This window comes from Peribacillus sp. Bi134, from assembly GCF_918698065.1.
GTDB lineage: Bacteria > Bacillota > Bacilli > Bacillales > DSM-1321 > Peribacillus.
Genome location: NZ_CAKKLN010000003.1, coordinates 403,700 through 519,042, shown reverse-complemented (window position 1 = coordinate 519,042; position 115,343 = coordinate 403,700). Strand labels below are relative to the sequence as shown.

The 115,343-nt window shown below is 38.8% G+C and carries 107 protein-coding genes and 4 pseudogenes (1 of these 111 cut by a window edge); 91 read left to right on the top strand and 20 right to left on the bottom strand.

Features of this window, described 5'->3' with window-relative positions:
* Window positions 1–247: 247 nt before the first annotated feature.
* On the top strand, window positions 248–862 hold the full coding sequence (locus LQ188_RS08360) for a glucosaminidase domain-containing protein (protein ID WP_157830958.1): 615 nt from the start codon (window positions 248–250) through the stop codon (window positions 860–862).
* A gap of 205 nt (window positions 863–1,067) precedes the next feature.
* On the opposite strand, the gene lexA is transcribed toward LQ188_RS08360, so the two are convergent.
* Window positions 1,068–1,691: a transcriptional repressor LexA gene (gene lexA / locus LQ188_RS08355; protein WP_101221643.1), complete on the bottom strand. Its 624-nt coding sequence runs from the start codon at window positions 1,689–1,691 to the stop codon at window positions 1,068–1,070.
* Window positions 1,692–1,846: 155 nt separating this feature from the next.
* Between lexA and LQ188_RS08350 the strand changes: the two genes are divergently transcribed.
* The 6 genes from LQ188_RS08350 to LQ188_RS08325 all read left to right on the top strand — a co-directional run bounded on the left by LQ188_RS08350 (window position 1,847) and on the right by LQ188_RS08325 (window position 6,405).
* Window positions 1,847–2,158 carry a LysM peptidoglycan-binding domain-containing protein gene (locus tag LQ188_RS08350; protein WP_101221644.1) on the top strand — a complete coding sequence of 104 codons (312 nt, stop codon included), beginning with the start codon at window positions 1,847–1,849 and terminating at the stop codon, window positions 2,156–2,158.
* Between the two features lie 19 nt (window positions 2,159–2,177).
* Window positions 2,178–2,834, top strand: coding sequence for a recombinase family protein (locus LQ188_RS08345; RefSeq protein ID WP_230176531.1), 657 nt, complete (start codon window positions 2,178–2,180; stop codon window positions 2,832–2,834).
* Between the two features lie 65 nt (window positions 2,835–2,899).
* Window positions 2,900–3,133, top strand: a complete 234-nt coding sequence (locus LQ188_RS08340) for a DUF896 domain-containing protein (RefSeq protein WP_063592970.1) — start codon at window positions 2,900–2,902, stop codon at window positions 3,131–3,133.
* Between the two features lie 231 nt (window positions 3,134–3,364).
* Window positions 3,365–5,368 (top strand): transketolase, encoded by a 2,004-nt coding sequence (tkt, locus tag LQ188_RS08335; RefSeq protein WP_101221646.1) that lies wholly within the window; start codon window positions 3,365–3,367, stop codon window positions 5,366–5,368.
* Window positions 5,369–5,664: 296 nt separating this feature from the next.
* Window positions 5,665–6,105 (top strand): sporulation inhibitor of replication protein SirA, encoded by a 441-nt coding sequence (sirA, locus tag LQ188_RS08330; protein WP_101221647.1) that lies wholly within the window; start codon window positions 5,665–5,667, stop codon window positions 6,103–6,105.
* A gap of 84 nt (window positions 6,106–6,189) precedes the next feature.
* The gene (locus LQ188_RS08325; RefSeq protein ID WP_034312934.1) at window positions 6,190–6,405 is read left to right on the top strand and encodes a YneF family protein; all 216 of its coding nucleotides are present in this window, start codon (window positions 6,190–6,192) and stop codon (window positions 6,403–6,405) included.
* 323 nt (window positions 6,406–6,728) lie between these two features.
* Here LQ188_RS08325 and LQ188_RS08320 read toward each other — a convergent pair.
* Window positions 6,729–7,538 (bottom strand): annotated as a pseudogene (locus tag LQ188_RS08320) (zinc-binding dehydrogenase); the annotation flags it as partial.
* A 120-nt stretch (window positions 7,539–7,658) separates the two neighbouring features.
* Here LQ188_RS08320 and LQ188_RS08315 point away from each other — a divergent pair.
* The 6 genes and pseudogenes from LQ188_RS08315 to LQ188_RS08290 all read left to right on the top strand — a co-directional run bounded on the left by LQ188_RS08315 (window position 7,659) and on the right by LQ188_RS08290 (window position 10,800).
* Window positions 7,659–7,865, top strand: a complete 207-nt coding sequence (locus tag LQ188_RS08315; RefSeq protein WP_230176530.1) for a hypothetical protein — start codon at window positions 7,659–7,661, stop codon at window positions 7,863–7,865.
* Window positions 7,862–8,161: pseudogene (locus LQ188_RS08310) on the top strand (spore coat protein). Before LQ188_RS08315 ends, LQ188_RS08310 begins: the two are co-directional and overlap by 4 nt.
* Window positions 8,162–8,340: 179 nt before the next feature.
* Window positions 8,341–8,760, top strand: a complete 420-nt coding sequence (locus tag LQ188_RS08305) for an Rrf2 family transcriptional regulator (protein ID WP_101221650.1) — start codon at window positions 8,341–8,343, stop codon at window positions 8,758–8,760.
* A 100-nt stretch (window positions 8,761–8,860) separates the two neighbouring features.
* A complete protein-coding gene (locus LQ188_RS08300) occupies window positions 8,861–9,244 on the top strand; it encodes an IDEAL domain-containing protein (RefSeq protein WP_230176529.1) in 384 nt (127 codons plus the stop codon).
* A 51-nt stretch (window positions 9,245–9,295) separates the two neighbouring features.
* Window positions 9,296–9,610 (top strand): thioredoxin, encoded by a 315-nt coding sequence (gene trxA, locus LQ188_RS08295; RefSeq protein WP_230176528.1) that lies wholly within the window; start codon window positions 9,296–9,298, stop codon window positions 9,608–9,610.
* 68 nt (window positions 9,611–9,678) lie between these two features.
* The gene (locus LQ188_RS08290; protein ID WP_230176527.1) at window positions 9,679–10,800 is read left to right on the top strand and encodes an NADH-dependent flavin oxidoreductase; all 1,122 of its coding nucleotides are present in this window, start codon (window positions 9,679–9,681) and stop codon (window positions 10,798–10,800) included.
* A gap of 966 nt (window positions 10,801–11,766) precedes the next feature.
* Here LQ188_RS08290 and LQ188_RS08285 read toward each other — a convergent pair.
* Both LQ188_RS08285 and LQ188_RS08280 read right to left on the bottom strand, forming a co-directional pair.
* Window positions 11,767–12,165, bottom strand: coding sequence for a DoxX family protein (locus LQ188_RS08285; RefSeq protein ID WP_101221655.1), 399 nt, complete (start codon window positions 12,163–12,165; stop codon window positions 11,767–11,769).
* Between the two features lie 702 nt (window positions 12,166–12,867).
* Window positions 12,868–12,939: a DUF4183 domain-containing protein gene (locus tag LQ188_RS08280; protein WP_230176592.1), complete on the bottom strand. Its 72-nt coding sequence runs from the start codon at window positions 12,937–12,939 to the stop codon at window positions 12,868–12,870.
* Between the two features lie 293 nt (window positions 12,940–13,232).
* Between LQ188_RS08280 and LQ188_RS08275 the strand changes: the two genes are divergently transcribed.
* Window positions 13,233–13,379, top strand: coding sequence for a hypothetical protein (locus tag LQ188_RS08275; protein ID WP_230176597.1), 147 nt, complete (start codon window positions 13,233–13,235; stop codon window positions 13,377–13,379).
* Window positions 13,312–13,676 (top strand): annotated as a pseudogene (locus LQ188_RS08270) (DUF4183 domain-containing protein). Before LQ188_RS08275 ends, LQ188_RS08270 begins: the two are co-directional and overlap by 68 nt.
* Before the next feature lie 184 nt (window positions 13,677–13,860).
* On the opposite strand, the gene LQ188_RS08265 reads toward LQ188_RS08270, so the two are convergent.
* A complete protein-coding gene (locus LQ188_RS08265) occupies window positions 13,861–14,034 on the bottom strand; it encodes an aspartyl-phosphate phosphatase Spo0E family protein (protein ID WP_101221656.1) in 174 nt (57 codons plus the stop codon).
* 256 nt (window positions 14,035–14,290) lie between these two features.
* On the opposite strand from LQ188_RS08265, the gene LQ188_RS08260 reads away from it, so the two are divergent.
* The 8 genes from LQ188_RS08260 (at window position 14,291) to LQ188_RS08225 (ending at window position 22,747) form a co-directional block, all read left to right on the top strand.
* Window positions 14,291–14,998, top strand: a complete 708-nt coding sequence (locus LQ188_RS08260; protein ID WP_101221657.1) for a cytochrome c biogenesis protein CcdA — start codon at window positions 14,291–14,293, stop codon at window positions 14,996–14,998.
* A 413-nt stretch (window positions 14,999–15,411) separates the two neighbouring features.
* Window positions 15,412–15,888, top strand: coding sequence for a cytochrome c biogenesis protein CcdC (locus LQ188_RS08255; protein ID WP_101221658.1), 477 nt, complete (start codon window positions 15,412–15,414; stop codon window positions 15,886–15,888).
* Between the two features lie 157 nt (window positions 15,889–16,045).
* Window positions 16,046–17,101 (top strand): YeeE/YedE family protein, encoded by a 1,056-nt coding sequence (locus LQ188_RS08250; RefSeq protein WP_202190537.1) that lies wholly within the window; start codon window positions 16,046–16,048, stop codon window positions 17,099–17,101.
* 40 nt (window positions 17,102–17,141) lie between these two features.
* Window positions 17,142–17,369, top strand: a complete 228-nt coding sequence (locus LQ188_RS08245) for a sulfurtransferase TusA family protein (protein ID WP_048685981.1) — start codon at window positions 17,142–17,144, stop codon at window positions 17,367–17,369.
* Between the two features lie 127 nt (window positions 17,370–17,496).
* Complete coding sequence (locus tag LQ188_RS08240; RefSeq protein WP_101221659.1) at window positions 17,497–17,802, top strand: DUF3219 family protein; 306 nt, start codon at window positions 17,497–17,499, stop codon at window positions 17,800–17,802.
* Window positions 17,803–17,882: 80 nt separating this feature from the next.
* Window positions 17,883–18,311, top strand: a complete 429-nt coding sequence (locus LQ188_RS08235) for a DUF2621 domain-containing protein (RefSeq protein ID WP_137018029.1) — start codon at window positions 17,883–17,885, stop codon at window positions 18,309–18,311.
* Window positions 18,312–18,473: 162 nt separating this feature from the next.
* Window positions 18,474–19,619 (top strand): exonuclease SbcCD subunit D, encoded by a 1,146-nt coding sequence (locus LQ188_RS08230; protein ID WP_230176526.1) that lies wholly within the window; start codon window positions 18,474–18,476, stop codon window positions 19,617–19,619.
* Window positions 19,616–22,747: an AAA family ATPase gene (locus tag LQ188_RS08225; RefSeq protein ID WP_230176525.1), complete on the top strand. Its 3,132-nt coding sequence runs from the start codon at window positions 19,616–19,618 to the stop codon at window positions 22,745–22,747. Before LQ188_RS08230 ends, LQ188_RS08225 begins: the two co-directional genes overlap by 4 nt.
* 63 nt (window positions 22,748–22,810) lie before the next feature.
* On the opposite strand, the gene LQ188_RS08220 is transcribed toward LQ188_RS08225, so the two are convergent.
* Both LQ188_RS08220 and LQ188_RS08215 read right to left on the bottom strand, forming a co-directional pair.
* A complete protein-coding gene (locus LQ188_RS08220) occupies window positions 22,811–23,218 on the bottom strand; it encodes an Hsp20/alpha crystallin family protein (protein ID WP_101221663.1) in 408 nt (135 codons plus the stop codon).
* 771 nt (window positions 23,219–23,989) lie between these two features.
* The gene (locus LQ188_RS08215; protein ID WP_230176524.1) at window positions 23,990–25,354 is read right to left on the bottom strand and encodes a citrate:proton symporter; all 1,365 of its coding nucleotides are present in this window, start codon (window positions 25,352–25,354) and stop codon (window positions 23,990–23,992) included.
* A gap of 935 nt (window positions 25,355–26,289) precedes the next feature.
* Here LQ188_RS08215 and ttdA point away from each other — a divergent pair.
* Entirely contained in the window at window positions 26,290–27,201 is a 912-nt protein-coding gene (gene ttdA / locus LQ188_RS08210; protein ID WP_230176523.1) for a L(+)-tartrate dehydratase subunit alpha, read from the top strand.
* Entirely contained in the window at window positions 27,198–27,809 is a 612-nt protein-coding gene (gene ttdB, locus LQ188_RS08205; protein WP_230176522.1) for a L(+)-tartrate dehydratase subunit beta, read from the top strand. The genes ttdA and ttdB overlap by 4 nt, the downstream gene beginning before the upstream one ends.
* Window positions 27,810–27,975: 166 nt before the next feature.
* Here the strand turns inward: ttdB and LQ188_RS08200 are convergent, their stop codons facing one another.
* Entirely contained in the window at window positions 27,976–28,773 is a 798-nt protein-coding gene (locus LQ188_RS08200) for a GntR family transcriptional regulator (RefSeq protein WP_230176521.1), read from the bottom strand.
* Between the two features lie 870 nt (window positions 28,774–29,643).
* Between LQ188_RS08200 and LQ188_RS08195 the strand changes: the two genes are divergently transcribed.
* The 7 genes from LQ188_RS08195 (at window position 29,644) to LQ188_RS08165 (ending at window position 38,573) form a co-directional block, all read left to right on the top strand.
* Entirely contained in the window at window positions 29,644–31,242 is a 1,599-nt protein-coding gene (locus LQ188_RS08195; protein WP_230176520.1) for a long-chain fatty acid--CoA ligase, read from the top strand.
* A 93-nt stretch (window positions 31,243–31,335) separates the two neighbouring features.
* A complete protein-coding gene (locus LQ188_RS08190; RefSeq protein WP_101221668.1) occupies window positions 31,336–32,604 on the top strand; it encodes an MFS transporter in 1,269 nt (422 codons plus the stop codon).
* Window positions 32,605–32,699: 95 nt separating this feature from the next.
* Window positions 32,700–33,872, top strand: a complete 1,173-nt coding sequence (locus LQ188_RS08185) for a thiolase family protein (RefSeq protein ID WP_230176519.1) — start codon at window positions 32,700–32,702, stop codon at window positions 33,870–33,872.
* A gap of 137 nt (window positions 33,873–34,009) precedes the next feature.
* Window positions 34,010–35,158 (top strand): acyl-CoA dehydrogenase family protein, encoded by a 1,149-nt coding sequence (locus tag LQ188_RS08180; RefSeq protein WP_230176518.1) that lies wholly within the window; start codon window positions 34,010–34,012, stop codon window positions 35,156–35,158.
* A 69-nt stretch (window positions 35,159–35,227) separates the two neighbouring features.
* A complete protein-coding gene (locus LQ188_RS08175) occupies window positions 35,228–36,412 on the top strand; it encodes a thiolase family protein (protein WP_230176517.1) in 1,185 nt (394 codons plus the stop codon).
* Window positions 36,413–36,498: 86 nt separating this feature from the next.
* Window positions 36,499–36,903, top strand: a complete 405-nt coding sequence (locus tag LQ188_RS08170; RefSeq protein ID WP_101221671.1) for a PaaI family thioesterase — start codon at window positions 36,499–36,501, stop codon at window positions 36,901–36,903.
* Between the two features lie 62 nt (window positions 36,904–36,965).
* Window positions 36,966–38,573, top strand: coding sequence for a long-chain fatty acid--CoA ligase (locus LQ188_RS08165; protein ID WP_230176516.1), 1,608 nt, complete (start codon window positions 36,966–36,968; stop codon window positions 38,571–38,573).
* Window positions 38,574–38,665: 92 nt separating this feature from the next.
* Here LQ188_RS08165 and LQ188_RS08160 read toward each other — a convergent pair whose 3' ends face one another.
* The gene (locus LQ188_RS08160; RefSeq protein ID WP_230176515.1) at window positions 38,666–39,418 is read right to left on the bottom strand and encodes a hypothetical protein; all 753 of its coding nucleotides are present in this window, start codon (window positions 39,416–39,418) and stop codon (window positions 38,666–38,668) included.
* Between the two features lie 441 nt (window positions 39,419–39,859).
* Here LQ188_RS08160 and LQ188_RS08155 point away from each other — a divergent pair, with 441 nt between their 5' ends.
* The 6 genes from LQ188_RS08155 (at window position 39,860) to LQ188_RS08130 (ending at window position 46,241) form a co-directional block, all read left to right on the top strand.
* Window positions 39,860–40,882 carry a LacI family DNA-binding transcriptional regulator gene (locus tag LQ188_RS08155; RefSeq protein ID WP_230176514.1) on the top strand — a complete coding sequence of 341 codons (1,023 nt, stop codon included), beginning with the start codon at window positions 39,860–39,862 and terminating at the stop codon, window positions 40,880–40,882.
* A 96-nt stretch (window positions 40,883–40,978) separates the two neighbouring features.
* Window positions 40,979–41,650, top strand: a complete 672-nt coding sequence (gene deoC / locus LQ188_RS08150) for a deoxyribose-phosphate aldolase (RefSeq protein ID WP_137018014.1) — start codon at window positions 40,979–40,981, stop codon at window positions 41,648–41,650.
* Window positions 41,651–41,710: 60 nt separating this feature from the next.
* Window positions 41,711–43,057, top strand: coding sequence for an L-fucose:H+ symporter permease (gene fucP, locus LQ188_RS08145; RefSeq protein WP_230176513.1), 1,347 nt, complete (start codon window positions 41,711–41,713; stop codon window positions 43,055–43,057).
* Between the two features lie 78 nt (window positions 43,058–43,135).
* Window positions 43,136–44,161: an aldose 1-epimerase family protein gene (locus tag LQ188_RS08140; RefSeq protein WP_230176512.1), complete on the top strand. Its 1,026-nt coding sequence runs from the start codon at window positions 43,136–43,138 to the stop codon at window positions 44,159–44,161.
* Between the two features lie 13 nt (window positions 44,162–44,174).
* Window positions 44,175–45,089, top strand: a complete 915-nt coding sequence (rbsK, locus tag LQ188_RS08135) for a ribokinase (protein ID WP_230176511.1) — start codon at window positions 44,175–44,177, stop codon at window positions 45,087–45,089.
* Between the two features lie 576 nt (window positions 45,090–45,665).
* Window positions 45,666–46,241, top strand: a complete 576-nt coding sequence (locus LQ188_RS08130; RefSeq protein WP_101221681.1) for a hypothetical protein — start codon at window positions 45,666–45,668, stop codon at window positions 46,239–46,241.
* A 153-nt stretch (window positions 46,242–46,394) separates the two neighbouring features.
* Here the strand turns inward: LQ188_RS08130 and LQ188_RS08125 are convergent, their stop codons facing one another.
* Window positions 46,395–46,811 (bottom strand): PaaI family thioesterase, encoded by a 417-nt coding sequence (locus tag LQ188_RS08125; RefSeq protein WP_137018010.1) that lies wholly within the window; start codon window positions 46,809–46,811, stop codon window positions 46,395–46,397.
* A gap of 643 nt (window positions 46,812–47,454) precedes the next feature.
* Here LQ188_RS08125 and LQ188_RS08120 point away from each other — a divergent pair.
* The 27 genes from LQ188_RS08120 to LQ188_RS07990 all read left to right on the top strand — a co-directional run bounded on the left by LQ188_RS08120 (window position 47,455) and on the right by LQ188_RS07990 (window position 75,467).
* On the top strand, window positions 47,455–48,309 hold the full coding sequence (locus LQ188_RS08120) for a MurR/RpiR family transcriptional regulator (RefSeq protein ID WP_101221684.1): 855 nt from the start codon (window positions 47,455–47,457) through the stop codon (window positions 48,307–48,309).
* A 34-nt stretch (window positions 48,310–48,343) separates the two neighbouring features.
* Window positions 48,344–49,474 carry an amidohydrolase gene (locus tag LQ188_RS08115; RefSeq protein WP_230176510.1) on the top strand — a complete coding sequence of 377 codons (1,131 nt, stop codon included), beginning with the start codon at window positions 48,344–48,346 and terminating at the stop codon, window positions 49,472–49,474.
* Between the two features lie 27 nt (window positions 49,475–49,501).
* Window positions 49,502–50,986, top strand: coding sequence for an amino acid permease (locus LQ188_RS08110; protein WP_101221686.1), 1,485 nt, complete (start codon window positions 49,502–49,504; stop codon window positions 50,984–50,986).
* Window positions 50,987–51,129: 143 nt separating this feature from the next.
* Entirely contained in the window at window positions 51,130–51,960 is an 831-nt protein-coding gene (locus LQ188_RS08105; protein ID WP_230176509.1) for a GNAT family N-acetyltransferase, read from the top strand.
* 96 nt (window positions 51,961–52,056) lie between these two features.
* Window positions 52,057–53,172, top strand: a complete 1,116-nt coding sequence (menC, locus tag LQ188_RS08100) for an o-succinylbenzoate synthase (RefSeq protein WP_230176508.1) — start codon at window positions 52,057–52,059, stop codon at window positions 53,170–53,172.
* 324 nt (window positions 53,173–53,496) lie between these two features.
* The gene (locus tag LQ188_RS08095) at window positions 53,497–53,880 is read left to right on the top strand and encodes a YkvA family protein (RefSeq protein ID WP_230176507.1); all 384 of its coding nucleotides are present in this window, start codon (window positions 53,497–53,499) and stop codon (window positions 53,878–53,880) included.
* Between the two features lie 796 nt (window positions 53,881–54,676).
* The gene (locus tag LQ188_RS08090) at window positions 54,677–55,864 is read left to right on the top strand and encodes a hypothetical protein (RefSeq protein WP_095390129.1); all 1,188 of its coding nucleotides are present in this window, start codon (window positions 54,677–54,679) and stop codon (window positions 55,862–55,864) included.
* A gap of 17 nt (window positions 55,865–55,881) precedes the next feature.
* A complete protein-coding gene (locus LQ188_RS08085) occupies window positions 55,882–57,108 on the top strand; it encodes a Zn-dependent hydrolase (RefSeq protein WP_230176506.1) in 1,227 nt (408 codons plus the stop codon).
* Window positions 57,109–57,110: 2 nt separating this feature from the next.
* A complete protein-coding gene (locus tag LQ188_RS08080) occupies window positions 57,111–58,286 on the top strand; it encodes a M20 family metallopeptidase (RefSeq protein ID WP_230176505.1) in 1,176 nt (391 codons plus the stop codon).
* 380 nt (window positions 58,287–58,666) lie between these two features.
* The gene (locus LQ188_RS08075) at window positions 58,667–59,152 is read left to right on the top strand and encodes a peptidoglycan-binding domain-containing protein (protein WP_230176504.1); all 486 of its coding nucleotides are present in this window, start codon (window positions 58,667–58,669) and stop codon (window positions 59,150–59,152) included.
* Window positions 59,153–59,705: 553 nt separating this feature from the next.
* Window positions 59,706–60,533, top strand: coding sequence for a MerR family transcriptional regulator (locus tag LQ188_RS08070; protein WP_230176503.1), 828 nt, complete (start codon window positions 59,706–59,708; stop codon window positions 60,531–60,533).
* A 129-nt stretch (window positions 60,534–60,662) separates the two neighbouring features.
* On the top strand, window positions 60,663–62,150 hold the full coding sequence (locus LQ188_RS08065) for a UbiD family decarboxylase (protein ID WP_230176502.1): 1,488 nt from the start codon (window positions 60,663–60,665) through the stop codon (window positions 62,148–62,150).
* Window positions 62,151–62,197: 47 nt separating this feature from the next.
* Entirely contained in the window at window positions 62,198–62,773 is a 576-nt protein-coding gene (locus LQ188_RS08060) for a non-oxidative hydroxyarylic acid decarboxylases subunit B (RefSeq protein WP_101221732.1), read from the top strand.
* Between the two features lie 35 nt (window positions 62,774–62,808).
* Window positions 62,809–63,270 (top strand): pyridoxamine 5'-phosphate oxidase family protein, encoded by a 462-nt coding sequence (locus tag LQ188_RS08055; protein ID WP_230176501.1) that lies wholly within the window; start codon window positions 62,809–62,811, stop codon window positions 63,268–63,270.
* 276 nt (window positions 63,271–63,546) lie between these two features.
* The gene (locus LQ188_RS08050; RefSeq protein WP_230176500.1) at window positions 63,547–64,380 is read left to right on the top strand and encodes an alpha/beta hydrolase; all 834 of its coding nucleotides are present in this window, start codon (window positions 63,547–63,549) and stop codon (window positions 64,378–64,380) included.
* Between the two features lie 240 nt (window positions 64,381–64,620).
* Complete coding sequence (locus LQ188_RS08045) at window positions 64,621–65,307, top strand: cyclase family protein (RefSeq protein ID WP_230176499.1); 687 nt, start codon at window positions 64,621–64,623, stop codon at window positions 65,305–65,307.
* 14 nt (window positions 65,308–65,321) lie between these two features.
* Window positions 65,322–66,041 carry a carboxymuconolactone decarboxylase family protein gene (locus LQ188_RS08040; protein ID WP_230176498.1) on the top strand — a complete coding sequence of 240 codons (720 nt, stop codon included), beginning with the start codon at window positions 65,322–65,324 and terminating at the stop codon, window positions 66,039–66,041.
* A 21-nt stretch (window positions 66,042–66,062) separates the two neighbouring features.
* Window positions 66,063–66,752, top strand: coding sequence for a CoA transferase subunit A (locus LQ188_RS08035; protein ID WP_101221735.1), 690 nt, complete (start codon window positions 66,063–66,065; stop codon window positions 66,750–66,752).
* On the top strand, window positions 66,745–67,377 hold the full coding sequence (locus LQ188_RS08030; protein WP_101221736.1) for a 3-oxoacid CoA-transferase subunit B: 633 nt from the start codon (window positions 66,745–66,747) through the stop codon (window positions 67,375–67,377). The genes LQ188_RS08035 and LQ188_RS08030 overlap by 8 nt, the downstream gene beginning before the upstream one ends.
* Before the next feature lie 20 nt (window positions 67,378–67,397).
* Window positions 67,398–68,513 carry a muconate cycloisomerase family protein gene (locus LQ188_RS08025; protein WP_230176497.1) on the top strand — a complete coding sequence of 372 codons (1,116 nt, stop codon included), beginning with the start codon at window positions 67,398–67,400 and terminating at the stop codon, window positions 68,511–68,513.
* A gap of 75 nt (window positions 68,514–68,588) precedes the next feature.
* Window positions 68,589–68,927, top strand: a complete 339-nt coding sequence (locus tag LQ188_RS08020; protein WP_048687694.1) for a DUF3870 domain-containing protein — start codon at window positions 68,589–68,591, stop codon at window positions 68,925–68,927.
* 4 nt (window positions 68,928–68,931) lie between these two features.
* Entirely contained in the window at window positions 68,932–70,125 is a 1,194-nt protein-coding gene (locus LQ188_RS08015) for a thiolase family protein (RefSeq protein WP_230176496.1), read from the top strand.
* Between the two features lie 27 nt (window positions 70,126–70,152).
* On the top strand, window positions 70,153–70,965 hold the full coding sequence (locus tag LQ188_RS08010) for a dioxygenase (RefSeq protein WP_230176495.1): 813 nt from the start codon (window positions 70,153–70,155) through the stop codon (window positions 70,963–70,965).
* 195 nt (window positions 70,966–71,160) lie between these two features.
* Entirely contained in the window at window positions 71,161–72,525 is a 1,365-nt protein-coding gene (locus LQ188_RS08005; RefSeq protein WP_230176494.1) for an MFS transporter, read from the top strand.
* 217 nt (window positions 72,526–72,742) lie between these two features.
* Window positions 72,743–74,089, top strand: coding sequence for an MFS transporter (locus tag LQ188_RS08000; RefSeq protein ID WP_230176493.1), 1,347 nt, complete (start codon window positions 72,743–72,745; stop codon window positions 74,087–74,089).
* Between the two features lie 21 nt (window positions 74,090–74,110).
* Window positions 74,111–74,917: a sugar phosphate isomerase/epimerase family protein gene (locus LQ188_RS07995; protein WP_230176492.1), complete on the top strand. Its 807-nt coding sequence runs from the start codon at window positions 74,111–74,113 to the stop codon at window positions 74,915–74,917.
* Window positions 74,918–75,065: 148 nt separating this feature from the next.
* The gene (locus LQ188_RS07990) at window positions 75,066–75,467 is read left to right on the top strand and encodes an SgcJ/EcaC family oxidoreductase (protein WP_101221742.1); all 402 of its coding nucleotides are present in this window, start codon (window positions 75,066–75,068) and stop codon (window positions 75,465–75,467) included.
* 227 nt (window positions 75,468–75,694) lie between these two features.
* On the opposite strand, the gene LQ188_RS07985 is transcribed toward LQ188_RS07990, so the two are convergent.
* The gene (locus tag LQ188_RS07985) at window positions 75,695–77,128 is read right to left on the bottom strand and encodes an aldehyde dehydrogenase family protein (RefSeq protein ID WP_230176491.1); all 1,434 of its coding nucleotides are present in this window, start codon (window positions 77,126–77,128) and stop codon (window positions 75,695–75,697) included.
* A gap of 28 nt (window positions 77,129–77,156) precedes the next feature.
* Window positions 77,157–78,791: an acetolactate synthase large subunit gene (locus LQ188_RS07980; RefSeq protein WP_101221744.1), complete on the bottom strand. Its 1,635-nt coding sequence runs from the start codon at window positions 78,789–78,791 to the stop codon at window positions 77,157–77,159.
* A gap of 693 nt (window positions 78,792–79,484) precedes the next feature.
* Here LQ188_RS07980 and LQ188_RS07975 point away from each other — a divergent pair.
* The 10 genes and pseudogenes from LQ188_RS07975 to LQ188_RS07930 all read left to right on the top strand — a co-directional run bounded on the left by LQ188_RS07975 (window position 79,485) and on the right by LQ188_RS07930 (window position 84,538).
* Window positions 79,485–79,745, top strand: coding sequence for a metal-sensitive transcriptional regulator (locus LQ188_RS07975; RefSeq protein ID WP_101221745.1), 261 nt, complete (start codon window positions 79,485–79,487; stop codon window positions 79,743–79,745).
* Between the two features lie 39 nt (window positions 79,746–79,784).
* Window positions 79,785–80,090: a monooxygenase gene (locus LQ188_RS07970; RefSeq protein ID WP_230176490.1), complete on the top strand. Its 306-nt coding sequence runs from the start codon at window positions 79,785–79,787 to the stop codon at window positions 80,088–80,090.
* A gap of 109 nt (window positions 80,091–80,199) precedes the next feature.
* Window positions 80,200–80,679 (top strand): DsrE/DsrF/DrsH-like family protein, encoded by a 480-nt coding sequence (locus tag LQ188_RS07965; protein ID WP_101221747.1) that lies wholly within the window; start codon window positions 80,200–80,202, stop codon window positions 80,677–80,679.
* 13 nt (window positions 80,680–80,692) lie between these two features.
* The gene (locus LQ188_RS07960; RefSeq protein WP_101221748.1) at window positions 80,693–81,061 is read left to right on the top strand and encodes a rhodanese-like domain-containing protein; all 369 of its coding nucleotides are present in this window, start codon (window positions 80,693–80,695) and stop codon (window positions 81,059–81,061) included.
* Between the two features lie 18 nt (window positions 81,062–81,079).
* Window positions 81,080–81,376: a rhodanese-like domain-containing protein gene (locus tag LQ188_RS07955; RefSeq protein WP_230176489.1), complete on the top strand. Its 297-nt coding sequence runs from the start codon at window positions 81,080–81,082 to the stop codon at window positions 81,374–81,376.
* Between the two features lie 53 nt (window positions 81,377–81,429).
* A complete protein-coding gene (locus LQ188_RS07950; protein WP_230176488.1) occupies window positions 81,430–82,002 on the top strand; it encodes a sulfurtransferase TusA family protein in 573 nt (190 codons plus the stop codon).
* Window positions 81,995–82,268 (top strand): annotated as a pseudogene (locus LQ188_RS07945) (DsrE/DsrF/DrsH-like family protein). Before LQ188_RS07950 ends, LQ188_RS07945 begins: the two are co-directional and overlap by 8 nt.
* Before the next feature lie 47 nt (window positions 82,269–82,315).
* On the top strand, window positions 82,316–83,443 hold the full coding sequence (locus LQ188_RS07940; RefSeq protein WP_230176487.1) for an MBL fold metallo-hydrolase: 1,128 nt from the start codon (window positions 82,316–82,318) through the stop codon (window positions 83,441–83,443).
* Window positions 83,444–83,480: 37 nt separating this feature from the next.
* A complete protein-coding gene (locus LQ188_RS07935; protein WP_101221752.1) occupies window positions 83,481–83,708 on the top strand; it encodes a sulfurtransferase TusA family protein in 228 nt (75 codons plus the stop codon).
* 50 nt (window positions 83,709–83,758) lie between these two features.
* A complete protein-coding gene (locus tag LQ188_RS07930; RefSeq protein ID WP_230176486.1) occupies window positions 83,759–84,538 on the top strand; it encodes a sulfite exporter TauE/SafE family protein in 780 nt (259 codons plus the stop codon).
* A 218-nt stretch (window positions 84,539–84,756) separates the two neighbouring features.
* Here LQ188_RS07930 and LQ188_RS07925 read toward each other — a convergent pair whose 3' ends face one another.
* A complete protein-coding gene (locus tag LQ188_RS07925; RefSeq protein WP_101221754.1) occupies window positions 84,757–85,239 on the bottom strand; it encodes a DUF456 family protein in 483 nt (160 codons plus the stop codon).
* Between the two features lie 363 nt (window positions 85,240–85,602).
* On the opposite strand from LQ188_RS07925, the gene LQ188_RS07920 reads away from it, so the two are divergent.
* Window positions 85,603–85,923, top strand: coding sequence for a hypothetical protein (locus tag LQ188_RS07920; RefSeq protein WP_101221755.1), 321 nt, complete (start codon window positions 85,603–85,605; stop codon window positions 85,921–85,923).
* 505 nt (window positions 85,924–86,428) lie between these two features.
* On the opposite strand, the gene LQ188_RS07915 is transcribed toward LQ188_RS07920, so the two are convergent.
* From LQ188_RS07915 to LQ188_RS07905, 3 genes are all read right to left on the bottom strand, one after another.
* Window positions 86,429–87,751, bottom strand: a complete 1,323-nt coding sequence (locus LQ188_RS07915; protein WP_230176485.1) for a citrate:proton symporter — start codon at window positions 87,749–87,751, stop codon at window positions 86,429–86,431.
* A gap of 390 nt (window positions 87,752–88,141) precedes the next feature.
* Window positions 88,142–89,269 carry an AbrB family transcriptional regulator gene (locus LQ188_RS07910; RefSeq protein ID WP_230176484.1) on the bottom strand — a complete coding sequence of 376 codons (1,128 nt, stop codon included), beginning with the start codon at window positions 89,267–89,269 and terminating at the stop codon, window positions 88,142–88,144.
* Between the two features lie 46 nt (window positions 89,270–89,315).
* Window positions 89,316–90,176 (bottom strand): LysR family transcriptional regulator, encoded by an 861-nt coding sequence (locus LQ188_RS07905; RefSeq protein ID WP_101221758.1) that lies wholly within the window; start codon window positions 90,174–90,176, stop codon window positions 89,316–89,318.
* 232 nt (window positions 90,177–90,408) lie between these two features.
* Between LQ188_RS07905 and tcuA the strand changes: the two genes are divergently transcribed.
* On the top strand, window positions 90,409–91,956 hold the full coding sequence (tcuA, locus tag LQ188_RS07900) for an FAD-dependent tricarballylate dehydrogenase TcuA (protein ID WP_363320578.1): 1,548 nt from the start codon (window positions 90,409–90,411) through the stop codon (window positions 91,954–91,956).
* A 625-nt stretch (window positions 91,957–92,581) separates the two neighbouring features.
* Here the strand turns inward: tcuA and LQ188_RS07895 are convergent.
* Both LQ188_RS07895 and LQ188_RS07890 read right to left on the bottom strand, forming a co-directional pair.
* Complete coding sequence (locus tag LQ188_RS07895) at window positions 92,582–92,728, bottom strand: hypothetical protein (protein ID WP_230176482.1); 147 nt, start codon at window positions 92,726–92,728, stop codon at window positions 92,582–92,584.
* A 57-nt stretch (window positions 92,729–92,785) separates the two neighbouring features.
* Window positions 92,786–93,913 carry a PrpF domain-containing protein gene (locus LQ188_RS07890; protein WP_230176481.1) on the bottom strand — a complete coding sequence of 376 codons (1,128 nt, stop codon included), beginning with the start codon at window positions 93,911–93,913 and terminating at the stop codon, window positions 92,786–92,788.
* A 149-nt stretch (window positions 93,914–94,062) separates the two neighbouring features.
* On the opposite strand from LQ188_RS07890, the gene LQ188_RS07885 reads away from it, so the two are divergent.
* Window positions 94,063–94,926 carry a LysR family transcriptional regulator gene (locus LQ188_RS07885; RefSeq protein ID WP_034313052.1) on the top strand — a complete coding sequence of 288 codons (864 nt, stop codon included), beginning with the start codon at window positions 94,063–94,065 and terminating at the stop codon, window positions 94,924–94,926.
* 247 nt (window positions 94,927–95,173) lie between these two features.
* On the top strand, window positions 95,174–96,484 hold the full coding sequence (locus tag LQ188_RS07880) for a citrate:proton symporter (RefSeq protein WP_101221761.1): 1,311 nt from the start codon (window positions 95,174–95,176) through the stop codon (window positions 96,482–96,484).
* Between the two features lie 91 nt (window positions 96,485–96,575).
* Here LQ188_RS07880 and yyaC read toward each other — a convergent pair whose 3' ends face one another.
* Entirely contained in the window at window positions 96,576–97,109 is a 534-nt protein-coding gene (yyaC, locus tag LQ188_RS07875; protein ID WP_230176480.1) for a spore protease YyaC, read from the bottom strand.
* Window positions 97,110–97,718: 609 nt separating this feature from the next.
* On the opposite strand from yyaC, the gene LQ188_RS07870 reads away from it, so the two are divergent.
* The 4 genes from LQ188_RS07870 to LQ188_RS07855 all read left to right on the top strand — a co-directional run bounded on the left by LQ188_RS07870 (window position 97,719) and on the right by LQ188_RS07855 (window position 101,735).
* Window positions 97,719–99,164 carry an alkaline phosphatase PhoX gene (locus tag LQ188_RS07870; RefSeq protein WP_230176479.1) on the top strand — a complete coding sequence of 482 codons (1,446 nt, stop codon included), beginning with the start codon at window positions 97,719–97,721 and terminating at the stop codon, window positions 99,162–99,164.
* 58 nt (window positions 99,165–99,222) lie between these two features.
* Window positions 99,223–99,450, top strand: a complete 228-nt coding sequence (gene tatA / locus LQ188_RS07865; protein ID WP_101221764.1) for a twin-arginine translocase TatA/TatE family subunit — start codon at window positions 99,223–99,225, stop codon at window positions 99,448–99,450.
* A 48-nt stretch (window positions 99,451–99,498) separates the two neighbouring features.
* On the top strand, window positions 99,499–100,512 hold the full coding sequence (locus tag LQ188_RS07860; protein ID WP_230176478.1) for a metallophosphoesterase: 1,014 nt from the start codon (window positions 99,499–99,501) through the stop codon (window positions 100,510–100,512).
* A gap of 995 nt (window positions 100,513–101,507) precedes the next feature.
* Complete coding sequence (locus LQ188_RS07855; protein ID WP_101221766.1) at window positions 101,508–101,735, top strand: hypothetical protein; 228 nt, start codon at window positions 101,508–101,510, stop codon at window positions 101,733–101,735.
* Between the two features lie 813 nt (window positions 101,736–102,548).
* Here LQ188_RS07855 and LQ188_RS07850 read toward each other — a convergent pair.
* The gene (locus LQ188_RS07850; RefSeq protein WP_101221767.1) at window positions 102,549–103,307 is read right to left on the bottom strand and encodes a GTP cyclohydrolase II; all 759 of its coding nucleotides are present in this window, start codon (window positions 103,305–103,307) and stop codon (window positions 102,549–102,551) included.
* Window positions 103,308–104,009: 702 nt separating this feature from the next.
* On the opposite strand from LQ188_RS07850, the gene LQ188_RS07845 reads away from it, so the two are divergent.
* From LQ188_RS07845 to LQ188_RS07810, 8 genes are all read left to right on the top strand, one after another.
* Window positions 104,010–106,079 carry a bifunctional aldolase/short-chain dehydrogenase gene (locus LQ188_RS07845; protein ID WP_101221768.1) on the top strand — a complete coding sequence of 690 codons (2,070 nt, stop codon included), beginning with the start codon at window positions 104,010–104,012 and terminating at the stop codon, window positions 106,077–106,079.
* Window positions 106,080–106,262: 183 nt separating this feature from the next.
* Window positions 106,263–107,516 carry an L-rhamnose isomerase gene (gene rhaA, locus LQ188_RS07840; protein ID WP_230176477.1) on the top strand — a complete coding sequence of 418 codons (1,254 nt, stop codon included), beginning with the start codon at window positions 106,263–106,265 and terminating at the stop codon, window positions 107,514–107,516.
* Window positions 107,517–108,536: 1,020 nt separating this feature from the next.
* Window positions 108,537–109,574 carry an autoinducer 2 ABC transporter substrate-binding protein gene (locus LQ188_RS07835; RefSeq protein WP_101221770.1) on the top strand — a complete coding sequence of 346 codons (1,038 nt, stop codon included), beginning with the start codon at window positions 108,537–108,539 and terminating at the stop codon, window positions 109,572–109,574.
* Window positions 109,564–111,435 (top strand): sensor histidine kinase, encoded by a 1,872-nt coding sequence (locus LQ188_RS07830; RefSeq protein ID WP_230176476.1) that lies wholly within the window; start codon window positions 109,564–109,566, stop codon window positions 111,433–111,435. The genes LQ188_RS07835 and LQ188_RS07830 overlap by 11 nt, the downstream gene beginning before the upstream one ends.
* Window positions 111,401–113,014, top strand: coding sequence for a response regulator (locus LQ188_RS07825; protein WP_230176475.1), 1,614 nt, complete (start codon window positions 111,401–111,403; stop codon window positions 113,012–113,014). The genes LQ188_RS07830 and LQ188_RS07825 overlap by 35 nt, the downstream gene beginning before the upstream one ends.
* Window positions 113,015–113,206: 192 nt before the next feature.
* Window positions 113,207–113,896: a ribulose-phosphate 3-epimerase gene (gene rpe, locus LQ188_RS07820; RefSeq protein WP_230176474.1), complete on the top strand. Its 690-nt coding sequence runs from the start codon at window positions 113,207–113,209 to the stop codon at window positions 113,894–113,896.
* Window positions 113,893–114,864, top strand: a complete 972-nt coding sequence (gene rbsK / locus LQ188_RS07815; protein WP_230176473.1) for a ribokinase — start codon at window positions 113,893–113,895, stop codon at window positions 114,862–114,864. The genes rpe and rbsK (LQ188_RS07815) overlap by 4 nt, the downstream gene beginning before the upstream one ends.
* A gap of 23 nt (window positions 114,865–114,887) precedes the next feature.
* Window positions 114,888–115,343: the beginning of a sugar ABC transporter ATP-binding protein gene (locus LQ188_RS07810; protein WP_230176472.1), read on the top strand. Its footprint extends 1,092 nt past the window's final position; only the first 456 of its 1,548 coding nucleotides appear in the window; the start codon lies at window positions 114,888–114,890; its stop codon lies off the right edge, out of view.

Below are 115,343 nucleotides of genomic sequence, written 5' to 3'. Positions count from 1 at the left end.
TGTTCAACAGGAAAAGCCGTCAATCCATTTAATTAAATGGATTGACGGCTTTTCCTGTTTGGTAGGGAAATGGATAAATAATACTCGAAGCTGGCCACTCTAGGTAAGAAATCTATAATAAAAACAATTAGCCAAACATCAGAACCTTTTGTATGGGACTTGCTGTAACCTTTTTCATAGATGAGAATACGATAAGAATGAAGATGAACAGTGAAAAATAAAGTAAAACCATTGATGGGAGGTTCTAATGAGCAAGGAAACATTTATTAAGGAAATTGCTCCCTATGCCCAGAAAATTCAACAGGAATTTAAAATATTACCTTCTGTTGTCATTGCACAAGCTTGTTTGGAGAGTGGATATGGGACAAGTTTATTAGCAAGCAAAGGAAAAAATATATTCGGTACAAAAGGTGACTTCAAGGGTGAGTCTGTCATCATTCAGACAATGGAATATGTCAATGGCGTACCCGTTCAAGTATGGAACAAATTCAGAAAATACCCATCTTGGGAAGAAAGTCTTAGAGATCTTGCCAATTTATATGTAAAGGGGACTTCATGGAATAGAAGTCTTTATACGGCTGTCATTGGAGAAAAAGATTACAGAAAAGCACTCAAAGCAATTTTCGATGCTGGGTACGCCTCGGATCCCAACTATATTGAAAAACTGGTGAACCTTATCGAAACAAGCGATTTAACAAAATATGATGCAAGTATAGAAGAGGTTTATCATATTGTCCAAAAAGGGGATACCGTCTCTGCGCTTGCAAAAGCATACGGTTCTACACAAGTGCAGATTCAACAGTGGAACGGCTTGGTAGATCTTAACCTAATTAAAGTGAACCAAAGATTACGAGTGAAGTGAATTTTAACTGGGAGCGGTAGTTAAAGCTCTCTTTTTTATTGTAATAAGATTGTTACCAAAGTACATATTAGGCGATCGTATACTTCCATTCGTAATAAAGGATGTTTAAATTCCCATGAAAACTTGATTCTATTAAAATTCCATATGCATATTGAGAGAATTCGGGACATAGATTAAACAAACAAAAAAAGCGCGGTTAGCGCTTTTAGTGTATTTGTCTATATAAGCCTATTACTTTTCCAAGTATCGAAACATCTCGTAAAATAATTGGTTCCATATTCGAGTTCTCAGGCTGAAGCCTTATGTAATCCGGTTCCTTAAAGAATCGTTTTACAGTGGCTTCATCATCTTCCGTCATGGCCACGACGATATCTCCGTTATTGGCATTGCTTTGTTGTTTCACGATGACATAATCCCCATCATGAATTCCTGCTTCGATCATACTTTCACCCATGATTTCCAGCATGAATACATGGTCATCATGTGGAACCATGCTTTCGGGAAGCGGAAAGTATTCTTCTATGTTCTCAATGGCCGTTATCGGCATTCCCGCTGTTACTTTTCCAAGTAACGGCACGTTCACGACATTGACTTTGGGAATATTGTTCGCTTCCTCCAAATTCATTATTTCAATGGCCCTTGGCTTGGTTGGGTCACGTCTAATCAGGCCTTTGCTTTCCAGGCGTGATAAATGCCCGTGTACTGTTGAACTTGAAGCAAGTCCCACTGCTTCACCAATCTCCCGTACGGAAGGTGGATACCCTTTTTGGCGGACCTCTTCTTTAATGAAATCAAGAATATCTTGCTGCCTTTTTGATAGTTTAGTCATATGTGCACCTCTTCCCCAATGTTCTTTGCTACATTATAGCATGGCCCCCAATTCTATACAAACATAAGTTCGAATTTTGTTGTTGACTGAAACAAACGTTCGTATTATAATTTGAGCATAACATACGAACGAACATTCGCTTTGGAGGGATATTTATGAAAAATTTATACAAAAATTATATTTATACGATTCTATTAGCGGGATCAGTATTCATCTTTTCAATTTTATTCTCTTGTACATTGAACAATGATCCAAAAAAGGATTTCCTTTCTATAGAAGTAAGTGAAGGTGACACCCTATGGGGAATCGCTGAAGAATATGAAGAAGCAAATTTGACAAAAAAAGAATTCATTGGTTGGATAGAAGAGCATAATGGAGTCAGGGCGGATACAATTAAACCTGGTCAAGTCATCGTCATACCGGTTAAAGGGGAAGAACTTGTCCAAAATTTGGCCAGTGAGCAGTAAGCAGTGAAGGTAGGGTATTATGAAGGCGGTAATCTATTGTAGGGTCAGCACAGAAAAAGAGTCACAGGAAACATCATTGGCAAGGCAGGAAGATGAGTTAGTCACATTGGCAGAAAAGATGGATGTTGAAGTTATATCCATAATAAAAGAGCAGGCAAGTGGTTATGAGTTGAATCGGGATGGCATTTTTGACATGCTCGAACTATTTAAAACTAAAGAAGCTGAAGTACTATTAATCCAGGATGAAACAAGGCTGGGAAGAGGGAATGCCAAAATAGCCCTTTTCCATGTCATCCTTAAAGAAAATGTTAAAATTTATACACTCTCACATGACGGGGAGCTTGAGTTATCGGATTCGGATGCCATGGTCATCCAGATAGTCGGTATTGTAGAAGAATACCAAAGGAAACTACATAATCTTAAAATAAAGCGCGGGATGATAAGAGCCGTTGAAAAAGGATACCGTCCTCAAAAAAACCTTCAGAATCAAAGGAATTCCACTGGAAGGGACCGTATGGAAATCCCTATTGAAGAAATTATTAAACTTCGGGCCAATGGATTGACATTCGCAGAAATCGCAGCCACTTTAAGGGGCTTTGGATACAATGTTTCAAAGGCCACTGTGAACAGGCGTTTTCTCGAACATCAACTGAATACAAATGAAAGTAAATCTTAGAACTTGTAATTTCGCTTTTTTTTTAATACCATGACAATATCCGGAGATTATGAAGGAGCGAAATTATGTTATCAAAAGAAAAAATAGCCCGTATTAATGAACTTTCTAAAAAGGCAAAGGCTGAAGGTTTGACGGAAGTTGAGGCGAAAGAGCAAACCCAATTGAGAAGTGAGTATTTGGAAACATTCAGAAAGTCCATGTCCGATACGTTGGAGCATGTGAAGGTCGTTGATCCAGAAGGTAATGACGTCACTCCTCAAAAGATAAAAAATATAAAAGAAAAAAGAAACTTACATTAATGCTTGGATCCTTCTGATAAAACATTCCGCTTGAGTATCCTGTTAGCATTTAGGAGTAAAAAGGGAGTGCATGCATGTATGTATTCTCCTATTTAGTTTAATCTAAATAGGGGACTTCTGTTATTATAGAAAATTGTAATATTGAGGCAGTAAATAGTGATTTTAGTTGTGATATTATGCTTGTCACTATAATATAAAGAGGTACATTACAGGAAGGGATGTTTTTACAATATGTTAGATAAATTAGATGCACTTTCTATCAATACGATTCGTACATTATCAATTGATGCAATTGAAAAGGCTAATTCCGGCCATCCAGGTATGCCAATGGGTGCTGCGCCGATGGCGTATAAACTATGGACCGAATATATGAACCATAACCCGAAAAATCCCGATTGGTTTAATAGAGATCGCTTTGTTCTTTCAGCTGGACATGGTTCTATGCTGTTATACAGCCTTCTTCATTTATCGGGCTATGGCTTATCTATCGATGATTTGAAAAGCTTCCGTCAATGGGGCAGTAAAACTCCAGGACATCCTGAATACGGTCATACGGCTGGTGTTGATGCAACAACCGGGCCGCTTGGACAAGGTATCGCAATGGCAGTAGGAATGGCAATGGCTGAACGTCACTTGGCAGAAAGCTATAACCGCGATTCTTATAATGTGGTCGATCACTATACATATGGCATTTGTGGAGATGGAGATTTAATGGAAGGTGTTTCTGCAGAAGCCGCTTCATTAGCTGGACATCTACAACTCGGAAGACTCGTTGTTTTATATGATTCTAATGATATTTCTCTTGACGGCGACTTAAGCCAATCATTTAGTGAAAGCGTAGCAGACCGGTTCAAATCTTATGGATGGCAATATATCCGCGTTGAGGATGGGAATGATCTTCAGGAAATTGCTAAAGCGATTGAAGAAGCGAAAACCGACGATGCACACCCAACATTAATCGAAGTGAAAACGGTTATTGGTTACGGTTCACCAAACCGTTCAGGTAAATCTGCTGTTCACGGCGCTCCGCTTGGTGCAGATGAGCTGAAATTGACAAAAGAAGCATATAAATGGACATTTGAAGAGGACTTCCATGTTCCGGAAGAAGTGTATTCACACTTTAATGAATCTGTTGTTAATGCAGGCGCTCAAAAAGAGGAAGCTTGGAATGAATTGTTCAAAAATTACAAAGAAGCACATCCTGAGTTAGCACAGCAATTGGAGTTGGCCATCAAAGGTGAACTGCCTGCTGATTGGGATCAGGAAATTCCGGTCTATGAAGAAGGTAAAACATTAGCTTCCCGTGCTTCAAGTGGGGAAGTGCTAAATGCTATTGCCAAAAGGGTCCCTAGCTTCATTGGGGGTTCTGCGGATTTAGCCGGATCTAATAATACTGCCATCAAAGGTGAGACTGATCTATTACCTGGTAATTACAGTGGCCGTAATATATGGTTCGGTGTACGTGAATTCGCTATGGGTGCGGCTTTAAATGGAATGGCACTTCATGGTGGATTAAAAGTATACGGAGGAACATTCTTCGTATTCTCTGATTATCTACGTCCTGCCATAAGAATGGCAGCACTAATGGGACTGCCTGTAAACTATGTATTCACTCATGACAGCATTGCTGTAGGAGAAGACGGACCGACTCATGAGCCAATCGAACAATTGGCATCATTGCGTGCAATGCCTAACCTAGGGGTAATCCGTCCAGCTGATGGCAATGAAACGGCAGCAGCCTGGAAAGTGGCTATGGAGTCTACAAATAAACCAACTGCCCTTGTACTGACTCGTCAAGGATTGCCAACAATTAAAGATACTTCCGAAACTGCGTATGAAGGTGTTTCAAAAGGAGCTTACATCATCTCTGCTTCTAAGAAAGAAGTAGCCGATGCATTACTTCTTGCGACTGGTTCCGAAGTGAACTTGGCTGTGGAAGCACAGAAAGCTTTGGCGAACGAAGGAATTGATGTTTCTGTTATCAGCATGCCATCATGGGATCGATTTGAAACTCAATCTAAAGAATATAAACAAAGCGTAATCAATCCGGCAGTGAAAAAACGTCTAGCTATCGAAGTGGCTTCACCGTTTGGTTGGGATCGTTATGCAGGTGATGAGGGTGAAATATTGGCCATCAATCATTTTGGAGCTTCTGCACCAGGCGGAAAGATCATGGAGGAATTCGGTTTTACTGTAGAAAATGTAGTTGCTCGTGTTAAGGAAATGCTTAACTAATAGTAATGGAGAACTGACACCAACTAGTTTGGTGTCAGTTTTTTTATCAAAAACAATCCTGATTTATATTGTGTGCTTCTATTCTAAGGGAAATCTTCCATTCGACAAAAAAAGAAGAAAATTTCTCCAGCAAACAACATATCTTTTTAGTTTGTCAATATATAATGAGAATAAATAAATTTCGTTTAAATGTGTCAGTTAAAGGGGAAAGTTATTAATAGTGGAAAATAGTGGAGAATGTCCTGGTGGTTAGTTATTTTCGTGACCAAAATAGGAAAGCTAGGAGGCATTGGCTGATGAGAACCTATCAAATTTATTTAATCGAAGATGAATTTGCCCATCATTATTATGGAAGAGAAAGGCTATTTTTCAATTTGTTTTTGGAGTATATTCAAGCAAAGGGCAGACTGAAGAGTATTTTGCAAAAACAAATCGAATATGTCACCAAAACAGTCCCGATTATCCAGTTGCAGTTAGCCATTGAACAACGTTTGCAAAAAAAGATGAATTATTGGACTCAAAATGGAAAATACTATTTAGAAAAAACAAACGGATCAAGTAAGGCCGTTTTAATCATTCAGCATGATTCCATTATTCTAAAAGCTGAAGGAGATTATGAAGCGGAGACGGCTTTCTTTGAAAGTATTCGAAAATATGAAGCGAGCTTTCTGGCCATTGATTTTGAACATGAAAAATACGGTTGGTTAAAACCGATAAAAGAAAGAAAATTTGTCTAAATGGGGGACTTTTCAGTAGCGGGTATTGTATAATAACCTTTGGTCTAGTACACTGATGTTAGACAACACGAAGGAGGAAATAGTATGTGGGTTTACATTCTAGTTGGCGTACTGGCATTGATTGCTGGAGTAGTGCTGGGATTTTTCATCGCTCGTAAATACATGATGGATTACTTAAAGAAAAATCCGCCAATTAACGAACAGATGCTGAAAATGATGATGATGCAAATGGGTATGAAACCATCCCAAAAGAAAATTAATCAAATGATGAGCGCCATGAATAAACAACAAACAAAATAAGATAGCAATTATAAGATAAGCAAATCATAACTACCGTGAAGAGTGAATCTTTCATCATAAATTTTTCTTGTTTTTGCTTTATCTTTCGTTACTAATCCGAAACTTCTTTCTCTGGTGGAAACTAAATCAGAGAGAGGGGTTTTTTGTGTTGTAAGGAGATAAGCAAGAGGGCAATCATGGGCTTGAAAGGTTTCATATAGAGGGAATCTAGTTCATGTGACTTTCAAACTACTACACAGGATTCATCAAATTCAGAAACTTACTATAATTCATGTATCGTTTCTGAATTTGAATGCCTGGCCATTCAATTTTCTATATAATACTTACGGTTTTAACACCACTTTAATGCATCCGTCTGTCCTTGTATCGAATACTTGGTAACCATGTTTAGCTTGATCCAATGGTAGTACGTGGGTTACGACATCGCCAGGATCAACTTTTCCTTCAGATATTAGATTATAGAGATATGGCATATAAGGGATAACGGGAGCTTGTCCGGTCTTGATATCCACGTTTCTTTGAAATATATCTTCTAGCGGAAAGCCATTATAACGCCCTCCGTAAGCACCAGTTATTTGAATGGTTCCTGCTTTACGGACCGCTTGTGAGGAGATTACAATACCACCCATTGCACCGCCATGAAGCTTAAGCCCCGTTGCAAGATATTCCAGGGGAGTCATTTTACCACTCATGCCTGAACAGTCAATTACAATATTGGCTCCCCCTTTAGTTATGTCTTTGAGATAATCCCCTACGTTTTCATATTGTTCGAAATTTACGATTTCGACTTTATTTGTCCTTTTTGCATGTTCCAGACGATAGTTGAGATGATCGACGGCAATGACCCTTTTCGCTCCTTTGAACCAAGCGAATTTTTGTACGAGTAATCCAACGGGACCGCAGCCTAAGACGATTACAGTATCACCTGGTTTTACTCCTGCATGATCAACGCTCCAAAATGCGGTTGAAGCTGCATCGGCGAGTAATATCAATTTTTCATCTCCAATCTCACAGTCTTCTGGAATCTTAAAAGGAGTGAAATTCCCATAAGGGACCCGCATATATTCTGCTTGTCCTCCAGCATAACCGCCAGTTGTTTCTGAATATCCAAAAAACCCGCCCATTTCTCCATGTGACTACATGTTGTTTTCCAAATGGTTTTAACCTTCTAAAAAAATGAAAAGGAATGAATAAGAGCTTTTGAACAACGAAAGATAAGTAAGTGATTGTTACTGAAAGGAGAGATACTTCTTGTGGAAAAGTTGGGACTGCATGAAACGTTAGAAGTGCATGAAATATTGAACTTCAAAAGCCTTTGTCTATCAAAAGCTTCTACAATGAATGGGTTAGTCCAAGACACGGAATTAAAAAACATTCTTTTACAAGACATGAGCAGCGGAAGAGAGCATATTAAAAAATTACAGGAAATCCTGGTAAACCAAGGCGAGGGAAGACAATGACTAACTTTTTGCAAAATATGGCGGGGATGGGTGGTATGACCGATCAGGTTATTGCTACTGACTTTCTGAATTCTGCCAAATCAGGAATAAGAAATACGGCTTTCGCCATAACAGAAACAGCTTCCCCTTAATTGAGGGCTGCATTACGGGAACAGCTGAGGTATGCTGTAGAAACACATGGGCTAATAAGTGATTACATGGTTTCAAAAGGTTATTATCATCCTCAGGATATAATTGAGCAATCGAAAGTGAATCTAAAAGCGGCTAGTACGGCTTTGAATCTTTCTCAACGATGATATTATCGGTTTGTAAAATTAGCTGAATGAAATTCCCTCAATCCTTTGTTTATAGGAGGGAATTTCATAGCAATCATAAAGTAATCAACAAAGTTGAGAACTCTGTTGAGTTTTTTGAGTTGACTTTACCAACTGTAAACATTAAAATTACAGTAATCTCCTTGAGGAGGATGCGAAAAGTGAATAGTGATTTTACAATAGCTGTGCATAGTTTGGTCTATTTAGCTTATCTACCAGATCATATGGCAAGCAGTGAGTCTATCGCAGAAAACGTTTGTACAAACTCGGCAAGGATTCGGAAAATGATGAGCTGCTTAAGAAAAAAGGGATTTGTTAAAACGAAAGAAGGTGTGGGCGGAGGTTATATTCTAGACTGTAATCCTGAAGAGGTAAGTTTGGCAGATATTTATATAACGGTCTCACATGGAACCTTGAAACCGAAATGGTGTACAGGCGATCCGGAGAAAAAATGTGTCATATCCTCCAATACCCAGGTAGTCATGGATCAAATATTCGATGAAGCAGAATTGTATTTTGAAAAATATTTGGAAGATATAACTCTCAGCACTTTTTTGGAAAAAATTAAGCAATGTCCGTGATATTGATTTAGTTTTTTCTTTGCACAAAATGTATATTTTATTAATACAGTTAATAACTATAGTTTTAATATTAAATGAATATAAAAGGGGTGTTAAGGAAATGGTTGAAAACAATCTGTTCAAAAATGGGGATTGGGTACAGGGAAAATCAAGAGATGGAGAACTTATCCATGGTTTCGTTGAAAACGTGAGCGATAATCGTGAAATTGTTAAAGTGAATGTGGTGGAAAGTGACAATGAAAAAGCGGTTGGGAAATCTATTTGGATTCCAAGTAGATGGACTGAAAAGCTGCCGGATCTAGAAATCAGTAACGAAACACATCTTTTGGCCTTAATTGATTTGGCTTTACTTTCTAAAGATGAAACATGGTTCATGGAGTTATCCGGTAAATTGGAATCCATCAAAATCCATCCGAAAATAAATGCCAGGAAATCAGAGGCTTTTATCCCGGGAAATAGAATCGCAAAACTTGATTTTAAATAGATGGTGAGTAAAGACCATAAATATTTCGGATAATACAAGGAGGAAATGATCATGACAATAGAACATGTTACAGATGATAATTTTGCTAGTGAAATCAAGGAAGGTTTAGTATTGGTTGACTTTTGGGCACCGTGGTGCGGTCCGTGCAAAATGATTGCCCCAGTTCTTAATGAAATCGATGAGGAAATGGGTGATCAGGTTAAAATCGTAAAACTTAATGTGGATGAAAATTCAAATACGACAAGCGAATATGGAGTGATGGGAATTCCAGCACTTATTCTATTCAAAGATGGAGAAAAGGTAGATCAAGCTATTGGCTTCCAGCCAAAAGAAGCCATTTCGGCATTAATCGTAAAGTATGCATGATATTTAAATTAGTTTGCGGATTTGATTTATTATACAAACCAGTGGGTTACAAAATGGAGGATTACTAAATGAATTCTAAATATACACCATTATTTGAATCGTTCAATTTAGGAAAGGGAATGGAATTGAAAAATCGATTGGTGATGGCACCTATGACAAATTTCTCTTCTAATTCTGACGGTACCGTTACCGACGCAGAAGTTAATTATTATGAACGCCGGTCAAGCGGTGTAGGCATGGTTATAACGGCTTGTACTTACGTGACGGCTAATGGAAAAGGTTTTCATGGGGAATTTGGCGGAGATAAGGATGAATTGATACCTAGTCTAAATCGATTGGCATCAGCGATTAAAGCGAAAGGGGCAAAGGCAATTCTCCAGATTTTTCATGGCGGCCGAGAGGTTCCACCGGAATTAGTAGATGGTGATGTAGTCAGCGCAAGCAATATCCCGTCGGAAGGCGAAGGGAAAGCAGTTCCGCGTCCACTTTCTGAAAAGGAAATAGAATCGATCATTCTCGACTTTGGTGAAACCACCCGACGTGCCATTGAAGCGGGATTTGACGGTGTAGAAATTCACGGTGCTAATGGGTACTTGCTTCAGCAATTCTTTTCTCCTCATTCAAACCGTCGTGAAGACAAGTGGGGCGGTTCCCTTGAAAAGCGCCTGACTTTTCCATTATCGGTTGTGGATGAAGTGAAAAAGGCTGTTGCTGAACATGCAAAGGATCCCTTCATCGTAGGATATCGTTTTTCACCGGAGGAGCCGGAAACTCCAGGAATAACCATGGATGATACACTTGCATTGATTGATGGACTTGTAACAAAGGATTTGGATTATCTTCATGTTTCATTAATGGAATTCTGGTCGAAAGCAAGACGGGGAGCCGACGTTGACCGACCTCGGATAGAAATTATAAAAGAACGTATCGGAGATCAAGTTCCCGTCATTGGAGTTGGTTCCATCTATACAGCGGATGATGCGATTAAAGCACTGCAATCCGGGATTCCATTAATCGCATTAGGCCGTGAAATCATAATCGATCCTGAATGGGTACAAAAAGTGGAGCAAGGCAGGGAAGCAGAAATCGTGACAAAAATAAACAAAGATAATCAGCTGCAACTAGATATTCCAGATCCATTATGGCAAGCGATCATCCACTCTCCAGGATGGTTCCCAGGGGTAGAATAAAGTAAAAAATGCATTCTGGTTTTCAATAACCCCGGATAAGGATAAAAGTGTTCCTTATCAGGGGTTTTTATTTTTATGAGATACTACTTATAGGAGTGAGAATCTATTAAGTGAATTTCAAATTGAATCCTTAAACTGAGTATTCTTTTTCTAAGCTGTTTCGGAAAATAAAACAGGGGAAAGATTTAGCATTTTCATTGACTAGAAATTAAGTCTCGACGGCAGATACATTCGGAAATTTTGGTGAGGAAAGGGGCTTTCTTTACGGAACGCTTGAAAAAGGTTAGGAAGGACGTTAGGTAACACCAGAAGAGCAACCATTAATTAATGGTTGCTCTTCTGGTGTTACCTTCTTTTTAACAGAATAGCTAATATCAAAGATATTTGCAGAGAAATGATAAGTAAAAGAGACAATATAAAATGTTCATCTAAAGAAGCATCATAGCTAAAGATAAAAAATAAAATCACTGATATTATTAGAATGCAAATGAAATTAATAATGACTTGCCTCATGGGCCCCCCCATTCTAACAACAGATTGATAACACCCGGAGATAAAAGAACATGAGGTTATGATCATTCTCATTATTACTGTACTCTATTTTTCCTGATTATGAGTCTTGGTTTTTAGACATGATATTTCAAATTAGAAACAATTGTTTGCAGGAACATAAAGAATAGGATTCGAATTTAATGGCATTATTCCAACTCATTTGTAAAAATTACTGTACAGCAGTGATTTCACAGGTAGTTTGCATTTCAATATTGAAACCATCTTATTTAAATATGGGACAACCTATGTTCCTATTTCCTCAACACAATAATCGAAGTATCCATTACTCGATTTTTAAGCTTTAATAACCAAGATAAAAATTTCTGAGCAATGGGGAAAAGAAAAAACACGGAGTGGATTAAACCCACTCCGTGTTATCCGTAATGTAGGGATTTAGCAAACCCACCGATTTCCTTAAAATAGAAAGGAATCAAGTGAGTATGGGCCAGCTCCCGTTAACGCTATGCCAATCGCCACTGCAAGGATGGCAAGATTATATTCATAACCGTTTTGAGTTGCCCAATAGCCATTTGCTCCATGGACTTTAACGATCGCAACGAGCATTGTAAGTGCAATCAATATACCTGCAAAGGGTGTAAAGAGACCTAATGCAAACAAAGCTCCGCCAATAAGCTCTGATAGACCAGCAAATAGGGCCATGGTAACTCCTGGCTTCATGCCAATCGAATCAAACCAGCCTCCTGTACCTTTCAAGCCATGACCGCCAAACCAACCAAATAATTTTTGAGCCCCATGACCAACAAACGATAAACCGATAACTACACGTATAACTAATAAGCCTATACCAATCATTTATGATTCCTCCTGGAATTTAATTTGAATTTAGATATCTTTAATTCGAGATTTGTGAATAAAAAAAGATGTTATCTCGAATTAATTTATCTTTAATTAAAGATAATATTATTTTAGTGATTTGTCTTATGGCTTATTTCAACAGGAGGGTTTTTGGAAAACAGATGAACTTAGTCTGGAGCAAAACAATAAGTCAGAACCGTAACACATTCCTTTTTCCTACTGTAGGTTAGCTTCAGTTTGAATTTCGTAGTCGCAATTAAGGTCTTCAAACGGATACCCTACTGCTATATCTATCTTACTCGTAAATTTCACACTTTTACTCGTGAGGTTTGCTCATTTACTCGAGAATTTTGCTGATTTACTTGTGAGTTTGGCTCGTTTACTCGTGAATTCCACTTTACTCATGCGTTTTACGCAATTACTCGTGAATTTAACGCAATTACTCGTGAGGTTTGCTCATTTACTCGAGAATTTTGCTGATTTACTCGTGAAATATGCTGATTTACTCGTAAGTTTTATACTTTTACTCGTGAATTCCGCGCAATTACTCGTAAATTACTCAATTTTCCTCATGATTAGTATATGAAATTCAATTTCAATTTTATTTAATTTAGGAATCGTTTAGGAACAGGCCGCTCATTTAAATAATGAACATTTGCAAAATGATTGGTGTACCTTTTATTGGGATATCAATCGTATTCAATTTAAGTTTTCCTTTTTAACGGTGTAATTATCGTGGGGCTGCAATACACCATTTATGAATAAATTCATATAGGATACATTTGATGGATCAAGTATTGTCTATGTCAGCTATTCCGTCTTTTTCTTTCATAAATCCGTAGGCACCCATTTGCAATAGCATAAAATTCATAAGAAATGATTCTTTTTGGGATCCTCGTGCGAACTTCGTTGGGAGAGCACTTAGGGAAAAACAACAAAGGTCTCGGGATAGCTGTATCTTCTTTAATGAAACGGAAATATTTACTGTGCATTTCTAAAACTCTCCCCTTTTCTTATCTCCTTATACATTTTATATAAAGTACAGTTTATCGTGAGGACCATTTTTGAAAATTGTCTATACAATTCCTTTTGCAAAAGTCATAGCTGGAGAGAAGAGAGGTGAATATTTTGCCGTTAAAAATAATGAAATTAGCGATAGCGGCTACCTCGGTGATCAATGTGAATCCATTGGTCACCCGATTATTTTATGAGATGCCTGCCGCATCGACTGGTCCAACCACGCTTTCAATTGATCCAGCAAGCTTTTCTCGGATACTGGTGACCCTGCGACTGTACTGCCTGTATTAAGTACTGAAAACAGTTCATATGAGGTGTTTATTAATGGGGTGCTGCAAATGGAGGATTTAACAACATACACACCAGGTGCCACTGGGGTAGGAAGTCTTGTGATCACTGTTCCGGACGGTTCTTCCATCTTAGCTGGATCTCCTATCGTTCTTGTTGTGACAAACTATGCACCGACATCCGATGTTGATATTGCTACATGATTTTTAAGCATTATTTTAAATGAAAAAACAGGAAAACAGGCAGCGCCCATGGTGCTTGCCTGTTTTTTAATATAGCAAATGTCATACCTATGTATTCAAATTGTGAAAGAATGAAAAAGGGGAGATTGACAGCAAAATAAATCATATAATAATATATGTGGTTATCAATGGGAGAGGTACTGGGTTAAAAATTTGTACCTGTTTTATAAAAAAGTTCATTATATTTATTTAATAATTGATCAAGTTGCTGGCTGTATTCAACGGCAACATTTGAGTTCAAACCATCTTTAGCGACAATCTTGATAAGTTCATTTCTCTTCAATTCAATCTGTTCGAGAAATTCATTCTTTTTAGCCATTATATTTCCTTTCTGGCCCAACATTTTTTCATGGTACCATTAATTTATGTGTTCGTTGTAAAATCTGTATGAATATAACAATTATATCGGCTTGGACTAATGAATTCAAATAAGTTATCTTATTGAAAATTAAACCGTCGCCCCATTCTGTTTTTAGGCAATTGGCTGTCATGAAATATTCACAGTTCCATAAATGTATTTTTTTATCTTATTTGTTACAATGTTTATAGGTTGACATACATAGGAGTGAGCTTATTTGAATGATATTAATATGTTTTTAGCATTTGGGGCGGGATTCCTGAGTTTTATTTCGCCATGCTGCTTACCGTTATATCCGGCCTTTTTATCTTATATCACTGGTATGAGTGTTGGTGAAATCAAATCCGAGAACGCCATGCTCCAAAGAAGGAGCATGCTGCATACCTTATTCTTCCTGCTTGGGTTTTCTCTGGTTTTTATCGCAATAGGTTTTAGCACATCATACCTAGGTTCTTTTTTCGCGGATTACAAAGAATTAATTCGTCAGATTGGCGCCATCCTGATAATCATTTTTGGTTTATTCATTGTAGGAATCTTTCAGCCGAAATCTTTGATGAAAGACAGCCGCTTTGAATTCAAGAACCGACCTAGCGGATATATAGGTTCCATTCTTATCGGACTGGCCTTTGCCGCTGGATGGACCCCTTGTGCAGGTCCGCTATTAGGCGCTGTCATTTCACTGGGTGCAACAAATCCTAGTGCCGCCATGAGCTATATGACTGCCTATATTTTAGGATTTGCCATACCGTTTTTCATATTATCCTTCTTTGTCGGAAAATTGAAATGGATCAAAAAGTACAGCCAATACATCATGAAGATTGGCGGATATTTAATGATTGTAATGGGTGTGATTTTGTTTTTTAATTGGATGACCAAAATAATTGCAGTCCTGTCTAGACTATTCGGTGGTTTCACGGGTTTTTAGTCCATAATAAGTTATTTTTTCAATATTCTAGTTGATTGCCTGCTATTAGGTCTTATGGTATCAATTTCGTTTATTTTGGGTGTAAGGTCATTCACTGATTTGTCGGTATATCAAAATTAAATCCTGACCTAAGAAATTAAAAAGGAATTTCATGCCGCAAAGGTTATAATAAGCTCTGCTATAGGTGGTCAGCAAAAATATGGTTATCGAAGGCTATAGTAAGCCAGGGTGCAAGATTTTTTTCTTCAAGCCTTTGGACGAAGGCGGGGCATTGGAAGCATCAAAAGGTAGCTTATTCAATAACACCTCCTTGTTTATCTCAAATAGGTAATATATACTTTGTTTATAAATTGAAGTCATATATAATTTTTAATGGTACTTACCTATTTTTAGTTTAAAGGGATGGTTAAGAGATGATATATATATCAACAGGTATAGCGATCGTGATGGCTATAGGTGTTTTCATATTACGGATGAAGGAAACGAAAAAACCAGTGAATGAAAAGAAAATCATCTTACCGCCGCTGTTTATGAGTACGGGTGCTTTAATGTTTATTTTCCCGATGTTCCGTGTGACTCGATACGAATTGCTGGAGGCTATTGTTGCAGGGATGTTATTTTCCATCTTATTGATTAAAACATCTAAATTTGAAGTAAGAGATGAAAAAATTTATATTCTGCGCTCTAAAGCGTTCATATTCATATTGATTGGTCTCATGGTGATTCGACTGGTGGCAAAACTGATGCTTGGAAGCACGATTGAAATCGGTGTATTGAGCGGAATGTTTTTCTTACTTGCTTTCGCGATGATCGTTCCGTGGAGAATTGCCATGCTTTACCAATATAAAAAAGTTAAAGCAGCCAGTTTCGGCAGAAGCAGTATGGTGTGATAATCAAAAAAACCTGAGTCGATATTCATGATGACTCGGGTTTTTCATTTGCCTGGAACTTTTCATGAGTAAAAAAAATAATCCAAAAACCTAGTAATTTCATCCGGATTATATTATATTAGTATTATTATTATTTTACTTAAGGAGGAAACGGTACATGTTACAAATGATTGTGTTCGGGATTATTTGTGGTTTACTGCTTGGATTTGTGCTTCAAAGAGGCCGTTTCTGTGTTGTTGGTGCATATCGTGATTTGATTTTAGCTAAAGATGGACGGATGTTTTTGGCTACATTTGTTGTTATAGCGATACAAAGTATTGGTGTTTATGCATTGAATGATACAGGGGTCATTCAGTTTGGAAATGATGGTTTTCCATGGTTGGGAACAATCGTGGGTGGCTTTATTTTTGGTATTGGTATGGTTCTGGCAGGAGGTTGCGCCACTGGAACATGGTATCGTGCCGGAGAGGGCATGATCGGAAGTTGGGTTGCCCTTTTTGGATATATGCTAGGGGCAGCAATGACGAAATATGGTATATGGAAAGTGGCTGGAGATAATCTATTATCATATCGTACAAATGATACGTATATTCATGAAACGTTAAATGTTTCGCCTTGGGTGCTTGTGATTATTGTGACACTCTTGGTTGGCATATTGGTGATTCGTGAATTGAGAAAGCCGAAACTGCCAATTTTTAAAATGAAGCCGAAAAAGACGGGATTGGCCCACATCTTATTCGAGAAACGTTGGCATCCTTTTGTTACAGCATTATTGGTGGGCCTTATTGCAATCATGGCATGGCCGCTAAGTGCAATGACAGGCCGAATGTTCGGACTGGGAATTACAGCGCCTTCCGCGAACATTTTAACTTTCCTTATAACCGGAGATGATGCGTTAATCGATTGGGGTACGTTTTTAGTATTGGGCATTTTCCTTGGTGCTTTCATTGCAGCCAAAGGGAGCGGGGAATTCCGTTGGCGTTTGCCTGATATGAAAACGTTACGTAACAATGCAATTGGCGGTGTAACCATGGGATTCGGCGCAAGTGTTGCCGGAGGATGCACAATCGGAAATGGACTGGTGAACTCGGCGTTATTTGCTTGGCAAGGTTGGATCGCGATTGTCTTTTTCCTGCTGGGTACATGGGTAGCAACTTATTTCACGATTATCCGTAAGCAAAAGCAGACAGCTGCTGCATCCAAAGCGGCTTAAGATACGAGCCGGAAATTTTTGATCAAGGAGTGGAATATAAATGGCAAAGGTATTGGAAACGACTGGGATGGTATGTCCATTCCCTTTAGTGGAAGCGAAAGAAGCGATAGTGGACATGGCAAAAGGAGAGGAATTGATCATTAATTTCGATTGCACACAAGCAACGGAGAGCATTCCCCGTTGGGCTGCTACCGAAGGTCATGAAATCACGGAGTTTGAGCAAATCGATGATGCTAAATGGAGAATAATCGTCAAAAAGGGAAAGTAAATTGATTGTAAAAAACGTGCGCGGGTTTCCTGTGCACGTTTTTTCATTTTTTCAAGGTTGAATGATTGGCGCTGAAAGCTCCTAGTGATAACATGTCTTTAACCACTTTATTAAGGAGATGTTGATAATGGTAGACGAGGTCATTTTAAACGATGTTCCAATTCATGTTACTGATTTTCATGCTGAAAATGTAAAGGATTCTGAAGGTAAGGAAATCAGGAAAATCAGTTTTAACTTTAAGGTTACACATAGTGAATATCATGATATTACAACATTGCTTTATCAAATGGTATTTGATATAAAGATTCCACAGTCAAACGAGGAGTTTCGTGCAGAGATCTTTAACTATGCAACTTCGGTCACGAATCTATATGAAGAAAATGCGGTGGGGGATTTTTCGCTTGTCCTGCTGGAAGTGAACGGTCAAGAATGATTGCATTGCCAGTCTTGTAAAGATATGGGTTACTGTCTATAATAATAGTGACGATCATTCTATACATATGAGGTGGTACTTTGCTTAGCGGATGGTTTTTATGGTTTATTCTATTTTGGGTAGCCCTTTTAATTATATTGATGAGCATAGGTGGCTTTTTCATGTTTCGAAAGTTCCTGAAAAGATTTCCCAAAGAAGATGGGAAATCCGATATGGATTGGGAAGAATACTATTTGGAACAAACAAAGCACTTATGGTCAAAGCAGCAAAAGGAATTACTAGAAGATTTAGTGAGCCCTGTGCCAGAACTTTTTCGTGATGTTGCACGACATAAAATCGCAGGGAAAATCGGAGAGTTGGCGTTAAAGGAAAAAGCGGGCGATATTACGGAAGATTTAGTGATACGCGGCTATATCATTGCCACACCAAAACGTGATCATAAATTTTTACAAAAAAAATTAGCTGAAAGAAAGGTGAATATGGGTCCATATGAACACTTATTCAGCTAATGATGAAAAAAGCAGACTCTTTTGGAGTTTGCTTTTTTTATTCTGAATAATTCAAAAGAATGGTGCGGTGTGGTAAAAATTAGAACGTCTGTACCCAAACCATGCTATTCGTAAAATTTTTGATATAATAATAGTAAGTAAAAATTAGGACGGAGTGAAACTATGAAATTTATCCATACGGCTGATTGGCATTTAGGGAAAATCGTTCACGGGGTACATATGACAGATGACCAAAGGCATGCGCTCTTGCAATTCATAGATATTGTCGAAGAGGAAAAACCGGATGCGGTTGTGATCGCCGGTGATCTATATGATCGTTCCGTTCCGCCGACTGAAGCGGTGGAGCTGCTTGATGAAATCCTTTATACGATTAATGTGAAAATGAATACACCGATCGTTGCGATATCGGGAAACCATGATTCAGCGGAAAGACTGGCATTCGGTTCATCATGGTATCGTCATAGCCAGTTATACATTCATGGGAAATTGACGAAAACATGTGAGCCGGTTCGCATCAAGGGAGTGAACTTTTATTGTGTTCCATATGCAGAACCCGGGACGGTTCGCCATCTTTTTGAAGATGATAGTATCCATTCCCATCAAGAAGCTATGAAGCGGATAACCGGAACGATTGCTGAGAATTTCAATAAGGATGAGCCGAATGTCTTCGTAGGACATGCTTTTGTATTAGGCGGAAAAACGAGCGATTCGGAAAGGATCTTGTCGGTAGGTGGTTCTGGCTGTGTTTCATCCGACTTATTCGATGCGTTCGATTATACGGCACTTGGGCATTTACATAGTCCAGACGCGATACGTCATCCTAAGGTGTTTTACTCTGGATCACTATTAAAATATTCTTTTTCCGAGGCCAAGCAGAATAAGTCGCTTTCGATCGTCGATATGCAAGAAGATGGAAGCTTTGATATTCGCTATCGTTCTTTGGCACCCAAGTTCGATATGAGGGAAATATCCGGATCGATGGAAGAGTTGCTTGATCCCGTTTTTTATCAATCGCAAAAAAAGGATGACTATTTAAAAATAACACTAAATGATGAGGGGGCACTCATCGATCCCATAAATCGCTTGCGCCAGATTTATCCGAACGTACTACATCTAGAACGTAAATGGGATTTGACCGACCTTAGGAGAAAAAATTCCTTCTCTTCAGTAAAAGATGAACGGAAATCGGAATTGGACCTGTTCGAGACGTTTTATCAAGAAATGACAGATCGGGCCTTTGATTCCAAAAAGCAGGATTTGATGGTTTCGGTAATTGAAGCTGTTAAGAAAGAGGAGGCTTTGAAATGAGACCGGATATTTTAACGATGCAGGCATTCGGACCATATGCAGGAAGGGAAACCATTGATTTTAATTCCCTAGGAGAACGGACCATGTTTGTCATTTCTGGAAAGACAGGCGCAGGGAAAACAACGATATTTGATGGGATTAGTTTTGCGATATATGGTAAAGCCAGCGGTGAAGATCGCAGCGGGCAAGATTTGCGAAGTCAGTTTGCAGAAGATGATATGTTGACGGAAGTTTCATTACAATTTACCCTGCGAGGAAAAACGTATTTGGTGACCCGGTCGCCGCAGCAGGAACGCAAGAAAAAAGCAGGTGAAGGAACAACAACGGTTGGAGCAAAGGCTGAATTATATGAGATATTGGCCGAAGGAAAAAAATTGCTGGGTGCAAATGTACGAGAAGTTGAAGAAAAAATAAAAGTACTCATTGGGCTTGATGCGAATCAATTCCGGCAAATCCTGATGATTCCTCAGAATGAATTCCGAAAACTGTTAACTTCCGACAGCAAGGATAAGGAACAGATTCTTCAGAAATTATTTCATACTGAACTTTATAAACGAATAGAAGAAAAGTTAAAAGAAGAGGCTTCGATCCTAAGAAAGCAAAGTGAAAAAAGTGCTCAGCGGAGAATCGAATTAATGAAAGGCATCCAGCCTGGCAATCATGAAAAATTGCAGGCGCAATTACAAGGGGAAGAGCCTAATGAACAGCAGGTCTTGCCCTTGTTACAGGAAGTCATTTTGCAAGCAACAGAAAAAAATGAGTATATAAATAAACAAATACAGGAAAAGCAAAAAGCCCGTGATCAAGTAAATCAAGAACTTTCAAAAGCTGTCGATTTATTAAATCGATTTTCGGAAAAAGAAACACTGCGAAAAGAAAAGGAAAACCTTGAAGCAAAGCTGCCAGAAATGGAACTAGTGAAAGTCCAAATAAAAATGGCACACAAAGCGGCATCGCTTGAAAAGCAGGAACAATACTATTTGCGTATCGGCAAACAAGTACAAGATGCTAGTACCGAACTTCAAAAGTTAAGTGAGCAATCCGATAAGTTACGGGCTGAGCGCATTGAGAAGCAGGATTCCTATGATAAGGAAATGTTGAAGGGAAATGAAAGAGAGCAGGCAGTCCGAACTGTTCATCAGCTTGAGCAGGTAAAAGAGGCTGTCAGGACTTTTGCAAGCTTAAAAGCACAGGTTACTTTAGACGAAAAAGAGTGGCAAACGAGTAAACGACTTCGTGAAAAAACTGTTTCGGAACATCTGGCGATTGAAGCGGAAGCAGAGAAAGTCGCTCAAGAAAAAACAGAAGCGGAAAAAGCAGCTGCCCTTTATCGTGATCAGGAAATTGAAGCAGAAAGAAATAATTCTTCGTTATCGAAAATTAAAAAGCTTCAAGAAGTTCTTAATGAAATAACTAATACGAAACGGGTTCTGGATGAAAAGAATATTCGGTTCCATGAGTTACAAAGAATACAAACTCAGGAGAAGGAAAAACTGGAAACCTTGAATCGGAACTGGAGATCAGGCCAAGCGGGTATGCTTGCCTCCATGCTGCACTCAGGAGAAAATTGTCCTGTTTGCGGTTCGCAAAGCCATCCAAAACCTGCGCAAATGCATGAGCATATGCCGACGGATTTGGAACTGAAAGAGCAAGAAAACAAGCTGAAATCTGCGGAACAACAAAAAAGCCAAGCGGAAAGTGAATATTATCAAGCGAAATCCAAATATGATGCACTGGCAGAGTCTTCACAAGAAAAGCTTTGTGACTTACAAAATGACTTGCCGGAGTTTAGGTTTGAGGATATTGAAGAGCATTTGACACAGTTTGTACAAAAAGGCAAAGTGCTGCAAGAGCAGCTAAAAGAATTGATGCGGAAAAAGTCTGTATTCAATGATCTGGAAAAAAGGTTACTTGATTTAAAAGACCAGGCAACCCAGCTAAAGGAGAATCTGATCTCTTTAGAAAGAAAAGAGGACGAAGGGAAAACCAAGTATATTGAAAACTCTACAAAACTAACAGGATTAACCGATTCCCTGCCTGACGGAATAAGGACAGAGGAAGAATATAATGCTGTTTATCAAATGGCTGTAAAAACACAGAAATGCTTACAATCGGCCTTGGAAGATGCACAAAAAAACCTTCAACTGGTGAAGGAAAGAGAATCGGCCATCATTGCAAAAACAGAATCCTTAAGTGGAAATATAGAGGCTTTCAAGACAGAATTGAAAGAGGAGCGGGAAAAGTTAATTACGGAAATGACCAATCAGGGCTTTTCCAATTATAAAGAATATACGGCAGCAAAAAAATCGGAAGCTGCTCTTGGAAATTTGGAAGATCAAGTTCAGCAGTATAATCAAAATTGGCAAAGTGTTTTAAGTCTGTTTCATGACTTGGAAATGAAATTAAAAGATGTGACCAAACCGGATCTTGAAGGATTGAAAAAGACTTTCGATTTCATAGATGGAGAATTGGAGTCTTTGCGCCTAAATCAGAATGAGTTGCAGGCTGAAAGACGGACTAACGAAGAAATCGATAGGAAATTGGCGCAAATCAGGGAAGAACAGAAAAGTTTGGATGAAAGGTACAGTATCGTCGGTCATCTGTCTGAGATTTCCAAAGGTCAAAACTCCTTCAAAATAACTTTTGAACGTTATGTACTGGCAGCCTTTTTAGATGATATCCTAAAAGAAGCCAATTCAAGGCTGCTGAAAATGACAAGCGGAAGATATCAGCTATTGCGAAAGCTTGATCCTACACGCAGGAATATCCAGAGCGGTCTTGAGTTATCTGTGTATGATCAATATACAGGACAAGAGAGGCATGTCAAAACCCTTTCAGGAGGAGAGAGCTTTAAGGCTTCCCTTGCACTTGCCTTGGGTCTTGCGGATGTTGTCCAGCAGAATGCTGGCGGAATTTCACTTGAAACGATGTTCATCGATGAAGGTTTCGGTACGCTCGACCCTGAATCTCTTGATCATGCAATTGAAGCATTAATGGATATACAAAGCACCGGGAGATTGGTCGGGATAATATCCCATGTCCCGGAATTGAAAGAAAGAATCGATGCCCAGCTTCAAGTCATTTCGACACAAAAAGGAAGTCGGACGTCCTTTTATTTTGCTGGGTAATCAACAAAAAAGAATGGCTAAGGGGAGTTCCCCAGGCCATTCTTTTTATTTTTAATGAACGGACTACTCAATGTTAATATCTTCTGCTGTTTTTCCGGGGGAAAACTTATGGATGCGAATCACCAAGATCGGATTCGAGAATTCAGCGGTAATTCTGCGTGAGCAAATCGAAAAGGGGAAAGGGATTTTTCTCTGTGTGGGTAGTTTATCTTCTTTTTTATCAAGAAATGGCTTATGAGTATCGTCAACGATGATCGATAGCTCATTATCACTTAGGCATACTTTAATATCTTTCACATCATGATCTTCCAAAACCGCTTCCACCATATACTCATCGTCACTTTCGTATATATCAATTGAAAAAAGTTGATGATCCAACGCACAAGTTTCCGGATCCAGAAAAAAACTTTTTACCCATTCATCAAACTTTTCAACCTCATTCATTTGCGATCCATGTTGATTGTCTTGCATGTTGATACCCCCGGTTTTCCTTTGAGGTATTATATGTTGGGGCATGAGGAATGGTGAATGAAAAAGTGAAATTGATGATGATAATAAGTTCTCCGAAAACGTGGTTGAAAAAAATGAAAAAGCCACCCAATGCAAAGGAACGGTGGGTATTTGGGTATAAAAGAGAATCAAAAAGTAAAGGAATTCAATAAAAAAGTGATGACCAATTTTAATTGAGTTGGTAATTTTTTTATAAACAATCAAGTTGATCGATCATGCTATTAAAGTTAATACAACTACAAATGTCATATTAAATGTATTTTTTATATAATTCACCAAAAATAATTACGATTCTGAAGATACTCGATCTGTTTCCTCTTTAGCAAACTATGTTATAAATTCAGCAGAACCGTATATTTCTGAAATCCCACCGTTCACTTTTGGAATTTATCAAGTTGAAACTTAGTTTATTATGGATTCACTAGATATATAGTTAGAATGTAATGATAATGGCAAAAAAATCAACGAGATCCTTCCTGTAAATAGTAATCTAGTGATTCGCGTCGTAACTTTTAGGGGAATTTTGCTTTGAAAAAAGGATTACACAAATTAGTCCTGACTAATTTGTGTAATCCTTTTACATCTTTTCAATAAACACGCCTTATATTCAGTAGCAGCGACAAGATTTTGATAGAATGCTTTTATTCTAGTGTATGTACATTCTGCGTATATTTGTGTTGCAGTGAAATGGAAGATATTTGTTTCAATCAAGCTCTTATAAGGACTTTTTTTCTATATCGGCAATGCCCCGGTTAATGTATAAACAACTAGGTATATAAGTATGATGGGCCAAGCATAAATTACATACTTTATTTGAAAGTCTATAAAGTTTGTCTCCGTAGAATCAACTAACATATATAGAGCTGGAATAACTGGTGAAATTAGACGGAATGCTTGTCCCACCATGGAAGCTACAGCTGCTTCGCTAGCAGAAATTCCATATTGGCCCATAACATCTGACATAACGCCGGCAATCCCAAAATAGAAAGCATCTTGCGGTAAAAATGTAATTGCAGGTGCTGCAATTAATGCGTAGATTGGTGCCATATTTGAGCCTAGTGATTCTGGGATCATAGCTGTAATAGATGTTGCTAAAGCGGTTGACATCCCGCTACCTGTTAAAACGCCAGAGAAAACCCCGGCAGCCAAAGTTGCCAAAGCTGGTGCTAAAGCATCTGCCGCTAAGTCATCAATTCGTTTATTAATAAGACTTGTAGACTTATAGTTTACCGTAAGGGCAATTGCTGCACCTATACCAAATAAAACACCGCCATGTGCAACATCAATCACAAGCATAACTAAAATAGCTAGCGTTAAAATCAAATTAAAAGCATATAGTTTAGGTCGCTTTAATTCAGGATCTTTTAGACGAATAGCGTTTAACATACTTTCCAATTGCTCTGGAGAAATATCTTTAGCTGTCTTAGGATCAAAGTTTAAGCGTTTTCTTTCTTTTATTCCGATAAAATAAGCCATAAAAATTGCAAATACTTCAGCAACTAGCATTCCTGGCAATAAATCTTTAAACAATTCGCTAATACTTACACCCATTGCTGTGCTTGCAGCAATTGTTGGGCCTCCCCATGGTAACTGATTAAAAATTCCAATAGGGGTAACGATAATTACTGCTAAATAAATTAGCTTAATATTCATTTGTTTATAAAGTTGAAGGAAAGCAGCAACACAAATGATAATAGTTGTAGTAGTATCACCATTCATAGTGACTACTGTCGCAGTTAAAACGGTTGCCATTGTAACTTTCAATGGGTCCCCTTTTGCTTTTTTTATAAAGAATTCACATAAAGGGTCAAACAAACCGACATTAAGCATTAAACCAAAATACAACACCGCAAATAAGATAACGATAGCAGGTGAAATAACCCCAGTAGAAACCTTTCCTGTTTCTTCATCTACACTAAATAAAATACCTTCTTTAATCCATTCAAACAGATCCAAAAAGGAAGCGCCCGTTACAAAGGTTGCAATTGCTCCAAAGACAAATGGAATAATTGTTAATGCCCCGAAAACAGATAATTTATTTTTTGAGAGAAGTACAATGAATACAATGATCATTAATAATGCTAGGAATGTTAACATACAAACCAGCTCCCGTATAAAGTATGAACCTAAGTTTTTTGTAATTTTAAATAGTAAGTATATGACTACGAATTTAAGCTTTGAATATATTTATCTTTTATCCAGAACCTTATCAGAAGGGCCAACTTTAAATGAGGTTCTAGGTTCTTTTTCATTTATTTGATGAAACTAACTCGCTAGCAATGGAAGCGTATACAAAAATGTTCATCACTTATGATAATACGAAAAAACAAATCGTGGATGTAGGAGAATACATTGGTAGGGCAATGTTATTAAACGTTCTCTTTTTTTACGTACACCCCCATTTCTATAATCTTTGAGTGACAGGACTTTTTTCTAAAATCTAAGTTCTCCAGATTAAGAATGATTACAAATGGAAATTTTGCTCGAAAGCGCAACCAATAATATCACTCCTTGTATTTCTAAATTTGATTGTATGTTAATGTATACGTTAATGTCAACTTAATTTTTAGAATATTCAACCTTTTTAATATGAGATTTATAAAATAATGTAGAAAATACATTATGTAGTGAAGAAGTTACGTTTTTACCCAGAAATTAATTTTAATAATATGAAATAAAACCATTGACTTTAATGTATACGTTATTTAATAATTAGCTCATAAGATATTTACATTACTCTGGTTCACATGCAAGAGATGTGAATAGTGGTAGGAGAGCTAGTAATGAAGGAAAAATCTTTTTTTGCATCTATCCCTGATGAAGAAATTTGATTCCTCCCTTTAAGGTTGTGGGTATATCGAAAATGGGCATATGGTGGATGCTAAGGGATTTAGAAAAGCTTTACTTAGCAATTGATATAGCTGGAGCCGGGGTTTTGGTGTCAGAATATTCTTACATTGAGCCTTGAAGACAGTTACCAAATTTCTTCTCTTTCTACACAAACTATTAAAGATAAAAAAAGGAGAGTTATTATGAGTGTTATTATGGAAAAGTTACAGCAAAAAGAAAAGATGACTGATTTGATGGCAAGGTTTGTCTCCCTTGTCAGCTACAAACTTCCCGATGATGTGGAAAATAAACTGAAAGAACTAAGTGAAGAGGAAGATAATAAGCTTGCAAAAATCATTTACAAAACCATGTTTGATAATCAAAAGCTGGCTTATGAGTTAAAGAGACCTTCATGTCAGGATACAGGTGTTCTCCAGTTTTTTGTTAAGTGCGGACAGAACTTCCCCCTGATTGGACAGTTAGATAGTATTCTGAGGGATAGTGTGTATAAGTCAACTCAAGAAACTCCATTGCGACACAATTCTGTAGAAACATTTGATGAGTACAATACAGGAAAGAACATCGGTGACGGTTCACCAAGCATCTTCTGGGAAATTGCAGAAGACAGTGATAAAGTGGAAATCTATACTTATATGGCAGGAGGAGGTTGTACCCTTCCTGGAGTCGCGACGGTTCTAATGCCGGGTGAAGGCTATGAAGGTGTGGTAAAGTTTGTTCTCGATCGGATGACTAGTTATGGAATTAATGCCTGTCCTCCACTTCTTGTTGGTGTGGGCGTCGGTACTTCTGTAGAAACAGCAGCTATGAACTCTAAAAAAGCTCTTATGAGACCTGTTGGAAGTCGTAATGAAAATGAAAATGCTGCTAAGATGGAAAAGCTTCTTGAAGATGGAATTAACGCTATTGGCCTTGGACCTCAGGGGCTTAAGGGATCTAAATCTGTCATGGGTGTAAATGTTGTGAATACGGCAAGGCATCCTTCTACTATTGGTGTGGCAATTAATACAGGGTGCTGGTCCCATAGAAGAGGAAAGATCACCTTTGACAGTAATTTGAACTATGAAATTAGTACTCACGAGGGGGTAACACTATGAGTAAAAAAGTATTAACCACACCTATAAAAGATGAGGATCTTAAGGACATAAGAATTGGAGACATTATCTACCTATCAGGTACACTGGTTACTTGCAGAGATGTTGCCCACAGGAGACTTATAGAAGAGAAGATCCCTTTACCTGTAGATCTTAAGGGCAAAGCCATATTTCACGCAGGTCCCATTGTTAGAGACCTTGGAAAGGAACAGTACGAAATTGTTTCTATTGGTCCAACAACGAGTATGAGAATGGAAAAATTCGAAAAGGAATTTATCGAAGAAACAGGTGTTAAACTTATTGTTGGAAAAGGTGGAATGGGGAAGAATACTGAAGTAGGATGCAAGAATCATAAAGCGCTGCATCTCGTCTATCCAGCCGGAAATGCAGTTTATGCGGCAACAAAGGTTGAACAGATCAGAGAAGTACACTGGAAAGACCTTGGGATGCCAGAATCTCTTTGGGTATGTGAAGTGAATGAGTTCGGTCCTCTTATCGTTTCCATTGATACAGAAGGAAATAACATCTTTGAAGAAAATAAGGTGGAGTTCAATAAAAAGAAGGAAGAACAATATGAGTTAATCAGTAAACAAGTGAGATTCATCAAGTAAGTTATGGAGTAAGAATCTATCATTATTAATAAATTAAGGCTGTAGAGATTTCACAGAAATCAACTACAGCCTTTTTTAATATTATGGAATTTCCATAATGGGTTAGTTTATGATGATAAACCAAATATCAAAACTGATTTATCAATATTAAGTACGACTGTCTAAATCATGGAAAAGTCTCGTTATTTCCCGTTTCTTCCGGTAATGGAGGCATAGATTGAAGAGCATCTAGAATTTCGTTACGCGCTCTAAAGCGATGAGATTGCAACATAGTTCGTACAGCTTCAGGCTCGCCTGCTCGCATGACTGCTAAAATCGCCTTATGTTCAGTCACTGATCGTGTTGGCTTTGGTCGAAGCCCAATTGTGTATAAGCGTGCGCGATAGAGTTGGTCAGACTGACTATCAACAATCCCTCTTAGGCGTGGGTTTTGAGCTAAATCAACAATATAATTATGAAATTGATCATCGAGTTCTGTCCATGCAAGTAGATCGTTTAGTTCTAGTGCCTTTTCTTGTTCTTCAATCAGATGTTCAAGTTGGTTTAACTCTTGGTGAGTAGCACGACCGGTAGCGAGTCTGCCAGCAACACCATCGAGCGCTTCCACCACTTCATAAATCTGTTGAAGATCATCTGCTACAAGTGGTGCAACAATAAAACCACGACGCGGTATGAGCCGTACCCAGCCTTCCGTTTCCAAACGGACAAGTGATTCACGTACAGGTGTCCTGCTCATGCCCAGGATTTCTGCCATTTCCCTCTCTAGTACAGTCTGTCCAGGCGGCAATTGAAGGTGGCGAATCGCATGTCGAACAGCTAGATAAGCACGTTGTGGCAATCGTGACTCTCCATTTACATCTAAATTAGATAAAAATGAACGAACAGCTAGAGAAAGGTCAGACTGATCTAGTCTTTTAACATTAGAATCAGGTGTTTGAGGTGTTTTTTGATTATTCATTTCCATATCACTCATCCCGACAAATTTCAAATTTTATGTAATACATAACCAAATAATGTTGAGTAGGTTATGATTAACAAGGTTATATTATGACTTTACAAGTAAATCATAACAGAAAAACAATCACTCTCTCAATTGGTAAAATTGAAAAACAGATAATCTTGGTAAAGGTCATAAGTGATGATTATCTTATTATTCACAAAAAAGCACTCTATATCCAGAGGATTTGAGGGGGCTTTCGTTAAACAACGGGGTTGCTGCGGCAGCCCCTTTTCTTAATCGACACATAGTTTATATAAATTGTTCATCAAACATATACTAAGAGAGATACTAAAAAGTGAAAGAACGAGATATTAGGTCTTAACAGGATGGTCCGATCGATTGAACCAGTTATGTGGCTTGGGTGAATCTTGGATTCAGCGCTGGAAAAATCAGTCTGCGAATGCCCCTACGTTAAAAAATCCTGGAATGGAGATTGAGCTCTTTATTTAATACACTCGTAAGCCAAGTTTCATTAAATATTACACTTGCCCATCCTTAGCTGGATAGGCTTTTCAAATTTCTTTATACACCATGATAAAATCAAAATCATGATTTGTGAGTAGAGGTAATCTATAATATGGAAAAAACCTACTTTTTAAAATCGTTAGAAAACCAATCGGAGTTTGTTTGAAATTCAAAAATGAATTATGGGCATTTCGATGAATCCTCTACAGAAAGGCATTATTAGTGTATAAAATTCATAAATGAATTGAGTTGTACGTAAAATCTTGCTGTTTTACTCCTTTATAGGACTTGGCATGCAAGTTGCATAATCATATAAGTATAAAATAAACATGCACGATATGAAATTCGTTTATGTGTGGAGGGATAATGGTGCGAAAAACGATAAATAAACCATGGGAGCAATGGTATGTTGAAAGTATGAAATCTATGAAGCTACCGGAAATATCCGTCTATTCACTGCTTGATATAACAGCAAGTAAGTTTCCACACCATACAGCCATCATTTATGAAGACCAGTCAATGGATTATAAGAATTTAAAATTGCAGGTAGACAAACTTGCTGGTAAATGGAGAGAAATGGGCTTTGTTAAAGGTGAACGAATTGGTCTGATGATGGCCAACCATCCTTATTTCATTATCAGTTATTACGCTGCCCAGGCACTAGGCCTGTTGGTTGTACAAATTAATCCCATGTATAAACCGCGGGAACTATTGCAAATTTTAATAGACTCAAATACAAAGAATATCGTATTTGACAATACGGCCGCAGTTACAATCGAAGAAACGAAAGCGATATTTGAATTTGATGTTTGCATTGATACGGAAAAAGATCAAAACGGCTCTTATTCCCTTCAAACGATGATTAAGACCGGTGACGCCATTAAGAAGCCCGTAATGATAAGCCCGCATGAAGATACTGCAGTCATCCAATATACTGGCGGCACCACTGGGAAAATGAAGGGTGTCATGCTCACTCACCATAATTTAACCTCCAATGTCGTGCAGAGCTTTGAAATGTATGGGGATTCCTTGAAACCTGGCGAAGAAATCGTTTTGGCAGCTACGCCCCTTTACCATGTTTATGCCATGACAAGTGCAATGAATCTAGGTATCTATATTGGAGCTGCCATCCTCTTATTTCCTAAATTCGAACTTGAAGAAGTACTTGCAAAAATAAAAATGCATCGTCCGACATTCTTTCCAGGAGTTCCAAAAATGTATAATGCATTTGTCAATCATCCTGGAATTGAAAACTATGGACTGAATTGTTTAAAAAGTTGTTCTTGTGGATCGGCGCCCCTGCCAGTTGAAGTAATTAAGCGATTCGAGGAGCTGACCGGTGCCAAAATCGGAGAGGGTTTCGGTTTGTCGGAGGCCTCACCATCCACTCATCGTAATCCGCCTTTCGGAAAAAGGAAAATAGGAAGCATTGGCATCCCTTTTCCAGGCACTGACTGTATGATCATTGACGATGAAAATAATGAAGTGCCTAACACATGCGTTGGGGAGTTGCTCATAAAAGGTCCGCAAATCATGAAGGGTTATTGGAATAACGAAGCCGAAACCAAAAAGACCTTACAGAATGACTGGCTATATACTGGCGATCTTGCTGTGATGGATGACGAAGGTTATTTCTATATCGTCGGCAGGAAAAAAGAAATGATCATCGTCGGCGGATTCAATATTTACCCGCAGGAGGTAGAAGGGGTTCTGTATGAACATCCAGCAGTTAAAGAGGCAGCTGTGGTGGGCATCCCCCATAAAGAAAAAGGCGAAATAGTAAAAGCATTCATCGTCCCTAAAGAAAGCGCTTCCGTGGATATTGAAGAAATAGAAGGATATTGTTATTCCCAATTGACGCCTTATAAGGTACCAAAAGTATTTGAATTGAGACAAGAACTTCCGCGAAATACAGTGGGAAAACTTTTAAAAAGATTGTTAGTTAAAGAGGAATTAGAAAAGGATTGAAAGAGGGGGAATGTGGTTCCAACATATAAGTTGAAGCTTACGTTGGAAGGCATGCCAGATTGTGAACAAAAATAATGAAGAGGAGGGATTCATATGCGTTGGGTTGTTCTCATTCTATTATTCTTTGGAGCCGTCATCAATTTTGCAGATAAATCGATCGTAGGTCTCGCAGCTGTTCCCATCATGAAGGAATTCGATCTTACCTATGCGGAGTGGGGTCTTGTTGGAAGCAGTTATTATTGGCTCTACCCAGTAACAGGGATTTTTGGGGCAGCATGGGCCGATCGGCTGGGGGCTAAAAAGGTACTGGGATTCATCATGCTGACATGGACCGTTTTGCAATTCGGGGTCTTAGCCATCACTGCTCTTCCATTATTAATTCTATACAGGATTTTGCTGGGAGCATTCGAAGGGCCTTATAGCCCGATTGCTTACAGTCATGCCGATAAGTGGTTTCCGCCGAAACTGAAAGGCTTTGCCAATTCGGTGGTGGTTGGCGGAGGGACCGTTGGTGCGATGATCGTGGCACCGATCCTCGTTTCCTTAATTACGATATTCGGCTGGAAGGTTGCCTTTGCAGCACTTGGTGCAGCAAGCCTTGTTTGGTTCTTCCTCTTTCAATTTTTAACAAAGGAAAATCCAGTTGAAGTATATGAAAACGTACAAAAGAAAAAGAAACAAAAACTTGAAAAAATAAAGGTGAAAGACTTTTTGCTGCTACTGGCCTCACCTACTGCTTTGTTTACTACACTAGCTTATTTTTCAACATATATTTTAGTTGTTTGGTTTTCAGTTTGGCTCCCGATTTATTTAGTGGAAGCCGTAAAAATGACTCCAGGTCAAATGGGAACAAGTGTTGCGATAATCGGAATCGTTTCCGTATGTATTTATATGGGTGTTTCGATGGCGTCCGATCATTTATTCAAGAAGAATCAGAATTGGCGATCATCAAGGGTATTCGTCGTCGCGGGCGCCATGATTCTTGGTGCATTGTTCTTTTCCTCAATCATGGTATTTCAAAATCCAATCTGGGTGATAGTCGCCATGTGTTTAGCAAAGGGCCTTACATATGCCATTTTACCGATTGGACCAACGATCATGATCAATGAAATGCAGGAGCGGGGGGGATTGATGACGAGCATCTTAACATCATCAGGAAATCTAGCGGGAATTGTTGCACCTCTATTAACTGGCTATATCATAAGTCTAGCTGGAGGAAATCAACTATTGGGTTATAATCTATCGATATTGTTCATGGCCATCCTTGTCCTGGCTTTTGGCATCCTGTTTGCCATATTCGTTAAACCTGCCGGGAAACTTAAAAATAAAAGTTCTGATAATTTTGACCTTAAGTCCTCATAAGCAGGGTCGAACCTGCTTACATTCAATGAAACTAGTGAAGAGAAGGAATGCCTTCAAATAATGGAGTGAATAAAAGGAAAAGGAGCGGATGGGACATGAATAGAGAAGCCGTCATAGTTTCTGCAGTTCGAACAGCAATTGGAAAGCAGGGAGGTGCACTTGCATCTGTTCCTGCCCATGTATTTGGAGCAGAAGTGATGAAAGAAGCCTTGAAACGAGCGAATGTCGAACCTCGAGTGATAGATGATGTAATCATGGGGAATGTGTTAAGCGGGGGTGGAAACATTGCCAGGTTAACTGCACTGGAAACTGGCCTCTCAATTCATCTTCCGGGACTGACTGTCGATCGTCAATGCGGCTCGGGAATAAATGCTGTCAACTTGGCTGCACTAGCGATCCGGGCTGGCGAAGGAGATGTCTATATCGCCGGTGGGGTCGAGAGCATGAGCAGGGCGCCATACTTGATGGATCGTCCGGAAAAAGCATACAGTGCAAAGCCGCCACAGTTCAGAAAGTCACGGTTGTCCCCGAAGGTGATCGGCGATCCCCCGATGGGAATCACTGCTGAAAACTTAGCGGAAAAATATGAGGTCAGCAGGGAAGAACAAGATGAATTCGCTCTACAAAGCCAAAAAAATATGGCCAGAGCCGTGGAAGAGGGCCGTTTCAATGAGCAAATTGCGCCTATTTACATTCCCGTCAGAAAAGGTGACGATATTGAATTTAAATTGGATGAACATCCACGACCGCAAATAACGAAAGAAGGGCTAGCCAAATTATCGCCTGCGTTTTTAGAAGGCGGGTCCGTGACTGCAGGCAATAGTTCGGGATTGAATGATGCAGCATCAGCATTGGTCATCATGTCGAGGGAAAAAGCGGTGGAATTGGGGATTAAGCCTTTAGCGACGATCAGGGCACAGGCCGTTGCAGGGGTAGATCCAAATTATATGGGAATAGGACCTGTTCCCGCTATAAGAAAGGTAATGGAGAAATCAGGGCTTTCTTTAAATGAAATGGACATCATTGAAATTAATGAAGCATTCGCCGCTCAAGTCATTGCTTGCAATCGGGAGCTTGATATGAATCCCGCCAGAGTGAATGTGAATGGGGGAGCCATAGCACATGGACACCCACTAGGTGCGACGGGTGCCATCCTCATTACGAAAGCGGTTTATGAATTGAAGCGTTCTGCCGGAAGGTTTGCTCTTATTACGGCTTGCATTGGAGGCGGACAGGGAATTGCTACGATAATTGAACGTGAAGCTTGATTTTGTAAGTGTGTTTAGCAGAATACATTGAATTCCGTTAAATGGTTAGATGACACAGCATTCAGCTCTATATGCCCTATTAAGAAAACTTGTACAATGGCTGCTATACATGAACAGACCTAAGGAGGAATAAACTTATGACAATCACTTTAACCAAGGAAATGCAGCAAATGAAGGAAATGATCCGTAATTTTGTTGAAAGGGAAGTGGAGCCCTACGCCTTACAAATTGAAGAAGAAGATGCCATCCCTGAGCATTTGGTGGAAAAAGCAAAAGACCTTGGCTTATTCGGGATAAGCATTCCCGAACAATACGGTGGAATTGGCTTAAATTCGGTGGGAAAAGCTACCGTATTAGAGCAGTTAGGAAGGACACATAATGGTTTTGTTTCTTTAATAAGCGCTCACACCGGGATTGGAAGTACAGGTCTTGTTAAGCTTGCATCCGAACATTTGAAAAATAAATACTTGCCAGAAATGGCAGCAGGCACGAAAATTGGTGCCTTTGCTTTATCTGAACCAGGAGCGGGATCGGATGCAACCAATTTGGCAACAAGTGCAGAAAAGAAGGGTGATTACTGGGTGATGAACGGGACGAAACATTTCATCACGAATGGGCCGATTGCTGATGTGTATACAGTATTCGCTCTAACGGATAAAGATAAAGGGGCAAAGGGGGGGATTACCGCTTTTTTAGTAGAAAGAGATTTTCCCGGTTTGACTGTCGGCAAAAAGGACAAAAAAATGGGGTTGAGGGGATCATATACCTCACAGGTCATTTTCGAGGATTGTATCATACCTGAAGAAAATGTTATCGGCGAAGTCGGAATGGGATATATCTCTGCCCTGAAAATTTTAGGTGAAGGGCGTGTAGGTTTGGCTGCAAGAGCAGTGGGGTCAAGCGGTAAATTGATTGAATTATCAGCTAAGTATGCAAAAGAGCGCATTCAATTCGGTAAACCAATCGCAGACAACCAAGCGATCCAATGGATGCTTGCTGATATGGCAACCGAAACGGAAGCCGCAAGGGCATTGACGATGATGGCGGCACAAAAGATTGATGAAGGAAAAAAAGTGATCAAGGAAGCATCAATGGCAAAGCTGTTCGCTTCAGACGTTTTTAATCGGGTGGCGGATAAAGCGGTTCAAATTCATGGAGGAATGGGATATATGGCCGAATATCCAGTTGAACGTTTTTATAGGGATGCCCGCATAACGAAGATATATGAAGGAACGAATGAAATCCAACGTTTAATCATTGCTAGGAATGTCTTGGAAGAGTGTTAAGTGTTTACTGTTTTTTTCGGGCAGGTTCTCTTTTGCCCAGGTATCCGGATTTTAAGGGGGAGGAACGAAATGGGAGAAGATATCGTGATCGTGAGTGCTGTACGAACACCAATTGGAAGGTACGGTGGAGCATTTAAAGAAATCAGTTCCGGTCATTTGGCGAGCATTGCCATTAAAGAAGCGATCAGGCGGGCGAATATTGCAGCTGAACAAGTGGATGAAGTCATTTTCGGGGAGGTTAGGCAAACGACCGAATCCTCGAATGTAGCCAGAGTTGCAGCACTGCGCTCAGGAATTCCCGATTCGGCACCGGCTTTTACGGTAAACCGCTTATGTGCATCCGGAATGCAGGCCATCACCTCAGCAGCACAGCAAATAAGCTCAGGTCAAGCAAATATAGTCGTTGCCGGCGGTACGGAAAGCATGAGCCGCGCACCGCTTTATTTAAGAAGTGCCCGTTTTGGGGGAGACCGGACAAGGCTAGTGGATTCTAATACTGAAGCTGGACAGCAGCCTCAAGAAATTTATGGAAAAAGTTTAGGGATGGGAATTACCGCTGAAAATGTCGCACAGCGATACAACATTTCCAGGGAAGAACAAGATGCCTTTTCAGTGGAAAGTCAACGAAGAGCGGCGCAAGCGATAAAAGAAGGAAAGTTCAAGGATGAGATCGTTCCTGTCCAGGTCTCTGACAGGAAGAGTACGGTTACAATTGAAACGGATGAATATCCACGCCCCGATACCACAATGGAAAAGCTTGCAAGCTTAAAACCGGCATTCAGGGAAAACGGAACCGTCACTGCAGGGAATGCTTGTGGCCGTAATGACGGGGCAGCTGCATTGGTATTAATGAAGGCCAGTGAAGCGGAACGGTTGCAAGTACAGCCAATCGCAAAGATCGTCGATTGGGCGACTGCCGGAGTTTCTCCAGATGTGATGGGAATTGGTCCAGTACCAGCCGTTGGAAAACTTATGGAGCGCACCGGGAAAAAAGTTGAAGAAATTGGGCTTTTCGAATTAAATGAAGCGTTCGCTTCACAAGCATTGGCAGTAATCAGGGATTTATCGTTAGATGAAAACAAGGTGAATGTAAACGGAGGCGCCATTGCACTTGGGCACCCAGTCGGATCGACGGGCGCAAGGATCGTGACAACGCTAATACATGAACTGATTCGCAGGAAAGAAAGATATGGAGTTGCTACACTTTGTGTTGGCGGCGGACAGGGAATGGCTATCATGATTGAAACGATTTAGGCCAACGATAAAGGAGTGGATACCCTATACGTTTCTGCTCCTTTCCGTATATAAGTTGAATTGCGCATAAGTGAGGGGGAGAAAGATTGCCAGTTGAAGTGGAGGATATTCGGAATCAATTCGAAAGTAGTGCATTCTTTTCACATATAGGGTTTGAAATCATTCGGTTTGAAGAAGGGAATGTAACAATAAAGCTAAACATTGAAGAACATTTACTTAATGTTAATGGATCACTGCACGGGGGCATTCATGCCACCATGCTGGATACCATTCTAGGAATGGTGACTCGTTCCGTTACCAAATCTAAAGTTGTGACGACAAGCTTAACTGTACATTATTTAGCCAGCATATCAAGCGGGGAACTATTCGCGGAAGCAAAAGTCCTTCAAAAAGGATACAAAATTGCCTTTACTGAAGGAGAAATAAAAGATACTGAAGGCAACATCATTGCAAAGGGCACAGGGATTTTTAAAATCATTCGTGATAAATGAGGCAAAGATATCAAGTCGGCTGATAAGTGACTATGCTCCATTTTACTAGAAAAGAATGAGGTGTGAAAAAATTGACTAGAGCTTGGCATGGATTTTATCCGAAAGAAACTCCTGCTGAAATTAATATTCCAACATTGTCATTATATGGACTCCTTGAACGTTCAGCCCAACTTTACCCAACCTGCAAAGCCGTAATAGATGGGGATCGGGAAATGACATATATGGAATTAAAGGATGCCTCAGATCGCTTTGCTGTGAATTTAGACAAACGAGGATTTCAAACAGACGATCGCATAGCAATCATGCTGCCAAATTGTCTAGAATATATCATTGCCTATTATGCCATTCATCGTTTGGGAGGTATGGTCGTTCAAGTGAACCCGCTATATCGGTCTAGTGAATTGGATTATATATTACGGGATTCAGAAGCCAATTGGTTCATTGGGCGTGAGGAACAAAGGGGAAAATTAGTGCTAACAAGTTTTTCTGATAGATTAACGTTCATATCTGCCGAGGAATTAATAGAAACTGGAACGGATTTATCAAGGAAAGTTAAGGAACTTCCTGCCCTGGCTATCGACCCCAAGGAGGCTGTGGCTGTTCTTCAATATACAGGAGGGACTACAGGGAAATCAAAAGGGGTCATGCTTACGCATTTTAATTTGATCTCGAATGTATTCCAAGACTTTGCCTTCACGGCGAATGCACTTCATCTCCAAAGGCCTGGCGAACGGATGCTTGGCTTGACCCCATTATTCCATGTGTTTGGTAATGGACGATTGAATAGTGCCATATATGCCGGATCAACTTATATCACAATAGAGAGATTTGAAATAGATAAGGTAGTGGATTTGATTCGAACACATAGGCCAACCATTTTTCCTGGTGTCCCGACCATGTATATTGCTTTACTGAATCACCCGGATATAACGGCTGACGATTTAAGTTGCTTTAAGTACTGCAGCTGTGGCTCTGCACCGCTCCCGATAGAAATCATTCATCAGTTCGAAATAAAATTCCGGATTACAATATTGGAAGGTTTTGGAATGTCAGAAACATCTCCCACTACCCACCGCAATCCAGTGATAGGACAGAAAAAACCAGGAAGTATCGGAATTCCGTATCCTAATACCGATGCTAAAATCGTCGATCTGAAATCAGGTGTTGATGAATTGCCAGCAGGAGAAACAGGCGAACTGATCATTAAAGGTCCGCAAGTAATGAGGGGATATTGGAAAAATCAAGAGGAAACGGCAACAGCTTTGCGAGATGGATGGCTTTACACTGGGGATATCGCGACGATGGATGAAGACGGATATTTTTATATCGTAGGCAGGAAGAAAGATATGATCATTGCAAGTGGTTATAATGTTTATCCAATTGAAGTCGAGGATATTATTTATCAGCATCCAGCCGTAAAAGAGACTTGTGTGTATGGAGTACCGGATTCCTACCGTGGGGAAACGATAAAAGCGGTTATAGTCTTAAAGAAAGGAAAGTCAGTCTCGGAGCAGGAAATCAGGGAGTTTTGCATGCAACGCTTGGCCAGATATAAAGTGCCGCGAAGTTTTGAGTTCAGGGAGCAACTGCCAAAATCAGCTGTCGGGAAAATATTGCGCAGAATATTAATGGAGGAAGCAACGCAGAGTCCTATTGCCGGGGAGAGATAAGCATATCAGTTATCAGTGAGCTCAGATGAAACCTTAAATAAGTGAAACCTTTTTTCGAGGTTCCCCTTATTTAGGGTTTATAGACTATAAAACTACTTTTCTTTTAGGGGAATTTCAAATGAAGTCCCATCCACCAGTAATTCATGAGACTCACCATCCGCTATATCATCGGTAGTGAATGAAAAGGAATCGAGCCGATCTAATTTTGCCTCTGGATCAACCAATAAACCAATTGTGCCTTTTCTCAATTCTCCTGGTTGGTAATCTGATCGACTTACTTTTTTTGTCCCTATAAAAGTATCCCCGGAATGGATGAAATTTTTAGAAGGCACATCATATGTAAGATCATCATTGAAAGTAACATTTTCCATGCTGAAGAACTGAAGTTCCTTCGAATCTTTATTTTCAATAGAATAAGTTATCTCCAGATAAGAAACCTCTTCATCGATATCCGTTTTAGACAACGCCGCCTGTTGATCGATTTCCTCCATGGATAAATTCTCTTTATAATATATCGAATAGGCCTCTTCAAAACTCAATCCTGTATAGAACTTGAGCTCCTCCTTTGCTTCATCTGTGAGTGATGATAATTGAATCCTGCGGATATCCTTGACTGTGATGACCATCGGTGCCAATTCAAATGACTCATTAATAGACTTCGATTCTAGTAATGTGAATGATCCCCAATTTTTTTGGCGAACCTTATCGCCGACTTCTTTAAGATGGATCCCGCCATATTCCTCCACCTCAGGAATTTTGGATTCCTTGGCCTCCGCATTTTTCCCTTTTTCAGTTTGATCGCTCCCGAAATAATTGTAGGCAATTACACTTATACAAATAAGCAATAACCCAACAATTGTTGAAATGATCCATCTTTTACGGATACTTCATCACTCCTTGTCTTAAAACGTTGATGTCAAAGTATAATATACCATTTTCTTTGCAAAAGAAGGAAAGGGGAGTACCCAAAGGTCCATCTTGTGCGGATTAACTTAACCCATTATAAAAATAAAAAAAAGAATGAAAGTTAAAGGGCTAAGCGGAAAAAGGAAGTAACCTAGAAATGGTAAAAAAGACGTGAAAGTAAATCATCCAAGTGACTTGGTAAAAAAATTCCATGTAACCGCATACAAAAAAACTTGCTATTACACAAACAACCTGGTAATCTAATTTCAAGAATAATCTAAACGTTTACATTTTAAATGTAATTAATTTTATGATTTTTATTTGTTTTATACTCATTTTTTTTAAAAAATCTAAACGTTTACATTTTGAGGTGTTAAAAGATGGAGTCAAAGCCAAATATTCAGGATGTTGCAAACCTTGCAAACGTTTCTATTGCAACTGTATCCCGGGTCATTAATAACCAAGGAGGCGTTCGGAAAGTAACGGAAGAGCGTATTCTAAAGGCCATTGAGGAACTGGGCTATATTCGCAGTGCTGCAGCAAGAACAATGAAGCGAAAAGAAACGAATACAATCGGGGTCATTGTACCTGATATTATGAACCCGTTCTTTCCGCTTGTTATGGCAGGGATTGAACAAAAAGCTCGTGAAAAAGAATACTTTACTATTTTAAGCAGTACAAATGAATCCCCAAAAATCGAGGAAGAGATTGTGAGAAATTTTATTGAGCGAGGTGTGGATGGTGTGATTATCACTACGGCCAATGAAGATGGTGAGCACCTAAAACTGCTTGAAGAACAGGGAATTCCTGTAGTAGCAGTTGATCGAAGCATCAAAAAATTTGAAGTGGATACTGTTCTTGTTGATAACAAGAAGGGGGCCTATCAGGCTGTCCAGCAATTGATTCTTCAGGGGCATGAAAAGATAGCGATTATATGCGGTCCACAGAACACGACCCCTGGGCTAGAACGGTTCTTGGGTTATAAACATGCCCTAGATGACTACAACATTGAATTGGATGAACGTAATGTCATTAATGGAGATTTCGGAGAGCAAAGTGGCTATCAGTGTACTGAAAAGCTGTTTGAGCTTGATGATAGGCCAACTGCTATTTTTTCTTCCAACAATATGATGACTATCGGCTGTATGAAAGCGCTGGCCGATTTAAACTGGAGGCTTGGCAGCGAGGTGTCATTTATAGGTTTTGATGATGTGGATATAGCGACATTTTTGAGCCCGAAACTTAGTGTAGTTGCAAGGCCAATGAATGCTATAGGAGAGATTGCCTTTATGCTTTTGCATGAGCGGATCTGTTTCAAAGGAGAGCTTCCGAAGCGGGAGTATCTATTGTCTCCAGAGCTTAAAATCAGGGATTCTTGCCGGTCAGTGGATCATACATTCTGATTATATGAAAAGGGGACTAGGAGTTTAACCCATCTGGTCGCCCGATACCTTTTTATATATTGAAAGCGTTTTATTTTAACTAGAGAAAGAGGAGAGATTAAAATGAGTACTGCAAAAATGATTGACCATACCTTTTTAAAGGCTGAGGCAACAAAAGAACAGATAGTGAATCTTTGTGAAGAAGCTAGAGAATATGGCTTTGCTTCCGTTTGTGTAAACCCAGTCTGGGTGAAAACGGCAGCAGAGAAGCTAAAAGGAAGCGATGTGAAGGTATGTACAGTCATTGGTTTTCCTCTAGGAGCGTCAACGACTGCTGTAAAAGTGATTGAATCAGAGAATGCTATTCAAAATGGCGCCGAAGAAGTGGATATGGTCATAGCGATTGGTTTATTGAAATCAGGCGAATATGAGGAGGTTGAAGCTGACATTCGTGCAGTGGTTGATGCTGTTAAAACTAGGGCACTTGTCAAAGTGATCATCGAAACATCACTGCTTACTGAAGAAGAGAAGGTTCTTGCTTGCGAAATTTCACTTCGTGCAGGCGCCGATTTTGTGAAAACATCTACTGGATTCTCAACAGGGGGAGCAACGGTAGAGGATGTTGCATTAATGCATAAGATTGTTAAGGATAAGGCTGGTGTAAAGGCATCCGGGGGAATTCGTGATTTAAAAGATTTGAAGTCGATGGCTGAGGCTGGCGCTACTCGTGTCGGTGCAAGCTCGGGCGTGAGGATTATGAAAGGTGAAGCAGTATTGGATGGATACTGATTCTGATTAAGAATTGCATAAGCGCTTAAAAAAACTATAGACACAAGGGGATGTTAGAGAATGAAAAAACAAAACATAATTCAGCTGCCAGATGGTTATTTGAATCGTACACCTTTTGTTCAGTTTATCCTGTTGTCTTTGCTTTTTCCTTTATGGGCGGTAGCTGCCAGTTTGAACGATATTTTGATTGCACAGTTCAAACATGTGTTTGAGTTAAGTGATTTTGCGAGTGCTTTAGTACAGAGTGCTTTTTATGGAGGATATTTTCTGATAGCAATACCTGCTTCAATGGTAATAAAGAAAACTAATTATAAGTTTGCCATAATTACAGGCTTGCTTTTCTATATTGTGGGATGCTCATTGTTTTACCCAGCTTCGCATATGGCTACCTATACAATGTTTTTATTTGCTATTTTTTCCATCGCAATTGGCTTAGGTTTTCTTGAGACAGCTGCAAATACATATAGTTCCATGATTGGCCCGCGCAAGTATGCGATTCTTCGATTGAATATTAGCCAAACATTTTATCCAATTGGTGCGATTTCAGGAATTTTACTTGGGAAATACCTTGTTTTCCAGAAAGGAGCAAGTCTTGAGGCGCAATTGGCGACTATGTCTCCTGCGGAGGCACAGGCTTTTGGATTGAAAATGCTTGAAAATACTCTAGAACCCTACAGATATATGATTTTTGTCCTTATCGGTATACTTGTACTGTTTATTTTCACTAAGTTCCCGTCCTGTAAGCCGGAAGTGAATAGCAGCAAAGTTACAGGGAAAACACCTGGAATCATAGAAACACTGAAATACTTAGGTGGAAACAAACGCTTCCGGAACGGAATTGCTGCACAATTTTTATACGTCGGTATGCAAGTAACGGTTTGGTCATTTACCATTCGGCTTGCGCTCGATTTAAATCCTGACATCAACGAGCGTACAGCTTCAACCTTTATGGTATATAGCTTTAGTGCTTTCTTTGTAGGTAAGTTCATAGCCAATTTCTTGATGACCCGCTTTTCTCCATCTAAGGTATTGGTTAGCTACTCCGTCATTGGTTCAGCTCTTCTTGCGTATGTGGCTTTTGTTCCGAACATGACGGCAGTGTACGCTGCAGTTGCTGTCAGCATGCTGTTTGGACCATGCTGGGCGACGATTTATGCTGAAACACTTGAAGTTATAAAAGAGAAGAAATATACAGAAACGGCAGGAGCAATCCTCGTCATGGCTATTGTAGGCGGAGCGGTCATCCCTGCAGTTCAAGGGTTTGTATCTGATTTCTTCGGTTCCATGCAATTAGCATTTCTTGTATCGATGGCATGCTTTATCTACGTCGGTTGCTATTTCTTCGGTGAAATGAAAAAGCAAAGTGCATCGGTCCAGCCTTCAGAAAAGCCAGTGGAATCAGTCTAATTTAGAAAATTGTCATCTGACCAGGACAGTTAAACTTTGCTGTCCTTTTTGGATATAATTAGGAAAGGGATGGAAAGCATGATGGAAAGCATGATGGGAACAATTGAACTGCAACGGGACTATTTTAAGGAGAACAAAACAGTCTTTTTTACCAACAATGAATTCGGTGTAAACTTATTCCGCTATCCATCAGGTATTGAAGCGATTGAGCTAACAAATTCACGAGGAAGAATGGTTGTCCTCCCATATATGGGTCAGATGATTTGGGATTTGGAATTTGACGGTGTAGATCTTAAAATGAAGAGCATGTTCTCTCAACCTAAAAAGGTTGAGAGGATCGTAGATACATATGGATGTTTTGCCTTTCATTCTGGATTAATCAGCAATGGCTGTCCGGGATCGAATGATGACCATGAAATGCATGGAGAAATGCCATGTGCCGAGATGGATAGAGCTTGGATTGAAGTAACGGATATTGGTATAAAAGTAATTGGTCAGACAGAGTATGTCAAAGGGTTCGGTCACCATTATCTTGCCACTCCGAGTGTTGAAATGTTCAAAGAAAAAGGTTTTATTAAAATGAGCATGAATGTAAAAAATTTATCGGGTGCAGAAATGCCCCTTCAGTATATGTGCCACACCAACTATTCATATTTAGAAAATGCCGTTATGAAGCAGAACATTCCAGACGATGTTTTCAAGCTTAGAGAATCGATTCCAGGCCATGTAAAGCCGACAGAAAAATGGTTGGTTTATAATAAGAAGCTGCTAAATGGCGAAGAATCGCTCACAGTATTAAACAATCCGGAAATGTATGATCCAGAGATCGTATTTTTTGGGGATGAGCTGAATTTATATCAGGAAGAAGTTGAGTTTGAAATGGCTTCTCCCGATGGAGTTACTTTCTTTACAAGTTTTTCAACAGCGGAATTGAATTATGCCACAAGGTGGGTATTACATAATGCAAATCAGCAAGTTGCATCATTCGTGCTGCCTGCAACATGCCGTCCAGAAGGCTTCAACGCTGCAGAAAAAGCTGGAACATTGATTACGCTCGGAGTAGGGGAAGAGAGGTCTTTCACGATTATAACCGGGAAGAAATAAGGGGGAAAAGGAAATGGATATAGCAGTAATTGGATCTAACATGGTTGATTTGATCTCATACATTGATAAGATGCCGAAAGAAGGAGAAACACTTGAGGCGCCTGACTTTAAGATTGGATGTGGGGGGAAAGGAGCAAATCAGGCAGTGGCAGCTGCCAAAATGGGCTCAAAAGTTATGTTGGTAACAAAGGTTGGCGATGATCTCTTTGCCGATAACACCATTCAAAACCTCGAAAGCCACGGAATAGATACTGAGTTTACCAATAAAGTCAGCGGCATATCAAGCGGTGTTGCACCGATTTTTGTCGATCAAGAATCAAAAAATCGCATCCTGATTATTAAGGGAGCAAACCAACACCTGAAGCCGGAAGACGTGGAGCGAGCAACTGATAAACTTAAGACAGCCTCGTTAATTGTCCTTCAGCTGGAAATCCCGCTTCCAACCGTTTACCGTGCAATTGAATTTGGTTATGAGCATGGCATTCCGGTCATTTTGAATCCTGCACCGGCATCAAAAGAACTTGATTTTGATTATGTGTGCAAAAGTGACTTTTTTATTCCGAATGAGAGCGAATTGGAGATTTTAACAGGAATGCCTGTGGCCTCTGAGGCCCAAATTAGAGAAGCAGCGTCCGGGTTAATTAAAAAAGGAGTAAAAAATGTCATTGTGACAATGGGAAGCAAGGGCGTCATGTGGGTAACAAAGGAAAAAACTCAAACTGTCGAGTCACATAAAGTAACTGCGAATGATACTACTGGCGCTGGAGATGCATTTATAGGATGTTTTGCACATTTCTTTGTGAAAAATGGCGAAGTACTTCATGCTATAAAAATGGCTACAGCATATGCTGCTTTAAGTGTCACTAAACGTGGTACACAGTCTTCTTATCCAACTTCTGAAGAATTAGAAGAGTTTTTGAATAAGTGAGATAAATTAATGTATGTGATCAAAAATGCGCTTTTGTAAGCCGAACATAACCCTTGTGTGAACTCACAGCTTTAGGATTGAAGTATAAAGGATGGTTAAGTTTTTTAGTTGATCTTCATACGCACTTTTAAAAAAATTTAATTATTATTAATTCAAAGTCGAAGTAAAGTATAGCTGGACAGATGGCAAACTATTTGTCATCTGTCTTTTCATATCTTTTGTTAAAGGAAAACGGACTTTACTATAATTCAGCTGCTCTTTCTTAAGGTATAGGAAGGTGAATCAACGGATGGGAAGAGTTGGACACATTGGGATACCAGGGCATTCTTGTTGTATGTTAATTTCTCAGTAATTGTACAAGCCATTTTTCATAAATATCATATCTTGTTACGAAGAGAGATTCGTAAGAAACTGGTAAGATACTTTTTTATGGATGATAAATGTGTAATAGTGGTTTGTTTTCAGAAAATGTTCAAAACACAATCTTTTACTTATTATCGTATCTTCTTATTGTAACAGCCCACTGGAAACCCATCTCTCTAGTAATAAATCTTAAAAAAAGGAGACGTTTAGGGAATGTTGTGGCCAATTAACAATGGTAAGGAAAGGTTACATCAGCCGAATAAAAGTGCAATGCTGTCCATGCAAGAGATAAAAGCCATTGAGTCATGGATATCTCAAATAGGGAAATTCCAAATTTATATAACCGCTGGACAATTAGTATCTACCGCCAGAAAAACGCTAAAGTTCAAGTATAAAATGATCGGGTATGGTTTTAATCGGGTCGTCTATGATTTAAATAATGGCTATATTTTAAAAATTGCATTGTCACAAGTAGGACTAATAAGCAATGCAAATGAAGCTTATATCTATAATAACTGTAATGAGGAAGTCAAAAAGGATATTTGTCCGGTTAAGGAGCATGGGACGGGCTGGATTATCATGAAGAAGGTAGACACGAAAGTGCCGTTTGCAATCAAGGAATATACGAAACTGATCAGTTTGGAATTGAAATTCCTGAGGCACGGTATTATCCCAATAGATTTGCGTTTGGATAATGTCGGATATAACGAGAATGATGAAATGGTCGTCATTGATTACGGTCTATTCACCATGGATCTCCAAAGCCTTGTGCTGCGATGGCTTGTTTGATGAGGTGTCTATCCAAAGAAAATATAAAATTGATTTACAATGAGGTGATTAGGCGAAGCGGTGAATCTTGTGCTCTCTTGATTTTATCGAATGTCTAAATGAAAGAAGCATGTTACGAAGGGCTTTTTTGTGCAACATGCTTTTTTTTATGGTTTAAAGGATCATAACTGATGACACAACGCTTGCCACTTTTTTATCATTTTGAAATAAATCTGCAAGTACATAAGCTGTTTTTTTTCCGATTCGGTCTACTTTTGCTTCAACTTGTACGTCTCCTAATCTTACTGGTCGATGAAAGGTAGTATGTAAATCAATCGATGCGAAGGATTGTCCGATGCTTAATTTAGATGATATCGCATAAGCCATCATAATATCTGCTGCAGAAGTGACAAATCCACCCATTGCTACACCAATTCCATTAATAAACTTTTCATCTACTTTCCATACACCTCTCGCAATTCCATCCTGGGCATAATTTGCTTCAATCTGTAACGTTAAATCACAATTCGGAGGCTGTTTCCCTTCCGTTATAACTTGTAAAAGTTCGTGTCCTTTAGATGATTCCCCCATTAAATAGCCCCCCTTGAATAAGTTGAAACTACAGAATATTCTAACATATATCTTAATGTCAATGAAGTTATTGATTTTACAAATAAAGTAATTAGAGACCCGAACCAAGAAATGTAATTTGGTGGTGGATTTGATTTCCACTTCAGGTACTCGCTTTCCGCGGGCGGTCTGGGGAGCCTCCTCGGCTTCCGCCTGCGGGGTCTTCCCTAGACACGCTTTTCCCGCAGGAGTCTCGCACCTTCCGATCCAATCACCGGGAACGTTTTTTAAATAGAAACTGTCAGGCTGGTCCATTCCGAACCAAGTTTAAGACTGGATTATCCTTCATGTTTTTGTACTGTAATCCATATTAGGTTAAAGAAATTTGCGACACTCCTGCCGAAAAACTGGCTAGCCTAGACCCCACAGACGCTTGGGTCGAGGAGGCTTGGCAGACAGTCGGCGGAAAGGGAGCGGATTTGGGAAATCTACGGGAATATTATTTTATAAAAAACTGTAGGGAAGTTCGAAGTTAATAATTATCAAAAAAATCAAAAACTTCTTCTTTTTCTAATTAAATTGTGATAGTGTATAAAACAAAGAAGTATTACCTTCATCATTTTATTAAAAAGAAGTATTTGATTCACCGGAAAGGAGTGATATTGTGGAAAATCTACCATTTAAATTATTAGTGAAAGAAAGATTTGACCATCTATCGACAGGTCAAAAAAAGGTTGCCGCTTACCTGATTGAAAATTTGGATCAAGCTGCCTTTAAAACGGCTTTTCAAATTGGGCGGGAAGCTGAGGTTAGTGAAACAACGGTCATTCGGTTTTCCTATTCATTGGGATTTGAAGGGTTTAGTAAAATGCAGGATAGAATTCAAAAACAGCTGCTGCACCAAAACCAAACGGATATATCCAATAGTGATTCCATTCTTAGCATTGATGACAAGCAAGATCCATTTACCAAAGTGATAGAAAACGAAGTTCATATTTTAAGACATCTATTAGATCATACGAACGTTCAGGATATATGGAAAGCGGTCGATGTCTTGATCAAGGCTGACCAAATATTAATTGCAGGGCACCGGATTTCCCATGCCGCCGCCTATTGGTTCTCCTATACGTTAAGTTCATTAAGGGAAAATGTAAGTTTATGTTCACCAACAGGCGACTTCTATGAAAAGTTTTGTAATCTCACTAACAAATCTGTGATAGTTGTTTTTTCCCTTCCAAGATATGCGAATGAAACATTAAAAGTTGCGGAGTGTGCAAAAGAACAAGGAGTTTGTTTAATTTCAGTTACAGACCGCCTCCTGTCACCTGTTGGACGTATCTCTGATATTGCACTGACAACTGAAGAAAACGCAGAAACCGGAACGAATTCAATCGCTTCCGTCATTAGCTTATTGGACTTGGTTATTGCAGGCATACATCAAAAAGACGCAAAACGGATATATACCCATCAGCAAAAATTAGAAAGGTTATATTCAAGTTATGAAGTGTTTAATGAATGAGTTTAAATTCATGTAAAGGGGGAGGTGCATCATTATGAACCCGATTCAATATATTGATCAGCATCAAGAATTATTGTTGAAGTCCTATCATGACCTGCATTCCTTAGCTGAGCCAAGCTGGCAGGAGAAAAGAACGTCTAGCTATATTTTAAAATGTCTTAGGGAAGCGGGAATAACCGTAAAAACATTTCAAGGCCATTATGGAATCATTGCCGAGATTCCAGGCATCTCAAAAAAGATTGTGGCATTAAGGGCTGATATGGATGCGCTTGTTCAGGAAGTAGATGGAGTTGTAAAGGCAAATCATTCATGTGGACACGACGCACATAGCACAATGGTTTTATATACAGCATTGGCCATTGCCTCCTGCGGAATCCGGCCTAAACACACTCTCCGATTTATATTTCAGCCTGCGGAAGAAAAAGGGGAAGGCGCTCTTCAAATGATCAATGATGGCGCGTTGGAGAATGTTACATATTTATTCGGGATTCATGTAAGACCCAGTACGGAAGTTCCTTATATGAAGGCTTCCCCCGTCATTGTCCATGGCTCAGCCGAAACAATAAGGGGAACAATCAAAGGCATTCAGGCCCATGCTTCCCGTCCGCAAGATGGAATAAATGTAATCGAGGCAGCAGCTTTGCTTGTCCAAAAATTACAGCAGATTAATCTGGAAACCGAAACTCCTTATTCCATCAAAATGACTCAATTTGAAACAAACAACAAAGCATCAAACGTCATCCCGGAAACAGCTTTCTTTGCTATTGATGCCAGAGCGCAGTCTAATGATGTAATGAATGAACTGAATCGCTTAACGAAGGATGCTATTGACCAGACAATGGAACAAACTGAAACATCCATCTCCTGGTCAGCCGAAGAATATGTCCCCGCTGCAACCTTGCATGAAAAAGCGATAAAGCTGGCTGAGGCCGCAATAGAAGATATCCTTGGGGCGGAAAATGTCGTTCCGGTCTGTGTTTCTCAAGGAGGCGAGGATTTTCATTTTTATACAGCCAAAAATCCTGAATTAACAGCAACCATGATAGGGTTAGGTTGCGATCTAACGCCTGGTCTGCATCATCCGGATATGATGTTCAATTTAAAAGCACTTATTTATGGAACGAAAATTTTAATTAACACAGTAATGATGACGGCAGGAGAATAACTTAGAAAATTAATGAAGGGGTGTTTTATGGAAAATACCGCACTAACATCACAAACCGGGGACCAAACAGCTGCTGAAGAAAAACAACTGGAGCGAAAACTCAAACCAAGGCATCTTTCAATGATCGCAATCGGCGGAACCATTGGAACAGGGCTATTTTTAGCAAGCGGTTCCATTATTCATACTGCGGGTCCGGGAGGAGCTGTAGCCGCCTATATAATTGCCGGAATCATGGTTTTCTTCCTGATGACAAGCTTAGCCGAAATGGCTGCCCTTATTCCTATTACAGGCTCTTTTAGTACATATACATCAAGGTTTGTCGATCCGGCTTTAGGATTTGCGATCGGCTGGAACTATTGGTATAACAATGCAATCGTAGTCGCATTGGAATTAGCAGCTTCCTCCCTTATTATGAAATATTGGCTGCCTTCTGTTCCGGGCATCATTTGGAGCGCATTATTTCTTGCACTCATATTTGGCCTTAATATTTTATCGGTAAAAGGATATGGAGAATCAGAATTCTGGTTTGCCATTATAAAGGTTTTGACGATTATCATCTTTATCGCAGTAGGGTTATTAATGATTGTAGGAATCATGGGAGGGGATGCTGTAGGTTTTGAAAATATCACCAAAGGGGAGGCACCGTTTAAAGGAGGCTTTTTATCCGTTATAAGTGTCTTTATGGTGGTCGGGTTTGCCTTTCAAGGCACCGAGTTAGTAGGAATTGCAGCCGGCGAGAGTGAAAACCCAAGAAAAAATATACCAAAGGCCATCAAGCAAATTTTCTGGAGACTGCTCTTGTTTTATGTATTGGCAATAATCGTGATTGGATTTTTAATAAGCTATAATGATCCGCGTTTGTTAAGCTCGAATATTGAAGATATTGCGGTAAGTCCCTTTACACTAGTTTTTCAAAACGCAGGGCTAGCCATCGCTGCCTCTGTTATGAATGTTGTCATTCTTACTTCCGTTCTTTCTGCGGGCAATTCGGCCATGTACGGAGCTTCTCGCGTGCTTTGGGTGCTGGCGAAAGAAGGCAAAGCTCCTTCGTTTCTAAAAAAGGTGAATTCAGGCGGCATTCCAGTGAATGCTGTGTACTTTTCTACCATCGTTGGGATGGCAGCTTTCCTGACCTCTTTCTTCGGTGAAGGTACGATTTACAATTGGTTATTGAATGCTGCAGGTTTATCCGGCTTTTTATCCTGGTTAGGAATTTCGATTACACATTATCGATTCCGGAAGGCATATATAGCACAAGGAAGAGATTTAAAAGATTTGCCGTATGTATCAAAATGGTATCCATTTGGTCCGATATTAGCGACATTTTTATGTGTTACGGCTATCCTGGGGCAAAATTACTCTGCATTTTTCGGTCCTGAGATTGACTGGTATGGAATTTTAATTTCTTATATCGGGCTTCCTTTATTTTTCCTGGCTTTTCTAGGTTATAAAATCGTAAAGAGGACAAAAGTGATTCCATTGCAAGAGGCTGATTTCAGTAAAGTGGAATAACAAATAAGAGAGTATTTCGTAAACATAAAGTATTTAAAAGATAGCTCCAGCGCCTTGCAAGATAAGCCGTCAGCTGTGGAACTTACTTGTCCATCTTATGTTGGGCCGATCAAGGCGCTTGTGCTTTTCATAGGAGGTTTACCATGACGAATACACATGAAATTGCAATTCGTTCTCTTCATCGAATTGAAGAGCTAGAGGAAGTAAGAAAGCTAGAATCCGCCATTTGGGGAGAAACCGACTCAATCCCTTCACACCAAACCATAACTGCTGTGAAAAACGGAGGTTTGGTTATAGGAGCTTATTGCGAGGAGAAGCTGATTGGATTTCAATACAGCTTTCCGGGATTCAATGGGCAATCAGCCTATCTTTGTTCACATATTCTAGGAATTGATGAGCAATTTCGCAACAAAGGTATAGGGGAAAAGTTAAAGTCAGCACAACGTGACGAGGCGATAAAGCTCGGCTATTCCCTTATTACCTGGACATACGATCCATTAGAAAGTGTTAATGGGTATTTAAATATAGCCAAGCTTGGCGGGGTATGTTCCACCTATATACCAAACTGCTATGGTGAAATGGAAGATCTATTAAACAGCGGAATTCCTTCTGACCGCTTTCTTGTCGAATGGCATATTGGTAAAAAGGAGAAAACGGATTCTAACGGACAAGGATTACCGTTGAACTTTGTGATAGAAAACTCGCTTATCCAATGGGATGCCATTGATGAGGGAGTGCCTGTTCCTTCTTTCACTCTTCCGCTGCCTGAACAAGAATGTGATACAGCTTTTGTGGCCATTCCAAAGGACTTCCGAACAATAAGAGCCACAAATATTCAAGTGGCTAATGAATGGCGGATGAAAACGAGGGACATTTTTAGTGATTTATTTCAGCAAGAATGGCAGGTAACAGATTTTATGAAGAATTCCATGACGGAAATTCCCGTTCAGTTTTATGTGCTATCAAGGAAATAAGCAGGTTTATATTTAAATATGAATTAACAATATGCTGCTGTCAGCTATTAAAAAGACTGGGGTAAACAGTTTTATCCCCAAAAGGAGAATCTACTAGTGAAAATTAAACAAGTTATTTTAAGGCATCTGAAGCTTGACTTGCTTCACCCCTTTACAACTAGCTTTGGGACGGAATACAATCGGGATTTTATCCTTGTGGAAGCAAAAAGTGATGATGGCATTTCCGGTTGGGCTGAATCGGTTGCGATGCTCGACCCTTTGTATAATGAAGAGACCTTAAAAACGAACTGGCATATACTCGAAGATTATCTAATTCCAATTATCCTTAAAAATGAAATCAAGCATCCTGATGAAATTTCCGAAAAATATTTCACCCATATTCGCGGCAATTACATGGCAAAAGCCGCTTTAGAGGGTGCTGTTTGGGATCTGTATGCTAAAAAACAGGGTGCTTCTCTTTCAAATACGTTAGGTGGAACAAAAAAGAAAATTGAAGTGGGGGTAAGCATCGGTATACAGGATTCGATTGATTCGACACTAGATATAATAGAAGCTCGACTCGGTGAAGGCTATAAACGCTTTAAACTAAAAATCAAACCCGGCTGGGATGTTGAATTAATAGACAAGGTCAGAAAAGTATATCCTGATATCCCGCTCATGGCAGATGCAAATTCAGCTTATGCCTTACAAGATATAGACGGGTTATCCGCCTTGGATGATTTTAATTTAATGATGATTGAACAGCCGCTTGCCTATAATGATATCATTGACCATGCAGATTTACAGTCAAGGTTAAAAACACCTATTTGCCTGGATGAAAGCATTCACTCATTAGCGGATGCAAGGAAAGCTATTAAATTGGGCAGCTGTAAAATTATTAATATCAAAATTGGCCGTGTCGGAGGTTTGACTGAATCCAGGAAAATCCATGATTTATGTCTTGAACATGAAATTCCGCTTTGGTGTGGGGGTATGCTGGAATCAGGCATTGGAAGAGCACATAATATTGCAATTACTTCACTGCCTAACTTCACGCTTCCCGGCGATACCGCAGCTTCCTCCCTCTATTGGGCAGAAGATATTACTGACCCTGAAGTAACAGTGGAAAACGGAATAATCAGTGTTCCAGAATTGCCCGGTATTGGCTTTGAACCAAGCATGGAAAAAATCAATAAGTATACTATACAAAGTCAAACCTATCATTTAATTTAGAATGTTGATAGAAAAGGCTAGTTACTTCCTGCAACATCTATTTTCCTTACATAAAGGCATGATTCCCGAAAAAGGGAGTATGCCTTTTTTTAACACATAATGATTGGAATTACTTGCAATACTTCGATAAAGGTAAAGACAACGTTTCGATAAACAACTATCCTAGAGGAGTAATGCTGATCTTAAATAGATAATGGTTAATGAAATGGCTATCAATCGTAAGAATTCAAGAGCAAATCGTGATTAGTTTTTTTTGAGGGGAGGTTAGTGTAATTCCTATTTGTTATAATGGAATTAAATTCTTAACTATAATTAGGAGATAAAATGTTTAAGAAAATTAAGACTTGGACGGGAAATTTAAAAAGACAGATTTTTATCCTTTACTTTGCTTTTAAAGATGAACGGGTGCCTTGGTATGCAAAAGTTTTTACGGCTTGTGTTGTAGCTTATGCATTCAGTCCGATAGACCTAATACCTGATTTCATACCTATTCTTGGTTACTTAGACGATGTAATTCTTGTTCCATTAGGAATAATTATTGCATTAAAGATGATACCAAAGTCAGTATTAACCGACTGTGAAAGTAAGGCAGGAGAAATGATGAAAAACGGTAAGCCAAAGAATTGGATAGTCGGATCAATAATAGTATTGATTTGGGGCTTAATTTTAATATGGGCATTTATTAATATTTATCGCTTACTTAATTAACGGTTGCTAGAAAAGAAACGTTCCTAGAGTTAGTGTGTTTACGGTTTTTTGAAACAAAGGAAAATCCTCTTAAAAAAATTGTCGGGGTATTTGGCTTGGTCAAAAATAGTATCATATTGGAAATGAAAATTTTAGAGATAGATCTATTAACTGGATTCTTTTTATAATAAGGCTGCCAATTAGCGGCCTTTTATAAAAAGAAAAAGGAGCCTAAAGGAAAATTTCTTATTCTATTAATGTTGATTCAGCCCCTGACATAATAATGCGGTGCGGTATTGAGCGAGTCAGGACTCGTTCTGCATCATAGGCACAGACTAACAACCATCCCATTTCTCTTGCCATGCCATTCCAACTGCTCCGTTTAAAATTTCATCAAGAAGACTCTTTAATGCACCAGCCTGATCACCCCACTGTTGATTCCCCCAAACCTTTACAACATTAATTAACATATCGGATTATTTACAGTGAAAAATAACAGGATATTAATTACTAATTAATCTGAGCTGTCCTTAGACGGCTTTTTCTTTTTGAAATAATAGGTTTAGATTAGTTTGTGTTAGTTGTTTTAGTCACTACCGAGATAAAGAGGTATCCAAAGAAAAATTATTTTGATATACCCAACCATATAATTATTTGAGAATATTTGGTGTTTGAAATCAGAAATAAAACACTTACATTTCCTATTATCTGTGTACATTTACCTGAAAATATCAAATTATCTTTAAATTTAGACTATTCAATGTTATTATTTTATAAGAATATTCAAACTATTAATTTGGAAGGTGAGGGAACTCATATGTCACAGATGTTGGCTTTGGTTATTGTTATTCTGATTTTATTTGTAGGGGACATAGTGGCGGTTCGAACAAAAGCCTGGGTACCTTCCGTTTTCATTTCGGCGATCCTATTTCTATGTGGTTATTGGACATTCTTTCCGCAAGACATCGTTTCAATAGCAGGTGTTCCACCGGTAGTGGCAACCATGATGATGTACTTATTGATCACGAATATGGGGACATTGCTTTCAATAAGGGAATTGGTGAATCAATGGAAGACGATTGTCATCTCCTTATCTGGCATTCTTGGCATTGTTGCACTATTATTCGGAATTGGCATCTTTATTTTTGATCTGCAAACTGTCCTTGTAGCGGTTCCACCTTTAGTGGGAGGTATGGTTTCTTCAATAATCATGTCAGAAGGAGCGGCAGATGCAGGACTTACGAGCTTGTCCGTTTTTGCCATTGTTATTTATGTAATGCAAGGCTTCGCTGGATATCCTTTAACTTCAATTGTCTTGAAGAAAGAAGGGAAGAAGCTTTTGGGGCAATACCGCAATGGAAAGTTAACGGTAAAAAAGGATGAAACTGCATCCGCTGCAGAAGGTATGACGGAACTTAAGCTGTTCAAGAAACTTCCTGAAAAATATAATACGGAATATTTCAAATTTTTAAGACTTGCAGTTGTTGCTTTACTTGCTTACCTAGTTTCGAGTGGATTAGAGCCGATTATATCTATAAATGCATTTGTTCTTTGCTTACTATTCGGGGTTATCGGAAAAAGTATCGGTTTCTTGGAAAGACAGACACTGCAAAAAGCAAATGGATTTGGATTTGCGATCATGGCTCTTATGCTTTTCGTCTTTGATGGATTGAAAAATGCAACACCAAGTATGATGATGGAGATTCTTTACCCACTTGTTGTTTGCATTATCTTAGCTGTGATAGGTATGTATATCTTCTCATTCATAGCAGGGAAATTGTTAAAAGTCAGCAAAGAAATGGCCTTTGCTGTATCTTTAACAGCATTATACGGATTTCCAGCTGATTACATTATCACCAATGAAGTCGTAAATTCATTAACAAAAGATGAAAATGAAAAAGAAGCATTGCTAAGCCATATGCTGCCGCCGATGCTTGTTGGCGGATTTATATCGGTAACAATCGTGTCGGTTATTTTGGCAGGAATATTCGTACAATTCTTGTAAAATAGGAGGGATTCTAAGTGAGTCTTAGCGAACGTATAGAAAAGCAAATAAGTGATTTGGGCGAATTTACATCAACACCCGGAGAAGGGACTACCCGGCTTACGTATAGCAAGGAAGACTTGCTTACACGTAATTATATAAAAAATAAAATGATGGATTACGGCCTGACAGTACAGGAAGATGGATTTGGAAATATTTTTGGAAAGCTTGAGGGTACTTTAAAAGATGCACCAAGCGTTCTGTTAGGTTCACATTTTGATTCCGTACCAAATGGCGGTGCGTATGACGGACCAGCAGGTGTAATTGTCGCACTTGAAGTGGCTGCCCTATTTTCAGAAAATCAATTAACACCTAAATATCCATTGGAAATCGTTGCCCTGATTGAAGAAGAAGGAGCTCGTTTTGGCGGAGGGCTAATGGGGTCGAGAGGAATAGTGGGAACGCTTAGTGAGGAAAGTTTTAAAAATTTAAAGGATAAAGATGGTATCACAACCATTAAAGCGATGTCAAAAGTTGGACTGGATTTCTCTCTTCCGAAAAGAAGAAATCCCAATAGCATTAAAGCATTTCTCGAATTGCATATAGAACAAGGACCAATCCTTGAAGAGAAGAATATCCCCATTGGTGTTGTAGAAGCTATTGTTGGTTTAACTCAATTTGAAGTAACCATTGAAGGAAAGGCAGGACATGCAGGCACAACCCCAATGGATCGCCGTACGGACGCATTGGTTGCTGCCGCTCAAATTATTTCTCAATTACCGAGCTTTGCAATTGAGGAAGGAGAAGGAACGGTTATAACGACAGGACGACTAGATGTTTTACCAAATGGAGCAAACGTCATACCGAATAAAGTGGTATTTTCGGTAGATATTCGATCAAGCAAGGAAGAACATATTAACAATGTCATCAGGCGGATGAAAGAATTAATCGAATCCTATCAGGTACAGGGGATCCATACAACGGCGGAACAGCTGTTGTATATGCCGCCAAAGATATTGAGTAATGAGATTAAGGATTTATTAAAAGATAAAAGTTCTGATTTGGAAATTCCATACTGTTCCATTGATAGTGGAGCAGGTCATGATGCGATGGTTTTTTCAGATGTGACTGAAGTTGGCATGCTTTTTGTTCCAAGTAAAGCAGGACTAAGTCATTGTCCAGAGGAATGGTCTGATGCACGTCATTTGGCAAATGGAGTGCAAATATTTTACGAAGTGGCTAAATGTTTAACGGAGGTAGAATAAGAATGATTAATCAAACGATAAAAAAAGCGATACAAAATTATAGTGATGAATTAACAGAAATACGCAGAAAACTTCATAGCGAACCTGAGTTATCATGGGAAGAAGAAAATACAACTGCCTTTGTTTGTGACTACCTTGAAAAATTAGGGATTACTTATCGAAAAGCGGAACCAACAGGTGTCATTGCAGAAATTAAAGGCGGTAAGGCAGGAAAGACGGTAGCATTAAGAGCAGATATGGACGCCCTTTCTGTTGAAGAATTAAATAAAGACTTGCCGTATGCTTCAAAAGAAGAAGGGAAAATGCATGCATGTGGTCATGATGCGCACACTTCAATGCTATTAATTGCAGCTAAGGCACTAAACGTAATAAAAGAAGAATTACCTGGGAATGTGCGATTAATATTTCAACCAGCTGAAGAAGTGGCAACAGGTGCAAGGGAAATGGTTAAACAAGGGGCTGTTGAGGGTGTTGATAATGTTTTTGGCATACATATTTGGTCGCAAATGCCAACAAACACGGTTGCTTGTACTCAAGGACCTTCATTCGCTTCAGCAGATATCTTTACAGTAACGTTTAAAGGAAGAGGGGGACATGGTGCAATGCCACAGGATTGTATCGATGCTACTATTGTTGCCTCTTCATTCGTCATGAACGTACAGTCTGTCGTATCAAGAACGGTCGACCCCCAAAATCCCGCTGTTTTGACAGTTGGAAAAATGGTCGTTGGCACACGTTTTAATGTCATTGCAGAAAATGCCGTCATTGAAGGGACTGTCCGTTGCTTTGATCCTAAAACACGTGACCATATTGAAAAGCAGCTCCAGATTTATGCTGAAAATGTTGCGAACATTTACGGTGCGACCGCAAAGGTTGAGTACTACCGCGGAACACAAGCTGTCATCAATGATGAATACAGTGCAAAATTAGTGCAAAAAGTTGCCTCAAATGCGTTTGGCGATGACGCAATATATAATGAAAAGCCAACAATGGGTGGCGAAGACTTTAGCTTCTATTTAGATGAAGTACCTGGAAGCTTCGCTTTAGTTGGATCAGGAAATCCTGAAAAAGATACGGAATGGGCACACCATCACGGAAAATTCAACATCGACGAAGAAGCGCTTGCTACCGGTGCAGAACTTTATGCCCAATATGCATGGGCATATTTGAACGAATAATGGTCTGAATAAAAGAGGGAATCCGGTATTACTAAAGGGTGTTTGAACGTCAGAAAGCCGCCAATTGGCGGCCTTCTGGCGTAAAGGGTTAAATTTCACTTATGCATCATATCAAGTGATCCGTCTAGAGGAAAAGAGAAGGATAATGTCTATTTAGAAATTCCTTAAGTTTTTTCTGTACTCACTAATTTCATTATAAAATCTTACATGCGTAAAAACCGTAGATGTCCCAGTTGCAAATTAATCCCACTTATTCGATATTTCAAGGATACTGTTTGTTTAGCAAGGACAAAACAGGACATCGGTCGGAAGGGGAATATAAAATCTGAAGGGAAATAGTAAGGTAGTTCGGAAGTAAAAAAAAAGAGGGAGATGGAGCTATGAAGAAATTACTTACTAGTTTGGTAGTATTGGCAATGGCCCTTGGGGTATCTTTTTCCACAGCTTCAGCATCTGCTGGAGGTTTTCACCACCCCGACAGCTGGGATAAGAATTCTATTTTACGGAAGGACACTCATGGGGTGGAGGTCAGAAATATGCAGTATATCCTGAATGTCATGGGCTTTTATACGGATTCTGCAGTGGTTGACGTTGATGGTATCTTTGGACCAAAAACAGAAGCGGGAGTGAAGAAATACCAAAAAGAAAACAACTTGAAAGTGGATGGTGTGGTTGGCCCCCGGACGTGGGATAGCTTCTCGCAATATATTAAGAAGAATGGCAATGAAACATATGGCGCAGGCGGAAACATGGGACTCAGAATTAAATGGAAGTACGACAATTCCTCCTATACATCGGGATCTAAAGCCTATATTTACGGTAATGGAGATACATTAAGCGATCAATACCGATTGTATGCAAATTAAGATAAAGGAAATTCCTTTCTATGAAAAACGTGTCCACAAATAGGCACGTTTTTATTTTTTCTTTCACAAGTTGAGTGTATTTTTAAACTCCTGTTTCCTTCTTGGGTATTGTGTGGTCTGATTTTCGATTTCCTGAATAAATGCTATTCCTTCCAGAGGAATCAGTTTAAGTCCAAAAACATATAAGCTGGTAATGATGTTACTGCTGACTATAGTGAAAAAATCCATTAATCCTTAAGCGACGGAACCCCCTGTCTTAGTATTTTTTATACTCAATTTAAAATTTAATACTATTGAATTTCACTTTCTCACCTATTGCCTAATTAATGAAGATGCTGATATGATCCATTTTTTCGATAGGCAGGACCTTTAAAATCCATTCATTTTAAATGGAAAAATGGTAAAGTTAGAGGGGATTGAAGATTTCTTTAGAATACTGACCCTCTCCAAGCGGTTGTAGCTGCCGAATGGAAGGAGGGAAATTAAAAAATTAATATATGATATAAGACTTAGAAGGAAATTCACAAAAAGTATTTGCAGAGGAGTAGCGCATATGGACAATTACTTATCAATCAGTGAAATGGCTTCCATTCACAGTATCTCAAGGCAAACACTCATTTATTACGATAAGATCGGTTTATTTAAACCGGTACATATAGATGAACATGGTTATCGATATTATAGTGCCATTCAGATTCCGTTTCTAAGGGAAATTTGCTTTTTGAAGTCGATTGGCATCAAACTGAATGATATTAAGGACCATATAGGAAATCGGAATTTAACCACTGCCATGTCACTTTTGGAATTTCATCAAGAATTCATTGATAAAGAAATAAATGCCTTGATGAATACCCGTACATTTATTCAACAGAGATTAATGAAATATTCAGAAGCCAAAAATATTAAAAGTGAATTGGATAAACCTATTATAGAAGAATTTCCTGAAAGGCATGTCTTATTTATACCATTTGAAAATGATTTGTGCCGTGAAGAATTACATTTAACGCTTATGAAAGCTTGGAATGTATTAAGTAAACATGAAATGCTTCCGTCTGAGGGATTTGGCACGGTTATTTTAAAGGATAAACTTGGAATGGATGATGTTTTCGAGGGTGCGGGAATATATACTGCATTACCTTTTATAGATCCTGATATGGATAACATGATGACGTTGCCTGCTGGGCAATATGCATGTGTATATAAATATGGAATGCCATATAATATTGAGTTTTTAAATGATTTGGTTCAATGGATCAGTGAAAATCACTATAGAATTATTGGGGACGTTGTGGACGCTTGCTTATTGGATACGACCTTTTACGAGAATGATAGTAGTGTTGATTTTTGTCAGCTGCAAATCCCTGTAGAGAAAATTACTTGAATTTTCAAATATCCATTGACTGTATAGTAGAAATACACTTTAGAATATCAATTGTAACCGATAACATATAGGTTATTTGAATGTGACTATACATAGGATACTGATCTTAAAGTGACAGGGGGATTTATTATGTCTGAAAAAATGAATAAAGTGACAGATTTACGTTCTGCGCTGGAACTACTGAAGTCGATTCCAGGACAATTGATTGAAACGGATGAACCAGTCAATCCTCATGCTGAATTATCTGGCGTGTATCGTCATGTCGGTGCTGGCGGGACAGTGATGCGTCCAACAAAAATCGGGCCTGCCATGGTTTTCAATCATGTTTTGGGTCATGAAGATTCAAGCGTGGTAATCGGACTTTTAGCCAGCCGGGAAAGAGTCGGCCACATGCTGGATACAAAACCCGAGCGGCTCGGGTTCCTTTTAAATGAAGCTGTAAAAAACCCAATTGATCCAATCACCATTTCGAATGATAAAGCGAAAGCTCAAGAAGTGGTTCACTATGCAGAAGATCCCGGTTTCGATATTAGAAAATTAATACCTGCGCCTACGAATACAGAGGAAGATGCAGGTCCGTATATCACCATAGGAATGTGCTATGCCTCTGATTCAGAAACCGGTGAATCTGATATAACGATACACCGATTATGTTTACAAAGTAAAGATGAGATGTCCATGTATTTTGTTCCTGGCCGTCATTTAGAAGTTTTTCGTGAAAAGGCTGAAAAAGCAGGAAAACCGTTACCAATTTCCATTAGTATCGGTGTTGACCCTGCTATTGAAGTCGCTGCTTGTTTTGAAGCACCTACGACTCCCCTTGGCTTTAATGAGCTGAGTGTTGCAGGGGCGATCAGGAAAGAAGCGGTAGAATTGGTCCAATGCTTGACAATTGATGAAAAAGCTATCGCGAATGCTGAATATGTAATAGAAGGGGAATTGGTTCCCGGAGTGCGCGTTCGGGAAGATCAAAACACCAATACTGGAAAAGCAATGCCGGAATTCCCTGGTTATACAGGTTCAGCTGTTGCGGATCTGCCTCTAATCAAAGTGAAAGCCGTAACGCACCGAGTCAATCCAATCATGCAAACAGTTATTGGTCCAAGTGAGGAGCATGTTAATATGGCTGGCATTCCAACTGAAGCAAGCATTCTGCAAATGGTGGAAAAGTCCATGCCAGGCAAATTATTGAATGTTTATGCCCATACTTCAGGAGGAGGTAAATACATGGCTGTTCTTCAATTCAAGAAAAGTCAGCCAAGTGATGAAGGGCGCCAAAGACAAGCTGCACTATTGGCATTCTCTGCCTTTTCTGAACTTAAGCATGTATTCATCGTGGATGAAGATGTGGATCCCTTCGATAGCAATGATGTTTTATGGGCGTTAAATACTCGTTACCAAGGTGATGTTGATACGGTTTTCATTCCTGGAGTGCGCTGTCACCCGTTAGATCCTACACAAGATCCCGCATACAGCCCTACCATTCAGGAAAAGGGGATTTCCTGTAAAACCATTTTTGACTGCACAGTACCATTTCATTTAAAAGATGAATTTAAAAGGTCCGAATTTAAAGAGGTGGATCCAAGTCGATTCGTTCCTGGATTTTCCAATACGTAAGTTTCAATAAAGCTTCGATTCGATGACTAATGTAAGGAGGGGAATTAATGAAAATCATTGTTGGAATAACAGGAGCGACTGGAGCCATTTTCGGAATTAGGATTCTTCAGATGCTTAAAAGCAGTGAAGTGGAGACCCATTTAATCATGTCCCCGTGGGCACATGCCACCATTCAACATGAAACATCATATTCTGTTAAAGAAGTGGAGGGATTAGCTGATCATTCCTATTCTTACAAAGATCAAGCAGCAAGAATTTCAAGTGGATCGTACCGGGTTGATGGCATGATCGTAGCACCTTGCAGTATGAAAACACTAGCTTCCATTCGCATGGGGCTAGCGGATAATTTATTAACGCGATCTGCTGACGTCATGTTGAAAGAAAGAAAAAAATTATTACTAATGACTAGAGAAACCCCTCTGAATACGATTCATTTGGAGAATATGACGGCGCTTTCCAAAATGGGGACCATTATATTCCCTCCGATGCCAGCCTTTTATAATCATCCTGAGAATGTTAACGATATCATTGATCATCTGGCTTATCGTGCGTTAGATCAATTTGAAATCGATACTCTCGGTGCGAAACGGTGGGACGGAATGAAATATCGCACCAAAATATAACAGATTACTAGGGAATTAAAGAAAAAGGTGAAAAAATGAATGGGATGGAAATGCCAGAAGAGATATTCGACTTGTTAAATGGTAAAGAACTTGTCGACAAGCAGCATGAAGCCATGATGCTGTTAACGATAAGTGAAGAAGGATGGCCGCATACTGCAATGATTAGCGTAGGTGAGATCGTAGCGGTAAGCCGGAAGGAATTAAGGATTGGCCTATGGCCGGATACTTCGACCACAGCCAATGTCATTCGTACCCATAAAGCTACACTGGTTTTGTTTTGGAAAGGTAAAGCACAATATATTCGCCTTTCATTAGAGAGATTAAAAGAGCTGCCATATGTCCAATATAAAAGAGTAAGATTCCACGCCCAAATAGTAGAGGCACGGGAGGATATGGCTAAGTATGCTGAAATACGCTCTGGAATTAAAATCGACTTGAAAAACCCTAAAGAAGTTGTTGAACGTTGGAGTGAGACCATAGGGGATCTCCTTCAATAAAATTCCCAGGTACCGACTTTAAGTTACTGAGAAATCGAAATTATCAAATAATAATTGTAAAAATCCGAACTTCATGTAAAATGGAATCATTACATGTATTTATAACTTGCCTATTCATTAACCATTAAAAAAAGCCCTTTTTTAATGAAAATTAATGAACTGACTGGCTATCTTAATTTCTCGATCAAGTTACCTTGATGGTGAAGTTAAGATAGCCTTTTTTATTAAATATGCTGGCTGGTTTATGTTAATAATCATGAAATGGGGAATGTCACTATGGAAATGTATGTAAAGGAATTGGGGAACAAAAGAATTCAAATTGCAGATTATCCTGGAGAGAAAGGGCCAATCATCGCCATACATGGTTTAACGGGTAATCATAAGCAAATGCATTATTATGCAGAAATGTTAAAAGGCGAGTACAGAGTCATCTCGATTGACTTAAGAGGGAGGGGAAATAGTTCGAGGGCAGATGTACAGTCTTCTCTTTTTAAACATGCAGAAGATGTAATTGAGTTAATTCAAGAATTAAAGGTTGAAAATCCGATTTTGATAGGGTATTCAATGGGAGCCTTCATCTCAAGCGTTGTAGCCAGCAAATTAACCTCGGTACAGGCCTTGATATTATTGGATGGTGCGGCCATTTCCTCTCAACAACAAAGGGACATCGTACAACCATCACTAGGCCGATTAAGTAAAGAATATGAATCTCAGGAAAGTTATATTGCTGAAATTAAGGAAATCTATAGCCGTTTGGGTATCAAATGGACGGATCACCTGCAAAGTGTGGCGGAGTATGAGGTTCATGAAGTGGATGGTCACTGGGAGAATAAATCATCAGAAGATAGCATTCTTAGGGATTTTGATAGTTTTTATTCTTTTGTCCCTAAAGAGATTTGTAGACAAATTTCCTGTAAAACGTTATTGGTGTATGCCAGTGGGAAAATAGGGGAATTTCCTCCATTATTTTATGAAGAAGCCTATGCTGATACGAAGAAATATACGCCTGATATCGAAATGATCGTTTCTACATGTAATCACTATACAATGGTGTTTGAAAATAGAGTGGAGATTAACGAAGGAATAAAATCTTTTTTAAAACGAATTTGATTTTTTGTAGTTATTTTTAAAAAAGATATTGAAATTAACGGAAAATAGTGTAATATTAAGAATATATAAAAAACTTAATTATTGCCTATTCATTAGCTATTAAAAAATAACCTTTTTTAATAACAACTAGTGAACAACTGGCTACCTTAAACACCTGCTGTCATTTATTGATAGTAATGTTTAGGGTAGCCATTTTTGTCGTGATAATGTAAACGCTTAATGAATTTGGGGGTTTTATGGTTGAAAATCATTGATTTAACATTGGAACTTTACGATGGTCTAGTTACAAATAATGATTTACCTGCAATAGGCATTAAAGATGAACCTCTTGAACAAAAGGGGAAATCTGATTCACTTCCTAGAGGATACCGTTCCAAGTTGATTTCTTTTTCTGACCATAGTGGGACTCATGTCGATGTGCCTTCACATTACTTTGAAAACGGGGAGTCGGTTGAGAACATCAATCTGAAGAATATGTTTGGTGATGCCCTCATACTGGATGTAAGCATGTTAAAAGCGACACATGAACCGGTTACGAAAGCTTTACTTGAAGAGGCGGAACGCAGGCAGGGGGTGTATGTAGAAAAAAACGATATCGTCCTTATCAGGACATGGGGGAAATCATGGGGGGAAGAAGGCTTTTTTGAAGCGCAGGCCTTAGATGATAGTGTGGCCCAATGGTTTATTGAAAAGCAAATACATATTGTCGGTTTGGATTTGCCCAATGCCGATTTGAACCAGGACTCAGAAAGCGGAATTCATAAAAAATTATTGAACCATGATATATATATCGTTGAAAATCTAGTGAATCTTGAAAAATTACCTAAGCATTCTCGCTTTCTTTTTTTCGGGATCCCTTTAAAACTAAAAAATGCAACAGCCTCACCTATAAGGGCACTATCGATACTTGATTCACAATTAATATAAAGAGGTGCAGACGAATGAGCGAGGGATTATTGTATTTCAAAGAAGTTTATGATGTTGTACCAGGCTGGGTGCAAAAAATGCACGATTATAGCCCCAATGCACTTGATCACTATACCAACTTACGCAGTAACATCATGCAAGAGGGAGCCTTGACGAAGAAGGAGAAAGATATATTACTGGTAGGCATGAATGCTGCGAGGTTGTATGAACGAAGTATGGTGTACCATACAAAAGGGGCAATCGATGGCGGGGCAACATTACCGGAACTGGTGGAATATCTAATGGTTTCATACTTATATAACGGAACAGAAGCATTAAAAACAGGAATGAAGTCTTTGGAGTATGCTCTTACACTTAAAGGCATTCGATATCCCGAAATAAGTGGCCATCAAGGAACAGCAGAAGAAATCCTGCTTTATATGATTGAACTATTAGGGGATGAGGAGACGGGATTCGTCTCGAATGTTTTGAAACTGGTTAAATCGGAAGACCAAAACTCCCTCAAAGATTATATATTAAGTGATTCAGTGGTTTCAAAAAGGCTAAAACATCTCCTGATGACAGGAATATTCATTACAGAATTAAAAGGGGAACAGGTTGGGGAATGGATGGAGGCGGCAAGGTTAAATGGAGCCTCGGAAGAACAATTAGCTGAAGTGGGTCTGATTTGCTTATTGACTGCTGGAATACCTGCTTGGTTTGAGGCAAGTGATTCATTGATTGAAAATAAGTAACGTGAGATTGGTGGGGAAAACATGACGAAAGTACATCAAGATATAGAAGCAGCTTTATCTTGTGTGAAGAACGGTCATACATTAATGGTAGGTGGATTTGGCTTGATCGGTGCCCCTCTTACATTAATAGATGGTTTGGCCAAAAAGGATGTAGCAGGCTTGACGGTGATCAGTAACAATTTAGGCGAGAAAGGAAAAGGTCTGGGAGTTCTCCTAAGCCAGAAGAAAATAAAAAAGGCGATTGGTTCTTATTTTACAAGCAATCGTGAAATTGGGGAGTTTTACCAACGCGGGGAAATTGAATTAGAACTATTACCACAAGGGACATTAGCGGAATCCATTCGTGCTGGCGGTGCTGGCATAGGCGGTTACTATACGAAAACGGGTGTAGGGACCGATTTAGCTAAAGGAAAAGAAGAAAGGGAAATAAATGGGGCTACATATATTTTTGAACCTGCCATAAGAGCAAATGTAGCTTTGATCAGGGCATGGAAGGCAGATACACTTGGTAATCTTGTTTATTATAAAACGGCTCGAAACTTTAATCCGGGAATGGCAACAGCCGCAGATGTCGTAATTGCGGAAGTGGATGAGATAGTTGAACCTGGAGAACTCCCGCCAGAAGAGATTGTAACACCGCATCTATTCGTCGATGGAATTATTAAGGCAAAGAAAATCCTGACGAAGGAAGGTGTCAAAGTTTATGAGTGACAAAGAATTAATGCAAAATATGATAGCAAGACGCGCGGCAAAAGAATTGACGGGTCCTTGTATAGTGAACCTTGGAATCGGGATTCCGACCTTGGTTGCAAAATACATTGATGATGAAAATGTTTTTTTCCATACGGAAAATGGATTGTTGGGAGTTGCTGATGTAGAGGAAGATGAAATCGATCCCAATTTAGTTAATGCAGGCAAGTTGCCAGTAGGGGAATCGATTGGTGCATCATTCTTTAATAGTGCTGAATCGTTTGCAATGATCCGTGGAGGACACATTGATGTTGCCATCTTAGGTGTTTTGCAGGTAGGTCAAACCGGGGAAATTGCAAATTGGGCGGTACCAGGCAAGAATATCATGGGTGTTGGAGGAGCGATGGACCTGTTGGTTGGCGCCAAAAAAGTGATCGTGACCATGACACATACAAGTAAGGAAGGTAAAAGTAAGGTTTTAAATGAATGCACCTACCCGATTACTTCCACTAGAAGCGTTGACTTGATCATCACCGAGTTGGCAGTCTTTGAAGTAATTGAAAAACAGTTGAAATTGATTGAATTGATGCCAGGTATAACGATCGAAGAAGTAAGAGCAAAAACAGAAGCGGATTTTATCTATTAAATGTTAAAAAGGTGGATTAAATGAAAATACGTTCAGTTGATGTATACATTATTGATTTACCCACAATTCGTCCTCATCAGCTTGCCATGCATACGATCGTGGAACAAACGATCATTCTTGCCCGTATCATGGATGAAGAGGGTGCGGAAGGTTGGGCGGAAGTGGCGACAATAGGCGGGGCTTCATATGGTGAGGGGACGCCTGAGGCGATCAAAGTGAATATTGATACATATATCGCCCCGCTTATCATTGGAAAAAACCCCGTCCATTACGACAAAATCATGCATGAAGTTTCACTAAATGTTAGAGGAAATAATTTTGCGAAGGCTGTCGTTGAATCAGCCATGGTGGATTTAGTAGCCAGAAGGAGAAACATCCCTGCTTATGAATTATTCGGTGGGCAAATTCATAAATCATTGCCGGTGGCATGGACTTTGGCAAGTGGGGATACGAGTAAAGATATCGAAGAAGCGAAAGAATCCTTACACCAAAAACGTCATAATATCTTTAAATTGAAAATTGGCAAAGGTAATCCATATAAGAATGTGGAGCATGTATTGAAAATTATTGAAGCCGTGGGAGATCAAGCACGCATTACGGTTGATGTTAATCAAGCATGGGATGAAACAACGGCTATTTATTGCATTGAAGCTTTACAGGAAGGCGGGGTTTCCATGGTCGAACAGCCGCTGCCAGCTTGGGATAATGAAGGGATGTCAAGATTGACCAATCGTTTTAAGGTCCCGATCATGGCCGATGAATCATTGAATTCATTACAAGATTCATTCCAAATAGCTAAACATAGGGCAGGTAATTCCTTCGCCTTGAAAATATGTAAACATGGAGGGATGACCCAAACGAAAAAGGTGGCTGCGATTGCTGAAGGTGTAGGCTTTGGTTTGTATGGAGGAACGATGATTGAATCATCATTAGGAACGGCCATTTGTGCACAACTTTATTCAACCATTCCAAAATTTGAATTCGGTACAGAATTATTTGGACCGTTACTTTTCAAAGAAAATATTACGCTAAACGAAATAAAATATGAGAATTATGAAATAATCATCCCGGATGGTCCAGGATTTGGCATGGAGATGGATATGGAAAAGGTAAAACATTTTTCAAGAGGTCTTTAATTAATATAAACTGGAATGGGGATTATGGAACACCCACTGGTTTATGCAAGTAATCTTGAGAGGATGTAGTTTTATATGGGACAGCCAACATTATTAATCACGGCCTATGCGAAGGCACCGCAAAATACGAGCATGTATGAAAATTATAAATACGCTGGGATGGTACTGGAAATTCACAAAGAAAGTCACATTATCATTAATGCAGAATTTACGTTTTTAACAACTTTGGCCCAGGATTTTTTTAAGCGAATGATAGTTGGTTTTGATTTTAGTAAAGATATTGATTCCTTAATAGAGAATATTAAAACGGACTTTTTAGCTCCATCGCAGCAGTCTGTGATTGTTGCCCTGAAAATAGCTCACCAAAGATATAAGGATAGTTTAGAAGAAAGAAATAAAAATAGCAGGAGGTAGAAAATTGAGCAATGTAGTAATAATAGACTCGGTTCGCACCGCTATAGGGAAATTAGGGGGAGCATTGGAGAATGTTCCTGCCGATTTCCTGGCAGCTGCTGTCCTTGATGAAGTTATCAAGAGAGCGGATATTCCTAAAGAGAGTATTGATGAAGTGATTATGGGACAAGCCAAACAAAGTTCAGACGCGTCAAATTTAGCAAGAGTTTCATCACTCCGGGCAGGTTTTCCTGTAGAAGTACCAGGTTATACCGTACACAGACAATGCGGATCCGGCATTCAAGCGATCAATTCTGCCAGTCAACAAATTCAATGCGGATTTGGGGATGTAATCATTGCAGGCGGAGCGGAATCAATGAGCACGGCCCCATACTATATGAGAAATATCCGTTTTGGATTGAAATCAGGGAATGGACAGTTATTGGATCCGAATACGGAAAGCCAGCCAGGTTCACAGCCCGTTGAAGATTACGGGATGTTAACGATGGGAATGACAGCAGAAAATCTGGCTGAAAAATATTCCATTTCAAGGACTGAACAAGATGAATTTGCTTTAAGGAGCCAAGAAAATGCAAAACGGGCAATTTCTACTGAAATATTTACGAAAGAAATCGTTCCGTATCAAATTAAAACGAAAAAAGGGTTAATGGAATTTAATGTGGATGAGCACCCAAGAGAAACCAGTCTGGAAAAGCTGGCTAATTTAAAACCGGTTTTCAAGAAGAATGGAACGGTAACCGCTGGAAATAGTAGTGGTAGAAATGATGGTGCATCCGCTCTGATACTTATGTCGGAAGAAGCAGCAAAAAGGCGTGGTAAAAAGCCGAAAGCAAGAGTGATTGCTCAAGCGGCAGCAGGCGTATCACCAAATTTCATGGGGCTTGGGCCTGTCAACTCCACCTTGAAAGCGCTTCAAATATCAGGGTTGAAAATGAATGATATTGATTTAATTGAACTGAACGAAGCCTTTTCTGCACAAGCTTTGGCAGTAATCAAAGAATTGAAGCTTGATATGAATAAGGTAAATCCTAATGGCGGTGCCATTGCCATGGGACATCCAATTGGTGCCACTGGAGCAATTTTAGCAACCAAATTGATACATGAGTTAGAAAGAACCGGAAAAAGATATGGGCTAATCACATTATGTATAGCAGGTGGATTAGGAATCAGTACCATCATTGAAAATCAACAAATATAAAAACTTAAAAAAATTGGAGGAAGTATTATGAAGAATCAAAAAGTAATCGACGTTTATAATGGATTGGTAGTTAAATTCAAGGAATTAGTTAGCGAATACGAAATTGATCACAATGACTATCAAGCTCTTGTTGATTGGATGGATCAATTAGGCAGGGCAGGGGAAATTCCGTTATTTATGGATGTTTTCTTTGAAACTCATGCACTTCAGGAAATGTATAAAAGTGTAAAAGGAACGGAACCTACTATTCTAGGACCTTATTACATAGAAAATACGCCAGTCGTTCAAAATCCCGGAGTGTTGCCACAACGTGAAAATGAACCAGGTGACGTCCTTTACTTTTCAGGATCTGTTAAAGATGTTAATGGAAATCCGTTGTCAAATACCAAAATAGATATGTGGCAGGCTGATACAAACGGTGAATACTCATACTTCGCTGAAGGTATTCCAGATGATAATTTACGTGGTGCTTTTTATACGGATGTGAATGGTAATTTTGAAATAAAAACAGTTGTACCGGGTAATTATTCAATTCCAACAGATGGACCTTCTGGTCAATTCTTAAAGTGGATTGATCATCATTCATTTCGTCCAGCACATTTGCATCTCTTATTCCAACCGGAAAATGGCGATAGATTAGTAACACAAATATATTTTGAAGGCGATGAATATTTAGAAAATGATGTTGCACAAGGTGTTCGCGGAAGCTTAATTACAAAGTTAGAAAAACATTCCGGTGCAGAAAAAGGATTGAAAAATGATTATTATACGGCTCATTTAGATTTTGAACTTAGATTACAAGATAAACCTGTTTTCAATAAGGCTGTCGTGAAAAACTAATCATCGATAAGAATATACATGTAAAGATTTTCTAAGAAGGATTTTGTTCCCTTAGGTAATAAGAATACTAAAGATGCTTTGTTAATGGGCAATTCCAATGAAGATTATCTGATTTTTCCGATTATTTTCCGAGTTTCTATTTTAGAACTCGGAAAATACATTCGAAACCGATATTTTTATGATGGGAGGCGGAAAATGCGTAGTGTAGTAGCTTCGGATATCATTGCTGTCAGTAAATTTAACCGCTTTCATTTACTTGTTTTTCTTTGGTGTTTTTATGCCATCGCTTTCGACGGGTATGAAATAGCCATGTATGGTGTGGGTTTGCCTTGGATGATGGAAGAGTGGGATTTAACTTCCATTCAGGCAGGGGCAGTCGGCAGTTATTCCTTATTCGGCATGATGATTGGCGCCCTGATTTTAGCACCGATCGCAGATAAATATGGCCGGAAGAACGTTCTCGTCATTTGTATGATTTTGTTCAGCATATTTACCTTGGGGGCAGGGATTGCACCCAACCTCACATGGTTCACAGTAATGCGTTTCATTGCTGCAATTGGAATGGGAGCATTAATGCCGAATGTTATATCGCTAATGACTGAATATTCCCCAAAACAAAATCGGGCCATCATTGTAGCTGCGATGTATTGTGGCTATTCAATCGGTGGAATCATGGCATCATTAGTGGGAATGTATATCATTCCTTATACGGATTGGCGTGTATTATACTTTATTGGAATTTTGCCATTACTTACACTTCCAATATTCATGAAGCAGTTTCCTGAATCCCTTTCCTACTATTTAGCAAAGAAGGAAATTGGGAAGGTTGTTGAAATCCTCAATAAAGTCAAACCAGAAGGGGATTTTAAAGAAACTGACGATTTCAGGCTTAGTGAAGCTGAACAGAGGGGAAAAGGATCTCCAGTAAAAAAACTATTCACGAACAAACGGGCATTCAGTACGGTTTCCATATGGGTGGCTGTGTTCTGTACATTGATGATGGCTTACGGATTAAATACATGGCTTCCAAAAATGATGCAGGATTCCGGATTCAGTATCACCTCAAGCCTTTCATTTAACCTGGTTTTGTGCCTTGGTCAAATTGGAGGTTCCTTAGTAGGCGGTTATTATGCTGGAAAAATGGGCCATCGTAAAATTCTTGTTACACTATTCTTATTAGGGGCCGTTACCTTTGTCGCATTGAGCGCTACGACTAATAACATCGCGGTATATTTACTGATTTTTATGGGGGGTGCCTGTACTGTTGGTGCCATGAACTTAGCCAATCCGTATATCACAGAATATTACCCCCGTGAAATCCGTACGACGGGTATGGGCTATTCGCAAGCTATCGGCAGGATTGGCTCAATTCTCGCTCCGACTTTAATGGCCTTTCTTCTGTCAACAGGCATGGATCCGAAGGTGGCTTTTGCTACATTTGCCCTGCCAAGTATCATCGCAGCGTTCGGTTATATTCTGGTCCAAGAAAAACATGGATCTTTTGACAGGGTAGTCAAGGAGGACAATGAAGTAGAATCAGAGAAGACTGTAACTATTTAAAGAAATGATTCACAATTCGGAATACAATCCCCTTAGTTGTTTAACATTGCAGCAAGGGGATCTGCAATTCAATGGTTCCAGGGGCTGCTCTTGAAAATATTAAACTCATGTTGTAAGTAAAGGAAGGAAACATATTGGCATTTATAAAATTTCAATAAAATTAAAATTTAGTAGAACGATGTACTAATATTGGGCATTAGGTTAAGGGGGAAAAATATTGAGCTCAGAATTAAAGGCAATAATAGAAGATCGCACATCGGAACCGGTAACTGACAGATCAAAAAAAGGAAAACAGAAAACTGTTCGATGGTTCATCTTATTTCTAATTGCTTTAGTCACGTGTATTAATTACATCGACCGTGCCATCATTTCGCTTGCTGCTCCGAATATTCAAGCCGATTTACATATTGATCCGGCTATGATGGGAATAATATTTTCCGTATTTGGCTGGAGCTATACCTTCTCCATGCTATTCAGCGGCTACTTTCTTGATAGATTCGGTCCTCGAAAGGTATACACGGTTTCCCTCGTTTTATGGTCTGTATTTACATTCATGGTAGGAACCGCGAAAAATATATCGTCACTTATTACATATCGCATAGGACTGGGTGCCTTTGAATCTCCCTCCATACCTACTAATGCCTGGTGTGTATCCGAGTGGTTTCCTAAAAAAGAACGTGCTACTGCTGTAGGGATTTATACGGGTACCCAATATATTGGGTTAGCCTTCCTGACTCCAGTTTTTACTTGGATCATCATAACCTTTGGATGGAGTTACCTTTTTTATATCGCCGGAATCATAGGGATTCTCATTGGATTTGTTTGGTATGGATTCTATCGGAACCCTAGGGAACATATGCGGATTTCCCAGGAAGAGCTAAACTATATCAAAGAAGGCGGAGGGATGATCGGAACTGAAGAGAAGCATCCTTTCTCCTGGAACCGAATAGGCCAACTGCTTAAACACCGTCAAATTTGGGGAATGTTCATCGGGCAATTTTCCATTCAAACTACTTTGTTTTTCTTTATGACTTGGTTTCCATCCTACTTGATCGATGAAAAGGGAATGACGATGTTGAAAACTGGAATTTATGCGAGTATTCCTTACATCGTAGCCATATTAGGAACCCTCATTGGCGGCCGATGTTCCGATTGGATGCTGACACGCGGGGTATCAACAGGATTGGCACGTAAACTTCCCATCATTGTCGGATTGTTACTGTCTTGTTTGATTCTCGGAGGGAATTATACGGATTCACCAAACATAGTCATCACCTTTATGGCGATAGCATTCTTTGGACAGGGGATGGCATCAACAGTTACCGGAGCACTTTTAGCTGATATTGCCCCGAAAGGAATGGTAGGCCTAACGGGTTCCTCACTATATTTTGTAGCAAACATTGGAGGGGCATTATCTCCGTTAATCGTCGGTTTAATCATTAGTGCGACACATTCTTATGCAGCAGCGTTAACCTTTATATCCGTAGTGGCCCTAATTGGCGCTTTTGCTTATATCTTCCTTCTCGGAAAAGTACAGCGTATAGAAATCACAATGAAAAAATAAAAGGAGAAAGGCGGAATTACATTGAAACTGAGTTTATGCACTACAGGATTTAAAGAATGGGACATAGAGGAAATAATAAATTGGCTGCTTCCGTTGCAAGCGGATGTTAAAGGACTTGAATTATGGAATAAACATATAGAACGATTTCAGGAGAAGCATGGACCACTGGACAAGTTAGCCAAATTACTTGAAAATAATGATTTACAAATACCATCCATTAGTGGATATACGACTTTTTCGAAACTCTGGAACCAAAAAGAACATCAAAACGAAATCAATCAAGCAAGAAAATTGTTAGATATGGCTCATCAATTGAACTGCCCATTAATACGGACTTTCGCAGGACATATAGCATCAAGGAATGCCTCACCGGAGCAATGGTCGGAAACGGCTACCGAATTAAATAAATTAGGGCAAATGGCCGATCTCTATGGAGTGGATGTAGCAATAGAAATTCACTATGACTCTTTTGCTGATAACCTCGAAGCCATTCAAAAGCTTTTAGAAGATATTGACCATCCACGGATAAAACTGATTTTCGATGGTGCTAACTTATACGTTGATCAATTGAATCCGAAGGAGGTATTGGAATCCATCTTCCCCCATGTCAGCCATGTACATTTAAAAAATTATCACTACAATCATAAAGAGCGATATAAAAACAAACCAGCCCCCATTTTTAGTGGGGATGTTGACAATATTCGCTTACTCGAAGAATTGAGAAAGCGGAATTATACAGGCTTTGTTTCTCTGGAATATTTCGGTCAGGAAGGAATGCCTAACTTGCTTGCCTCATTAGAACAATGGAAACAGCAACAGACATATTGATTTCTTTACGTTTTTTAGCTGAAAGATATACGATAGGATATCAACTTTTATTAAAAATGCTTCTTGAGCAGGATATTCCATCATGACAGTCGAACATCAATTGGTATAAGAGCGGTCCAATTAAATGAAGCTGAATAGGATGGTGAATATGCAGAATCATGAGCTGGAACAAATCATAAAAAATGCGGACAGGGCAATAAATAATGAGAATTTCGATCATCTAATGGAGTTCTATTCAGAGGATGCAACTTTAGTTGTCAAACCTGGAACATTTGCAAAAGGGAAAGCGGAAATCCGTCAGGCATTCATTGCTATCGCTGAATACTTTAACCATAGTTTAATCGTCAATCAAGATAAGATGGCAATAATCGAAACGGGTGATACGGCATTGGTTGTGGCAAAAGCCCAGCTAAGTGCCAATCAAAAGGAAGACTCCGAATTCTCTATGGAAAGAACCGCGACATATGTATTTAAAAAAGATTCCACCGGTACATGGCGCTGTATAATCGACAACTCTTATGGTGCTGAAATAATTGAAGAATTGAAGTAATAAGTGAAAGCTGCCGTATTTGGTGGCTTTTTATCTTTTACAACTAGATTACATCTGTATGTAAAAAATCGCCTATGTATAGAAGTGATGATGAAATGAAGAAATGACTGTACCCAATAATAAGAACAACGGCTACAATCAAAACATAAATTTACGACAAAAAAAGAAGACGAAATCTTTAAGATATCGCCGTCTCATATAATAAGGGTTTATAATTTTCCCTATGTTCAATTGTCGCTTATTTTAAAGCTGATAAACTTCTGCTCCATCATTTCTTGCATCGCATATTTGACGCCTTCTCGGCCAACTCCGCTGTCCTTCCAGCCACCATAAGGCATATTATCAATCCGGTAAGTTGGGATATCATTGATTACGACTCCACCTGTTTCCAAGCGTTCCGCCGCATAAAAAGCTCGTTCTATACTCGGAGTCATCACTCCTGAGTTCAATCCGTAACGCGAATCATTTGCATCATTGATGGCATCATCCAGCGTATCGAATGGGAAAATGCAGACAATTGGACCAAATACTTCGAAACGAAATACCTTTGAGTCACGATTTACATTGGTTAAAACGGTAGGTAAAAGTACATTGCCTTCAACTGTACCGCCGCACTCAATTTTTGCTCCTTCCTGTACTGCCTCGTCAATCCAACTTTGTAATCGTTCCAATGATTTTTTTGAAATAACCGCTGTAATATTTGTATTTTCGTCCAGTGGGGAACCGATGACAAGCTGTTTTGTTGTACTTACGAATCGATCTAAAAATTGTTGGTATAGTGATTTGTGAACATAAATTCGTTGAATCGAGATACACACCTGACCATTATTCGTAAATGAACCCATCACACTTCTTTGAATGATTTTATCGGTGTCGACTCCTTCATCAATGATGAACGGCGAATTAGATCCGAGTTCAAGGGTAAGCTTACGGAAGCCTGCCTGCTGCTGGATAAGGTGTCCGACCTCTACACTGCCTGTAAAAGTCACCTTTTTTACATGTGGATGGGTCGTCAATGCATCACTTAAAACATCCCCTTTGCCCGGTATGATGTTCAATACTCCATCTGGCAACCCTGCTTCTTTAAAAATATCGGCAAGAACCAATGAACTCAACGGGGTTTGTTCGGCAGGTTTTAACACAATCGAGTTTCCAGCCGCAATAGCTGGACCAACTTTATGTGCGACCAGATTAAAGGGAAAGTTAAATGGGGTAATCGCAGTAACGACGCCAATCGGGGTACGAACCGTGAAGCCAAAACGGTTTACCCCGCCAACTGCCGCATCCATCGGGATTTGTTCTCCATAATTGTTCTTGGACGCTTCTGCAGCAAAACGATAGGTCTGAACCGTACGATTCATTTCTTCACGAGCATTTCGAATCGTTTTCGCCGCCTCTAGAGAAATGATTTTCGCAAGCTCTTCACTGCGTTCTTCCATGATTGCTGCAGCTTTAAATAAAATTTCTGCTCGTGCATGAGCCGGGTAGGATCGGTATTTCTGAAAAGCGGCATTTGCCTCAACAATCGCTTCAATGGCATCCGCTGGTTCAGCCTGTCCGATTTGTGCAATTTCTTCATTTGTATGGGGATTGAATAAGGGCTCATACGATTTAGCCTCCCGCCATTTGCCACCGATCCACAATTGCCACTTTTTCTTCATTTGACATTCCTCCAATAATACATGCTCTTTATAATTTACAAATATAATCACCTAGTGTTTTCGATAACTTTACATTTTCCGAATAATCTACATCCACATCAATCAAGACAATTTCCTGACTCGAAATCGCTTCTTCTAATGCATGAAGCAATTCATCGGAGTGGGTTACTTTCACTCCTTTAACCCCAAAACTTTTTGCGAATCCTAAAAAGTCTGGGTCTGTAAATTCAATCGCATTCGTACGATCAAATTTATTCAATTGCTTCCACTCGATAAGGCCAAATTTTGAATCATGGAAAATGACAATAACGAAGGCAAGACCCAGACGTTTGGCAGTTGCCAATTCAACCCCATTCATCAGAAATCCACCATCCCCTGTAACCGCAATGACAGGTTTATCAGGCTTTGCCAATTTGGCCGCAATGGCACCGGGAACCGCAATACCCATTGATGCAAAGCCATTAGAAATGATAGTGTGATTAGGCTTTTCCGGCTGATACATCCTGGCAATCCATAATTTATGGGCGCCCACATCCGAAATGACAATGGCATTCCCTTTTTCTGCCTTTTTTATATCGGCAATAATTCGCTGAGGGATGATAGGGCTTCCTGATACATCATCAGAAGAATGAAATTTCTCAATGATTTGAGACCTTAACTTTTTCACTTCTGGCCAAAGCTCCTTTTTTGCTACACCAGTAGTCAGGGCTTCAAGTGCCTCAGTAACATTTCCGATTAATTCAGCTTGAACGGGGTAATAGGCATCAATCTCAGCCGGTCGGGCATCAATATGAATAATCGGCTTCATTGCCTCAACGTTCCAATATTTTGGCAAATACTCGACGAAATCATAGCCGACAGTGATAATAAGATCGGCCAAATCAAACCCGCATAGAACATAATCCCTTGCTTGCATCCCTACTGTAAAAAGGGTCAATGGATGGTCAGAAGGTAAAACTCCTTTGGCCATGAACGAATTAACAACGGGAATCTGCTTCTCTTCTGCAAATTTCCGTAAGGACTCAGCAGCTTCATCACGGACTACGCCATTACCAGCTAGAATAATAGGTCTTTTAGCGCGATTTATTAATTCGACAGCTTTTTTGATTTCTTCCTCGGCTGGGCGGGATCTAGGCATTGGTGTAACCGGAAGTGGTTCACCTTCTGTATCCATCAGCGCCACATCTTCCGGGAGTTCTATATGAACAGCTCCCGGCTTTTCTATGACTGCAGTCTTAAATGCTTTACGGATAATTTCCGGAATCGTATGAGGCACCTTAATTTGTTGATTCCATTTCGTTACTTCCTCAAAAACCCCAATAATGTCCACATATTGATGTGACTCCTTATGAATTCGATCAAGGCCAGCCTGACCTGTAATCGCGACAACAGGGGAATAATCCAGATAAGCATTTCCTATACCTGTCAATAAATTAGTTGCACCCGGTCCCAATGTGCCCAAGCAGACGCCAGGCTTTCCAGTTAGCCGGCCATATATGTCTGCCATAAAAGCTGCAGCTTGTTCATGATGAACCAAGATAAATTCAATGTCAGAATCTATTAGAGAATCAATAAGATCCGTATTTTCCTCACCAGGTATCCCAAAAATATACTGAACCCCTTCATTCTCTAAACACCTTACAAACAAATCAGATGCCTTCAAATTATTCCCACCTCGACTATTTCAATTTTATCTCCCTATATGTTGGCTTTGCCCACTAGAAATTATGTACTTACGGGATATTAAAACCATTTCGAACATTTGCAACTCTATATACAATTGTCATAACTAGGAGGGGGAATATGGAAGTCGTTTCTAATCTTTTTAATAAAATTTGACCGAAATCAGAAGCATCACGCCATACTACAGTTGCGCTAAAAATCTGGCCCGGATTTCGTCAATATTTATTTAACGAGGAAACTGAAGGGAAGCCATTTACAAATGATTACTTCGAACATAACGTGCCCATAAGTAGGTACGTTTTTATTTTTGACTTTCACTAGTTGAATGTATTTGTGCTTTTTAGTATTAGGTGGTGTTTATTTTAAATAAAAGTGTAAATAAAACGGCTTGACAATATACCCCTATAGGTATAATATGAACTCACCAGTTAAGAAAACACAAATTCACGATTAAAATGCCCAAACTCACGAGTAAAATACGATTTAATTGGCTAGGCGCTTATAATCTAAGCAAGATAAGGTTGATTATGCCTATTGAAATGTTTTAATAAAAATCTTACTTGAAAACATTCATGTCATTGCTTCTAATAAACTGGAAGTGAGTTTGGGGCTGCACTTCTCTTTTTAACGGAAAAAAGATTAGCTATTGTTGTAAATAGATGGGAGGCGGAGTATGGAGTTTGATAAAAGCAGCATTCATCGCTTGAAGCGGATTGAAGGACAAATCAAGGGTGTTCTTGGAATGATGGAGCAGGGAAAAGATTGCAGGGATGTCGTCACTCAGTTGTCTGCTGTACGTAATGCCATAGATAGGACCATGGGTGTTATCGTAAGTGCCAATCTAGAGCAATGCGTTCGGGAAAACGTCGAGAAAGGAGAAGGCACTGATCATTTAGTCAAGGAAGCGGTTAATTTACTAATTAAAAGCAGGTAAAAGAATTTGACCTGACTAGTAGAAAAAGAAGTGTTTTTCATGTCTTATATTTTACAAGTGGATTTTAAAATGGAGGGGCCATTTGGTCACGAAATTGTAAAAGAATTTACTGTTTTAGCAAAAAGCATTAATGATGAAGAAGGATTAATCTGGAAGATTTGGACCGAAGACAGTGAGGCAAAGGAAGCTGGTGGCATTTATCTGTTTGAAACGAAGGAATCCGCATGTAAGTACTTGTCAATGCACACAGCACGGTTAAAAGGGTTTGGTATAGAGAAGGTTAATGGAAAAATATTCGAAGTGAATGAAATTTTGTCTTCAATTAATCATGGACCAATTAAATAAAGAAAACCCTATTCCATTCATTTTTAGTGAAGTGGGTTGACGAACTATATTTTTTAGCATAATATATACCCCGTAGGGTATGAAAGAATAAATCAGGGGGAAAACATAAATGACTGAAAAGAAAAGAACGACGATCATTTTATTTAGTGGTGATTATGATAAGGCAATGGCTGCTTATATCATAGCAAATGGGGCGGCGGCTTACGATCATGAAGTGACTATCTTCCATACATTCTGGGGATTGAATGCTTTAAGGAAGGATGATCCGATTTCATTAAAAAAAGGATTTCTTGAAAAAATGTTTGCAAAAATGATGCCTCGTGGTTCTGATAAAATGGGTCTATCAAACATGAACTTTGCAGGGATGGGACCTAAAATGATCAAACATGTAATGAAAAAGCATAACGCCATGTCACTCCCAAATTTAATTGAGTTGGCCCAAGAACAGGAAATCAAACTTATAGCCTGTACGATGACAATGGATTTATTGGGTTTACAGCAAGAGGAATTATTGGATGGAATTGAGTATGCAGGTGTTGCAGCTTATTTAGCTGAAGCAGAGGATGGAAATGTAAACTTATTTATATAAATGGGGGGTTCAAATGGGAACTATATTTAATCTCATCATATTAGGTTTCATCGTTTGGTTTTTATATCAGCGATTTGTCCCGGCAAAGGGGATAAAAAATATAAATGCGGCTGAGTTAAAAGCTGTGTTGAATAATAAAGGAAATAGGCAATTCATCGATGTTCGTACTCCTAATGAATATAGGGGCAATCACATTAAGGACTTTAAAAATATACCTCTAAACGAATTTGGCAAAAGGGCACATGAACTTTCAAAAGATAAAGAAGTAATTGTTATCTGCCAAAGCGGAATGAGGAGCAGTAATGCGAGTAAAGCATTGAAGAAACTCGGGTTTAATGAAGTTACAAACGTAAAAGGCGGTATGAATTCTTGGCGCGAATAAAAGGAGGATCTTAAAAAAATGAAAGAAATTTTACCGAATGAAGTGAACGCATTATTGAAGGGATACTCCCCAGTCCATATTATTGATGTGCGGGAAGTGGATGAAGTAAAGACAGGGAAAATACCAAAAGCTTTGAATATCCCGTTGGGTCTGGTGGAATTTAGAATGCAGGATCTGGATAAATCAAAAGAATATATCATCGTCTGCCGTTCAGGGGGCAGAAGTTCAAGGGCAGCACAGTTACTTGAGGATCATGGATATAAGGTGTTGAACATGATGGGTGGTATGAATGAATGGGAAGGTCCCACAGAATAATTTTATATCCGAATATACCCCCATCCCTATAAAAGACTCAAGGAGGAACTAAAATGATTAAAACAAATTCTGTTTTGGATGCTAAAGGTTTAGCCTGTCCAATGCCAATCGTAAAAACGAAAAAAGCCATGAATGTCCTGGAAGCGGGGGAGGTACTCGAAGTTCAAGCAACTGATAAAGGGTCAACCGCCGACATAAAAGCCTGGGCGGAAAGTTCAGGTCACCAATATTTGGGTACGGTTGAAGAAGGAACAACACTAAAACATTATCTTCGGAAAGCAATCGGAGAAGAAACAGCAGTGAAGAAGCATGAAAAAATCATTTCAAATGAAGAACTTCTTCAACTAATGCAGGAAAACCGAAATACGATCATCCTGGATGTACGAGAATCGGCAGAGTATGCTTTTAATCATATACCAGCAGCTAGATCCCTTCCAATGGGTGAATTGGAACAACATATGGGTGAACTTGATAAAGAATCACAGATTTTTGTGGTTTGCCGTACAGGCAGCCGAAGTGATCTTGCTGCACAAAAACTGACGGCGGCCGGTTTTGAACGGGTATTCAATGTTGTACCCGGCATGAGCCAATGGAACGGTCCTTCACAAAAATCCGTGAATGAATAAAAAGTATAAAGGGTTTAACATCATAGCGGCAGTAGCAACAGATCAAGAAGTGGCGATTTGCTTTAATTTCGAAGGTATTAGAAAGGCAAATGTTTCTTCCATTTCAGATTTAGTTTCCATTGCACAGGAAATGAACGTATAGTTGTCAAAAGACCAAGGCCGTATTGGGCATGGAAAAAGAAGCTTTCGTTGACCGTATCTAAGTAGGTGGAGCGGTCACATTTTTGGAGTTCGCTAAGAATGCTGATGTTACATTAACCTTTTAATGAAGAAAAAATTTTTGACATCATTAATACTGTGGGGGGTATATAAAATGGCGTTTAAGCAAATGACAGCCGGTGAGGTTTCAAAGAAAGTAATCAATAAAACCGACTTATTTATTTTGGATGTTCGAAATGAAAGTGACTACAATGATTGGAAAATTGAAGGGGAGAATTTTGAATTCCTTAATATCCCTTACTTTGATCTACTGGATGGCGTGGAAGAAATAATCGATCAAATCCCGGCCAATAAAGAAATCCTGGTAGTATGTGCAAAGGAAGGCTCTTCCGTTATGGTAGCAGAAATGTTATCTGAAGCTGGATTGGACGTTTCTTATTTAAAGGGCGGCATGAAAGCATGGAGTGAACATTTGGAACCTGTGAAAATCGGTGAATTGACCAATGGCGGCGGAATTTACCAATTTGTTCGACTAGGTAAAGGCTGTCTATCCTACATGGTCGTTTCCAATGGTGAAGCAGCCATTATCGATTCTACTCGAATGATTGATGCCTATTTTGATTTCTCCGATAATATCGGGGTGAAAATTACACATGTTCTGGATACACACTTACATGCCGATCATATTTCAGGTGGAAGACGAATAGCGGAAGTAACAAATGCAACTTACTGGCTGCCGCCAAAAGATGCGGCTGAAGTAACCTTTGAATATCAGCCATTAGAAAGCGGGAAAGTGATAACGATTGGTCATACTTCGATTGATATTCAAGCAATATATTCCCCGGGCCATACCATTGGTTCGACTTCATTTGTGGTCGATCAAAAATACTTGTTAAGCGGGGATATACTATTCATCGATTCGATTGGCAGACCGGACCTAGCTGGATTGGCTGAGAATTGGGTAGGCGACTTGAGAGAAACACTGTATACACGTTATAGAGAATTATCAGACGAGTTAATCGTATTGCCATCACATTTTATGATCGTTGATGAATTGAATGAAGATGGAAGTGTCGCTAAAAAGTTGGGTGCGCTGTTTGCTGAAAATCATGGATTGAACATTGTAGATGAAACGGAATTCAGAGAGCTGGTAACAGGTAATTTACCGCCTCAGCCAAACGCTTATCAAGAAATTCGCGAAACCAATATGGGGAAAATCGAGCCTGATGATGAAAAACAGCGTGAAATGGAAATCGGGCCAAATCGCTGTGCGGTTCGTTAATACCGATAAAAAGCCAAGAAAATAGGAGGAATGAAATATGCATTCAGATAAAGTGTTAAATGCTAAGGGACTAGCTTGTCCAATGCCGATCGTTAAAACGAGAAAAGCGATGAATGATTTGCAAACCGGGCAAGTGCTGGAAATACATGTAACCGATAAAGGAGCTAAAGCAGACTTAGCCGCTTGGTCAAAATCCGGTGGCCATGAACTGGTGGAAACGGCAGAAGAAAATGATATACTGAAATTTTGGATTAGAAAAGGCTGATAAAAGAAGGGAACCATTAGGGTTCCCTTCTTTTAAGGGAGGCACTTACAATGGATATCACCTTTATCATTACCATCTTTTTGATTGGTTTTATAGGTTCATACGTTTCAGGGATGCTCGGCATCGGCGGTTCGATAATAAATTATCCAATGCTGCTGTTTATTCCCCCAATCTTCGGTTTAGCGGCATTTAGTGCACATGATGTGACAGGTATAAGTGCTGTACAAGTCTTATTCGCTTCCATCGGAGGAATATGGAGCTATCGTAAGAGCGGACATTTAAATAAAACGCTGATTCTCTATATGGGGATCAGTGTGTTGATCGGAAGCGTGGTTGGAAGTTTTGGATCACAATCGATGTCGGAACACGGAGTGAATATCGTCTATGGCATTTTGGCGTTGATAGCGGCTGTCATGATGTTCATTCCGAAGAAAGGGATAGATGACATTCCTTTGGATCAAGTTACCTTCAACAAATGGCTTGCGGCCATTCTTGCCTTAATCGTAGGTTTAGGAGCCGGGGTAGTCGGTGCCGGAGGAGGCTTTCTATTAGTTCCGATCATGCTTATCGTTTTAAGAATACCAACCAGGGTCACGATTGCGTCTTCATTAGCTATCACATTCATTTCATCCATTGGTGCAACAGCAGGGAAAATCTCAACGGGACAAGTAGACTTCTATCCGGCATTGATAATGGTGGGAGCGAGTTTAATAGCATCTCCGCTTGGGGCGATGGCCGGTAAAAATATGAATGTAAAAGTGCTGCAAGTTATACTGGCTTTATTGATTTTAGCGACGGCTGTGAAAACTTGGGTGGGGATAATGTCTTGAGTTTTGACACGGAAGGAAGCAGTTGTGAAAATTATATTAGAATTCTAAAAAGAGTCCCATCGTTAAAGAATTGTTCTCAATAGGCCACAATAATAGTTCCTTTTCCTCCATCACTTTTTTCTTATTATCTGTACCAGATAAGTAAATGGGACTTCTGTTAATAGAAAAAGCTGACTGTTGAAAGTCAGCTTTTTCTTATTGTGGCCGTTGACAAATAATTAAAAAATTACCGCTAAAATAAACCAAACAATCATCAATAATTGAATTAATACTTTGGCTAAGCTGCCGCCTAAAAAACCGATGATAGTTGCAAACCCAACTTTAGTAGCCTTCATTATATCTTTTTGAATGATTAATTCCGAAACGAGGACTGCTAAAAATGGTACGAGAATTATTCCAAAAGGAGGAAAGACAAATGAACCAACAATCGTGGCAATAGCTGCTATTGTCTCGGATGTTTTTGATCCCCCATACTTTTTAACAAAATAACTATTTGCGATAATGTCGGCCGCGATTAATACACCGCTCAACACAACCATACTGATCCAGAACCATAACGATAACTCATCAGAATTAATGAGGAATTGATAAACTGCAAATCCTCCCCAAATAGCAACAACCGAAGGAATAATAGGATAGACAATTCCTACAAAACTTAAAGCAAATAAGACGATCGTTAAACCCCACCATAAAATATCCAATAAAACTCCACCTTTTCATACTTACTTATCATATATCTATTAAATTATATTTCTATTTAGGGACAAAAACCATTTATTCTTTTTTTGTATATTCGATTCCCTCACACTTTAATTAACACTAGATGTATAATGTGTAAAATTAGAGTAAGTGTATGATGAAATAAAAATATTTCCCAATTTGCCAAAAAGAACTTGTTGATGAATCTTTATAATAACACTTTAACTAGGGGTGTTGCTGCTACCTTTTCCTTATTCAAAAAACTGGGCAGGTTAGTTGAAGATCATTTTCAAGCAAATGACATATATAAGCCATGTCCATATAAAGATGTTGTAATATTAAAGGAAAAGTAGGAGGTTAAGAAGATGAAAACTTTTGATTTAAAATCAGGAACAAAAGTAATAATAGACGAAAGTAGAATAGTAATAGAAAGAACAGGTGGAAAAAGTGCAATGAAGGGTTTGTTTGCAGGGCGAGCAATGGGGCAAATGACCATAAAAACGTCAGCAGTGACTGGGTTAATTCACTTTGCTGACTTTTTAATGATTTGTGCTTCTGGACTCCCGACTCCCAATGATTTTAAATTATCCAGCGTAGCAGAGATAAAACAATACCCTAACTGTATTGTTGCAAAAGAAAGTGAATTAGAAGAGTTATATCAATTTCTCAACGGATTTATTAAGTAATGATTCCATAAAAGCCTTAACCTTTAGAGGTTTCCATATAGGGAACAAAAAAACACAACGAAAGCAGTTGATTTCATCTAAGAAATACAACTGCTTTTAGCTTTTGAAACAGTTATTTACGGTATAGTTCAAATACAATTGGTTATGATTTGAGAGCAATTAATAAGATTGAAGCTGTTTTTAGAGCAGCTTTTTACTTTATGCAACTATCATGGCAGTTTCATAACAAAATAAGAATATATTTTTTGTAATAACCAAAACTTTATCAGACGCCACATTTTTAAGACCAGCTTAATTTCAACTACTTCTTCATTGTCTTTCAAATGGGATATTAGAGTACTAAGTGAAGAATATGTGATAATCTGTTAATTATACGCCACTGAGTCTTTCTTTCAAGAGTTGTTAGGTCCTCATCATGAAATTGATCAAAAGTCCTTAGTAGTTGTTTTTGGAAAGGATCCTGCGGATATTTACTAGCAAACAAGTAAACAAGGACTTTTATAATTTACAAAAAAGAAATAGCGCCGCTAATTATAGCTAACACTGTTAAGATTAACGATGTCAAGATGGCCCATTTGTATGCAAATTTCTGATATTCCCCAAGGTCTTTATCAACCATGCCAACTAATAGAATGGTTGATGCAACAAGTGGACTCATTAAATGAGCGGGTTGTCCCAATATAGAAGCGCGAGCAATTTCTAACGGACTAATACCATAAGCTGAAGCTGCCTCTGCAAGAATAGGGAGAACTCCAAAATAATAGGCATCATTAGATAAAACGAAAGTGAATGGCATACTTGTAATGCCAACAATGACAGGGAAAAACTGTCCTAATGAAGCAGGTATTATCGCAACCAGTCCTTTAGCAATAGCATCAACCATTTTTGTACCGGAAAAGATTCCTGCAAATACTCCAGCTGCAAAAACTAGTAGAACAACAATTAGGGCATTTCCAGAATGTGCTAATATACGTCTTTTTTGCATTTCCAGATTAGGGTAGTTAATCATTAAAGCAATAGCGAAACCGACCAAAAATAAAATAGGGGAAGGTACCAATCCCATAATGAGAATGACCATAATGCCTACCACAATTAATAAGTTAATCCACAAAAAACGAGGGCGTTTAATGTCAATATGAGGAAATGCATCAATGGCTTCATTTTCTACAGTAGCAGCTATTTCATTTTTTAACTCTTCTATGTGTATTACACCCAGTCGTTTACGTTCTTTTTTCCCTAAAATAAATGCGACGAAAATAACCCAAATAGCACCACCGATCATGGTAGGAATAAGTGGAACAAAAAATTCGGATGCATCAAGTCCCAATACTGCTATTGCTCTGGTAGCAGGTCCACCCCAGGGGGTCATGCCACTCATAACACTTAAAGCTAGCATGGCTACTGTGGCTAAAACCAATGGATTCATACCGATTCGTTTATAAAGTGGATACATAGCTGAAACAGTAATGATATACGTTGTTGTACCGTCTCCATCTAGGGCCACGAGTAATGCAAGAATTGTGGTACCTATCGAAATTTTCACAGGATCTCCCTTGACAACTTCTAATAACTTTTTGATAAGTGGGTCAAATAATCCCGTGTCTATCATAATACCAAAAAACAATATGGCGAATAATAATAGAGCTGCAGAAGGAGCGACTAGCTTAATGCCTTCCATCATCATAGTGCCAATTTTACTTCCAAAACCACCAACTACTGCAAAAACGATCGGAACTAAAGTTAAAGCAACAATGGGCGATAAACGTTTGGACATAATTAAATAGGTAAAAACGGTAACCATGGAGATGCCTAAAATTGTAAGAAACATTATTAAATCCCCTCCCATATTTTGAATGCGCTTTCAAATGATCTCTGGATGACTAAGAAATAATTTTGTGACTCTTCAGAAAAATTAACTGGTAGATTAATAAGTTTTACACTATGCTTATGCGCTTTTCTTTATTAAAGGTAATACAGAGAGGACAATAAGTTAAATACATATTTTTTTTGTATTGGTATCAAAATAATTTATTCTTTAAAAAAGAATGGGGAGGGGAGCAAATAAAGCCATAGGATAAGTGATTCAATAACGAAATTTTTTTAATATTTAATGCAACTTTTAGTAACAAAAAAGAAGGTCATCAATTTTGTGTAAGATAACCTTCTTTTCTTTATAAATCAGACTTTTCATTGTCCTTGAGCAAAGCTTCCTCCTTTTTTATTTAACATTTAGTTTTACATTACTGTTCTTGTCTTTTCTTCTTAAACTTATTTTTAATACCAATTTCAGTAATGGAGGCACTGCGGCATAAATAAAAGCCATCCGAAATAGTTGATAGCTGGTAACAGTAGATACATCAGCATTTACTTCTTGTGCAATGATTCCCATTTGATCCATTCCACCAGGGGCTAAACTTAAAAAACCCGTAATAGTCGATAAATCATAATACTGGGTCAGTAGAATACTAAAAAACATTGTTGCGCTAATCAAAATTAGTCCGTTCATCAAAGCCAATAATAAGGTTTTTCTTTTGTTGTTAAGTTGTTCCGGTTTTAATAGTAAACCGATATAACCGCCAACCATATATTGAGATATATCAAGAAGTGTAGGAGGAAGTGGTGGTCCCTGCAAACCTAAAAGACCTATTGCAGCAGCAACGATTACTGGTCCTAAAAAGTAAGGAGCTGGTAATTTGAATATTTTACCTATTCTTGCTGCCAGAAAACAAATAAGGGCGAACAGAAAGATAAGAGGAAATAAACCACTCCACTCTGGAATAACGTTATCCGTTATTTTAGAGGAATCATTGGTACTATTCGCTGCAAAAATGGGACTGATAATTAAAAGGGGGACTAAGAAAACAACCATTATCACTCTTGTAACATGGAAAAAGGTTACTGTAGTAATATCAATACCTTTCATATCTTCTGCAAACACAACGATTTGTGACAAACCTCCAGGAATACTACTCGTTAAAGATGTAGGATAGTCAATGCCGGAATATTTTGACATAACAAAAGCAGAACATGCACACACAAGGACAATTAAGGTTGTAAGGATCAACATTGAGGGAAGGTGACTAATCATATCAGACAGTGAGCTCTTGGTAAAGGAGATGCCTATTGAATAACCTACAATAATTAATCCAGTATTTCTCATCGAAACGGGCCAAATTAATTTAACGTTTTTGAAACGTGATGCAATTAATAGGGCTGCCATTGGACCAAGTAGCCAGGGGATTGGAAACCTGATAAGAGAGAAAAGGCCGCCTCCAATAAAAGCAGTTAGAAGTGCAGCCGAAAATTGGATTGTCTTGCTTGCATTATTTAAATTCCACTTTTTCATATTAATTCTCTTCCTTTGTATTAGTTTTACTTCGTTTCGTCTTGTTTCATTGTTTAGAATCATTAAGAAAATCAATAAATGCTTTTACTTGTGCCAAATCCATAGTCACATCCCGATAAAATACCCAAGTTTCTCTAAGCAAATAGCTATTATCGCTTAATACAATGGGGAAAGTATACAGTGGTTCATCATTTTTAATACAGATTTCTGGTAAAATGGCATATCCTAAACCATTAAGAACCAGTTCCTTACATGTTTCAATCCGATCTACCTCCATTGAAATCTTAGGTGGTAACGCAAATGTTTCCTGCCACCAGTTTTCAATAGTATTTCTTAACGATTGGTCTGTCTGATAATTAACTCTAGGAAGAAAAGGAAGTTCTTTTAATTCAATTTTTTTACTGGAGGCAATACAAATCTTTTCTTCTTGAAATAACACTTTATTTTCCTGCCATTTGTAAGGACCTCTAACTATCCCGAGATGTGCTTCTTCTTTTTGAAGCATTTGATGAATTTGAGAACTCCATCCAGTTTTCAAACTGATTTCAACCTCTGGATATAGAGTTAGAAATTCTTTTAATAATAATGGTAGTTTATATCGGGCAAACAAGCCAGATACACCCAATCGCAAAGTTCCTTTTACTTTTTTATCCAAATTTGAAATATGTTCTTTTGCAGCTCCTAATTGCTTACGCATATTTTTCGAGTATTGAACGAGGTACTCCCCTTCAACTGTAAACTCGACACCTCTTTTGCCTCTAGAGATTAAATTTGTTTTGAACTCTTTTTCCAGCTGTTTTATACGATAGGATAAAGCTGGCTGGGAAATAAATAGTCGTTGTGCTGCCTTTGTTATATTTCTTTCTTCGTAAAGAGTAATTAATATAAGCCAGTCTTTTTCATCCATAAAATTTTTCTCCTTTAACCATAAAAAATATTTATGGGTAATTATAAAAAATGAAAATTCATTTGATTTCTAAAAGTATAATACAACTAATGAAAAAAGAAATCTATCTTTTTATGTAAATCAATAGACTCACTATAGTTTTGCGTTTCCAGCATTCTTTCATAAATTTTTTCTATGGCAATGAATAAAAAAACAATATTATTTTTATTCATTATTTTCACTTATTATTTACATGAAGAGTTATCACAACTTAACAGGAGGGGTAAAAATGTCAAATACACAAAATTATGATGTAGTTGTAGTAGGGGCAGGAAACGCAGCTTTATGTGCCGCGATCTCAGCAAAAGAGGAAGGTGCTAGAGTTCTTGTATTAGAACGGGGACCAGTGGAAAAGCGTGGAGGGAACTCTTTCTTCACGGATGGAGCCATTCGTGTTGCATACAATAATTTAGACGCAATCAGAAATATAATACCTGAATTAACAGATGAAGAATCCGAGTTAATTGTAATGCCTGAATACACGGAATCCGATTATTACAATGATCTAATGCGAGTAACAGGTGGACAAAGTAATCCTGAGTTAGCAAAGCAGCTGGTTTCTAGATCATATGAAACAATTGCGTGGATGCGTGATCAGGGAATAAAATTTGAATTGAATTATGAAAATCAATCTTTCGTACAAGCTGGCAAGCGCAATTTCTGGGGAGGACTGCCTATCAAAACGGAGGATAAAGGCGTTGGCTTAATGAGACAGCTCTTTGCGCGGACAGAAGAAATTGGCATCGACGTTTGGTACGATTCACGTGCTGTGGAGCTTGTATCGGAGCATAACACAATAACCGGTGTCGTTGTTGAGAAGGGTCATACAATGGTAACTGTTCAGACATCCGGTGTGATTTTGGCTTGTGGCGGCTTTGAAGCCAATAAGAAAATGAGAAGTGAAAATATTGGTGAAGAATGGGAAGCGGCTATTGTTCGTGGAACCGAGTTCAACACAGGAGACGGCATTTCCATGGCTATGGCAGTGGGGGCTCAAAAATTTGGGCAGTGGTCTGGATGTCATTCTATTGGGACAGATTATAATGCGCCAAAAGTAGGGGACTTCACGAAGCCGGGGGATATTTTTAAAAAGCATTCTTATCCGTACAGCGTCATGCTTAATAATGAAGGGAAACGGTTTGTTGATGAAGGAGCAGATTTACGAAATTACACCTATGCCAAATACGGCCGTGAGGTATTAAAACAGCCTGGACATGTGGCATATCAAATTTATGATGCACAGGTACGCCCGATGCTGCGTAAAGAATATGACCTTGAAGAAGCGACTATTTATAAAGCAGATACGCTTGGAGAGTTGGCTAGTTTACTGCCGGTCAATCAAACACAATTTCTAAAAACGATCGAAGAGTATAACAGTGCGGTACAAGATGGCGAGTATAGACCGGCAGAGAAAGATGGCAAAGGAACGAAAGGAATTACCCCTCCTAAATCCAACTGGGCACTTCGAATTGAGCAAGGTCCATTCTATGCTTTCCCTGTAACGTGCGGTATCACCTTCTCGTTCGGTGGTCTGCATGTAGATACAACGGGTCATGTGTTAGACAAAGAAGAACAACCGATAAAAGGTCTTTTTGCGGCTGGTGAAATGATTGGGGGGATTTTTTATGAAAACTATCCTGGTGGATCCGGGTTAATGTCTGGAGCAGTCTTTGGCAAATTAGCTGGTTCATCAGCAGCACGCTATACTCAAGAAAAGGTTGAAACGATCAATAATCACTGAGTCTTTTCCTTGAATGGTTTATTAGATAAGAATGTGTCCAAAAAATAATAGATACGTGAAGTAGAAGAATGAAAAATAGCCAAGGCTTAAAAAGTCCTTGGCTGTTTGGTATTTTAACATATTTAATGTCTTTATGCTTTGACTAAAACTCATATCATATAGGAATATAAAAGGTCAAACTTAGTAACAGTTTATCTATTGGAGTTTTTTCAGATGAAGTGATTGTATAGCTTTAAGCGTCCTGATGGCCAGACTATAAGGTTCTTCAGTACTAGCTTTTCGAGTTCAGCACCAGCTTGAAAGGATCAGGCATTAACGCTTATGAAGTCAGTTCTAACTTATCAAGATTTACCAGTTATATTGCTGTTTATCACTCCGATGCTAAAATTCAGCATGAAAAAGGGGAGGGATTTGTGTATTGGTATTTTTCTCTAAACAATAGATAGTATTTAGCTTTTTTTAAATAATATAGTAATCATAAAAATCTGTATCTGTACCCTAATTTGTATAGGGGTTTAGCTTATCTGGGGAAATTCACTTATATTCTCGATCCTAGTTTATCATTAAATTTGAAGACAGGGTTTAGGTGAAATACATTAGAGTTTGGGCTCTTTTGAAGTCTCACTTATACAGAACAAGGATCATTAAAGTAAACTATTTCGGAAAGAATTTTAGTGCCTTTCATATTTTTGAATATTTCTTTCGCTTCTTTTTCTGTGTCAAATTCAAATATTTTAATATTTTCCTTTAAAAAGATAGTGATGACCCACATTTGCCAAGCCTCCAAGTGATAGAAAATTTTTTGCTGTAATTTGCAGATCAATTCAAATCAAGCTAATTGATAGGAATGCTCGTAATTTTTTTTCGTGTACACGTATCCCTCCAAAATGATTCTTGCTGTGCGTACCACTTTAATAGCACGTATGTGTCCTGCCAAGAAATCAACCTTTGTTTCCATTATCCCCGCAGGATGGGCTAATCGGAAAATTTCGTGTTTAATGTTCACCATCTCAGATAAAACCGTATCCTGTAAGTAAGCCCCTGCTGTTGCACAGATGGCTCCTGTAATGGCAAGCGCTTGATGGGGCTTTTGCATTGACATCATTCGGATCATCAAATCCATCTCTGACGCTTTTCTTTCAGATCCGTTTAGATCGACGTAATCCATAGGAGGAGCAATTAGAGTCATTTTAGGTACAGCAGGAGATTTGACAGTAGCTGATTTCTTATCGGAAAATTGACACATTTCAGCTGCAATTGATCGGATTTCTTCCAGTTCATTTAATTTTTCCTGTGAATAATCATTGGGTAATTCGGTTCCGCTTAGACCAATATCCTGTGCCCTTACAAAAACGAGTGGATTGGCAACATCAATAATTGAAACTTGAATTAGCCTATCCTTGGTTTTAATCATGTCAATCGGATTTCCTGTAGGGAAAAGTTTTCCTGTAACTGCTCCTTCTGCACGAGTAAAAGAAAGATAAATAGGTGATCCTTTACCAGGCACCCCAGGTATTGAGCAGCATCCTTCTGATTTCACTTGTCCATTTTCAACCTCAACTTCTGCAATAATCAGTTTTTGTGTATTCACGTTAAAAATTTTCACCGTTGTAACAGGTTCTTTTACAGGGACTAATCCTTGCTCAATTGCGTAAGGTCCTACAGCAGATGAAATATTTCCACAATTTCCTTTAAAATCGACCATTTGATTATCGATGCTGACCTGAGCAAATGTATATTCCACATCGAATTCTGGTGATTCTGATTTTTTGATGATCGCTGCTTTACTTGTCAATGAATTCGCTCCTCCAAGACCATCGATCTGTCTCCGATCCGGACTGCCCATCACGTCAAGTAAGAAATCCTCCCAGTGTATGGGATTCGAAGGCATATGATCAAAATTAAGGAACACACCTTTACTTGTCCCGCCGCGCATTACAACTACAGGTACTTTCATTGTAAAACCACCTTTTCTCAAATCAATATTTATAGCACTACCGGTTCCTTTGAAAATATAGTATGATATGTTTATTCATAAGTAAAATACATATTTTTTTAATAAAAATGATAAAAAAACTTATAATCCAAAAAGTGGGGGATGGTTAAGTGGACGAAAAAGATTGGATTGCGATAAGGGTACTATATGAAGAAAAAAACATTAGCCGTGCCGCAGAGCGTTTATATATATCGCAGCCGGCGTTAACGTACCGGCTTAAAAATTTAGAAAAAGAATTTAGCACAAACCTATTTTTCAAAATAAAAGGAGGCATTGAGTTCACTTCAGAAGGGATACATTTAGCGGGTTATGCGGAAGAAATGGTGAAAAAGTTGCAAAAAACGAAAGATTATATGCTGAATATGAAAAATGAGGTAAGAGGAACGTTAAGGCTTGGCGTTTCCAGCAACTTTGCCCAATATAAACTACCAGAAATATTGAAAAAGTTTTCAACACAATATCCTCATGTACAATTTAATGTGAATACAGGCTGGAGTACTGAAATCATGCATCTTCTGGATTCCTCTAGTGTTCAATTAGGCATTCTGCGTGGAAATTATGAATGGTATGGAATCAAATCGTTACTGCATAAAGAAAGACTTTGTTTAATTTCTAAGAAAGAGGTAGACTTGGATAATCTGCCAGAACTTCCATTCATAAATTATAAGACAGACAGTTCTTTAAAAAACTTAATAAATGGCTGGTGGCATGATAGATTCCCAGAGCCACCATTTGTAACTATGGAAACGGATCGGCAGGAGACGTGCAAAGAGATGGTCAAAAATGATCTTGGTGTTTCCATTCTACCGGAAATATGCCTGCAGCCGTCAGATAATTTGCATACATACGGGTTATCCTACAAAAATGGGAAGCCGGTGTTAAGAAATACATGGTTAATGTATAACCAGGATTCATTAAAACTCTCTACTGTGAAAAACTTTATTGATTTCTTGAATAAAAATTCCAATCTGTAACGAAAAAGCACTATGAAATTATTGAAAATTTCATAGTGCTTTTTTGGATTTCTTAATTTAATATAAAATGGATTATAAGTTTTTTTTTCGAAAAAGTAAAAAAAATATGTATTTCACTTATTTGATGATATGAACTATTCTAAAAATAGAAAATAAAGCAACAGGGAATCAGAAGATATGTAATATTTTTTAGTTATTCAAACTTCTCATCTGGTTGTAAGCGGTTTCTTTAATAGGAGGGATTAATATTCTAACGTTACTTGGAATTTCAATGGTCGTTGTCTTTACTTATTTAATCATGTCTAAACGGTTATCACCTGTTAATTCTCTTGTAGTCATTCCAATTATCTTTGCATTAATTGGCGGATTTGGTCCAGAGCTCGGAGATATGATGCTCGATGGAATAAAGGTTGTCGCACCTTCAGCCGCTTTGCTATTGTTCGCTATTTTGTTTTTCGGAGTTCTGATTGACGCTGGATTATTTGATCCACTTATTAAAACTATGTTGAAAATCGTAAAAGGGGATCCGGTTAAAATAGCGATAGGAACAGCGGTAATCGCAATGACCGTTGCCTTGGATGGTGATGGTACCACGACTCATATGATTACGATTTCCGCCATGCTGCCTCTTTACTTACGACTTGGTATGAATCCACTTATCCTTGCCACTATTTCTATGCTGGCTGTCAGTATTATGAGTGGTATGACTCCTTGGGGAGGACCTGCAACTAGAGCAATAGCATCATTAGGTCTGGATGCAAATGAATTCTTTGTCCCGATTATCCCAACACTATTCTCAGGAATAGCAGCTATTCTTTTTACCGCTTATGTACTTGGTAAAAAAGAGCGCAAAAGGCTTGGCGTTGTTTATATCAAATCTGCACCTGAAATGAAAGGGGCTCTTGCTGAAGCAGCTGTAGCTTCCGCCATACAAGACGATTTAAAGCGCCCTAAATTAATATGGGTCAATCTTTTGTTGACGCTCACAGTCATGGTCGTACTTGTAATGGGCTTAGTACCTGTACCGGTGTTGTTTCTAATCGGGTTTGTTCTTGCTTCAATCATTAATTACCCTAATTTAGAACAGCAAAAAGAGCGAATCGGGTCACATGCAGGAAACGCTATCACCGTTGTTACATTAGTATTTGCGGCTGGTATTTTCACAGGGATCTTTTCCGGAACGAAAATGGTAGACGCCATAGCAAATTCATTAGTGGCCATCATTCCGGATTCTTTAGGCTCTTTTTTACCGATGGTCGTTGCGTTCACAAGTATGCCATTTACGTTCGTTTTATCAAATGATGCTTACTACTTTGGTGTTTTGCCAATTCTTGCCGAAGCAGGAGAAGCTTATGGTGTGAGTCCTTTAGAAATTGCCAGAGCTTCCGTACTGGGGCAGCCTGTACATTTCTTAAGTCCACTCGTGGCCTCGACTCTTTTACTGGTAGGGATGGTAAAGACAGATATCGGGGAACTACAGCGGTATGCATTTAAATGGGCTCTAATTTGTTCATTAGTCCTTATTATTACTGCTATCTTGACAGGGGCTATTATTTAAGTATAACGTTATCAATTAAATTCTCGAACTTAAAAATTAGGGCTGTGCCAAAACCAATTATTATTAGTGGTTTTTGGGACAGCCCATTCTTTTAATAAGGTCTAGAAGTCTCGCCGGTCGCTTGAGTAATGATTTTTACGATTTTATTCGCCAAATTCATAACCGTGTAAAGACGAGTATCATTTAAAAATTGCATCGTTGGCAGCGGATCTATATAATTTACCATTCCTATAATGTGATAGTCTCCCACTTCAGGTAATACTTTTTTTAAAGCTTTCCCTGGGACAAGAGGTCCATCCTTCAAGAAAACATAACCGACCTGGTTTTGATCCCCTAAACAAGCATCCACACTAAAAATAAGAGGCCTTTTGAATTGTTTTTTAATTTCTTTCAACGTCTCTTTTAAATTAAATGCATGAACGGGATTTTCCAAGGTACCGTAAACACGATAAGGCACCGTGTGTTCTTTTAGCATCGTCCCGACTAAAGGGCCCAATGAATCCCCAACCGATCGATCTGAACCAATGCACAGAAAGATTACATCTTCATTTTGACATCCTGAAGATTGAATAATCTCTTTGACTTTTAATGCTAAACTGTTTATTTCTTCGCCTTTTGGTTCCACAGAACAAATCTGCTCCCTCCTTTTGTAAATTAGACTCACTTTGATTCCCATTTATTCTATTATACGAATTAAAAAGTTATCATGCATGTAAATATGAGCATATGCTTGAGACTGATGGTTTTTTTAATTATTAGTATTTAACATTTTGAAAAATGGCAGTACTTCAAAACTTGCTAGTAAGTGGGAGTAGGTTTACAACTAGAATATTTCTAGATCAATTATATAGCATGTCTTTAACCGATATCCCTTTCAAAAATTTTATTAGATTTGGGTGAATTAATCGGGTTAACTAGTTTGTCATAGTGTATCTCTTATATTTACAAACTATTAATAAGCATTAATATTCTGCATCAGTCTTTTTATGACAAAATCCTTAGTTTTTTCTCCATATTTTACTAATTCCTCCAATTTCTATCCTTTACATGTTTTAAATGACGTTATAACCTCCTTTGTTTTCGTATAAACCATGACTTTTGGTTTATCTTTCATGTGAAGGAATAAAATCACATGGGTTTAACAGAGCATTTAAAATGGTCTGTTAATTTTAAGGGTAGAGTTTGCTATAAGGAATATAGCATCCCTAAAAAAGATTTTTTGGAGGTAATGTTGATGAAATCTAGCAATAGCGGTTTAAACAGACGTAATTTCTTAAAAGTTGGCGGAATGAGTACATTAGCATTAACACTTGGTTCAACAGGGGTATTTTCTCTTGCGGGAGCTACAAAAGGATTTGCTGCGGAATCCAGCAATCCAACAAGTGGATTTGGTGGCTATGGCCCACTAGTAAAAGATCTAAATGGAGTTCTTGATCTGCCAAGGGGATTTCATTACAAAATGCTTTCACGAACTGGTGATATCATGCCTAATGGTGACCTTGTCCCTTCTGCCCACGATGGAATGGCTGCCTATAAAGGAGAGAAGGGTACAACCATTCTTGTAAGAAACCATGAAAATGGGACAAATTCGGATTACCCTGTAAACGGAAAAAAACCTTGGAGTGCTGGTGCTGCCGGCGGCACAACCACATTAATCGTTGGACAAAATAACAAGGTCATTGATCAGTATGTATCAAGTTCAGGTACAATCCGTAACTGTGCTGGTGGTGCTACGACTTGGGGCACTTGGTTAACAATGGAAGAAACTCGTGATATGGGACATGGCTTTGTATTTGAAGTAAATCCGCTTGATCCTGAAAACGAAATGTCAAGAACACCGATCCGTGATATGGGTTATTTCTCCCATGAAGCTGGGCATGTTGACCCTTCAACAGGAATTTGGTATTTAACCGAAGACGCAAGTCCAAGCTTCTTGTACCGTTTTACCCCACATGACCGAAGTCAAAAGCTAGGTTCTCTGCAAAAGGGCGGCCTACTTGAAGCGGCAGCAATCGAGGAATTGCCGGCTGCAGCAGCAAGTCAATTTAGTACTAGACAAAAATTCGGGATTGTTTGGAAAAAATTAAATCCTGAAATCGCACAGCAAGATGCTAAGGATAAAGGCTGTATTCAGTTTAGCCGCTTAGAAGGGGCTTATTTTTCTGAAGGTACTTTATGGTTTGATGATACAAGTGCAGGTTCAGCACGCCTTGGCCGTGTTTATCGCTACACTCCAGCGACAAACACCTTAGAACTATTCTATGAGTCTACTGATAAAAATGATTTAGAAGCACCGGATAACATTACAATCACTCCTTGGGGAGATCTTTGGATCGCCGAAGATGGTGGCGGTAATGATCGTATTGTCGGATTAACTCCTGAAGGAAATATTTATACTTTTGCTGAAAATATGATGAACGGTTCTGAATTTGCTGGCCCTACATTTTCTCCAGATGGAAATACTTTCTTTGTAAATATGCAAACACCAGGTATTACCTTCGCGATTTGGGGACCATTTGCACGCAGAAATTCTACCCGTAGACGAGCTATGAACCAGGCTCAACCGCCAGCAAGTCTTGCACCTGTTGTTTCGGATAAACTTACTGCATTCGCAGAAGAACAAGGTATGTCTATATTAGAAGCAGCAGCTTTAGAGCGTCATGGTATGCCAATTTTATAAGTAATGAACGCATTTTTTTGAGTACTATCAAACCATCATGGTATAGGAGGTGAGACGTTTGTTATCTAGTATCGGAATCCCCGGCCTAATTCTCATTCTAGTCATTGCGTTAATCATTTTTGGTCCTTCGAAATTACCGGAAATCGGAAGTGCTTTTGGAAACACTTTAAAAGAATTTAAAAAAGCAACAAATGACTTGATCAGCCATGACAAAGAAGAAAAAACTAACTCTGAAGAGAAAAATAAACTAGTAGGTCTTGAGAAATCCGAAAAGACCGGAAACTAAATAACTTGTTTTACAACTTAATAGAGCATTTTGCTTGGAGGAAATAGTATGAAAAAAATGGGAAAGATATTTTTGACGGGCTGCTTTTCGCTGGCGATGGCTGCCGTTTTTGTCGCAAAGCCCGTTACGGCAGATGCGGAGGAAAAGCTCAAGGAGGGAGAGAAGTTTAAACTCACCATTCTCCAGACGAATGACTTTCATGGTCATCTGGATGACATCGTCTCGCTGGATGATGGAACCCTTCATCACAATTCTATTGCGAAGTATGCCACCATCATTGAAAATGTGCGCAATGAAGAGGAGAATGTGCTTCTCGTCGATGGCGGGGATGTCTTCCTGCGCGGCGAGTTTCAGGCGGGTCAAGGAGAGTTGGAGACGTCCCTTTTGAAAGCTTTGGACTATGATGCGATGGCTCTAGGAAACAACGACTTCCGCGTTTACCCTGTCGGGGAGGGCACACCGGACAGCCGTTATGAACAGTTAAAAGATTACCACCGCAACGTGAATTTCCCCATCCTTACTGGTAATGTAATTGACAGGGAAACAGGAAAGTACATTCAAAATGTAAAACCTTGGAAGATTTTTGCTTTCAATGGCGTTAAAGTCGGCATGATCGGCCTCACATCGATGAAGCCGGAAATTCGCGGTTGGGATGATGTTGCAGACCTCGATTTCATCGAACCGGTTCAAGCCTTGAATGCGTTGCTTCCTGAAGTGAGTGAAAAGTCAGACGTTAACATTGTCCTTTCGCATGCTGGAAATCCTGAAGACCATAAGCTGGCTCAGGTTTCCGGAGTTTCAGCGGTAATCGGGGCAGATACACACAAGGTCATCGAAACTCCCGAATACGAATTCAACGGAGAGGTGATGGTGCCAATTACTCAAGCTGGCGGAGAACAAGAACATTATTTGGGCCGCCTGAATTTGACTTTTGAAGTCGTTGACGCCAAAATGACTTTGGTCGAATCCAATGGATTCCTCTACGACGTCACAAATGTTCCGGCAAATCCGGAGATACAAGCGATTATAGACGATTATCGTGCAGATTTGAAAGCGCAATAATCAAATCTTCATAATGCTATGAGGTAAGGACAAAGCGAGGTTATTCGCTTTGTCCTTTCTATATTAATGATAAAGTAAAGACTGCAAGGGCCTGTCCCAGAAAGTCGGAAAACTAACTGACTTGCGGCCTTTTTATTTTTGCTCATTTCCCGCCATTTCAACTGACGAGAGTTGAGCTCAGTTGTAGAGTTTGTCTGTTTAGTTTAGCTTTAATACCACTAATTAATGTGCTAAAAAGAATAGTTAGGGAACAAAACATTTTTATGTCATTGAGATTGCGAAGATCTCCACTTAAATTACCATTAAATGCCTTTTTGTGTTTACTGAAAATCGTTATAAAGAGTACTAATGAGTTTTTCATTATATAGCTATAAATTGATTTTATACAATTCTCGATATCCATAAACAACCAGTTATTTTTTTACCGCTAATGGTCATTATAAATAAAGAAGAAGGGGCTACTGATTACGTATGATTCACATCATATAGTAAATGAGGTGTTAGTTAAAGACGTTTAACTTAACTACAGGTAGCTTCATTAAAAAATCGATTCGAGCAAGGAGATGGTTCTCTTGCACGTAAAAGCAGAAAACCCATTCGTTAAATGTCATTTATGCTTTGAAAGTTGATGAAACTTTTAAGATATAGGGGATGGTTGCTTTGGATGGTAAACTCTAGTCAGATACCAGTTCTTACTCTAATGTAGATGAGGTGTTTATCGCAGAGAATTTATGCTGATTCGAAATGAAGCAAACCCCTTTTTCAGGCAGGGTGCAACGTTCCGTTGCATCCTGTTTTTATGTATTTTCTTGTTATCCTAGCTTGAGCCATTTTATTTATAACCCTTATACTCGTATGTGTTTTCATTTTACGGTAACCTGTGATGTTATACATAAAAGAACTTAATAAGGAAAAGCATACGTGTAACAAGATGATAAAAAAATAATACAATATTATTGAAAAGACATAAATCAAACAAGAAGGATGGGATCCTGATGGTTGATGAAAATATACAAAAAAACAAACGGGAACAATGGAAAAAGCAAGTTATGAATAACCTGAAGAGGGAAGCGGTTAAAAATATCATAGCAGGAATGGGAGACCTAGCAAGATTAGATGCTAAAGTCAATAATACTTACACTGTATACATCAAGGATGGAAGGATGATAAAGCAACCTACAAATGGCAAGTGTGTTGTCATTAATGGAAAAATCCAAGATTAACTGAGAAGGGTGATGGAAAACAATAAGTGATTTTTGGTGAGTTAACTCCAGTACTCACTCTTCTATAACCAATTTTTATTAAAGAAATAATGAATAGAAATCACTGCGATTTGCCAGGACTGCTACAATTGTTATAGGGCCGATTCCCATTACATTGCGCTCTTTGCTCCAGCTATATTAAGCACGGTCTGCTTTGCTAGGGCAATAAGAACCACTTTAGCCGTCATTGTTGTTTTGCTGATTTATTTCCCGCCTTTTAGCAGTGGCCGAGGTGCAGTATTGGAATGCTCTTTGCAATAGTTACGACAACTGTCTGGTATCTATCGGTAATCCATGAGGAATAGTGTGGTTACACCCTTGTTATCCTGATTAACCATATCATCGTGAAGAATGATTGTGTTCTGCAAAACGATTCGTGCAGCATAAGCAATAAGGAAGGGAAGGTCATCAAACTTGTAGCTTTGTGGACATAGGGTATATAACAACGATAATATGATATAGAAAGAGGGGGGATATCCCCTCTTTTTTTTTATCAAAAAATCTGCGATTGTATTGAATGACATTGTGAGAAACTCAGTATTGAATATGTTTTTTGGAATAAATTCCTTTTTCAACAAATAGTTTGGTCGAATCGAAAATCTTTTTTACCTTTTTATCAAATAATCTTTTAATAACACATTTGATTTCCATGACAAATGATTTTTTAAAGCATATCTACAGGATAATACATTCATCGATTCTAGAGGTCCCACGATTATTCCAAAAATTCAAACCTATTCAGGGGTATAAACAATTTCATATAAAACAAATAAGTCATTCATTTTTACTATCTTTTAAATGACCGGAACGAACCACTTTAGTTTTTAAATATTTTTCATTAAACTCGGAAATATCACCCCATAACGGAACTCTGCCTGCAACATTGGCACCTGAGTTTTGAAGGGCTTCTAATTTTTTCGGATTGTTGGTGATAAGAGTCACTGGATTAGAGCGCAGTTTTTTTAACACCCGAATGGCGTCATCATAGTTACGTGCATCATCCACAAATCCAAGCTCCAAATTCGCTTCAACCGTATCCAATCCTTTTTCTTGCAGAACATAAGCCATGGCTTTACTAAATAATCCGATGCCTCTTCCTTCGTGATTCGCTAAATAAAATAAAGCTCCGGATCCTTGAGCTGCAATCATTTTCATAGCCTGCTTTAATTGAAAGCCACAATCACAGCGTTTGCTGCCAAATATATCCCCAGTATGACAAATACTATGCATCCGAATAAGGGCTTCAGCTGAATGTTGGAAATCTCCATACAGTAACACACTTGATTGCTGCATTTCCGCTAAGTTGGAAGAGGCTAAAGTTTCAATGATCTTTTCTATATTATAAGTGCCGTCACCACAAAAATGACCCGCCATATTCTCACATCTTAACCAGCAATACCACTGGAATATAATTGTTTCGCCCTCTAAGTTAACGGGTAATTTGATTGGGCCGACTAAATAAATGGATGTTTCATCACTTTTAATAACGTTTATTTTATCTTCTAATATCAAAGCCACTTTTTCATTAATCATATAAACTTCCTCCCGATGCTTCTAATACTACGATAACGTTTACTAGTTCATTTCATATTGTACCCAATCCACTCTTTTGTGAATCTTTGATTTTAAATAGAAAAAAAAGCTCCAAATGTACTAAAACGAAAGACAATAGCAAAAGGTTAACCCCATCTTTGGTGTGAAAGCCCAAGACCATTTCTTATTTGAACAGTAACTCATATAACCTCAATAAAGCCACAGCACCGATTTTTCAAATGGAATTCGATTAAAAACACTGTATCTCTTAATTTCAGTAAAAAGGATTGAGAAGCATTATTGCATCAATGGTATTTGGATTAGAAAGAAGTTTGTCTAGCTGCCTGTTTACCCGTGAAAATTATGTCTTTCCGTAGGAAATGTCCTGCGAAGTCTTTGGGAAGTTTTGCATCTTTCTTTTTCTAAGATGGAAGGGACATGGTGTTTACATTCCTGGTCATTTGTTGTATTTACGTTTATTTTACAGACTTCATCTAAGGAAAATGGTGATTTTTTAGATGATATTTACCTTGCAGAATGATTTGGATTGTTGAAAATGCGGATACATCCATTGTCTTTCACGCTCAACGATTTTCCTTGTTTTCGTAAAATTGGAAACAATTAAAAAAACTTCTTCAAATGAAAACAAAAGTGTTATACAATAAAACAAACACAAATAAAGATAAACGGGGGTAAAACAAAATGGTTAATAATTTATGGAATGATAAAGAAGCGTCAAAAGTGACATCTGGAGTAGAAGAACTGGTATATCGGTCTAATTTAATCGGTACAGATCGAGCCGTTTGCAACTGGGGAGGCGGCAATACATCCATGAAAACAATGGAAAAGGATTTTCGTGGCCGGGAAATTGAAGTCATGTGGGTTAAAGGAAGCGGTTCCGACCTTGCAACAATGAAAGCGGGCAATTTCACAGGTTTGAATCTAGCGGATATTCACCCTTTAATCGAGCGTGATGACATGCCTGATGCAGATATGGTTGAATATTTGTCACACTGCATGATCGACAGTAAGCATCCACGTATGTCGATTGAAACTTTACTTCATGCCTTCCTTCCCTTTAAACATGTTGACCACACACATCCAGATGCAATTATTAGTCTTTGCTGTGCAGACAATGGAAAAGAAGTCGCCAATGAAATTTTCGGTGATCGTTTTGTCTGGGTACCATATGAGCGCCCTGGCTTCACTTTGTCTAAAATGATCGCAAAAGGTGTGAAAAATAACCCGCAAGCCGAGCTTGTTTTAATGGAAAAACACGGATTGGTTACTTGGGGTGAAACATCAAAAGAAGCCTATGAAAAAACCATTTCGATCATAACGGAAGCAGAAGAGTTTATTAAAAGCCGCCAGCATGAAGAAGATGCATTTGGTGGACAGGCATTTGACTCTTTACCTGAAGCAGAGCGCAAAAAGGTACTTGCTTCGATTATGCCGGTTATCCGCGGTGCTGTGGGCGAGGAGAAAAAAATGCTTTTAACCTTTGACGATGCAGATGATGTCCTGCAATTTTTGAACAGCAAAAATGCGGCAGCCTTATCACAAGTCGGTGCCGCTTGCCCGGATCATCTTGTACATACAAAAATGAAGCCGCTTTTCATTAACTGGGATCCTCAAAATGAACGGACTGAATCCTTGGTGGAAAAAGTTAAAACGGGTATTCAACAATATAAGGAAGAGTATAAGCAATACTTCGAGCGCAATAAAAACGAAGGAGATGTGATGTTTGAGGCGGCACCACGAGTTATTTTGATTCCAGGTGTCGGAATGGTCAACACAGGCAGAAACGTAGCCATGGCAAACGTGAGCGGAGCACTTTACCATCGAGCGATTGCGGTTATGAAAGGGGCAACAGCACTTGGCGAGTTCGTATCTCTCAGTGAAAATGAGTCATATAACGTTGAGTACTGGCCACTTGAGCTTTATAAATTGTCTCTTTCACCGGCAGAAGCGGAGTTCTCACGCAAAGTAGCCTTCATTACAGGCGGTGCGGGCGGTATTGGCAGCGCAACAGCACGGCGTTTAGTTTCTGAAGGTGCCCATGTAGTTCTAGCTGATTTAAATATTGAAGGTGCTGAAAAAGTTGCGGATGAAATCAATAAAGAATACGGGGAAATACGTGCTGCAGCTTTTAAAATGGATGTTACCAGTGAAGAGCAGGTACAGGATGCCTTTGAGAAATCAGCTCTTACATTTGGGGGAATTGATATTATCGTCAACAATGCCGGCCTTGCCACATCCAGCCCGTTTGATGAAACAACCTTAAAAGAATGGAACCTAAACATGAATGTACTGGGTACAGGCTATTTCCTTGTAGCACGTGAAGCTTTTAAGCAAATGAAACAACAGGGAACAGGAGGAAATATGGTATTTGTGGGATCGAAAAACTCTGTTTACGCTGGAAAAAATGCTTCTGCTTACAGTTCAGTCAAAGCACTTGAAACACATCTAGCACGATGCATTGCAGTGGAAGGCGGGGATTTCGGAATCCGTGTTAATTCTGTTTTGCCAGACGCCGTATTACAAGGATCTTCCATTTGGGGATCGGGTTGGCGTCAAGAGCGTGCCGCTGCATACGGAATAGAACCAGACCAGCTTGAAGATCATTACAAAAAACGTACGACATTGCTAGTAAACATATTCCCGGAAGACATTGCTGAGTCCATAGCGTTTTTCGCTTCATCAAAAGCAGACAAAACAACGGGTTGCATGGTCACTGTAGACGGCGGTGTACCTGGAGCTTTTAATCGCTGAATAGGTTTTGCCTGTTTTCTTGGATTTTGTTGCTTTAAGTGGAGGGTTTGTCATAGGTGGAATCAATCTATCGAAAAATAATAGATTAAGTATGTACTGCCCATTATGATAAGTGAAGAATATGTGAAAAGGTAGTAGGAATCATGGAGTAATCAATTCAATCCGTTAAAAGGATGGGACGATATGACAATTAAAGAACAGTACGAAACAGCGAAACAAGCGTATGCGAATTGGGGAATTGATGTTGATGCGGCACTCGAAACACTGAAAAAAGTGCCCATTTCGATTCATTGCTGGCAGGGTGATGATATTGGTGGATTTGAAGTGAACAAAAGTGAATTATCTGGCGGTATTGATATAACGGGAAATTATCCAGGAAAAGCCACTACGCCGGAAGAGCTGCGCATGGATCTTGAAAAAGCGCTATCTCTTATTCCGGGGAAACATCGGGTCAATTTGCATGCCATTTATGCGGAAACAAATGGAGAAGCAGTCGAACGCGATCAGCTTGAGCCAAAGCACTTCGAAAACTGGTTGAATTGGGCTAAAGAAAACGGTCTTGGTTTGGATTTTAACCCGACACTATTTTCCCATGAAAAAGCAGCAGACGGCTTGACACTTTCTCATCCAAATGAAGAAATTCGTGAATTCTGGATTAATCATTGCATCGCCAGCCGAAAAATCGGAGAGTACTTTGGCCGTGAACTAGGCAATCCCTGCTTAACAAATATATGGATTCCAGACGGCTACAAAGATATTCCAAGCGACCGTTTGGCACCGAGAAAGAGATTAAAAGAATCCCTTGATCGAATTTTTACAGCAGAAGTGGATGAAACATGTAATTGGGATGCTGTGGAAAGTAAAGTATTCGGTATTGGCTCCGAGTCATATGTCGTAGGATCGCATGAATTCTACCTTGGCTACGCACTGAAAAATAACAAGATTTGCTTAGTGGATACAGGTCATTATCATCCGACTGAAACTGTATCGAACAAAATTTCTTCGATGCTATTATACAGTGATAAACTAGCACTTCATGTTTCGCGCCCGGTTCGATGGGACAGTGACCACGTCGTAATTTTAGACGATGAGCTTCGTGAAATTGCGCTTGAAATTGTTCGCAATGATGCATTAAACCAGGTGATCATTGGTCTTGATTTCTTTGATGCCAGCATCAACCGTGTTGCTGCCTGGACGATTGGTACGCGTAATATGATTAAGGCCCTCTTATATGCCTTACTTGTACCGAACGATCATTTGAAAGAACTGCAAGAAAAAGGCGATTTTACTGAGCGACTGGCATTAATGGAGGAATTTAAAACCTATCCATTTGGTGCAATTTGGGATTATTATTGTGAAAAAATGAATGTGCCGGTAAAGGAAAGATGGCTGACGCAAGTGAAAGAATATGAACGTGATGTCTTAGCAAAGCGTTAAAATAACAGGTTGTCCTGAATCCGCAAACCGATGTGTGACTAATTCCGCTGTATTAATATGGGGTCTATCAATTCGTCCCGAGTGAATGGTCTGGAATTACCGAAATATAACGAAGAAGTGGAGAAAAAGTAAAAAAGTTTTTGTTTAAATTAGAAAATTAATATAGTTAAAAAGGAAAACTTATTAGAAAGGTAATTCCTTTATAAAATATACCTATAACGATCTATGACACAGGTCTTTCTATGGGTATATTTTTTTTGATTGCACGTTAATAAATAGACATGAAAGCTAGTCAATTTGTGTTAAATCCGGAATGAGAGTCTCGTGCAACAAATTGATTTAACCAGTTGAAAATTAGACTGAGGATTGAGGAGGAATCGTTAAAGTAACTTTTTCTAAAAGGGGAGGATTTGGATTGAAGGTATCAATCTACAGTTTAAGATAATAAAAGCACTATGAAAAAAGGATATAGAAAATGTAATGGCGTAGACTGCTTTGTAATTTTCCAATACAACTAAAAATGAAACACTATGAGCAAGTGAAACTATATAAAAATATTATTTGAATTTTAAAAATGTTTGTGAAATTTAAATTGACAAACCTTTCAAAAACAGTAAAAATCAATAATAAAAAGAAAAAAATGATGGGGTTCAAATGTACAATAGAGATATTTTTAATACATATAGAAGAGAATGAGAAAGTCGCTCACTCTTGTTGCTAAAATACGATTTTTCCAGTTTCCATCTCGCTTTTTGTGTAAGTTAGTGGTTGAACATAACAGAGAAGGACATGGCTGGACAATAAATTATAGGGAAACCTGAAAGTATATAAAGGTTTCCTATTTTAGTAAAGAAATTAAGGTTATACTCCCGGTAAAATCCATCATTTATGAAACCGTTTTCTTAGAAAGAAGCAGCGGTGAATGTAACCGGATGAGAAAAGCACTTCTTAAGTCATTCCTTATTACAATATCCATGATACGTGCTAATGTTTAGAATTTAAGAAAGAAGGTAGCTAATCATGTTAAGGATGCCCATCTTTTTTATTTTGTTTTTATTTATACTAAGCGGCTGTGATCATTCTGCAGAATACGAGATTATTTACAATGATGAAGAAAGTATCGACGTCAATACAAAACCTGTCGAGAATAAAAAAGATTCGTATACGATAGCTGTTATACCTAAAATTGACGGAATACCTTATTTTAAAGCGGTAGAGGAGGGGGCGTTGGAGGCGGGAAAAGACTTAGGTGTTAAGGTCATATATACAGGCCCACCTACCCCCAGCTCTGAAAAGCAGGAAGAGATTATAACAAAATTAATTGAAAAAAAAGTGGACGTAATTGCGGTATCTGCAAATGATCCATATAAATTAGGCAGGGTGCTGAAAAAAGCAAAGCGTAAAGGAATCAAGGTGATCACCTGGGATTCTGATACTAATGCATCATACAGAAGCTTTTTTGTGAACATGATAGATCCTGAGATAATTGGCAGGCATGTAATGGATACCCTCGCTATTGAAATGGAAGAAAAAGGGGAGTTTGCGATTATGACGGGATCTCCTACCGCTGCCAATCTTAATACATGGATTGATTGGATTCAAATCCAACAAAAAGAATATTATCCAACTATGAAACTAGTTGAAGTGGAATATACAAACGAAGATATTCATAAAGCGTATAAGGTAACACAAAATTTATTTAAAAAATACCCGGACCTAAAAGGAATTATTGGTATTTCAACGGTTAATCCTCCTGCTGCGGCTCAGGCTGTGAAAGATGCAGGGAAAATCGGCAAGGTTGCCGTAGTCGGTACATCGACTCCTAATTTAATGAATGAGTATTTACAGGAAGGGGCTGCCCAGACCATTACGTTATGGAGTCCACAAAAATTAGGTTACTTGACTGTTAGCCTAGCAAAAAACTTATTGAATGATGAATTTCCGTATGAAGGACAGAACATTAAGAACATAGGTAGGATTAAATTCAACGGTGATATGGTCATTATGGGAGAGCCCATCGATTTTACAAAGGGAAATGTGAACCAGTATGATTTTTAAAGGAAAAAAGCCTATCCTGATAAAAAACTTGCGTTTAACGACAAAACTAGTTACAACCTATACATTACTAACGGTTCTACCTATGGCCTTCCTTGGGTTCATTGCATACTGGCAATACACAAAATCAATAGAAGAAGAAGTAGGCGAATATATTCCCCGTCTTGTCAAACAGGTTAATGGCAACATTGAAAATGACATTCAAAAACTAGAGACCTTACCTGATTTAATTTATAATTCCGGTGATGTTATGGCTATTTTAAGAGACAGCCAATCAAAAAAAAAATCGGTTTTGCTACACGATGAATATATCATGAAGAGTTATTTGACAAGAACCTATTTAAACAACAATTCATCTCATATTTTGGGGGCGTTTCTTGTTTCCAAGAATCGTACATTTGCAAGTACAAGTCTGCATTATGACAGTTTTGGTTTTGAAGATGGTTCCTTGCCATATGCAGATGACCTAGGATTGCTAGGCGAGATGCAGTTGCTCCTTCCTAATCAGACTAATTTAACGTTTGAAGGGGATCCCTCCTATTTTATGCTGGTCAAAACAATTACTGATTTTGATAATAGAAAAAATTTAGGAACGCTCTATATAGCCATCGATGTAGCCTTTTTTGAGCAATCACTTCAGGATTTGCAAAAGGAAGAGAATGTTACGATGTGGATCATGAATAAGCAGGGGAAGATAATTTATCATAAGGATCATTCAAAAATTGGTACAGTGGAAAAAGGGATACATGATTACCCATTATTGAATGGTAGTTTTCGTACAGAAATCGATGGAAAACGGAATTTAATCAGTATAAGTGAATCAAATGAGCTGCCATGGGTACTCGTTCATAGCATGCCTATCAAAAACATGACAGAAAAAACGGATGTTATCCGAAATGTGACAATTTGCGTTTTTATCCTTTTTACACTCATTACTACATTTATCTCTATCTTTTTTGCCTGGACCGTTACACGTCCACTAAACGAATTAGGAGATATAATGAAGCGGGTGGAAAAAGGTGATTTATTAGTAGATATACCTATACATTCCGAGGATGAAGTCGGGATGCTCGCGAACAGTTTTCGATCAATGCTTGCAGAGATAAGAGAGCTGATTCATAAAAACTACCACATTGAACTGCGAAAAAAAACAGCTGAATTATACGCCCTTCAATCTCAAATAAATCCTCACTTTATGTATAATACGCTGGAAACCATAGGCATGGCTGTGGAAGAAGGAGAGAGCGATGAAGTCGTGAAGATGGTGACTCTGCTTGGTAGAATGATGCGCTTTTCAATCAGTAATAAAGAAAGCTTGGTTCCTATAAACAGTGAGGTTCAGCACATTGAAGATTATTTAAGCATCCAACAATTCCGTTTTGAAGATCGTTTGCATTTTATGATAGAAAAAGGAGCAGATGTAGTTAATTATTATATACCCAAGTTTGTTTTACAGCCAATCGTTGAAAATTCCATTAAATATGGATTGGAAAAAAGAAAGGAAATAGACATTCAAATACATATTTCTGAAGAGGAAACTCAGACAGGTGAGGAATATCTTTTGCTGATAGTCAGTGATAACGGACCAGGGATGACAGAAAGCAAATTAATTGAATTAAATGAAAATTTACGTTTGGATCCAATGATGAAACGGGACTCTGGCTTTGGGATTATCAATGTAAATGCAAGAATTGGCATGATGTTCGGGGAACAATATAATCTTCAAATTAATAGCGAATACAGAAAGGGAACGAGTGTGATTATTAGACTTCCCAAAATAAATGCCCAACAAGTAAGCATGTATGTTCAAGGAGAGGAGAAGAACAGAGATGATACAAAGGGTCAGGACGGTCATTGTAGATGATGAACCAAGGATAAGAAGAGGCATAGAAAGACTAGTACAATCTTGTGGGGAAGAGTGGCATGTTGTAGGTGTTTACTCAGATGGTCAAGAGGCATACGATGCAATTATCAATCAAGTAGAAGAAGTTGATGTATTAATAACAGATGTACAAATGCCTGTCATGGACGGATTAACGTTAATTCAACATTTGAAAAAAACTAAACCAAGGCTATTTCCATTCATTATAAGCGGGTATGATGATTTTCTCTATGTACAGACTGCCCTAAGGGAAGGAGCTGTCGATTATATATTGAAACCGATTGATCGAGAAAAGTTTAAACTGCAGTTGAAGACTGTGCAGGAAAAAGTAATTGAGGCACGAAAGGAAAGGGAAAAGATAGGAGAAATAGAAGAAAGAGCCATGATATTAACCCATGAAAAGCAGCTTCAATTGCTGATGGAAATTACGTGGAAAGATGCAATGGACTTATCATTACTTGAATGGACGCGGCAATTTCCAGAAGGAACCTATTCCCTGATCCATATTGGAATCGATCATACATCTGCCAAAACCCAAAGTTTTTCACCAGAAGATTGGGGTGGATGGAATGATGTAATAAAAAAACTTATAACAGACTTACTAGATGATCATTCAAAGCATTGGATGTGGAAAGATAGTCTACATGCCAGTTGGTTATTGATAAAGGATACTACCCCTACAGCTTTGGAGCAATTGTGTATAACATTAAAAACAAGTGTCCAACGGCAAACCCCTTTTACGGTTTCCATTGCCCTTGGGAATGAGTTTAATGACCTTACCCTTTTAGTAAATATTAAAGATGAATTACGATCTACCTTGCAATATCGAATGATACAAGGAGGCAATAAAATTTTCAGAACTGAAATGCTTAAACATGTATCATATAATAAAGTGATTGAAGTGCCGCCATCCATCTATAAATGGGCAGAAGAGACAGTGGAGGCGATGGAGCATGGTGAAGAAGCTGCCATTCGTTCTCTCAGGCAATTTTTTAACGAGCTGAAAGATGTCACTTCCCCTTTCGTAATACAAGAATCGGTTCGCTATTTGTCTATTAGAATTATTAATAAATGGATTAAAAGTGATGGTTTTAAAGACCTTCCGCTTTTACTTGAAGAAGCATTTAGCATTGCCGAGGATTCTTCTCATTTTAATCATTTAAAAAAGGAGACGGAGCGCTGGGTCATGAATATGTTAAAAAAGCAAGCAGCATTTCAAAATGACCAAACAGATCCCATACGCCAGGCAAAGGAATGGATTCTAAAACATATAGGCGATAACATCACAATAAAAAAAATCGCCAATCATGTCCATTTAAATTCAACCTATTTTTGTGAGTATTTTAAAAATCAGACAGGTGAAACCGTGCTTGACTATGTAACCAATGAACGGTTAAAAGTGGCGAAGGAATTATTAAGTCATACAGATTTAAAGATTTACGATATCGCTTCAAAAGTAGGCTATCAAGATACCAAATATTTTAGTCGGCTGTTTAAGCAATGGACAGGACAACTACCGTCTCAATATCGAGATACTCATGAGTTTTTTGTGAAAAAGTAGAAGCTTCCATTCCGGAGCTTTTTTTTTATGTCTACATTGAAAATGTCCCGAAGAAAATCCCCCCTACCCGAATTTTATCACCTACCAGCTTATGCCAATTCCCTTTATAGTGAAAGTATCAGAAAAGAAAGCGCTTCCTTTATGAGGAAAACGCTTTCTTGATAAAAGACGAAATGGAACGGGAGTGTTTATATGACCTTAATTGGACCCTCACTTATGTGTGCAGATATGGGGAATTTACAAGAATCAGTAATGAGATTAGACCGTGCAGGTGTTGATTTCTTTCATCTAGATATAATGGATGGATCGTTTGTTCCTAATTTTACAATGGGCCCGGATCTAATTAAACGCATTAGGCAATTCTCGGATAAACCATTTGATGTTCACTTAATGGTTGAAAGACCGGAAGACCATTTAGATCTTTTCATTCAGTCGGGGGCAGATATGATTTCCATTCATGCAGAGGCAACTGCCCATTTACAGAGATCACTACAAAAGCTGAAGAATGATGGGATTAAGGCAGGGGTAGCCTTAAATCCATCAACCCCCATCACAGAGCTTGAACATGTATTGGATGTAGTCGATTATGTAACGGTGATGACGGTGAATCCTGGTTTTGCCGGGCAGTCCTTTGTACCGCTTATGTATAAGAAAATAAAAAAGATAAAAGAATTAATTCAATCGGAAGGCTACCAAATTGATATTCAGGTAGATGGAAACATTGGGTTCGAAACCATTCCGGGTGTACTGAAAAATGGAGCCGACATGTTGGTTTGCGGGACGTCCTGTTTATTTAAAAACGATGTATTACTGGAAGATGCCGTTGGCCAACTCCGGGCATTCTTAGAGCAAATGAACATGAAAAAAGAGGGTTGTGCATGAAAGGGGTTGTAGTGGTAGGGAGTATTAATATGGATATTGTCGCAGTCACTAATCAGTATCCAGCGCATGGGGAAACGATTTTCGGAGAAAATATGAAACTATTAAGTGGTGGAAAAGGCGCAAATCAAGCAACGACGTGCGCTAAACTTGGAAAACCAGTAAAACTGATCGGTGCGGTTGGCGACGACGCATTCGGGCATGAAATAGAACGTTCTCTTCTTCAAAATAACGTGAACATATCCTCCTTGAAACATGTTGCAGAACATCCAACTGGATGCGCAGTCATTACAGTAGATGCTACAGCAGAAAACACCATGCTTGTCATTAAAGGGGCCAATGAACATTTGACAAGAAGTGATATTGACATTTGTTTTTCTACCATCAGTGATGACTATGCTGTTTTACTTGTACAGATGGAAATTCCTAATGAGGCTGTTCTACAAGCCATGAAAAGGGCTAAAGAAAAAAATATGTTTATTATCCTGGACCCTGCTCCGGCAGAAGGGGTAACGACTGAAGCACTGACGTATGCCAATTTGATTACGCCGAATTGGCAGGAAACAAAAGTGTTGACTGGGATCGACGTCAACTCGAAGGAAAGTGCATGCAAAGCGGGTGTTTTCTTTGAGAATCATTTTGGCGTGGAGAATAGCATTATTAAGTTGGGCCATAAAGGAGCATTGGTTTATCAAAACGGTGAAACAAACTTTATCGAGCCCATTGCTGTAAAAGCTGTTGATACAGTGGGGGCAGGAGACTCGTTCGCAGGAGCCCTTGCTTGTGCCATTGCAGGTGGGGAGACGATCGAATCAGCAGCCGAGTTTGCTTCAATTGTAGCGGCAATGAAGGTAACGAAAATGGGGGCCCAAGATGGTGTGCCGAGGCTAGCAGAAGTGGAACATTTTTGTGAAACCAATAACATTAATTATTATGGTAAAAAACAAAAGTTGAATCAAATTTATGACTGATTAAGGTTGGAAAGGAGAGAAACATGTCTGATTTCTTATTGCAAATGACGAATGTCAGTAAAACCTTCCCAGGTGTAAAAGCACTGGATAGCGTTCAGCTTGAAGTGAAAAAAGGAGAAGTTCATGCGTTAATAGGGGAGAATGGTGCCGGGAAATCAACGCTCATTAAAATATTAGCTGGCATTTATCGACCGGACCCAGGCGCCAAGTTTTACTTTGAAGGAAAAGAAGCCGAAATTCAAAAACCGATTGATGCTACGCTAAAAGGCATTTCAATCATTTATCAGGATTTAAGTTTATTTTCAAACCTATCTGTAGCTGAAAATATCTATATTGGCCGGGATAGTGACAAAAAACCATGGAAAAAGATTAGATGGAAGGAGATGGAGGATACAGCAAAACGGGCACTTAAAGAACTAGAATTTGAGATTGATGTTCATACACCCGTTGAAAAATTAAGCATTGCTCAACAGCAGCTG

Bases quoted from the DNA above. Each gene is read 5' to 3' on its own strand.
- LQ188_RS08360 (WP_157830958.1), top strand. From the start codon at position 248: ATGAGCAAGGAAACATTTATTAAGGAAATTGCTCCCTATGCCCAGAAA.
- lexA (WP_101221643.1), bottom strand. From the start codon at position 1,691: ATGACTAAACTATCAAAAAGGCAGCAAGATATTCTTGATTTCATTAAA.
- LQ188_RS08350 (WP_101221644.1), top strand. From the start codon at position 1,847: ATGAAAAATTTATACAAAAATTATATTTATACGATTCTATTAGCGGGA.
- LQ188_RS08345 (WP_230176531.1), top strand. From the start codon at position 2,178: ATGAAGGCGGTAATCTATTGTAGGGTCAGCACAGAAAAAGAGTCACAG.
- LQ188_RS08340 (WP_063592970.1), top strand. From the start codon at position 2,900: ATGTTATCAAAAGAAAAAATAGCCCGTATTAATGAACTTTCTAAAAAG.
- tkt (WP_101221646.1), top strand. From the start codon at position 3,365: ATGTTAGATAAATTAGATGCACTTTCTATCAATACGATTCGTACATTA.
- sirA (WP_101221647.1), top strand. From the start codon at position 5,665: ATGAGAACCTATCAAATTTATTTAATCGAAGATGAATTTGCCCATCAT.
- LQ188_RS08325 (WP_034312934.1), top strand. From the start codon at position 6,190: ATGTGGGTTTACATTCTAGTTGGCGTACTGGCATTGATTGCTGGAGTA.
- LQ188_RS08300 (WP_230176529.1), top strand. From the start codon at position 8,861: ATGGTTGAAAACAATCTGTTCAAAAATGGGGATTGGGTACAGGGAAAA.
- trxA (WP_230176528.1), top strand. From the start codon at position 9,296: ATGACAATAGAACATGTTACAGATGATAATTTTGCTAGTGAAATCAAG.
- LQ188_RS08290 (WP_230176527.1), top strand. From the start codon at position 9,679: ATGAATTCTAAATATACACCATTATTTGAATCGTTCAATTTAGGAAAG.
- LQ188_RS08285 (WP_101221655.1), bottom strand. From the start codon at position 12,165: ATGATTGGTATAGGCTTATTAGTTATACGTGTAGTTATCGGTTTATCG.
- LQ188_RS08265 (WP_101221656.1), bottom strand. From the start codon at position 14,034: ATGGCTAAAAAGAATGAATTTCTCGAACAGATTGAATTGAAGAGAAAT.
- LQ188_RS08255 (WP_101221658.1), top strand. From the start codon at position 15,412: ATGATATATATATCAACAGGTATAGCGATCGTGATGGCTATAGGTGTT.
- LQ188_RS08250 (WP_202190537.1), top strand. From the start codon at position 16,046: ATGTTACAAATGATTGTGTTCGGGATTATTTGTGGTTTACTGCTTGGA.
- LQ188_RS08245 (WP_048685981.1), top strand. From the start codon at position 17,142: ATGGCAAAGGTATTGGAAACGACTGGGATGGTATGTCCATTCCCTTTA.
- LQ188_RS08240 (WP_101221659.1), top strand. From the start codon at position 17,497: ATGGTAGACGAGGTCATTTTAAACGATGTTCCAATTCATGTTACTGAT.
- LQ188_RS08230 (WP_230176526.1), top strand. From the start codon at position 18,474: ATGAAATTTATCCATACGGCTGATTGGCATTTAGGGAAAATCGTTCAC.
- LQ188_RS08225 (WP_230176525.1), top strand. From the start codon at position 19,616: ATGAGACCGGATATTTTAACGATGCAGGCATTCGGACCATATGCAGGA.
- LQ188_RS08220 (WP_101221663.1), bottom strand. From the start codon at position 23,218: ATGCAAGACAATCAACATGGATCGCAAATGAATGAGGTTGAAAAGTTT.
- LQ188_RS08215 (WP_230176524.1), bottom strand. From the start codon at position 25,354: ATGTTAACATTCCTAGCATTATTAATGATCATTGTATTCATTGTACTT.
- ttdA (WP_230176523.1), top strand. From the start codon at position 26,290: ATGAGTGTTATTATGGAAAAGTTACAGCAAAAAGAAAAGATGACTGAT.
- ttdB (WP_230176522.1), top strand. From the start codon at position 27,198: ATGAGTAAAAAAGTATTAACCACACCTATAAAAGATGAGGATCTTAAG.
- LQ188_RS08200 (WP_230176521.1), bottom strand. From the start codon at position 28,773: ATGGAAATGAATAATCAAAAAACACCTCAAACACCTGATTCTAATGTT.
- LQ188_RS08190 (WP_101221668.1), top strand. From the start codon at position 31,336: ATGCGTTGGGTTGTTCTCATTCTATTATTCTTTGGAGCCGTCATCAAT.
- LQ188_RS08185 (WP_230176519.1), top strand. From the start codon at position 32,700: ATGAATAGAGAAGCCGTCATAGTTTCTGCAGTTCGAACAGCAATTGGA.
- LQ188_RS08180 (WP_230176518.1), top strand. From the start codon at position 34,010: ATGACAATCACTTTAACCAAGGAAATGCAGCAAATGAAGGAAATGATC.
- LQ188_RS08175 (WP_230176517.1), top strand. From the start codon at position 35,228: ATGGGAGAAGATATCGTGATCGTGAGTGCTGTACGAACACCAATTGGA.
- LQ188_RS08155 (WP_230176514.1), top strand. From the start codon at position 39,860: ATGGAGTCAAAGCCAAATATTCAGGATGTTGCAAACCTTGCAAACGTT.
- fucP (WP_230176513.1), top strand. From the start codon at position 41,711: ATGAAAAAACAAAACATAATTCAGCTGCCAGATGGTTATTTGAATCGT.
- LQ188_RS08140 (WP_230176512.1), top strand. From the start codon at position 43,136: ATGATGGAAAGCATGATGGGAACAATTGAACTGCAACGGGACTATTTT.
- rbsK (WP_230176511.1), top strand. From the start codon at position 44,175: ATGGATATAGCAGTAATTGGATCTAACATGGTTGATTTGATCTCATAC.
- LQ188_RS08130 (WP_101221681.1), top strand. From the start codon at position 45,666: ATGTTGTGGCCAATTAACAATGGTAAGGAAAGGTTACATCAGCCGAAT.
- LQ188_RS08125 (WP_137018010.1), bottom strand. From the start codon at position 46,811: ATGGGGGAATCATCTAAAGGACACGAACTTTTACAAGTTATAACGGAA.
- LQ188_RS08115 (WP_230176510.1), top strand. From the start codon at position 48,344: ATGAACCCGATTCAATATATTGATCAGCATCAAGAATTATTGTTGAAG.
- LQ188_RS08110 (WP_101221686.1), top strand. From the start codon at position 49,502: ATGGAAAATACCGCACTAACATCACAAACCGGGGACCAAACAGCTGCT.
- LQ188_RS08105 (WP_230176509.1), top strand. From the start codon at position 51,130: ATGACGAATACACATGAAATTGCAATTCGTTCTCTTCATCGAATTGAA.
- LQ188_RS08095 (WP_230176507.1), top strand. From the start codon at position 53,497: ATGTTTAAGAAAATTAAGACTTGGACGGGAAATTTAAAAAGACAGATT.
- LQ188_RS08090 (WP_095390129.1), top strand. From the start codon at position 54,677: ATGTCACAGATGTTGGCTTTGGTTATTGTTATTCTGATTTTATTTGTA.
- LQ188_RS08080 (WP_230176505.1), top strand. From the start codon at position 57,111: ATGATTAATCAAACGATAAAAAAAGCGATACAAAATTATAGTGATGAA.
- LQ188_RS08075 (WP_230176504.1), top strand. From the start codon at position 58,667: ATGAAGAAATTACTTACTAGTTTGGTAGTATTGGCAATGGCCCTTGGG.
- LQ188_RS08070 (WP_230176503.1), top strand. From the start codon at position 59,706: ATGGACAATTACTTATCAATCAGTGAAATGGCTTCCATTCACAGTATC.
- LQ188_RS08065 (WP_230176502.1), top strand. From the start codon at position 60,663: ATGTCTGAAAAAATGAATAAAGTGACAGATTTACGTTCTGCGCTGGAA.
- LQ188_RS08060 (WP_101221732.1), top strand. From the start codon at position 62,198: ATGAAAATCATTGTTGGAATAACAGGAGCGACTGGAGCCATTTTCGGA.
- LQ188_RS08055 (WP_230176501.1), top strand. From the start codon at position 62,809: ATGAATGGGATGGAAATGCCAGAAGAGATATTCGACTTGTTAAATGGT.
- LQ188_RS08050 (WP_230176500.1), top strand. From the start codon at position 63,547: ATGGAAATGTATGTAAAGGAATTGGGGAACAAAAGAATTCAAATTGCA.
- LQ188_RS08040 (WP_230176498.1), top strand. From the start codon at position 65,322: ATGAGCGAGGGATTATTGTATTTCAAAGAAGTTTATGATGTTGTACCA.
- LQ188_RS08035 (WP_101221735.1), top strand. From the start codon at position 66,063: ATGACGAAAGTACATCAAGATATAGAAGCAGCTTTATCTTGTGTGAAG.
- LQ188_RS08030 (WP_101221736.1), top strand. From the start codon at position 66,745: ATGAGTGACAAAGAATTAATGCAAAATATGATAGCAAGACGCGCGGCA.
- LQ188_RS08025 (WP_230176497.1), top strand. From the start codon at position 67,398: ATGAAAATACGTTCAGTTGATGTATACATTATTGATTTACCCACAATT.
- LQ188_RS08020 (WP_048687694.1), top strand. From the start codon at position 68,589: ATGGGACAGCCAACATTATTAATCACGGCCTATGCGAAGGCACCGCAA.
- LQ188_RS08010 (WP_230176495.1), top strand. From the start codon at position 70,153: ATGAAGAATCAAAAAGTAATCGACGTTTATAATGGATTGGTAGTTAAA.
- LQ188_RS08005 (WP_230176494.1), top strand. From the start codon at position 71,161: ATGCGTAGTGTAGTAGCTTCGGATATCATTGCTGTCAGTAAATTTAAC.
- LQ188_RS07990 (WP_101221742.1), top strand. From the start codon at position 75,066: ATGCAGAATCATGAGCTGGAACAAATCATAAAAAATGCGGACAGGGCA.
- LQ188_RS07985 (WP_230176491.1), bottom strand. From the start codon at position 77,128: ATGAAGAAAAAGTGGCAATTGTGGATCGGTGGCAAATGGCGGGAGGCT.
- LQ188_RS07975 (WP_101221745.1), top strand. From the start codon at position 79,485: ATGGAGTTTGATAAAAGCAGCATTCATCGCTTGAAGCGGATTGAAGGA.
- LQ188_RS07970 (WP_230176490.1), top strand. From the start codon at position 79,785: ATGTCTTATATTTTACAAGTGGATTTTAAAATGGAGGGGCCATTTGGT.
- LQ188_RS07965 (WP_101221747.1), top strand. From the start codon at position 80,200: ATGACTGAAAAGAAAAGAACGACGATCATTTTATTTAGTGGTGATTAT.
- LQ188_RS07960 (WP_101221748.1), top strand. From the start codon at position 80,693: ATGGGAACTATATTTAATCTCATCATATTAGGTTTCATCGTTTGGTTT.
- LQ188_RS07955 (WP_230176489.1), top strand. From the start codon at position 81,080: ATGAAAGAAATTTTACCGAATGAAGTGAACGCATTATTGAAGGGATAC.
- LQ188_RS07950 (WP_230176488.1), top strand. From the start codon at position 81,430: ATGATTAAAACAAATTCTGTTTTGGATGCTAAAGGTTTAGCCTGTCCA.
- LQ188_RS07940 (WP_230176487.1), top strand. From the start codon at position 82,316: ATGGCGTTTAAGCAAATGACAGCCGGTGAGGTTTCAAAGAAAGTAATC.
- LQ188_RS07935 (WP_101221752.1), top strand. From the start codon at position 83,481: ATGCATTCAGATAAAGTGTTAAATGCTAAGGGACTAGCTTGTCCAATG.
- LQ188_RS07930 (WP_230176486.1), top strand. From the start codon at position 83,759: ATGGATATCACCTTTATCATTACCATCTTTTTGATTGGTTTTATAGGT.
- LQ188_RS07920 (WP_101221755.1), top strand. From the start codon at position 85,603: ATGAAAACTTTTGATTTAAAATCAGGAACAAAAGTAATAATAGACGAA.
- LQ188_RS07915 (WP_230176485.1), bottom strand. From the start codon at position 87,751: ATGTTTCTTACAATTTTAGGCATCTCCATGGTTACCGTTTTTACCTAT.
- LQ188_RS07910 (WP_230176484.1), bottom strand. From the start codon at position 89,269: ATGAAAAAGTGGAATTTAAATAATGCAAGCAAGACAATCCAATTTTCG.
- LQ188_RS07905 (WP_101221758.1), bottom strand. From the start codon at position 90,176: ATGGATGAAAAAGACTGGCTTATATTAATTACTCTTTACGAAGAAAGA.
- tcuA (WP_363320578.1), top strand. From the start codon at position 90,409: ATGAAGAGTTATCACAACTTAACAGGAGGGGTAAAAATGTCAAATACA.
- LQ188_RS07895 (WP_230176482.1), bottom strand. From the start codon at position 92,728: ATGTGGGTCATCACTATCTTTTTAAAGGAAAATATTAAAATATTTGAA.
- LQ188_RS07890 (WP_230176481.1), bottom strand. From the start codon at position 93,913: ATGAAAGTACCTGTAGTTGTAATGCGCGGCGGGACAAGTAAAGGTGTG.
- LQ188_RS07870 (WP_230176479.1), top strand. From the start codon at position 97,719: ATGAAATCTAGCAATAGCGGTTTAAACAGACGTAATTTCTTAAAAGTT.
- LQ188_RS07860 (WP_230176478.1), top strand. From the start codon at position 99,499: ATGAAAAAAATGGGAAAGATATTTTTGACGGGCTGCTTTTCGCTGGCG.
- LQ188_RS07855 (WP_101221766.1), top strand. From the start codon at position 101,508: ATGGTTGATGAAAATATACAAAAAAACAAACGGGAACAATGGAAAAAG.
- LQ188_RS07850 (WP_101221767.1), bottom strand. From the start codon at position 103,307: ATGATTAATGAAAAAGTGGCTTTGATATTAGAAGATAAAATAAACGTT.
- LQ188_RS07845 (WP_101221768.1), top strand. From the start codon at position 104,010: ATGGTTAATAATTTATGGAATGATAAAGAAGCGTCAAAAGTGACATCT.
- rhaA (WP_230176477.1), top strand. From the start codon at position 106,263: ATGACAATTAAAGAACAGTACGAAACAGCGAAACAAGCGTATGCGAAT.
- LQ188_RS07835 (WP_101221770.1), top strand. From the start codon at position 108,537: ATGTTAAGGATGCCCATCTTTTTTATTTTGTTTTTATTTATACTAAGC.
- LQ188_RS07830 (WP_230176476.1), top strand. From the start codon at position 109,564: ATGATTTTTAAAGGAAAAAAGCCTATCCTGATAAAAAACTTGCGTTTA.
- LQ188_RS07825 (WP_230176475.1), top strand. From the start codon at position 111,401: ATGATACAAAGGGTCAGGACGGTCATTGTAGATGATGAACCAAGGATA.
- rpe (WP_230176474.1), top strand. From the start codon at position 113,207: ATGACCTTAATTGGACCCTCACTTATGTGTGCAGATATGGGGAATTTA.
- rbsK (WP_230176473.1), top strand. From the start codon at position 113,893: ATGAAAGGGGTTGTAGTGGTAGGGAGTATTAATATGGATATTGTCGCA.